The sequence below is a fragment of the Variovorax sp. J2L1-78 genome (assembly GCF_030317205.1).
Classification (GTDB): domain Bacteria; phylum Pseudomonadota; class Gammaproteobacteria; order Burkholderiales; family Burkholderiaceae_C; genus Variovorax; species Variovorax arabinosiphilus.
Window position 1 is genome coordinate 165,135 of record NZ_JASZYB010000004.1, and the last position, 113,159, is coordinate 278,293.

Sequence of the window (113,159 nt, forward strand, 5' to 3'; positions counted from 1 at the left end):
GTCGTGGAGTGGCATGCTGGGGCTGTGGGTGCGCCGGCTGGCTGGGGCTTCATGGTAAACCCTGGACCCGCCGCGCCGTGCAGGCGAAGGGCGCGCGGCGCCCCTTCGCACTGCGGGATGGAAATTACTTGCCGCGGGTCTGCGCCACGGCCGCGTTGACCGCGTCCCAGGTCTCCTGACCCACGGACTTCGCGATCCCGACGTTCACGCTGACGAGCTTCTCGCGCATGCGGTTGGCCTCGGACGCCGGCAGTTCATTCACCTGCATGCCCTTGCCCTTGAGCTCGGCCAGCGCCTTGGCGGCTTCCTCGCGCGTGTCCTTGCGCTCGAAGTCGCGGCTCTTCACGGCGGCGTCCTGCAGGACCTTCTTCTCGGCCGGGCTCAGCGTGTCCCACCACTTCTTGCTCACCGTGACGATCCAGGGGCTGTAGACGTGGTTGGTCACCGTCAGGTACTTCTGCACCTCGTAGAACTTGCTCGATACCACGGTGTTGAACGGGTTCTCCTGGCCATCCACGGCGCGCGTTTCCAGCGCGGTGAACAGTTCGGAGAAAGGCAGCGGCACCGCGTTGGCACCGAGCGCCTTGAAGCTGTCGAGGAACACGTTGTTCTGCATCACGCGCAGCTTGATGTCGTTCATGTCCTCCAGCTTGTTGACCGGGCGCTTGCTGTTGGTAAGGTTGCGAAAGCCGTTCTCCCAGTACACCAGACCGACCATGCCCTTGGGCTCCAGCTTGGCCTTGACCTTCTCGCCCACCGGGCCGTCGAGCACGGCGTCGGCTTCCTTCACATTGGCAAAGAGGAAGGGCGTGTCCCACACCGCCATCTCGGGCACGATGCCCACCAGCGTGGCGGTCGAGCCGACCATCATCTCCTGCGCGCCGCCGATGAGCGCCTGCTGCATCTGGGTGTCGGAACCGAGCGACGCATTGCCGATGCCGCGGATCTTCATCTTGCCGCCGGTGGCCTTCTCCACCGCCTCGGCGAAGACCCGCACGGCGCGGCCCTGGTTGGAGTTGTCCACCAGGCCATAGCCGAAGCGCACGATGCGCGGCTTGAAGTCCTGGGCCTGGACGGCGCCTGCGGCGGCGAGTGCGGCCACCAGGCCGGCGAGAGCGAAACGAATGCGCATGGGAAGTCTCCTGTTGTGGAAAGGATGGCAGAAAGAAAAGGAAAAGGGTTCGGCGCGCCGGCGCTCAATGCATCCAGGCCAGCGGCGCGGTGATGAGCGACGGGAACAGCACGAACAGCACGGCCAGCAGCACGTACATGAGCAGGAAGGGCGTGGTGCCCTTGATCACGGTTTCCATGCGCAGATTGCCGACACCGGCCACCACGTTCTGCACGGTGCCGACCGGCGGCGTGATCAGGCCGATGCAGCCCACGTAGATGAACATGAAACCGAAGTACACCGGATCGATGCCGGCCTTGACGGCCAGCGGCGCGCACACGGGGCCGAAGATCAGGATGGTGGGCGTCAGGTCCATCGCGGTGCCGACCACCAGCAGGAACAGCATCATCAGCGCCATGAACACGATGGGGTTGCCCATCACGCCCGAGAAACTGTCGGCCAGCATGTTGGGCAGGTCGGCCAGCGTGATCATGTAGGCCGTCACGGTGGCCGCGCCGCACAGGAACATCACCACCGCCGTGGTCTTGCCCGCGGCCAGGAACACCTCGTAGAGCCGGGCCCAGGTCATTTCGCGGTAGACGAACATCGAGACGATAAGCGCGTAGACCGCGGCCACCACCGCCGCTTCGGTCGGCGTGAAGATGCCGCCCTTGAGGCCGCCCAGGATGATGACCGGCATCATCATGGCCCAGAAGCTGTGCAGCAGCGCCTTCATCCGCGCGCCCCACGCCACGCGCGGCATGGCTGGCAAGCGATGCTTGCGGGCGATCCACCACCAGGCGCCGATCAGGAACACGCCCATCATCAGGCCGGGGAACACGCCGGCGAGGAACAGCTTGCTGATCGACGTGTTGGTCGTCACGCCGTAGATCACGAAAGGCATCGACGGCGGGATGATCGGCGCGATGATCCCCCCCGACGCGAGCAGGCCCGCGCTGTAGCCGGGCGGGTACTTCTGCTCACGCATCATCGGCAGCAGGATGGTGGCGAGCGCGGCGGTGTCGGCGATGGCCGAGCCGCTCATCGACGCCAGCAGCACCGCGGCGCCGATGGCCACGAAGCCCAGGCCGCCGGGGATGTGCCCCACGAACGCACGGGCCAGGTCGATGATGCGGCGCGACAGGCCGCCCGCGTTCATCAGCTCGCCGGCCAGGATGAAGAAGGGCACGGCCAGCAGCGGGAAGTTGTCGAAGCCGGCCTGCAGGTTCTGCGCGAGCAGCTGCGCGTCGAAGAAGTCCAGGTGCCACATGAGCGCGACACCGGTCAGCACCAGCGCATGGGCGATCGGCATGCCGATCACCATGCCGCCGATGAGCACGATCAGGAAGATGGCGGTGACGATCATGGCGCCGCCCTCACTCGATCTCGCCGGCGTCGCCGGACGTGGCCGGCGGCGCGCCGCGCACCAGGTCGAACACCAGCGCGACCAAGAGGCCGACCGCCAGCACCAGCGTGGCGGCCGCACCGATCGCCAGCGGATAGCCCAGCACGGTGCTGTAGCTCTCCATGCCGGCGATCACCTGGCCCCAGGCGCCCTTGAGCAGCAGCACCATGCACAGCGCGACCAGTGCCTGGCTCACCCAGAACAGGCCCTTGCGCGACCCGCCCTTCAGGCGCGAGGTCAGCATGTCGAAGCCCAGGTGCTTGCCCTCGAAGGCGGCCACGATGGTGCCGACAGCCACCAGCCAGACGAAGAGCAGGCGCGAGATTTCCTCGTACGAGACGATGCTGGTGGCGAACACGTAGCGCAGCACGACGTTGACGAAGACGGCGATGACCATGCCGGCCAGCGCCACGACCATGAAGAGTTCGGCCAGGCGGTGCAGCGCCGGCTTTCGGGGCGCCGGCGTGGTGGAAGGGGGATGACTCATGCGATGTCTCCGGGCGACGTGTCGCGCCCTGTGGTGGGATGGGGAGGTGCGGTCGCGGCCTGCGTCGGTGCGGCCCAGGCGACCACCGCGGCGACCAGGTCCGCCATGGGCTGCGTGGCGTCCAGCACCAGCACGCCCGGCTCGCCCACGGGCGATTCGAGCGTGGCGAACTGGTTCGACACCAGCGCCGGCGAGAAGAAATGACCGGCCCGCGACTGCACCCGGGCCAGCGCCGCGTCGTAGTCGAGGGCCAGGAAGACGAAGCCCAGGTGCGGCGTGGCCTCACGCAGCCGGTCGCGGTAACGGCGGCGCAGCGCGGAACAGGTCAGCACCCGGCCGGCGCCCTCGGACGGCGACGCCAGCAGGCCGGCCAGTCGGTCCAGCCAGCCGGCGCGGTCGGCATCGGTCAGCGGTGTGCCCGCGCGCATCTTGGCGACGCTCTCGGGCGCGTGGTACGTGTCGCCCTCGTGCAGCGTCCAGCCCAGGGCGTCCGCACAGGCCGCACCGACGCTGGACTTGCCGCAGCCGGAGACGCCCATGACCACGATGGCTTGGGGTTCGAAGGATGAGATAGCGCTGTCCATTGAGAATCAAAAAAAGCCCGGTCGAAAGGCCGGGCCATGGCCGCCATTGTCTTCAAAAAAAGGAGTCTCACAGGGAAGCGCTCGCTGACTCGACGTGTACACGGCGCGTTCTACTTGTTAACCCTGTGATGGATAGCGCTATCCTAGAGAACAATGGGCGCTCCTTTCATCCGGATTTACCCTTGACCGACGCGACCCGCCGCCCTCGCCGCTCCAGTGGCCGCATCACGCTCGACGACGTGGCACGCGCAGCGTCTGTCAGCCCGATCACCGTGTCGCGGGCGCTGCGCGGCGAACGCAGCGTCGACCCGGCGCTGACCGCACGGGTGCGGGAGGCGGCCGGGCGCCTGGGCTACGTGCCCGACCCCGCCGCGCGCGCCCTGGCGTCGCAGCGCAGCAGCCAGGTCCTGGTGCTGGTGCCGATGCTGTCCAACACCCTGTTCGTGGATCTGCTGGAGGCGGTGCACCGCACCCTGTTCCCCGAGGGCTACCAGCCCTTCATCGGCGTGACGCACTACGACAGCGCCGAAGAAGAACTGCTGCTGCACACCTACCTGCCCCACCGTCCGGCCGGCCTGCTGGTGACCGGCTTCGACCGCAGCGAAACGGCGCGCCAGCTCATCGTGCGCAGCGGCGTGCCCTGCGTGCATCTGATGGAAACCAGCACCGCGCCCGGCGTCGCGTGCGTGGGGTTTTCGCAGGTGGACGCGGGCGCCGCCATCACGCGCCACCTGCTGGCGCGCGGGCGCCGCCGCATCGCCTTCTGCGGCGCCCAGCTCGACCCGCGCGTGATGCAACGCGCCGAAGGCTACCGCCGCGCCCTGCGCGAGGCGGGCCTCTACGACCCGCGGCTGGAAATGCTCAGCCCCGAGCGGTCGTCGATCGCCCTGGGGGCGCGCCTGTTCGAGGAGATGCTGCAGCGCATGCCGGACATCGACGCGATCTTCTTCTGCAACGACGACATCGCCCAGGGCGGGCTGCTGGCCGCCAACCGCCTGCAGGTGGCGGTGCCGGGCCGCATCGCCATCGCCGGCTTCAACGACCTGGCGGGCAGCGACCAGATGGTGCCGCCGCTCACCACCGTGCGGACACCGCGCAGCGAAGTGGGCCGGGCCGGCGCCGAGATGCTGCTGGGCATGATGCGCGGCACGCTGCCGCTGCCCGGCTGCGTCGAACTGGACTACGAGCTGGTCGTGCGCGGCAGCAGCTGAGGCCGGGCACAAAAAAGCCTGGTCGAGACCAGGCGGGTGGCTGACGTGCGCGCGGCCGGTCAGTCCAGCAGTTTGACCTCGACGCGGCGCGCCTGGGCGTTGTTGCCCGAGCCGGTGCTGACAGCCGGCTTCAGCAGATCGACCTTCTCGGCAGCGACGCCCAGGCCCACCAGCACGTCGCGCACCGTCTGTGCACGCAGCTTGGCCAGTTCCTCGTTGATCTTCGGATCGCCCGTGGTGTCGTGGAAGCCCGAGATGACCGCCTTGCGGCCGCCCTGGATGCCCTGGATCACCGTGGCCAGCGCTTCGGCCGCGCCTGGCGCGAGGTCGGCGCTGCCAGTAGCGAAGTAGAAATTCACCACGCCGCCCACCACCTGGATGCTTGCGCCTTCGGGCACCACCACCGTCACGATTTCGGTCGTCACCGTGCTGCCCGGTCCAGGCAGCGGGGCTTCGGCCGGCTCGACCTGCGTGACGGGCAGGCCGCTGTCCTGCACGGTGGCGCCGCCCATGCCGTAGTTGAACGTCGCGAAGCCCACCACGGTGAAGACCACCAGCGCGATCAGGGCGAAGAGGAATCCGAGGGCAAAGCGCTGCTGGCTGTCTTCGTCGTTGCTGGATGACATGCGGTGTTCTCCGAAGGAAAGGGGACGGTAAATAATGGGCGGGTGATCCATGACCGCGAAATTGTAGGTGCCCCGGCCGATGCGGCCTGCGGCGACCCTGGCCCTGTCGGCCCCATCGGCCTTGATCCGCTGCCGCGCCCGCTGCGCGATCCGCAGCCGATGCTCGAACGCACCATCACCGACTGGGGCGGCCACGACGACCTCTGGCTGTTCGGCTATGGCTCGCTCATCTGGCGGCCCGACTTCGACTTCGTCGAACGCCGCGCAGCCAAGGTGCACGGCTGGCACCGGGCGCTCAAGATGTGGAGCCGCGTGAACCGCGGCACGGTGCAGAACCCGGGGTTGGTCTTCGGGCTGCTGTCGGGCGGCAGCTGCCAGGGGATGGTGTTCCGCATCCCTGCGGCCGACGGCCTCGAGACGCTGGGCCGGCTGTGGCTGCGCGAGATGCCCACCGGCGTCTACGACCCGCGCTGGCTCGACTGCGTCACGCCCGGCGGCCGGGTGCGGGCGCTGGCCTTCACGCTGTCGCGGCGCAGCCCGAACTTCACCGGCGAACTGAGCGACGCGCGCTACCGACAGATCTTCCAGACGGCCACCGGCCGCTACGGCACCTCGCTGGACTACGCACGCCAGACATGGCTCGAACTGCAGCGCCACGCCATCCACGACCGGGCGTTGGCCCGACTTGTGCAGCTCGCAGAATCCGAGCTGTCGGCATCGGCCGATTGCGGCGCACCGTCGGCACCGCTATACCCGGACACCGCCGCATCCGCAGCGCCCGACCACTTCCAGGAGAAACTATGACCTCTCGCTTCCGTTCGATCGCCCTGGCCGCCGCGGCCGCGGGCCTGCTCGCAGGCTGCGCCTCGATGTCCGGCGGGCCCGGCGCCGTCGCCGACCTCGTGCCGACCGCGGCGATCACGCCGAACCCGACCGTGGGCAAGGTGACCTTCACGCCGCTCGAGCACGGCCTGCGCGTGGCCGGCGAGGTGCGCGGCCTGCCGCCGAACACCGAGCACGGCTTCCACATCCACGAGAAGGGCGACTGCGGCGACAACGGCAATGCGTCCGGGGGGCACTTCAACCCGGCCGGTGGCGTGCACGGCAAGTTCGCCGCCCCCGGCAGCCACGCGGGCGAGCTGCCCAGCCTGATGGCCGATGCGAGCGGCGTGGCGCGTTTCCGCGTCGATGTGCATTCGATCTCGCTGACCGACGGCGCCGCCAACAACGTGATCGGCCGCGCGCTGGTGGTGCACCGCGACCGCGACGACTTCACGACGCAGCCGGCCGGCAATTCCGGCCCGCGCATCGCCTGCGCGGTCATCGCGAAGGGCTAAGCCCGCCCGCCTCGAGCAGCGCCTCGGCGGCGGCAAGGTCGGCCAGGGTGTCGATGTCGGTCACGATGCCGATGTCGTCGACCACCAGATCGCGCACCTCGCCGCGCGCGCGCAGCGCCTGCAGCACGGGGGCTGCGCCACGCTCGCCCGTCAGGGTCAGCAGTGCGTCGCGCGCGCCCGCATCGAACGCCACCGGGTGACCCCGTCGGCCTTCGTGTTGCGGCTGCACCGCCGTGGCGCCTGCCAACGCTTCGGCCACGCGGCGCAGCGTGTCCGGCCGCACCAGCGGCAGGTCGGCGGGCAGCACCAGCCAGCCGGCCGCATCAGCGGTCGCGCGCACCGCCGCGGCGATCGAATCGCCCATGCCCGGATGGCCCGCGTCCTCCAGATGCCAGGGCAGCCCGCTGGCACGCACCGCATCGAGCGTGCGGTCGAGCACCGGCTTCCCGCCGAGCGGCGCCGCCAGCTTGTGCTGCGCGCCGCCCGAGGCGCGAAAGCGCTCGCCGCGGCCGGAGGCCAGCACGATCACGGTGGGCAAGGTGGAAGGCAGCGGTGCGGTCATGACTGAAGTATCACGCGCATGCCGCGAAGGTCGCGGTGGACCGACAATCGCCCGATGACCTCTCCCAACGACAACCTCGCCGCGCTGCGCAAGAGCTACGAGCGGGCCGAGCTGGACGAAACCCACAGCGCGCACGAGCCGCTGCAGCAGTTCGAACGCTGGCTCGGCGACGCCATCGAGGCGCAACTCCCCGAACCCAATGCCATGACGCTGGCCACGGTCGGCAGCGACCTGCGGCCGTCGACCCGCATCGTGCTCATCAAGGGCTACGACGCGCGCGGCATCGTCTGGTACACCAACTACCAGAGCCGCAAGGGCCAGGAGCTGGCCGGCAACCCATATGCGGCGCTGCAGTTCCACTGGGTCGAGCTGGAACGGGTGGTGCGCATCGAAGGCCGGGTCGAGAAGGTCGATGCCGCCGAGAGCGACGCCTACTTCGCCAGCCGCCCGCTCGACTCCCGCATCGGCGCCTGGGCCAGCCCGCAGAGCGAGGTGATCTCGGGGCGCGAGGTGCTGGTGAAGAACGCCGCCGTGGCCGCGGCCCGGCATCTGCTGTCACCGCCGCGCCCGCCGCACTGGGGCGGCTACCGGCTGGTGCCCGACCGTTGGGAGTTCTGGCAGGGCCGCAAGAGCCGGCTGCACGACCGCCTGCGCTACCGGCAAGATGGCGGCTGGGTGCGCGAACGGCTGGCACCCTGAGTTCGACAGCGCCCCGCGCGGCGCACGCCTACACCGGATCGCGCCCCCCGGGGCAGCCGCGAGGGCGGCCGCAAGTTCCTAGAATGCGCGGTCCTGCCGCTTCTCCCTCCCCCACGTGTCCGATCGCCTCCCTGTTCTCCCCCAGTACGTCCTGCCCAAGCAGGCGCTGACCTCGTTCGCCGGGTGGGTCGCCGGCAAGGAGCGCGGGGCGGTCACGACCTGGATCGTGCGGCGTTTCGTCGCCAAGTACGGCGTGAACATGGCGGAGGCGCTCGACAGCGACATCGCCAGCTACGCCAGCTTCAACGACTTCTTCACCCGCGCACTCAAGCCCGGCGCCCGGCCGATCGCCCGGGCCGACCTGGTGTCGCCGGTGGACGGCGCGATCAGCCAGTTCGGCGTGATCGACGACGACCAGATCTTTCAGGCCAAGGGCCACCACTGCACGGCCACCGCGCTGGTCGGCGGCGACGCCGCCTTGGCCGCGCAGTTCGCGCACGGCAGCTTCGCCACGCTGTACCTGAGCCCGCGTGACTACCACCGCATCCACATGCCCTGCGATGGCCGGCTGCGCCGCATGATCTACGTGCCGGGCGAATTGTTCTCGGTGAATCCGACCACCGCCCGCGGCGTGCCGGGCCTCTTCGCGCGCAACGAGCGCACCGTGTGCCTGTTCGACGGGCCGCGTGGCCCCTTCGTGCTGGTGCTGGTCGGCGCCACCATCGTGGGCAGCATGGCCACGGTCTGGCACGGCGTGATCAACCCGCCGCGCGGCGGCGAGGTGCGCGAATGGCGCTACGACGACCAGGACATCTCGCTCAAGCAAGGTGAAGAGATGGGGCGCTTCCTGCTCGGATCGACGGTCGTGATGCTGTTCCCGCGGCCCGCGCTGGCCTTCAACCCGGCCTGGGCGCCAGGCCGGCCGGTGCGTCTGGGCGAAGTGATGGCCAACCACACCAACGGCTGAGGCGCTGTCCGCCACAGCCCACGGCTGGCGCGAGGCGACAGCTACAACATTCGTAGCAAACGGACGCCTGCGCTATAGTCGCCAGCCCGCTTTGCACCGCCATCCATGCCGAGGAGACGACCCCGATGAGTTCCAAGGAAAACGCAGCCGTGAACCAGCTGCTGGCGCTGCTCGAAGCACGCTACGCCTTGCGGGTGCTCTGGGCGCTGCGGGACGGCCATGCGCAGACCTTCAGGCTGTTGCAGGACAGCGTGGGCGGCATCACGCCCAACACGCTGAACACCCGCATCAAGGAGCTGCGCGAAGCCGGGGTCGTCAGCCACAGCGGCGAGGGCTACTGCCTGACGCTCAGCGGGCAGGACCTGCTCAAGCGCCTGTCCGACCTGCAGGCCTTCGCCGCCAAATGGCAGGCGGGCCAGGTCCGGAAAGCGGCGGCCTCGGCTGCGGCGGCAACGCCACCCGCGACGGTATCGACGCCACCCGCACCGGCCGCCTCCTCGCACTGAGCAGCCGGCCGACGCCGCGCTGCGACGGCGTGGCGTCCTGCAGAGCGGCCGGGGCTGCTCGTTAAACTCCCCCGCTTTCTTTCTCTTCCAACCCCATCAGGAGCGCCCATGCCCACCACCCCTTCCGGCCTGCAATACGAAGACACCGTCGTCGGAGACGGCGCCGAAGCCAAGCCCGGCCAGCACGTGCACGTGCACTACACCGGCTGGCTCTACAACGACGGCGTGCAGGGCGCCAAGTTCGACTCCAGCCGTGATCGCAACGACCCCTTCGCGTTCTCGCTGGGCGCCGGCCAGGTCATCAAGGGCTGGGACGAAGGCGTCGCGGGCATGAAGATCGGCGGCCAGCGCACGCTGGTGATCCCGGCTGCGCTGGGCTACGGTGCCCGCGGCGCCGGCGGCGTGATTCCGCCGAACGCCACGCTGAAGTTCGACGTCGAGCTGCTCGACGCGCACTGATCCCCTGGGACGGCGGTGCCGTCCCCAGACCTCACCGCGGGAAACGCAGCATTTCCCGCCAGCGGCTTGATCAGCCGCATTTTTTTGCCTTGAAAAGCCCTACTGCCGGCCCCAGATGGCCTGCAATCGTTTCTTTCACGGCCAATCCAACGGTTTTTGAGCATGTCAGACCCAAAAAATCCCGAACTGAACCCGCAGACCCTGCAAGGTGACCCGAGCCCCGAAGAGCTGGAAGCCGCGCAGTTCGCCAACGAGGCCGATGCCCAGGGCGAACTGGCCACGGTCCAGGCCGAACTGGCCGCGCTCCAGGCGAAAAACGCCGAACTGGCCGACCAGTACCTGCGCGCCCAGGCCGACGTGCAGAACGCCCGCCGCCGCGCCGACGACGACATCAGCAAGGCCCGCAAGTTCGCGGTCGAATCCTTCGCCGAGAGCCTGCTGCCCGTGACCGACAGCCTGGAAGCCGGTCTCGCGATCCAGGACGTCACGCCCGAACAGATCCGCGAAGGCGCCGAAGCCACGCTGCGCCAGCTCAAGAGTGCGCTCGAGCGCCACAAGGTGATCGAGATCGCTCCGGCCGCCGGCACCAAGTTCGACCCGCACCAGCACCAGGCCATCTCGGTCGTGCCGACGCCGGGCCAGGAGCCCAACACCATCGTGGGCGTGCTGCAGAAGGGCTACACCATCGCCGAACGCGTGCTGCGCCCGGCGCTGGTCACCGTCAGCTCGGCGAGCTGATCCTGCACAAGAAACCCACAGGAAATCCCCGCGCCATCCCTTGAATCACGGCGGGTTATCCACACGTTCACAACAACTTCATTTCAGCATTCAGGAGAACCTTCATCATGGGCAGAATCATCGGTATCGACCTTGGCACCACCAACTCGTGCGTCTCGATCATGGAGGGCAACACGACCCGCGTGATCGAGAACTCGGAAGGCGCGCGCACCACGCCGTCCATCGTGGCGTATCAGGAAGACGGTGAAGTGCTGGTCGGCGCCTCGGCCAAGCGCCAGGCCGTGACGAACCCGAAGAACACGATCTACGCCGTCAAGCGCCTGATCGGCCGCAAGTTCGAGGAAAAGGAAGTGCAGAAGGACATCGACCTGATGCCCTACACCATCTCCAAGGCCGACAACGGCGACGCCTGGGTCGAAGTGCGCGGCAAGAAGCTGGCACCGCAGCAGGTCAGCGCCGAGATCCTGCGCAAGATGAAGAAGACCGCCGAAGACTACCTCGGCGAACCGGTCACGGAAGCCGTGATCACGGTGCCGGCCTACTTCAACGACAGCCAGCGCCAGGCCACCAAGGACGCCGGCCGCATCGCCGGCCTGGACGTCAAGCGCATCATCAACGAGCCGACCGCGGCCGCCCTGGCCTTCGGCCTGGACAAGCAGGACAAGGCCGACCGCAAGATCGCCGTGTACGACCTGGGTGGCGGCACCTTCGACGTGTCGATCATCGAGATCGCCGACGTCGACGGCGAGAAGCAGTTCGAAGTGCTGTCGACCAACGGCGACACCTTCCTGGGCGGCGAAGACTTCGACCAGCGCATCATCGACTACATCATTTCCGAGTTCAAGAAAGAGCAAGGCGTCGACCTCGGCAAGGACGTGCTCGCACTGCAGCGCCTGAAGGAAGCCGCGGAAAAGGCCAAGATCGAACTGTCGAACAGCGCCGCCACCGACATCAACCTGCCGTACGTGACGGCCGATGCCTCGGGCCCGAAGCACCTGAACATCAAGCTGACCCGCGCCAAGCTGGAAAGCCTGGTCGACGAGCTGATCGAACGCACCATCGCGCCCTGCCGCACCGCCATCAAGGATGCCGGCGTGAGCGTGTCGGACATCAACGACGTGATCCTGGTCGGCGGCATGACCCGCATGCCCAAGGTGCAGGAGAAGGTCAAGGAGTTCTTCGGCAAGGAACCGCGCAAGGACGTGAACCCGGACGAAGCCGTGGCCGTGGGCGCCGCCATCCAGGGCCAGGTGCTCTCGGGTGACCGCAAGGACGTGCTGCTGCTGGACGTGACCCCGCTGTCGCTCGGCATCGAGACGATGGGCGGCGTGATGACCAAGATGATCACGAAGAACACGACCATCCCGACGAAGTTCGCACAGACCTTCTCGACCGCCGAGGACAACCAGCCGGCCGTGACGATCAAGGTGTTCCAGGGTGAACGCGAGATCGCCTCGGGCAACAAGGCGCTGGGCGAGTTCAACCTCGAAGGCATCCCGCCGGCCGCGCGCGGCACGCCGCAGATCGAGGTGAGCTTCGACATCGACGCGAACGGCATCCTGCACGTCGGCGCCAAGGACAAGGGCACCGGCAAGGAAAACAAGATCACCATCAAGGCGAACTCGGGCCTGTCGGAAGACGAGATCCAGAAGATGGTGAAGGACGCCGAGCTGAATGCCGCCGACGACAAGAAGAAGGTCGAGCTGGCGCAGGCCCGCAACCAGGGTGAAGCCATGGTCCACAGCGTGAAGAAGTCGCTGGGCGAACACGGTGCAACCCTGGAAGCCGGCGAGAAGGAAAAGATCGAAGCCGCGATCAAGGACGTCGAAGAGGCGCTCAAGACCGACGACAAGGCCGCGATCGAGGAAAAGACCAACACGCTGATGGGCGCGAGCCAGAAGCTGGGCGAGAAGATGTACGCCGATGCGCAGGCTGCGGCCGGCGCCACGGGTGGCCCCGGTGCCGCCGCTGGCGCGGAAGCTGCCAGCGCCCCGGCCGACGACAACGTCGTCGACGCCGAGGTGAAGGAAGTGAAGAAGGGCTGATCGGCAGCCGCTCTCCAAGGCTGGATCACCCTGTCGGGTGATCCAGCCTTTTCCGTTTCCTGACCCGCTCCCGACGACCACGTACCATGGCCACCAAACGCGACTACTACGAAACCCTCGGCGTTCCCAAGAACGCGAGCGAGGAAGAGATCAAGAAGGCTTATCGCAAGCTCGCGATGAAGCACCACCCCGACCGCAACCAGGGTGACGCCTCGAAGGACGCCGAGGCGAAGTTCAAGGACGCCAAGGAAGCGTACGAGATGCTGTCCGACCCGCAGAAGCGGGCCGCCTATGACCAGTACGGCCATGCCGGCGTCGACCCCAACATGCGCGGCGGCCCGGGCGCGGAGGGCTTCGGCGGCTTCGCGGAAGCCTTCGGCGACATCTTCGGCGACGTGTTCGGCGGCGCCCGCGGCGGCCGCCAGGGCAGCGGGCGCCAGGTGTTTCGCGGCAGCGACCTGAGCTACGCGATGGAGATCACGCTGGAGGAAGCCGCCGAGGGCAAGGACGCGCAGATCCGCATTCCGAGCTGGGACGACTGCGACACCTGCCACGGCAGCGGCGCCAAGCCCGGCACCAAGCCCATCACCTGCACCACCTGCCACGGCCAAGGCTCGGTGCAGATGCGCCAGGGCTTTTTCAGCGTGCAGCAGACCTGCCCGCAATGCCACGGCAGCGGCAAGATCATCCCCGAGCCGTGCCCCACCTGCCACGGCCAGGGCAAGATCAAGAACAACAAGACGCTGGAAGTGAAGATCCCGGCCGGCATCGACGACGGCATGCGCATCCGCAGCACCGGCAACGGCGAGCCCGGCACCAACGGCGGGCCGCCGGGCGATCTTTACATCGAGATCCGCCTGAAGAAGCACGAGATTTTCGAGCGCGACGGCGACGACCTGCACTGCGTGGTGCCCGTCAGCATGACCACGGCCGCGCTGGGCGGCGAGATCAACGTGCCGACCCTCAGCGGCGCGGCCGCCATCGACATTCCCGACGGCACGCAAAGCGGCAAGCAGTTCCGCCTGCGCGGCAAGGGCATCAAGGGCGTGCGCGGGAGCTATCCGGGCGACCTGTACTGCCACGTGCGCGTCGAGACGCCCGTCAAGCTCACCGAGCACCAGCGCAAGCTGCTCAAGGAGCTCGACGACTCCTTCAAGAAGGGCGGCCACAAGCACAGCCCGACCGACAAGGGCTGGTTCGACAAGGCCAAGGAATTCTTCAGCTGAGCGCCTTTGGCTGACTCGCTCCGACAAGGGCGGCCTGCGGGCCGCCCTTTTGTTTGGTGCTATCGATATACGGGGAAAACACGGTCGGCGATCACGGTTGCCGAATCGTTCATGGTTCAGGGTGGAACTTGATCCGGCGCTGTTGTTCAGAGAGAACACACCATACGCAGGTGCGATCTTTGCTTTATGCTGAATCAGCAGTTTGGTTAGGGAGTTTTTGCAGGGCACCACGCCGTACGCAAGCGCCTACACAGCGGTTGCGGTCGGCGCGTGTTCTGCGGCAGATCCGGGGCTACGGCCCCATTGACTCGATGGAGGTTTTGTCCATGGATGTGATCAGCAACTTTGCCGCCCGCTACGACCGCACGCGAGAAGAAGTCATCTCGCTGCAGGAGTACCTCGACATCTGCAAGCGCGAGCCGGTCGCCTACGCCACCGCCGCCGAACGCATGCTCAAGGCCATCGGCGAGCCCGAGCTCGTCGACACCCGCAACGATCCGCGCCTCTCGCGCATCTTCGCGAACAAGGTGATCAAGCTCTACCCGGCGTTCAAGGAGTTCTATGGCATGGAAGACGCCATCGAACAGGTGGTGTCGTACTTCCGCCATGCCGCCCAGGGCCTGGAGGAAAAGAAACAAATCCTCTACCTGCTGGGGCCGGTGGGCGGCGGCAAGAGCTCCATTGCCGAGCGGCTCAAGCAATTGATGGAACACGTGCCCTTCTATTCCATCAAGGGCTCGCCGGTGAACGAATCGCCGCTCGGCCTGTTCGACCCGACCGAAGACGGCGAGATCCTCGAAAAGGAATACGGCATTCCGCGCCGCTACCTGCAGCGCATCCTGTCGCCGTGGGCCGTCAAGCGGCTGGAGGAATACGGCGGCGACATCCGCAAGTTCCAGGTGGTCAAGCGCTACCCGTCGGTGCTGCGGCAGATCGGCGTGGCCAAGACCGAACCGGGCGACGAGAACAACCAGGACATCTCCTCGCTGGTCGGCAAGATCGACATCCGCAAGCTCGAGACCTATGCGCAGGACGACCCCGACGCCTACTCCTATTCCGGCGGCCTGTGCCTCGCGAACCAGGGCCTGCTGGAGTTCGTCGAGATGTTCAAGGCGCCGATCAAGGTGCTGCACCCGCTGCTGACGGCCACGCAGGAAGGCAACTTCAAGGGCACCGAAGGCTTCGGCGCGATTCCCTTCGACGGCATCGTGCTGGCGCACAGCAACGAGAGCGAGTGGAAGGCCTTCCGCAACAACAAGAACAACGAGGCTTTCCTCGACCGCATCTACATCGTCAAGGTGCCGTACTGCCTGCGCGTCTCGGAGGAGATCAAGATCTACGAGAAGCTGGTGCGAACCTCGTCGCTGTGGGAGGCGCCCTGCGCCCCGGGCACGCTGCGCATGATGGCGCAGTTCTCGGTGCTCACGCGCCTGAAGGAGCCGGAGAACTCGAGCATCTTCAGCAAGATGCAGGTCTACGACGGCGACAGCCTGAAGGACACCGACCCCAAGGCCAAGTCGCTGCAGGAGTACCGCGACTACGCCGGCGTCGACGAGGGCATGAGCGGCGTGTCGACGCGCTTCGCCTTCAAGATCATCTCCAAGGTTTTCAACTTCGACAGCAGCGAGATCGCGGCCAACCCGGTCCACCTGATGTACGTGCTCGAGCAGCAGATCGAGCGCGAGCAGTTCCCCGCCGAGACCGAACAGAAGTACCTGGCGTACATCAAGGAACACCTGGCGGTGCGCTACGCCGAGTTCATCGGCAAGGAAATCCAGACCGCCTACCTCGAGAGCTACAGCGAGTACGGCCAGAACATCTTCGACCGCTACGTCACCTACGCCGACTACTGGATCCAGGACCAGGAGTACCGCGACGTGGACACCGGCGAGGTGTTCGACCGCGTGGCGCTCAATGGCGAGCTCGAGAAGATCGAGAAGCCCGCCGGCATCTCGAACCCCAAGGACTTCCGCAACGAGATCGTCAACTTCGTGCTGCGGGCGCGGGCCGGCAACGCGGGACGCAATCCGGCGTGGACCAGCTACGAGAAGCTGCGCACGGTGATCGAGAAGAAAATGTTCTCGAACACCGAGGAGCTGCTGCCCGTCATCAGCTTCAACACCAAGAGCAGCGCTGACGAACAGAAGAAGCACCAGGATTTCGTCGCGCGCATGGTCGAGAAGGGCTACACCGCCAAGCAGGTGCGGCTGCTGTGCGAGTGGTACCTGCGCGTTCGCAAGAGTTCCTGAGTTCATGACGCGCTCCGGCGCGGAGGTCTGACACCTTGGCCATGCTGCAACAGATCATCGATCGGCGTTTGTCGGGCAAGAACAAATCGATCGGCAATCGCGAGCGCTTCCTGCGGCGCTACCGGGGCCAGATCCGCGACGCGGTGCGGCGTGCGATCAGTGGGCGTAACATCCGCGACCTCGAACGCGGCGAGGACATCACATTGCCCAAGCGCGACGTGTCGGAGCCGGTGTTCGGGCACGGGCCAGGGGGCAACCGCGAGTACGTGCACCCGGGCAACCAAGAATATCTCAAGGGCGACCGCATCAAGCGCCCGCCCGGCGGCGGGGGCGGCGGCCAGGGCAGCGGGGAAGCCGGCGACAGCGGCGAAGGTGAGGACGATTTCGTCTTCAAGCTGACCCGCGAAGAGTTCATGCAGGTCTTCTTCGACGACCTCGCCCTGCCCCACCTCATCCGCACGCAGCTGGCCGAAGTGCCCGAGTGGAAGAGCCACCGCGCCGGCTTCAAGAGCGACGGCAACCCGAGCAGCCTCCATGTGGTGCGTTCGATGCGCGGTGCACTGGCGCGGCGCATCGCGCTGGGCGGCGAAGACCGCGTCGCGCTGCTGCGCATGCAGACCGAACTGCTGCAGTTGCGCGCCGAACCCGGGGCGCACGAACCGCCGCTGGCCGACCGCATCGCCGATCTGGAAGCGCAGATCATCGAGCTGCGCCGTACGGCCAAGCACATCCCCTACATCGACCCGATCGACCTGCGCTACCGCAACCGCGTACGGGTGCCGGTGCCGAGTGCCAAGGCGGTGATGTTCTGCCTGATGGACGTGTCGGGCTCGATGGACGAGGCCCGCAAGGACATGTCCAAGCGCTTCTTCATGCTGCTGTACCTGTTTCTCACGCGGCACTACGAGAAGATCGACCTGGTCTTCCTGCGGCATCACACGCAGGCCCAGGAAGTGAGCGAGGAAGAGTTCTTCCACGCCACCGAGACTGGCGGCACCGTGGTATCGAGCGCGCTCGTGCTCATGGACGAGATCATCCGCGCGCGCTACCCCAGCGGGGAATGGAACATCTACGGCGCGCAGGCCAGCGATGGCGACAACTGGCACCAGGACAGCGGCCGCTGCCGCCAGATGCTGGAAGAGTCGATCCTGCCGATGGTGCGCTACTACGCCTATGTGCAAGTGGCCGACGCCGAGCAGAACCTCTGGCAGGAATACGCGCAACTCGAAGGCGTGCGGCCCAACTTCGCGATGCGCAAGGTCGCGAGCGCGCAGGACATCTACCCGGTGTTTCGTGAACTGTTCAAGAAGGAAGGAGCGCCCGCATGAGCGAAACGAGCGAACTGCCGGTGACATCCTCCCCGGGCCGCGCCGCCGAGCCGCTGCCGAGCCCCTCGGACTGGACTTTCGACCTGATCGAAACCTACCACCAGGAGATCCGCAAGACGGCCGAGTCCTTCAGGCTCGACACGTACCCGATCCAGCTGGAAATCATCACCGCCGAGCAGATGATGGACGCCTACGCCAGCGTGGGCATGCCGGTGATCTACCGCCACTGGTCGTACGGCAAGCAGTTCATCTCGACCGAGAAGAACTACCGGCGCGGCGCCATGGGCCTGGCCTACGAGATCGTCATCAACTCCGACCCGTGCATCGCCTACCTCATGGAAGAGAACACCATGGCGATGCAGGCCCTGGTGATCGCCCATGCGGCCTATGGGCACAACAGCTTCTTCAAGGGCAACTACCTGTTCCGCATGTGGACCGACGCGTCGTCGATCATCGACTACCTGGTCTACGCCCGGAACTACATCAACGAGTGCGAGGAACGCCACGGCGTCGACGCCGTCGAGGAACTGCTCGACTCCTGCCACGCGCTGATGAACTATGGCGTCGACCGCTACCGTCGGCCACAGAAGCGCTCGCTCGCGCAGGAAATCAGCCAGCGCGCCGAACGGGAGCACCATCTGCAGCAGCAGGTCAACGACCTCTGGCGCACCCTGCCCCGGCGCATCGAGACGGCGGCCGGTGCCGATGCCACGCGCCGCTTCCCGGCCGAGCCGCAGGAGAACCTGCTGTACTTCATCGAGAAGAACGCGGCGTTGCTGGAGCCCTGGCAGCGCGAGGTGGTGCGCATCGTGCGCAAGGTGGCGCAGTACTTCTACCCGCAGCGCCAGACGCAGGTGATGAACGAGGGCTGGGCCACCTTCTGGCACTACACCCTGCTCAACACCATGTACGACAAGGGCCAGCTGGCCGATGGCTTCATGATCGAGTGGCTGCGCTCCCACACCAGCGTGGTCTACCAGCCGCCGGTGGGCCACCGCGCGTACAGCGGCATCAACCCCTATGCGCTGGGCTTCGCGATGTTCACCGAGCTGCGCCGCATCTGCGAGAAGCCGACCGAGGAAGACCGCCGCTGGTTCCCGGACTACGCCGGCACCGACTGGCTCACGACGCTCGACCATGCGATGCGCAACTACAAGGACGAGAGCTTCGTCGGCCAGTTCCTGAGCCCGAAGACGATGCGCGACTTTCGCCTGTTCGCGGTGCGCGACCATGCGGAAGACCCGGAACTGGAGATCGCGGCCATCCACGACGACAACGGCTATCAGGCATTGCGCGAATCGCTCTCGCGCCAGTACGACATCGGCAGCCGCGAGCCGGACATCCAGGTATGGAACGTCGACATGCGCGGCGACCGGTCGCTCACGTTGCGCCATGTGCAGCGCAACGGCCAGCCGCTGCGCGACGACACGCACGAGGTGCTCAAGCACGTGACCCGGCTGTGGGGTTTCGACGTGCGGCTCGAGAGCGTCGATCCGCAGGGCCGCGTGACCTTGCGCGAGACCGCCTCGGCCCCGCGCAACCACTGAACGGGCGCTTCAGCGTGGCGGCGTGAGCGCCTTGCGCGCGGCCAGTGCCGCCTCGCGCGCGCCGCAGCCTTCGATGTGGTCGTTGACGAGGCCCATCGCCTGCATGAAGGCATAAACCGTGGTCGGCCCGACAAAGCTCCAGCCACGCTTCTTCAGGTCCTTCGACATCGCGATCGATTCGGCCGTGGTGGTGAAGGCGCGCAGCGCGGCGAGCGTCGCCTTCTTCGGCCGCGATGACGGCGACGGTTCGAAGCGCCACGCGTAGGCCGCCAGCGAACCGAATTCCTCGCGAAGTTCCAGCACGCGCTTCGCGTTGTTGATGGTCGACTCGATCTTGCCGCGATGGCGCACGATGCCGGCGTCGGCGAGCAGGCGTGCCACATCGGCCTCGCCGAAGCGCGCGACGGCCTCCGCCTCGAAGTTCGCGAAGCCGCGCCGGAAGTTCTCGCGCTTGTTCAGGATGGTGAGCCAGCTCAGCCCGGCCTGGAAGCCTTCGAGGCACAGCTTCTCGAACAGCCGGCGCTCGTCGGTCACCGGGAAGCCCCACTCGTGGTCGTGGTAGTGCTGGTAGGCCGGCGTGGCCTCGCACCAGCGACAGCGCGGCGCACCGTCGGCACCGCTGAACAGGCCGTCGGCCAGCGTTTGTGTCTTGCTTGAACTCATGCCGTCGGTTTCCTGAAACGTTCCCACGCCTGCGGTGTCGGCGTGGTGCCGGCACCCGGCGCCTGCGGCAGGCGGAAGTAACCGTCCACCACCTCGGCCGGCTCGGTGAAGCAGTCCTTGATCCATGGGATGTACTCGAGCACCTGGCAGGCCGGATGCGCGTAGCTCAGGTGCACATGGACCTGGCTCATGTCGCCGGCGTGCGGTGCCACCGGCAGACGGAAGGCGTGCGCGGTGTCGCAGACCTGCAGCACCTCGGACACGCCGCCCAGCCGGGTCACGTCGGGCTGCACCCAGTGGATGGCCTGCTGTGCGAAGAATTCGCCGAAGGCTTCGGCGGTGTAGAGCTGTTCGCCCAGCGCGACGGGCACGTGCGTGGCGCGCGCCAGCTGCGCGTGGCCCTTCACGTCGTCGTACCAGAGCGGCTCCTCGAACCAGAAGACGTCGGACGCCGCGGCCCCGCGGCAGAAGCGCAGGCAGGTGGCCAGGTCCCACTTGCCGTTGCCGTCGACGGCCAGCGTCACGTCCGGTCCGATGGCCTCGCGCACCGCCGCGAGCCGGCGCAGGTCGCGCTCCACCGTCGAGCCGACCTTGATCTTGATGCCGGTGAAGCCGTCGGCCACCGCGCGCCGCGCGCCTGCGACCAAGGCGTCGTCGGGAATGCTGAGCCAGCCGATGTCGGTGTTGTAGGCCCGCACGGTGTTGCGCACCTGGCCGCCGAGCAGCTTCCACAGCGGCACGCCGGCGGCCTTGGCCTTCAGGTCCCACAGCGCGATGTCGATGGCCGCCAGCGCCAGCGTGGTGATGCCGGCGCGGCCGACCCACTGCAGCGCGGGGTTGCGCGCCAGCTTCAGCCATAGCCGACGGATGTCGCCCGCATCTTCGCCGACCAGCAGCGGTGCGTGGCAGGTCTCGATGCAGCGGGTGATGAGCTGGTCGCTCGGCAGGTGCGCATGCGTCCCCGTGAACCCGTAGCCCGTGAGCCCGTCGTCGGTGTCGACCTGCGCGCCGACCACGCCCCAGTGGCTGATGACGTGCGTGCTGTCGGCGATCTGCGAGCCGGTCACCGGCACATGCAGGATGAAGGGCCGGACCGATGTGATCTTCATGGACGTTGTCTCCTTCTTCTTGGTTGGTAGGCCGGGGCCTGGCCCGGCGTCCGCCGCCGTCAGCCCGGTTCGTTCAGCCGCACCAGGGCATCCATGGCCAGCGGGTAACCCTTCACCCCGAGCCCGACGATGATGCCGCGCGCCGCGGGCGAAATGAAGGAATGGTGGCGAAAGCTCTCGCGTGCATGTACGTTCGAGATATGCAGTTCGATGACCGGCACGCTCGCTCCCTTGATGGCGTCGTGCAGCGCCACGGAGGTGTGGGTGTAGGCGCCCGCGTTGAGCACCACGCCGAGCATGCGGCCGGCCGCCACCTCGCGGCCGGCTTCCTGCAGCCAGTCGACCAGGGCGCCTTCGTGGTTGGTCTGGCGGCATTCGACCGCCACGCCCAGCCGCGTGCCGGCCTCGGCGCACAGGCGCTCGACGTCGGCCAGCGTGTCGCTGCCGTACTGCGCGGGCTCGCGCGTGCCGAGGAGATTGAGATTGGGGCCGTTGAGGACGAGGATCTTTTTCATGGGCGGGCACCGATGGCTGCGAGGATTTCGGCGGCCATTATGTGCGCCCGCTGGCGCGTCCCGACGCCTCAGAGCACCGCGGTCTGGGCCGGGATCAGGGCGACGATGGTCTGCGGCGCACGGCGCAGCGTGTCGGTGGCGCAGGAGCCCAGCAGGCCGCCTTCGAAGCGGATGTCCACCCGCGGGAAGTAATGCCCCAGCGATGCCGCCGCGTCGAACAGGCAGCGCTCGATGGTGTCGAAGGCCGCGCCGCCATCCACGCCGTCGGTACCCCGGGCGCTGATGCGGTAGGTGAAGCCGTTCGGCGCCTGGCGGCGGATGTCGATCGAGGGTTTCATGCGGGGGGGGACAGGTGCAGAGGGTACAAAGCCGCGGCATCCGCGAGCCCGATGGTCGCAAGGAAGGATCCTGGCGTAAATAGTCCTTTTGGACCGCCCGAGTTCGCGCAAAATCCCCGACACGGCCTCCGACGCGGGCGCTCTGGCAGCCTCGCAGCCCGATCACCCGCCCGCTGATTCTTTAGTTCTCCATGGGACCGTCGCCAGCGCCATGCTGCCCGCCAGAATTCTGTTGATCGATGACCACGCGCTGTTCCGCTGTGGACTGCACATGGTGCTGGCCGCAGGCATTCCCGGACTCGAAGTGGCAGAGGCGGCATCGCTGGAAGAAGCCATGCACTGCGCGATGGCGTCACCGGCCCTGGCGCTGCTCGACGTTCATCTGCAGGGCCTCAATGGCATCGAAGGCATCGCCCTGGTCAAGCGGAAATGGCCCGACGTGGCGGTGATCATGCTGTCGTCGCAGGCCGAATCGCAGACGGTCGCACTGGCCCTCGAACGCGGCGCGGCCGCTTTCGTCTCGAAGGCCGCGACCGCCGACACCATCCTCGCTGTCATCGACCAGGTCCGCCGCGGATTGCCGATGCCCTCGGCGGCCAGCCCGACCCTGCGCGCACCCGGCACCGGCGACCCGGACACCCAGCGCCTCACGCCACGCCAGTGCGAAGTGCTCGACCTGATGTGCCAGGGCCTGTCGAACAAGGTCATCGGGCGGCGGCTCAACCTGTCGGAGAACACGGTGCGCGGACATGTGCAGGCCATCCTCGCGACCCTGCAGGTGTCGAGCCGGTCGGAGGCCGGCTTCGCCGCCCGCCAGCGCGGCCTGGTCGCCTGATGCGCCTGGTGAACTGGCGGCGCTGGCTGGCCGACGACCGCACGCTGACCGAGCAGCTGCGGCTGCAGCTGGGCCACGTGGGCAGTTCGGTGGTGCCGACACTGCTGCTCGCGCCGCTGCTGCTCTGGACGCTGGTCAATGCGCGCAACGCCGCATGGCTCACGGCCTGGTGCGCTGCGATCGTGCTCATCAAGCTGTTCTACGCGTGGGACGCGGAGCGCACGCTGCGCATCGACCTCGCCACCGCGCACCCGCATCGCGTGGTGGTGCGGCAAATGGTGCTGAACGCCATCGACGCGGTGGCCTGGGGCGCGCTCGCCTGGGTCACGCTCGACGACAGCAGTGTCGCGGGCAGCATCCTGGTCGTGGCCGTGCTCGCCGGCGTGGCCGGCAGCTCGATGGCGTCGCTGGCGCCGGTGCTGCCGGTGTTCATCGCATTCGCGCTGTTCGAATTCGCCGTGGTCGGCACCAAGCTCTGGCTGCTGGGCAACCCGGCCTACCAGGCGCTGGGCATCGCGGGCGTGCTCTACATCGCGACGCTGATGGGCCAGGCGCGCAGCAGCGCACGGGCCGCGCGTGCGGCCATCGACCTGCGCTTCGAGAACCTCGGGCTGATCGAGCAGCTGCATGCCAGTGCCGCAGAGGCGCAGGCCGCCCGTCTGGAGGCCGAGCAGGCCAGCCTGGCCAAGTCGCGCTTCTTGGCCGCCGCCAGCCACGACCTGCGCCAGCCCATCCATGCCCAGGGCCTGTTTCTGGAGGTGCTGGCGCGCACCCGGCTCACCACCACCCAGTACGACGCCTTGGCCAATGCACGCGCCACCTGGCAGGCATCGGCCGAGATGCTCGACACCCTGCTCGATTTCTCGCGCATCGAGGCGGGTGTGGTGGAGCCACGACTCCAGCCCTTCCAGCTGCAGCCGCTGCTCAACAAGATCGAGAACGAGCTGGCGCCGCAGGCCGATGCCAAGGGCATCGTCTACCGCTCGATCGACACCGAGGTCGTCGTCCAGTCCGACCCGGCCCTGGTCGCGCTGGTGCTGCGCAACCTCGTGTCCAACGCGATCCGCTACACGCGGCGCGGCGGCGTGCTGGTGGCCTGCCGGCGACGCGGCGGGCAGGCGGTGCTGGAGGTCTGGGACACCGGCATCGGCATCGACCCCTCGCAGCATCAGGCCGTGTTCCGCGAATTCCATCAGCTGGGCAATGCCGAGCGCGACCGGCGCAAAGGGCTGGGCCTGGGGCTCGCCATCGCGCAGGGGTTGGCACGCACGCTCCAGCAGGAATTGACCCTGTCGTCCCGACCCGGTCGCGGCAGCGTGTTCCGCCTGAGCTTGCCGGTCGCGCCCCTGGGGACGCTGGCGCGCCGCCCGGCTCCGACGCCGGTCGACGCCCAGGGCTTCGACGTGCGTGTGCTGGTGATCGACGACGATGAATCGGTTCGAACCGGCATGCAGCAACTGTTGACCGCCTGGGGCTGCCAATGCGACGTGGCGGACTCCATCGAGGAAGCGCTGACCCTGGCCCGCATCCATGTGCCGGGCGCCGTCATCAGCGACTACCGCCTGCGTGGCCAGCGCACCGGGGCCGAGGCCATCGCGGCGCTGCGCGCCGAGTGCGGCGAGGCCTTGCCGGCCCTGCTGATCACCGGCGACACCGCCCCGCAACGCCTGCGCGAGGCGCGCGCGACCGGCGTGCCGCTGCTGCACAAGCCGGTGCTGCCGGCCCAGCTCCACCATGGCCTGCAATGCGTGCTCCATCGCGTCGAGCTCGACTCGAACTTCGCGCTGCTCGAGAACCTGCCGCGCACCACCAGCGCGTCGCTCTAGTTCTGGCGCGCGCGGGCGCCGGCACGCGGGCCCGGCGCGGGCACGACGCCGCGGGCCATCAACCGATCGATGTCCGCCGGACCGTAGCCGATGTTCTCCAGAACGTGGACCGCGTCTGCGTTGAAGGGCCGCGGATCGGAAGCAGGGGTGCCCGGGGTGGCGTGCAGGTGCACCGGCAGCCCGATGCCGCCGTAGCCTTCACGCTCGACCTGCATCCGGCGGTGCGCCGCATGCGGCTGCGCGAAGGCTTCCGACACCGAATGCACAGGCGCCGCGGGAACGCCGGCGCGCATCAGCGCGTCGCACAGCGCCCGGCGCTGCCAATGGCCGATGGCGCGCTCGATCTCCTCGCGCAGCACCTCCCGGTGGGCGATGCGCAGCGCGTTGTCGCCAAAGCGCTCGTCCGTCGCGAGGCCGGGCCGGTCGACCACGGCGCAGAAGCGCTCGAACTGACCCCGGTTCATGATGCCCAGGAAGATGTCGCCATCGCCGCAGCGGAAGCGGTCGTACGGCGCGATGTTGGGGTGCGCACTGCCAAGCAGTCCCGGCTCCTGCTTCGATTGAAAGTAGTTGGCCGCATGCGGCACGAGCAGGCTCAGGGCCGCATCGAACAGCGTCGCCTCGACGTATTGCCCCTGGCCTGAGACGTGCCGGCTGTGCAGCGCCAGCAGGATCGCGGACAGCGCGGTGTAGGCGGTCAGGTGGTCCACGATCGGCACGCCGATCCGCGTCGGCCCGCTGACCGGATCGCCATTGATGCTCATGAGGCCGCACATCGCCTGCAACACGGCGTCGTAGCCCGGCAGGCCGCCCAACGGACCGTCGGCACCGAAGCCGCTGATGCTGCAATGGATCAGCCGGGGAAAGCGGTGGCGCAGCCACCCCTCGTACGACACGCCCCATTTCTCGAGGGTGCCCGGCAGGAAGTTCTCGATCAGCACGTCGGCATCGTCGAGCAGCCGCTCGAGCACATCGCGCCCTTCGGGCATCGACAGGTCAATGCTGATGCACTGCTTGCCACGGTTGACCGCACTGAAGTAGGCCGCGTCGCCCACACGGTCGAAGGGCGGCCCCAGGGTGCGTGTGTCGTCGCCGGCGGGCGGCTCCACCTTGACCACCGTCGCACCGTGGTCCGCCAGCATCTGCGCGCACAGCGGCCCGGCCAGGACGCGCGACAGATCCACCACCCGAACGCCGGCGAGGGCACCACTCATGGCTTGTCTTCCTGTTTGTCTCTGGAGTTCTTCTTGAATTCTTCGTGCAGCACGGTCGGCGCCGCCGACCGGCATGCTAGCCGCGGCTCGGCAATTCGACCACGCCGGAACCGAGCACGGAGAGCTCGTCGTCCTGGTTGCGGGCCTCCTGCGCGATCTCGACCAGGTGCTTGCCGTCTTCGACGTACTTGCGCTTCACATGGCCCTTGATGAAGAGCATGTCGCCTTCGGGGTTGTGGCGCCGGATCTTGCAGCTGGCCTTGCGCAGGAAGCCGTCGTCACCCATCCAGTTGGTCAGGTGGTGCGTCAGCCACGAGGTGCGCTCCGGGCCGTAGTCATAGGCGCCGGGGGCACCGACTTCCAGCGCGAAGTCTTCTTCCCAGTGCACGCGCTCGGGCACGTCCGGAATACCGAAGCGGTTGGTGATGCCGACGCCGGGGTGCGCGTCGATGAGCTTCCACGCCAGCTTGTTCGCGCGGATGTACAGGCCGCCCCAGCCCTGCGCATAGGCGATGAAGCCGGTGACGGTCATCGGGCCCTTGAACATCACGGGCAGGGCCTGGCCCTCTTCCACGTCTTCCCAGTAGCGGGGCGTCGCGCCGCGCACTTCCTCGTCGCGGTAGAGCTTGTAGGCCTCGCCGATCTCTTCGGGCGAATAGCGCCGCGGCGCGCGCGAGCGTGCTTCCTTGTACTTGGTGCCCTGCTCGCGGGCATGGTCGCGCTCCGTGCGGAAGCACCAGCTGTCGGCTTCCGACACCTTGTCGCCCTTCTGGTTGTAGAAGTCGACGTGGTAGATCTGCTGGACGGCACGCCCGGCGAAGCGCGTCTGGTGCTCGACCAGTTCCTTCAGGTAGGCCTCGGTGCGGATCTCGTCGTTGCGAAGAATGGGTTGGTGCCAGGTCCAGTCGGCGCCCGACCACATCGCGTGCACGCCGGGCAGGCCACCCACGTAGCCGGACACGATACGGCTCGTCGAGAACAGGAAGCTCGGCAGCGCGACGATGCCGCCGTACCGGGTCTTGGCCGCGTAGGCCGGATCGCACCACAGCGGGTTGTCGTCGCCGATGCCGTGCGCGTAATGGCGGATGTTGTCGCGCGTGGCCTCGTGGCACCACGGCTCCAGCGTGTTCTCGATCTTCTGGCCGATGCGCTCGCGCAGTTCGTCCAGGCCCCGCTCGGTGATCTTGGGAAATGTTCTTTCGTTGTGTTCGGACATCGATGTCTCCTGGTGGTGGTAATAGGGGTTGAAGAGGTTCAGACGCTCGCGGTCTTGGGTTCCCGGTCGCGCAGCACCTTGCGATGGACCTTGCCTGCGGGCGTCTTGGGCAGGTCGGTCACGAAGACGACGTGCCGCGGGTACTCGTGCTGGCTCAATCGGCTGCGCACGAGGTCCTGGATCTCCTTGGTGAAGGCGTCGCTGCCTTCGCGCTCCGTGACGACGAAGGCCTTCACCACCTGACCGCGGAGCTCGTCCGCCACGCCGATGGCGGCCGCCTCCTGCACGTCGGGGTGCTTGAGCACGGCGTCTTCGATCTCCACCGCACTCATGGTCCAGCCGGCGGAAATGATCACGTCGTCGGCGCGCCCTGCGTGATAGAAGTAGCCGTCGGCATCGACCTTGCCGAGGTCCTTGGTGGGCACCCAGACGCCGCCGCGCCAGACCTTCAGTTCGCCGACCACGCCCGGCGGGCAGGTCTTGCCGTCGGCATCCTGGACATCCACGCGCCCCCCCGGGATCGGCTTGCCGAGGGAACCGTGCTTCACCTGGAAGTCCTCGGCACCGGGGTAGTTCACCAGGATCACGCCGATCTCGGTCGTGCCGTACATGCTGCAGACGGGGCGCCCGAAAGTGGCCTTGACGAAGTCCTCCGTCTCGCTGTCCATCGGCTCGCCGGTGAAGGACACCTTCTCGAGGTAGTACTTGTACTTCGACGACGCCCCCGAGTTGCGCATCATGCGGAAGTGCGTCGCCGCCGCCGAGATGGTGTTGAAGCGCCCGTGCTGCAGCGCCTTGAGCAACCGGGCCGCATCGAACTTGCCCGAGTACGCGCCGATGGTCACGCCCAGCGCCATCGGCGCCAGCGTGCCGTGCCAGAGCCCGTGCCCCCAGGCCGGCGACGACGGGCAGAAGAAGCGGTCGCCCGGCCGGATGCCGGTCCCGTAGAGCGCCGCGAGCATCAGCGTCACCAGCGCGCGCTGCTTGTGCTTGACGGCGGCCGGCAGCTCGCGGGTGGTGCCGGAGGTGTACTGGAAGATCGCGTCGTCTTCCGCGCTGGTCTTGACCTCGAAGGTGTCGGAATAAGGGCTGAGCGTCGGCACGAAGCCTTCGTCGGCCACCAGCACCTCGACACCGTCGATGCCCGCCGAGACCGACGCCTTCTCGGCATTGGTCACCAGGATCTTCGGCTTGCAGTCCTCGACACGCAGCCGGATGCCGTCCGGCCCGAAGAGTGTGAAGAGCGGCACCGCGATCGCGCCCGTCTTGATCGCGCCGAAGATGGCCACGTAGAAGGCCAGCGAGGGCTCGAGCATGACCGCGACGCGGTCACCGGGCCGGATGCCCCGCGCCACCAGCAGGTGGGCGAAGCGGCTCGAGAGGCGCGACAGGGTCTTGAAGGTGATCACCTCTTCGCTGCCGTTCGCGCAGGCCACCACGATCGCGACCTTGTCGCCGTGCGCATGCCGATCGACGCATTCATGCGCGATGTTGAAGGCCCGGCGGTCGCCATCGAAAAGTTCCCAGAGCTTCTCCGGCGAGCAGTGTTTCTGCGCATCTGCGAACGAGGTGTAGTCGGTGAGTTTTTTCATCGGATCCATGGCGTCTTGGCGATGAACGAACTATGCGACTCATGCTTTATTTTTGTCAAATACAGCTTTGTTTTGTATATAGACAATTGCAAAATTGATCGCAGCGTGGACCCGTTCCTAGAATCCGAGCCTCCTCCCTCGCCGGATCCTGGCCATGAACAACACGATCGACATCGCCACCCGTCTGCGCGAAGGCGGATGGAAGCCGCTCCAGGGAGCGGGCCGGTTCATGGCACTCGCCGGCCCGCTCTGGGCCGCGCGAGAGGGGGACGGATGGGCCTACGGCGTGGTATCGACCGACGAGCACCTGAACCCGGCCGGGGTGGTTCACGGTGGACTGCTTGCCACCCTGATGGATCACGCGCTGAGCACGCTCGCCTGGGAGGCCGCCGGCCGCGCACCCTGCGTGACGGTGCAGCTCGACACGCACTTTCTCGCGTCCGTGCCACCGGGCGTCCTGATCGAGGCGCGCGGACGGGTGGTGCGTCGCACGTCCAGCCTCCTCTTCATGCACGGCGCGCTGAGCGTGGCCGGCAGCGACGTCCTGGCGGCCCAGGCCGTCATGAAGCTGCAGGCGGCCGGACCCGCCGCACCGCAGAAAGTCACGGCCTAGCGCGGCAAGCGACATATTCATAATTTGTCCTAATACAAATTGACAACGCATTTGACAATGCAAATCACGACTTCCATACTCGAAACGAAGCCGTTCGGGATGACGTGAAGTTCCACCTTTGTGGAGGCAATGCACCACGGACAGCGGCGAAGCCGATGAACGCGGGGACCCCTCGCCAGGGCCCGGGCTTGGCCATCGATGCCTTCAACAGGAGACAAGATGAGACTCTGGAAACTGCTCTTCACGGGCTGCGCCATGGCGTGTGCGTCGCACGGTGCGCTGGCACAGGCCTATCCCACCAAGCCGATACGCATCGTCGTGGCCTACCCGGCCGGCCAGGGCACCGACATCGCCGCGCGCTACCTCGGCAACCAGTTGGCGAAGGACCTGGGCCAACCCATCGTCATCGACAACCGTCCCGGAGCCGGCGGCAACCTCGGCACCGAACTCGCGGCGGAAGCACCGGCCGACGGCTACACGCTCACCATGGGCACCAACGCCACCCATGTGGTGAACCAGTACCTCTATGCGGGCCTGCGCCTGAAGCCCGAGAAGGACTTCGACTCCATCGTGCTGGTCGGCAGCTTTCCGATGGTGCTGGCGGTCAACGCCAAGTCGCCGCTGCGCTCGGTCGAGGACTTGGCCGGGGCCGTGAAGACCGACCCGCGCTCCGGCGACATCGCCACCCCCAGCACGTCGGCGCGCCTGGTGGTCGAGCTGCTCAAGGAGCGCTCCAACCTGAAGCTGTTCCACGTGCCCTACAAGGGCTCGGGCGTCGCCATGACGGACGTGCTCGGCGGCCAGCTGCCGCTGCTGATCGACACGCCCACCGCCTTGCGCTCGCAACTGGCCGCGGGGCACGTGCGCGCCATCGCGGTGACGTCGGCCGCGCCCAGCGCCCTCCTGCCGGGCATCAAGCCGGTGGCCGAGCAAGGCTATCCGGGCTTCGAGGTCATCGCCTGGAACGCGCTGTTCGCGCCGCGCGGCACGCCGGCGGCCATTCTCGACACGCTCAACGCCGCCATGAACAAGATCCTCAGCCGGCCCGAGACGAAGCAGCAGTTGCTCGAGTACGGCTTCGATCCGGGCGGCGGCACGCGGCAGCAGCTCACCGATTTCACGCAGGCCGAGCGCAGGAAATGGGAGCCGCTCATCAAGGCATCGGGACTGAAGGCGGACTAGGCCGATGCCCGCGCGCGCAGACCCTTTCGCAGGCATCGGGAGCACCTGGGCGAGCCTCGTTCACCGCCCACCATCTGGGATAAGCTTGCGGCCGCCGACCGCACGCTCCATGAAGTCCAGCCCCTCCCCCACCGCGAAGCCCGTCAAGTCAGAGCCCGCGACGAAGAAGCCGGTGCGGGTCCGACCCGTTCCCGGCGTGACGCGTGCCGTTGCCATCCTGCGCCTGCTCGGTCGCTCGTCGCAGGCGATGGGCGTGAAGGCCATTGCCGACGAACTCGCGCTGGTCCCCAGCACCTGCCTGCACATCCTGCGCGCGCTGGTCGCCGAAGAGCTCGTCAAGATCGACAGCGACACCAAGCGCTACTCGCTGGGCACCGGCATGCTGAGCCTGGCGCGCAGCGCCATCGAGAGCAGCGGCTTCGCCAGCCTTGCGCAGCCCGTGCTCGACGTGCTGGCGAACGACTGGAACGTGACGATGATCGGCGTCGAGACACCCGACATCGACCACATGGTGGTGCTGGCGCTGTCGCGCTCGCGTGCGCCCTTCCGCCTGCATGTGGATGTCGGCAGCCGCTTCCCGGCGCTGGTCAGCGCCACCGGGCGCCTGGTCGCGGCCTTCAGCGACGAACCGTGGCCACAGATCGAGAAGCGCTTCAAGTCGCTGCGCTGGGACAAGCCGATCGACCTCGCCACCTGGAAGCGCGAGGTCGAACTGGTCCGCAAGCGCGGCTTCAGCATCGACCGCGGCAACTACATGAACGGCGTGACGGTGATCGCGGTGCCGCTGCTCGACGCGGCGCACCGGGTGAGCCACACGCTGGTCGCCACCGGGCTCTCCGACAACCTGGTCGGCAGCGCCACCATGGACCTGGCCAAGGCCATGAAGAAAGAGGCCGACGGCCTCTCGGCCCTGCTGCCCTCGCGCCGATGACGACCGAACCCGAGCTCGTGCTGCGCCTCATCCCGATGCCGTCGGACACCTACCTGGGCGACCAGATCGCCGGTGGGTGGATGCTGGCGAAGATGGATTCCGCCGGAAGCGTCCTGCCCATGCGTGCCGCGCGCGGGCGCGTGGTGCTGGTCGCCATCGAGAAACTGGCCTTCAGCCACCCGGTCAAGGCCGGCGACCTGGTGTCCTTCTTCGCGCAGGTGGTGCACGTCGGCCGGACGTCCATCAGCGTCCATGTGCGGGCATTGACCGAGCGCCGCGGCAGCGAAGGCGTGACCACGCCGGTGACCGAAGCCACGCTGGTCTACGTCGCCATCGACGACCAGGGCGCGCCGCGCCCAATTTCAGCCTAGCCACAGCCCAGCTTCCGTCGGGTGCGCAGGGCCAGAGGGCGACGCCGCGGCCGCGCGATGCGAACCGTTTTAAGCTTGGGGGTCCGCGGTCGAACCGCCGCCCCCATTCCTCAAGGACCTTCGCATGAAAACCAAAGCCGCCGTCGCCTGGCAATCGGGCCAGCCCCTGACCATCGAAACCGTTGACCTCGACGGGCCGAAGTTCGGCGAAGTGCTGGTCGAGATCAAGGCCACCGGCATCTGCCACACCGACTACTACACGCTCTCGGGCGCCGACCCGGAAGGCATCTTCCCGGCCATCCTCGGCCATGAAGGCGCGGGCATCGTGGTCGACGTCGGCCCCGGCGTGACCACGCTCAAGAAGGGCGACCATGTCATCCCGCTCTACACGCCCGAATGCCGCCAGTGCAAGTTCTGCCTGAGCCGCAAGACCAACCTGTGTCAGCTGATCCGCGGCACGCAGGGCAAGGGCCTGATGCCCGACGCCACCAGCCGCTTCAGCATGGACGGCAAGCCCATCTTCCATTACATGGGCACCTCGACCTTCAGCAACTACACGGTCGCCCCCGAAATCTCGCTTGCCAAGATCCGCGAGGACGCGCCCTTCGACAAGGTCTGCTACATCGGCTGCGGCGTGACGACCGGCATCGGCGCCGTGATCTTCACCGCCAAGGTGGAAGCCGGCGCGAACGTGGTGGTGTTCGGCCTCGGCGGCATCGGCCTGAACGTGATCCAGGGCGCCAAGATGGTGGGCGCCGACAAGATCATCGGCGTCGACCTGAACCCGGCGCGCGAGGCGATGGCCCGCAAGTTCGGCATGACGCATTTCCTGAACCCGAAGGACATCGAGGCGGCCGGCGGCAACATCGTCGACGCGATCGTGCAGCTGACCGACGGCGGCGCCGACTACAGCTTCGAGTGCATCGGCAACACCAAGGTGATGCGCCAGGCGCTCGAATGCACGCACAAGGGCTGGGGCCGCAGCATCATCATCGGCGTGGCCGAAGCGGGGGCCGAGATCAGCACCCGCCCGTTCCAGCTGGTCACCGGCCGCCACTGGGAAGGCTCGGCCTTCGGCGGCGCCCGCGGCCGCACCGACGTGCCGAAGATCGTCGACTGGTACATGGAAAACAAGATCAACATCGACGACCTGATCACGCACACCATGCCGCTCGAAGACATCAACAAGGGCTTCGACCTGATGAAGCGCGGCGAGTCGATCCGCGGCGTGGTCCTGTATGACTGAAGCGATGCTCGGCCCGCTGCGCCGTGTGCACGCCGGCGTGCTGGACATCGCCTTCCATGAGAGCGGTCCCGAGGACGGGCCGCCCGCCGTGCTGCTGCACGGCTTTCCCTACGACGTGCACGCCTACGCCGAGGTGGTGCCGATCCTCGCGGACGCAGGCTGCCGCGTGGTCGTGCCCTACCTGCGCGGCTTCGGCCCGACCCAGTTCGTCGATGCGGCCACGCCGCGGTCGGGCGAGCAGGCTGCACTGGCCGCCGACCTGCGCGCCCTGCTCGATGCGCTGGCGATTCCGCAGGCCGTGCTGGCCGGCTACGACTGGGGCGGCACGGCCGCCTGCGTGGCCGCGGCGCTGTGGCCCGAGCGCTGCACCGGGCTCGTGTCCTTCAACAGCTACAAGGTGCAGGCCATCGCGCATGCCGACGAGCCGGCCCCGCCCGAGAACGAGTTCCGCTACTGGTACCAGTGGTACTTCCACACCGAGCGCGGCCGCGCCGGGCTGGCGCAGAACCGGCGCGATCTGTGCCGGCTGCTGTGGCGGCTCTGGTCGCCCACCTGGGCCTTCGACGACGCGACCTGGGAGCGCACGGCGCCCGCCTTCGACAACCCGGATTTCGTCGACATCGTCATTCATTCCTACCGGCACCGCTACGGCAAGGCCGCGGGCGACCCGGCCTATGCCGACCTCCAGGCCGCCCTCGACCAGATGCCCGAGATCCGCGTGCCGTCGATCACCTTCGACGGCGCCGACGACGGCGTGATGTCGCCCGCCGGCACCGCCGACCAGGGCCACCACTTCACCGGCCCGCGCACGCACCGCACCTTGCCCGGCGTGGGCCACAACATGCCGCAGGAAGCACCCCGTGTGTTCGCCGATGCGGTGCTCGAACTCATTTCCCCGCATCGCCGATGACCGCCTCCCCCAAGACCCTGTCCGAACACCGCTGCTTCGGCGGCACGCAGACCTTCCACGAACACGCCTCGGGCGAGATCGGCCTGCCGATGCGCTTTTCGGTGTTCCTGCCGCCGCAGGCCGCAGACGGCCCGGTGCCGGCGCTGATCTACCTGGCGGGCCTCACCTGCAACGAAGAGACCTTCATGGTCAAGGCCGGCGCGCAGCGTCTGGCGGCCGAACTCGGCATCGCGCTGGTCGCACCGGACACCAGCCCGCGCGGCGCCAACGTGCCCGGCGAATCGGAGAGCTGGGACTTCGGCGTCGGCGCCGGCTTCTACCTCGACGCGACCGAGGCGCCATGGGCCCCGCACTGGCGCATGGAAAGCTACCTGATCGGCGAACTGCTGCCGCTGCTCGGCACCGCCTTCCCGATCGATCCGCAACGCATCGGCCTCACCGGCCATTCGATGGGCGGGCATGGCGCGCTCACGCTGGCGCTGCGGCACCCGAGCCTCTTCAAGTCGTTGTCGGCCTTCGCGCCGATCTGCGCGCCCACGCGCTGCCCCTGGGGCGAGAAGGCCTTCACCGGCTACCTGGGCGCCGACCGCACGCGCTGGATCGAACACGACGCCACGGTGCTCATGGAGAACCAGCCGGTCGCGCCCTACCCCGCGGGCATCCTGGTCGACCAGGGCCTGGGCGACAAATTCCTCGCCGAGCAGTTGCACCCGCACCTGTTCGAGGCCGCCTGCCACGCCATCGGCCAGCCGCTGACGCTGCGCCGGCACGAGGGCTACGACCATGGCTACTACTTCATCCAGAGCTTCATGGCCGACCACCTCGTCCATCACGCCCAGCTGCTGAAGGCCTGAGCGTGGCCGGACTCGCCGACAGCCTGCCGGAAGTGTTCGAACGGCTCGGCCGCGTGCAGGCACGGCGCATGTTCGGCGGCCATGGGCTGTTCCACGAAGGCCGCATGATCGGACTGGTCGTGCGCGAGACGCTCTACCTCAAGGTCGACGCCGAGAGCGCTCCCCACTTCGACGCACTGAACGCGCCGGCCTTCTCGTACGAGCGCCAGGGCAAGACGATGCAGATGTCGTACCGCGAGGCGCCCGCCGACCTCTTCGACGACCGCGACCTCGCGGCCCTGTGGGGTCGTCGCGCCTGGGAGGCGGCGATGCGCTCCGGACAGGCGCCCAAGCCCCGACGCACGACCGCGTCGGCAGCGGCCAGGAAGACCAGGAAAGCCCCATGAACACCGCCCCGCCACCGTTGCCGACCCGCGAAGAGATCGCCGCCTTCGACGTCTTCCCCGGCCTCACGCTGCAGGACATCGACGTGGTGGCCACCGCGATCCAGGCCGAGAAGGCGCTGGCCGAGCTGGGTGCGCTGAACGTGGTCGGCTTCGACACCGAATCGAAGCCGACCTTCCTCAAGAACGAAATCTCGACCGGGCCGCACACGGTGCAGTTCGCCTCGCTCGAGCGGGCCTGGGTCTTCCAGGTGCACGACCCGGTCTGCCGCGCGGCGGCTGCCCACCTGATCGCCTCGAGTGCACTCGTCAAGGTCGGCTTCGGCCTGGCCGGCGACCGCACGCAGATCCGCCGCACGCTGGGCGTCGAGCCGCAGGGCGTGGTCGACCTCGACACCGTCTTCAAGCGCCGCGGCTACCGCGATGCGGTCGGCGTGAAGTCGGCCATCGCGCTGCTGTTCGGCCAGCAGTTCGTCAAGTCGCGCAAGCAGTCGACCTCCAACTGGGCCACCCATCGGCTCTCCGAGGGGCAGGTGCGCTATGCCGCGAACGACGCCTACGCAGCCATGCGCGTGATGGACAGGCTCGGCCTGGACGCCGCCCGGCTCGTGCCGATGCCGCTGTCGAGCTGAAGGCGGGCAACGTCACACGGGCCGGCTAAGCTCACCGCTGCATGAAGTCCTCCGCCCCCCGAAAATCCGCCCGCCCCCAGGCGCTCGAATCGAATGCCGCGCCGGTTTCCGCCGTGCTCGCCCGCATCGACACCCTGTGGCCCTCGCTCGGCCCGGCCGGCCAGCGCATCGCGGATTTCATCGCCAAGCACCCGCAGGAAGTGGTTCACATGTCGGTGAGCGAGGTGGCCGAGCGCACCAAGTCCAGCGAAGGCAGCGTGGTCGGCCTCTGCAAGAACCTCGGTGCCACCGGCTTTCAGCAGATCAAGATCGCGCTGGCACAGGAGCTGGTGCAGCCGGTGCAGTTCATCCACGAAGATCTGGTGAAGAAGGACACGGTGGAGGCCACCGTGCGCAAGATCTTCCAAAGCAATGTGCAGACGCTGCGCGACACCCAGGCCGCGCTCGACGTGTCGGCCATGGCGAAGGCGGTGCAGCTGATCAAGAAAGCCCGGCGCATCGAGATCTACGGCATCGGCAGCGCAGCCACCATCGCCGAGGATGCGCACTACCGCATGCTGCGCATCGGGATCGACGCCAAGGTGGTGGTCGACTCGCACATCCAGGCGATCAGCGCATCGCTCACCGGGCCCGACGTGGCGACCCTCACGATCTCGCACTCGGGCAGCTCCCACGAGACCGTGCTGGCCACGCGGTTGGCCAAGGAGGCCGGCGCCTCCACCATCTGCATCACCAACTTCGGCAAGTCGCCGATCCAGGCCTTCGCCGACGTGCTGCTGTTCACCATGGCGCGCGAGACCAGCTTCCGCACCGAGGCCATGACCAGCCGGCTGGCGCAGCTGGCGATCATCGATGCGCTGATCGCCTGCCTGGCGCTGGCCGACTACGAGAAGTCGGTGCGCACGCTGCGCAAGACCTTCGACGTGCTGTCGACCAAGCGCTACTGAGGGGCGGGCGCCCGGCGCCGCCGACCCTGGCCGGGCCGCTCACTACAATCGCGCCCCTTTGCTGTTTCCCGGAACCCCGCACCCATGGACATCGTCGTCAACGAAGAACTCAAGGCCTATATCGACCCGCTGACGCCGCAAGAGTACGAATCGCTGGAGCGCAGCCTGCTGGCCGAGGGGTGCCGCGACGCGCTGGTGCTGTGGGGCGACGTGCTGGTCGACGGCCACAACCGCTACGGCATCTGCCAGAAGCACGGCCTGCCGTTCCAGACGGTGCAGAACCCGCGCTTTCGCACCATCGAGGATGTGCACCTCTGGATGATCGACCAGCACCTGGGCCGGCGCAGCGTGTCGGATTTCCAGCGCGGCGTGCTGGCATTGCGCAAGCGCGAGATCGTGGCCGGGCGGCGGGCACGTGCCGCCGCGCCGGCCGACTCGAACACCGTTGCCGATGAGGGCCCGCCCTTCGACGTCGACGAAGCCCCGCCGGCACCGATGAACAGCCGCGAGGCGATCGCCAAGGCCGCGCGCCTGAGCAGCAGCCAGGTCGTGATGATCGAGAAGATCCAGAAGCAGGCCGCGCCGGAGCTGGTCGAGGCCGTGAAGGCCGGCACCATCTCGCTCAACGCAGCCGCCGCCGTCGCCAGCCTGCCGGCCGAGGAGCAGGCGGCCGCAGCGATCGCCGGCAAGGACGAACTCAAGCAGGCCGCCAAGCGGGTACGTGATGCCAAGCGCCGACCGCGCGAGGAAGCCTCCACGCCCGAATCCGCCGCGGATGAGACAGAGACCGGTGACGAGCTGCAACTGCTGCGTGCCCGCGTGGCCGCACTGACGGCCGAGAACGCGGATTTGCGCGCGCAACTCGCCGCACTGCACGCCGGCGGCTGAACGGCGCCCCGCGGCGGCTACAGCGCCGGCGCCGCAGCGGCGGCCCCAGGCGCGCTGACGGCACCACGCAGCAAGGCGGCCAGGCTGGGAGATCCGGCGGCGCCGCCCACGAGCAGGCAGTCCATCCCCAGCTGCAAGGCGCCACGCGCATCGGTGTCGGGGTTGTCGCCGATCACCAGCGTGCTCGCGGGCGATGCGCCGAGCCGGCGCAGCCCTTCCTCCAGCAACAGCGGGCCGGGCTTGCCGACCACGCGCAGCGGCTGAACGCCGCTCACCGTGATCACGGCGGCCAGCAGCGCACCGGTTTCGGGCACCAGGCTGCCGCCCGGCCCCGGGTGGCTGGCGTCGGCGTTGGTTGCCACCAGCAGGGCACCGCGACGCAACTGGTTGGCGATGAGGCCGAGCCGAGCGCGGTTGAAGTGCGGGTCCAGCGCCAGCAGCACGACGTCGGCATCGGCCTTCACCAACTGGCAGCCGCGGGCCATCGCATGGCGTTGCAGGGCGGCGCTGCCGGCCAGCAGGACGCGCGCCTGCGGGTGCTCGCGCCGCAGGTAGGCCACGCTCTGCTCACCCGCCAGCACGATGCACGACGGCGCCACCTGGAGCCCAAGCCGTGCGAGCCGGCGTGCCATGCCTTCGGCGGTGTGGGTGGAGTTGTTGGAGACGATCATGCAGCGGCCACGGAAGCGTTCGAGCAGTTCCGACGCGCCATCGAGCACCTCGTCCTCGCGGATCAGGGTGCCGTCGAGATCGACGATCAGGTGGCGTGCCTGCCACAGCCTTTCGGCCGCGCTGCGTGCGATGAAGTGGTCGGCCGCGGTGCGGTCGACGACCGCGCTGTCTTTGTTCATGAGCAAGTGGATTCGATGCGCGCCGACCCTCCGGCGCTGGCTCGCATTCTATTGAGTTTCGCTCAATTTTTATCGATAAATACTTGAGCTGAATTCATTCCTCTGTCATATCCGCTGCCTAACCTTGCCCAGGTCGAGCCGCTGCACACGCCAGCGACACCCCCTCACCCCCGCAAGGACCCCGGACATGAAACACCTCCTCACCTCGGCCGCCGCGGCGCTCGCGCTGACCGTCGCCCCCCTCTCTCCCGCATTCGCGCAAAGCGTGGCCGACGGCTCGAAGGAGCGCCCGCTGCGCGTGTTGCTGATTCCGGCCGACGGCGGCACCGAGTCGGGCACCAAGGCCGACTACCTGCCGGTGTTCAACGCGATCTCGCGCACGACCGGTCTGCAGTTCGACCTGAAGGTCGGCCAGTCGTACGGTGCGGTGGTCGAAGGCATGTGCAACCAGCTCGCCGACATCGCCTTCTTCGGCCCGGTGTCCTATGTGCAGGCGCATCAGCGCGGCTGCGCGCAGCTGCTGGCCGTGGGCGTCGAGAAGGGGGCGTCGATCTACTACGCGGGCATGTTCGCCAAGGCCGACGCGCCGATCGCCGGCGTGCAGGACGTCAAGGGCAAGCGCGTCGCCTTCGGTGACGTCAACTCGGCCTCGAGCTTCACCTTCCAGATCTCCATGCTGCTCGATGCGGGCATCGATCCGGTACGCGATCTTGCAGCGATCCGAATGACCGGCAGCCATGCCAACAGCCTGGCCGCCCTGGTGCAGGGGCAGGTCGACGTCGCGTCGCTGTCCTTCGACTCCTACGAGAAGGCCGTCAAGCAAGGCGCGGTCGATCCCAAAACGATCAAGGTGATCGCCCGCAGCCCGGCCATCCCTTATCCGCCTCTGGCGCTCAATTCCAAGTTGCCCGAAGCCCTGAAGACGCAATTGAAGTCGGCCTTCAGCACGGTGAACAAGGCGCCCGGCATCACACCCGACATGATCCGCGGCTACGGCGGCGCCAAGATCGACGGCTACGACACGCAGTTCTCCGAGGCCGAGTTCAACGTCGCCGCGCAGAAGCTCGCGCTGCTCACCGACGAGCTCAAGGGCCGGATCCTCAAGAAGGCGGCCGAGCGTTGAACGCCGGTATCGCATCCGCCTCGGCACCGCTTCCGATGTTGCGCTTCGATTCGGTCGACATGCGGTACGCCGATGGCACGTCGGCGTTGAAGACCGTGTCGCTGCACATCCCGCGCGGCCAGTTCTGCGTCGTGCTAGGCAGCTCCGGCGCCGGCAAGTCGACCTTGCTGCGCATGGCCAACGGGCTGGTCAGGCCGACAGCGGGCACGGTGCATGTCGATGGCGTCCAGGTGACGGCAGCGTCGCTTGCCGACATCCGGCCGCGCATCGGCATGATCCATCAGCAATTCAACCTGGTGCTGCGCGCCAGCGTGGCGACCAACGTGCTGAGCGGTGCGCTGCCGGCCCTGCCGCTGTGGCGTGCCATGGCCGGGTTGTTCCCGGAGGCGATGCGCGAACGCGCCTGCGAGCTGCTCGCGTCGGTCGGGCTCCAGCCCGCCCACCTGAACCGCCGCGCCAGCGAACTCTCCGGCGGCCAGCAACAGCGCGTGGGCATCGCCCGTGCCTTCATGCTGGCGCCTCCCCTCGTACTGGCCGACGAGCCGGTTGCCAGTCTGGACCCCCAGGCCAGCGGCGAAGTGCTCGAACTGCTCAAGCGCCAAGCCGCCGAACGCGGCACAACGGTGCTGTGCAGCCTGCACCAGGTCGACCTCGCGCGCAGCTTCGCCGACCGCATCGTCGCGCTGCGCGATGGCGTGCTGGTCTTTGATGGCGCCCCGCAGGATTTCGATGCGGCCGCCGCACAGGCACTGTATGGCGCGGAGCGGCTCTCTGCCGCGTCGACCACGGCACCGGTCGAGCCCAGGCCGACGCACTCGCTGGTGTGGGAGGCCGCGTGATGAACCGTGCTTGCGCTTCGTCCAGCCCGTCGACACCCTCGCAGGCGTGGGCAATCCGTCCCCCCTTTGGCGCTCGCACCGTCATGGGCGTGCTGCTCGCGCTTGCCCTGTGCTTCGTGACCGGTCAACGCGTCGAGATGGGTCGCATGGCCGTGCTCACGGGCGAAGGCCTGCTGGCCGCCGTCGGACTGCGCGACACCTCGCAGGTGTCGGCTGGCCTGGCAGGGGTGGCCAGGTCGCTGTTCCCGATCCAGATCTCCGAGCGCACCGAGGTCGCGCGCATCGAGAACTTCGACCGCGCCAGATTGCCGCTGTTTGCGCACATCGAGACCGAGACGGTGCACGACCCGCGCCTCAATCCGCAGACGCTGCAGATGGAAGACAGCGTCGAGCAGCGCGAGGTTTTGGTCGAGCCGATCGGGTACCTGACGCACGTGCTCGCCAAGATGGTCGAGACGCTGGAGATCGCTTTCTGGGCCACGCTGCTTGCGGTCGCGATGAGCCTGCCGCTCGCCTGGTTCAGTGCGCGCAACTACAGCCCCAACGTCGTCGCCTACGGCGTGGCGCGCGGAATGGTGAGCCTGTGCCGCGCGGTGCCCGAACTGGTGAGTGCACTGCTGCTGGTGCTGGCCTACGGCTTCGGCCCGATCGCTGGCGTGCTGGCCCTGGCGCTGCATGCCGCGGGCTTTCTCGGCAAGTTCTACGCGGAAGACATCGAGACCGCTGATGACAAGCCGCAGGAGGCACTGCGCGCCATCGGCGCCGGCAAGCTGAAGGTGATGCGCTTCGCGGTGCTGCCGCAGGTGATGCCCCAGTTCATCGCCTACACGCTCTACGTGCTCGACCGCAACGTGCGCATGGCCACGGTGGTCGGCCTGGTCGGTGCCGGGGGCATCGGCCAGGAGCTCAAGGGGCGCTACGACATGTACAACTATTCGCACGTCGGAACGATCCTGGTCGCGATCTTCCTGACCGTCTTCGTGCTCGACCAGATCGCCGCGCGCCTGCGCCGCCGCTTTGCCTGAGGTCCTCCGCGGACCTGTCTTCCTCTCCCACCGACTCCTTCTTCTTCTTTCCTCCCGAGGACTCCACCATGAAAGCTGCTTCATTTCTCCTGCGCGGCCTGTGCGCCGCGGCCCTGTTGTCCAGCCTTGCCGCCTGCGGCGGCGGAGGCAACGGCGGCACGCCCACACCGCCGCCCACCGGTGGGAGCCCCGAAGCACCGCCGACGGCCCCGGACCCGCAACTCAAGTGCGCGCCCTGAGGCGCGGCACCGCATCCAACGGCCTTTTCTCCCGACCCTCTCCATCCCACACGCTGAACCATGAACCACCTTCCAAGACGCAACTTCCTGCGCAAGTCCGCTGGCGCGATCGGCGCCGCCTCCGCCCTCACGATGCTGCCGCCGTCCATCCGCAAGGCGCTGGCGGTCGAGGCCGCCGTCGACACCGGCACCCTCCAGGATGTCAAGCACGTCGTCATCCTGATGCAGGAGAACCGCAGCTTCGACCACTACTTCGGCACGCTCAAGGGCGTGCGCGGCTTCGGCGACCGCTTCCCGATCCCGCTCGCGAGCGGGAAATCGGTCTGGTACGAAAGCGACGGCACGCGCGAGATCACGCCGTTCCACCTCGACATGACGCAGATGAACGCGATCAAGTCCGACACGACCTCGCACACCTTCCCCGACATGCAGGCCGCGTGGAGCCAGGGTCAGTACGGCTACTGGCCGAAGTTCAAGATCGACCTCGTCACCGGCAAGAACACCGGCCACTCGATGGGCTACTTCAAGCGCCAGGAGATTCCGTTCCAGTTCGCCCTGGCCGAGGCGTTCACGCTGTGCGATCAATACCACTGCTCGGTCCTCTCCGGCACCGACCCGAACCGGGTCGCGTTCTGGTCCGGTTCCGCGTTCGATCCGACCGTGCGCGCCCAAGGCCTCAACAACACCGATGCCACCTCCGAGCCCAACAACGTGCGCTGCTGGGTCGTCAAGAACTGGAAGCCGGGCAACTGGCCGGTGCCGGGGTACACGTACCTGAGCAACGCCCTGACTTGGCCGACGATCCCGGACGTGCTGCAGAAGGCCGGCGTGAGCTGGCGCATCTACCAGGACCCGAACAACAACTGGACCGGCGCGATGAACGGCTGCCTCGCGTTCGAGAGCTTCCGGACCGCACCGCCCGGCTCGCCGATCTATGCCAACGGCATGAGCGCATGGTCGCTCACCGACCTGGCGAACGACGTGAAGAACAACACGCTGCCGGCGGTCAGCTGGGTGCTGCCGTCGCAGGCGCAATCCGAGCACGCATCGGGGTCGAGCCCGGCCAGCGGTGCCGACTTCACGCAGCAGGTGCTCGAAGCCCTGGTCGCGAATCCGGAGGTCTGGAGCAAGACGGTGCTGTTCGTCACCTTCGACGAGAACGACGGCTTCTTCGACCACGTGCCACCGCCAGCCGTGCCCTCGTACAACCTCGACGGCAGCCTCGCCGGCAAGTCGACGCTGGACGTGAACGGCATGTACTTCGACACCCAGAACAACGTTTACGTCGACGAGTTCCTCAGCGCCTACATAGGCAAGCCGACGACCTCGAAATACCTGGACGACCGCGACACCATCACCGGCAAGCTGCGCCCGTTCGGCATGGGCCCGCGCGTACCGATGTACGTGATCTCGCCATGGAGCAAGGGCGGCTGGGTCAATTCGCAGGTGTCCGACCACGCATCGGTCGGGATGTTCCTCGAGAAGCGCTTCGGCATCACGGTGCCGGCGATCAGCCCGTGGCACCGGGCCGTCAGCGGCGACCTGACCAGTGCGTTCGACTTCGTCTCGCCGAACGACCCGGCCGTGCCGACGCTGCCCGCCACGCGCCAGTACCAGACGATCGAGACCCAGCAGCTCGCGCTGCCGGCCGCAGTGGCCCCGGCGGTTCTGCCGACGTTCGCACAGGAAGTCGGCACGCGACCATCGCGGGCCCTTCCGTACGAATTGCACACCAGCGCGCGCGTCGAGCCGCGCGGCCTCCTGCAGCTGGTGTTCGCCAACACCGGCATGCAGGGCGCCGTGTTCCATGTCTACGACAAGCTGCACCTGGAGCGCATCCCGCGCCGCTACACGGTGGAAGCGGGCAAGACGCTCAACGACTTCTGGGACACCGCCGCGACCGACAGCGGCAAGTACGACCTGTGGGTCTACAGCACCAACGGCTACGTGCGCAGCTTCTCGGGTGACGCACTGGCCCACGGCACCGCTGCGTTCAAGCCCGAGGTGCAGGTCTGCTACGAGCCGGTGGGCGGCCAGATTTACGTCAAGCTGCACAACACCGGCAGCGCCGGCGGTCGCGTGACGGTGACACCCAATGCCTACCGCACCGACGGCCCGTGGCCGCTCGAGGTCGCGGCCGGCGCCACCGGCACGCTGCACTGGAAACTGGACGACAGCGGCCAGTGGTACGACTTCACCGTCACCGGCGAGAAGTTCGAACGCCGCTTCGCCGGCCGCGTGGAAACCGGTCGCCACAGCGTGAGCGATCCGGCCATGGCGCTGGGCCTCGCCAGCTGATCGGCCCGCGGCACTCAGGGGCACAGCAACGGGGCAGTGGGCCAGACTGCAGGCTCGCCGCCCTTTCCTTTGGCGAAGTGGCGATCGGCGGACGGCAGATCACCGGCTCGGTGGCCGCAGGGCGGACAGCCCCTCAGAACAGGCTGCCCTGCCCCGCCACGCCCGGTGGCCGGAAGGCGCCGAGGTCCAGCGCGATGCGCTGCCGGTTGAAGCCGATGCGGTTCGTCGCCTTCTCGAAGCGCTGACGGATCAGGTCGGCCCACAGGCCGCTGCCCTTCATGCGGGTGGCGAAGTCGGCGTCGTAGTCCTTGCCGCCGCGCATCTCACGGATGCGCGCCATGATGCGGCCGGCCCGCTGCGGGTAGTGCAGTTCGAGCCATTCCTTGAAGAGCGGCGCGACCTCCCACGGCAGCCGCACCACCGTGTAGAAGGCGCAGCGCGCGCCGGCGTCCCAGGCGGCTTCGAGGACCTGCTCCATGTCTTCGGTCACGAAAGGGATTTGCGGTGCGACGCTGACGCCCACCGGCACACCGGCTTCGGCCAACATACGGATCGTGCGCAGGCGCCGGTGCGGCGCGGCGGCGCGCGGCTCCAGCTTGCGCGCCAGCTCACCGTCGAGCGTGGTGACCGTGACATAGACCGCGGCCAGCCGGTCCGCCGCCATCGGGGCGAGCAGATCCAGGTCCTGCTCGACCGCGCTCGACTTGGTCACGATGCCGAAGGGGTGGCACGCCTCGCGCAGCACCTCGAGCACCGAGCGGGTCAGCCGCAGCTCGCGCTCGATCGGCTGGTAGCAGTCGGTGGCGGTGCCGATGGCGAGGTGGCTGGGCCGGTAGCTCTTGCGGGCCAGTTCAGCGCGCAGCACCTCGGCGATGTTGCGCTTGGCGATCAGCTTGGTTTCGAAGTCGAGGCCGGGCGACAGGTTGAGGTAGCTGTGCGTCGGCCGCGCGAAGCAGTAAATGCAGCCGTGTTCACAGCCACGGTAGGGGTTGAGCGAACGGTCGAAGGGAATGTCGGGCGAATCGTTCTCGCTCAGGACCGACTTGACGTCTTCGAAGCGGACTTCCGTCTGCAGCGGGGGCAGGCCCTCGGCCGCCTCGTCCTGCAGCGTGTTCCAACCGTCGTCGAAGTCGTCGCGCACGTCGCGCTCGAAGCGATGCGCCAGCCGGCTGGCGGCACCGCGGCCCTTGAGAGCCTGGAGGGGGATGAGGTGATCGGCCATGAGATACTGTACTTAAATACAGTATCTCGCATCGTCTCCTTCATGAGAAGAGGGTTTCGACGGCGACAGGTCAGCGCGCGGCAGCGTCTCGTCCGCCGTGGGCAGCCTGCCGGTGGGCGCCAAGGAAGGCGCCGAAGGCGCTGGTCCAAAAGCCCGGTGCCGGGTCCTTGTCGGGCCGCTGGCGCTGGATCGGCTGGGGCGGCTGCGCTTCGGCGCGGGGCGGGGGGGCGTACACCGGCCCTCCGCAGCGCGCCTCGCATTCCTGCATCTCCCGCGCCAGACGCATCATCTTGGCGGACGCGCCCGGCTCCCGGCGCCGCAGGGCCACCAGGCCTTCCAGGTAGTCCTTCGTCAGGCTTTCCCACTGGGAAAAGGCAGACCCCATGGGAATGGTGTCGTGTTGCATGTGATCCTCTCGTCCAGAGTCGTGTCCATCGGTTGGGCACCGCGCTCGATGCCTACAAAAGACTTATCGGCAGGGCGCGCGAAGTCTTGAGGCTCTGCGACAAAATTTCAGGAGGGATCGGGTGTCGTCGGGCTGCGCGAGTCGGGCGGCACACCGCGGGCAACGCTCACAAAGCGCTTGAACCGTCGGACTCGATCAGTTCTTCGGGCGCCAGGCGCTGAGGAACTCGGCGGTCTTGTCCCGCGGCTGCCAGGTCACGACGACGGTTTCGATGTTGGTGCCCTTGGAGGCCGATGCGCTCTTGCCCGTATCGAGCCCGGCGCGCGCGGCGTCGTCGCACGCCGTCAAACACAGCACCAGCACCGTCAGGCCCGCGGCCACAGTCCAGGAGTTCTTCACACCACATCTCCGGTTCAGCGGGCAGCCACCCAGGCTGCCGACACTACCGGCGATGATAGGATGAAATGTTAACCTTTAGTACTCTTTTGTGTAAAAAATGTTACACGCAAGTATTCATTTTTGGGGTGCAACCGGGGAACCCCTCGACTAGAACTCGGCGTCCAGTTCGTCGATCTCGTCGGGTTCCTGCCTCGCCGCAGCCACCCATTCCTGCATCGCCGGCAACTCCATGACGCGCTTGCAGTAGGCGGCGCACTCGCGGTCCAGCGCCACGTCGTAGCTCAGGAAACGGGTGACGACCGGTGCGTACATGGCGTCGGCGATGCAGGGCTGCTTGCCGAACAGGAATGGCCCGCCGTAGCTCTTGAGGCACTCGTGCCAGATCGCGGTCACGCGGTCGATGTCGGTCTGCGCCCGCGACCAGATCTTGAAGCCCGGGAAGTGGCCCTTGATGTTCATCGGCAGCGAGCCGCGCATGGCGCTGAAGCCCGAATGCATCTCGCCACTGATGGCCCGGCAATGGGCGCGCGCCTTGATGTCGGCCGGCAGCAGGCCCGCCTTGGGCTTGATCTCGTTGAGGTATTCGCCAATGGCCAGCGTGTCCCAGACATGGACGGTGCCGTGCTGCAGCGACGGCACCAGCATCGACGACGAGAGCAGCAGCATCTCGGCCTTCATGGCCGGGTCGTCCGGGGAAATCACCTTCTCGCTGAAGTCGAGCCCTGCCAGCTTGCACATGAGCCAGCCGCGCAGCGCCCAGGCGCCGTAGTTCTTGCTGCTGATGGTGAGAACGGGTTTGGCCATGGCGTTGCTCCTGATTGCCCTGTTGTCGGCTGACCGGTGCAAGGCCTGTGCCACAGCCCATCCGGCCTCGGCATGCTGGCCCGCAAATTGCCTTCACGCAGCCTCATGCTGTACCGGGCCTACCAAAACCAGAGCGATCTGATGTCGCCGCTGCGGCTCGCAGCGCAGTTCATGGGCCAGGCCATGTGGGTCGGCGCCGGCCCCGACAGCGCGAGCCGCAAGATGGCGGCGGCCTTCGAGGTCTTCTCGCGCCTGCGGCTCACCCACACCCGGCCGGCCTACGGCATCGACGAGGTGCTGGTCGACGGCGAACCGGTGGCGGTGCACGAGGAGGTGACGCTGGTCGCGCCCTTCGGCACCCTGCTCCATTTCCGCAAGGACACCAAGGCGGTGCATCCGCCCGTGCTCCTGGCGGCACCGTTGTCGGGCCATTTCGCCACGCTGCTGCGCGAAACGGTGCGCACGCTGCTGCGCGACCACGATGTCTACCTGACCGACTGGCACAACGCCCGCGACGTGCCGCTGCGCCATGGCGGCTTCAGCCTGGACGACTACACGGCCCAGCTGATCGCCTTCCTCGAAGCCATCGGTCCCGGCGCCCACCTGGTCGCGGTCTGCCAGCCTTGCGTGGCCGCCCTGGCCGCCACCGCGCTCATGGCGGAGGACGACAACCCCGCCGCCCCGAAGAGCCTGACGCTGATGGCCGGGCCGGTCGACTGCCGGGTCAACCCCAGCGGCGTGAACACCCTCGCCACCAGCAAGCCGATCGAGTGGTTCCGCAAGAACCTCATCAGCCATGTGCCCTTCCCGCATGCCGGGATGATGCGGCGGGTGTACCCCGGCTTCCTGCAGCTCACGGCCTTCATGAGCATGAATCCGGAGCGGCACAAGGAACAGTTCAAGAAGCTGTACGAGCACATCGTCAACGGCGAAACCGACAAGGCCGACACGATCCGGAATTTCTACGACGAGTACCTGGCCGTGAACGACCTGCCGGCCGAGTTCTACCTGGAGACCGTCGAGCGGGTCTTCCAGACCTACGACCTGCCGCGCGGCGAACTCACGGTGCACGGCCGCAAGGTGAACCCGGCCGCCATCCGCAAGACCGCGCTGATGACGGTCGAGGGCGAGCGCGACGACATCTGCTCGGTGGGCCAGACGGTCGCGGCGCAGGACCTCTGCACCAGCATCCGCCCCTACCTCAAGACCCACCACCTGCAGGCCGGCGTGGGCCACTACGGCGTGTTCAGCGGCAGCAAGTGGAACGCACAGATCTACCCGCGGGTGCGCGAGGCGATCCACGCCGCGGCCGAGTTGGCCTGACCGCGCGCCGGCACGCCCGATTCAAGCCCGACATAGCTCCTGTCCGACAGCACGAAGGGCGCTCGGCGGCCCGCAATGTCAGAGGCGTGGCGTAGGCTAAAGGCTTCAAGCCCGCAGTCGAAGCGGCCGGACCATCCGGCGCAAAAGGAACGCACCCGTGCATATCGAACACCCTCGCCTCAGCGAGCATGACGTCTGGCTTTTCCGCGAAGGCACGCACGCGAAACTGCACGACACGATGGGCTGCCACCTCCAGCCCGGCGGCGGCGCCAGCTTCGCGGTGTGGGCGCCCAATGCCCAGGCGGTCTCGGTGATCGCCGACTGGAACGGCTGGGACGACAGCGCGATGCGGCTCGAGCCGCGCCCGGACGGCAGCGGCGTGTGGGAAGGCTTCGACCCGGACGCCGTGCGCGGCGCCGTCTACAAGTACCGCATCTTCTCCGCCGCGAACGGCAACGTGCTGGAAAAGGCTGACCCCTTCGCCTTCTACGCCGAACCGCCGCCGGCCACCGGCTCGCGCGTCTGGTCGCTCGAGCACACCTGGAACGACGACGCCTGGATGGCCGCGCGCGGCCCGAAGAACGCCCTCGACGCGCCGATGTCGACCTACGAACTGCACGCCGGCTCCTGGCAACGGCAGGACGGCCAGATGCTGGGCTGGCGCGAGCTGGGCGAACGGCTGGCCGGCTACCTGGTCGACATGGGCTTCACCCACGTCGAGCTGATGCCGGTGACCGAGCACCCGTTCTACGGCTCCTGGGGCTACCAGACCACCGGCTACTTCGCGCCGACCTCGCGCTACGGCACGCCGCAGGACTTCATGGCCTTCGTCGACCACATGCACCAGCGCGGCATCGGCGTGCTGCTCGACTGGGTGCCTTCGCACTTCCCGACCGATGCCCACGGCCTGGCCTTCTTCGACGGTACGCATCTCTACGAGCACGCTGACCCGCGCCAGGGCTTTCATCCGGAGTGGAACTCGAGCATCTTCAACTACGGCCGCAACGAGGTCCGCAGCTTCTTGATCTCCTCGGCGCTGTTCTGGCTGGAGCACTACCACCTCGACGGCCTGCGCGTGGACGCCGTGGCGTCGATGCTCTACCTCGACTACGCGCGCCAACCCGGCGAATGGATCCCCAACGTGCACGGCGGCCGCGAGAACCTCGAGGCGATCGGCTTCCTGCGCGACCTCAACCGTGCGGTCTACCGCGAGCACCCGGACACCGTGTCGGTCGCCGAGGAATCGACCGCCTGGCCGATGGTCTCGCGGCCCACCGACATGGGTGGGCTGGGCTTCGGCATGAAGTGGAACATGGGGTGGATGCACGACACGCTGTCGTACTTCGCGAAGGACCCGGTGCACCGCCGGCACCACCACCACCAGCTGACCTTTTCGCTGGTCTACGCTTTCAACGAGAACTTCGTGCTGCCGCTCTCGCATGACGAGGTGGTGCACGGCAAGGGCTCGCTCATCAACAAGATGCCCGGCGACGCCTGGCAGCAGTTCGCCAACCTGCGCGCGCTGTTCGGCCTGATGTGGACGCACCCGGGTAAGAAGCTGCTCTTCATGGGCGGCGAGTTCGGCCAGCGCCGGGAATGGACGCACGACGGCGAACTGGAATGGTGGGTCACCGGCCAGGAAGGCCACGGCGGGCTGCAGCACTTCGTGCGCGAACTCAACCGCGTCTACAAGGCCGAGCCGGCGTTGTACGAAGTGGACTTCTCGCCCGACGGCTTCGAGTGGGTCGAGGCCGACGACGCGCAGAACAGCGTTTTCGCCTTCCTGCGCAAGGCGCGCAACGGCGACCCGGTGCTGGTGGTGTGCAACCTCACACCGCTGCCCCGCACGAACTACCGCCTCGGCGTGCCGCTGCCCGGCCTGTGGCGCGAACTGCTCAACAGCGACGCGCGCGACTACGGCGGCGCCGGCTGGGGCAACATGGGCACGGTCGAGTCCGCGCCGCTGCCCGCCCAGGGACGGCCGCATTCGCTGACGCTGACGCTGCCCCCTCTTTCCACCCTGATCCTGAAGCTTGAGACCCATGCCTAAGAGCCCATCGAAGAGCACAGCGCCCCCCCCGTCGACGCCGGCAGCGAAGACCTCCAAGGCCGCACGCACGCCCCGCGAGAACATCACGCCCACCATCCCCGCCATCCCCGCCACGCCAGCCATCCCCGAGACGCAGACCGCCGCGCTGATCGCGCATCCGCACAGCCTGCCCAAGGAAGGCCGCATCCGCGCGGTGATCGATGCCGTGCTGCCCAACGTCGACGGTGGCCGCTTCGCGGTCAAGCGCATCGCCGGGGAGCCCTTCGAGGTCACCGCGCACTGCATCACCGATGGCCACGATGTGCTGCGCGCGATGATCCAGTGGTGGCGCGAGGGTGACACCACGGTGCACGAGACGCCGCTCGCGCTGGTCAACAACGATGTATGGACCGGCAGCTTCACCCCGCCGGTGCCGGGCCGTTACATCTATTCGGTGCTGGCCTGGGTCGACGGCTTCGCGTCGTGGCGCCATGAGCTGACACGCCGCGTGGACGACGCCGACATCCGCATCGCCGCGAAGGTCGGTGCGACCGAGGTTGCCGCCGCCGCCCAGCGCGCGCAGGGCAACGACGCCGCCACGCTCGCGCGCCTGGCGGCCGAGCTCGGCCGCGCGGCCGACGACGACACCATCACCGGCACGGCCCTCAAGGCGCTGGCACTGGACGAGAAGCTGGAAGCCCTGGCCTCGCTCTACCCGGACCGCCGCTTCGAGGCCCGCTACGGCGCCGAACTGTCGCTGGTGGCCGACCGCGAACGCGCACGCTTTAGCAGCTGGTACGAACTCTTTCCGCGCTCTGCCGGCACCGTGCCCGGCCAGCACGGCACGTTCAAGGACGTGGAAGCACGCCTGCCCGCGATCCAGAAGATGGGCTTCGACGTGCTGTACTTCCCGCCGATCCATCCGATCGGACGCGTCGACCGCAAGGGCAAGAACAACGTGCTCGTCACCGAGCCGGACGACGTCGGCAGCCCGTGGGCCATCGGCGCAGAGGAAGGCGGCCACAAGTCCATCCTGCCCGCGCTGGGCACGCCCGAGGACTTCCGCCATCTGATCGCCGAAGCCGGCAAGCACGGCCTGGAGATCGCGATGGACATCGCGTTCCAGTGCGCGCCCGACCACCCTTACGTCAAGGCGCACCCGGGCTGGTTCCGCTGGCGGCCGGACGGCACGGTGCAGTACGCCGAGAACCCGCCCAAGAAGTACCAGGACATCTACCCCTTCAACTTCGAGTGCGACGACTGGCAAGGGCTGTGGACCGAACTCAAGAGCGTGTTCGATCACTGGATCGCCGAGGGCGTGACGATCTTCCGCGTCGACAACCCGCACACCAAGGCCTTCCCGTTCTGGGAGTGGTGCATCACGGAGATCAAGCGCGAGCACCCCGAGGTGCTCTTCCTGGCCGAAGCCTTCACGCGCCCGAAGGTGATGCACCGGCTGGCCAAGCTGGGCTTTTCGCAGTCGTACACCTACTTCACCTGGCGCAACACGAAGCAGGAGCTGACCGAGTACTTCACCGAGCTGTCGCAGGGCCCCGGGTACGACTACTTCCGCCCCAACGTGTGGCCCAACACGCCGGACATCCTGCACGAGCAACTGCAGAGCGGCGAGGCGCCGATGTTCCGGCTGCGGCTGACGCTGGCCGCCACGCTGGCCGCCAGCTACGGCATCTACGGCCCGGCCTACGAGTTGCTCGAGCACAAGCCGCGCCACGCGGGCAGCGAGGAGTACCTCGACTCCGAGAAGTACCAGCTGCGCACCTGGCCGAACGACATGCCGCACAGCCTGGCACCCTTCATCGCGCGCATCAACCGCATCCGTCGCGACAACCCCGCGCTGCAGAGCAACGCGGCGCTGCGCTTCCTGCCGGTCGAGAACGACCAGCTGCTCGCGTACGTGAAGGCGTCGGACGACGGCAGCAACGTGGTCGTCACGGTTGTCAACCTGGACCCGCACAACGCGCAGTCCGGCTGGATCGGCCTCACGCCCGAATCCATCGGCGTGCCTGCCGGCCAGTCCTTCCAGGTGCACGACCTGCTGAGCGATCAGCGCTTCCTGTGGCAAGGCGAGTGGCATTACGTGATGCTGGAACCACAGAGCACGCCGGCCCATGTGTTGCGGGTGCGCCGACGCACCCGCGACGAGAACGACTTCGAATACTTCCTGTGAAAAGAAGAGAGGCCCCGTGGTCATGAACGCACCCCTTCAAGCCCAGCACGTGCAGCCGGCCGCGGCCGGCAACGTGCCCGCCCTCACGCTCGAAACGCCGGAGATCGACACCAGCGACGATCCGCAGTGGTACCGCGACGCGGTGATCTACCAGCTCAACGTCAAGGCCTTCTTCGACTCGAACAACGACGGCATGGGCGACTTCAAGGGCGTGACCGCGAAGCTCGACTACGTCAAGGAACTGGGCGTCAACACGATCTGGCTGATGCCCTTCTACCCGTCGCCGCTGCGCGACGACGGCTACGACATCTCCGAGTACGAGAACGTGCACCCGCAGTACGGCACCATCGAGGACTTCCGCGAGATGCTCGACGCCGCGCACGCCCGCGGCCTGCGCGTGATCACCGAGCTGGTCATCAACCACACCTCGAGCGAGCACCCGTGGTTCAAGGCGGCCCGTGCAGCGCCGCCCGGTTCGCCGGAGCGCAACTTCTACGTGTGGAGCGACACCGACCAGATCTACCAGGGCACGCGGATCATCTTCACGGATACTGAGACCTCGAACTGGACCTGGGACCCGGTCGCCAAGCAGTACTTCTGGCACCGCTTCTTCAGCCACCAGCCCGACCTCAACTTCGACAACCCGGCGGTGCTCGAAGCGATCATGAAGACGATGCGCTTCTGGCTGGACATGGGTGTCGACGGCTTCCGGCTGGATGCGATTCCCTACCTGGTCGAGCGCGACGGCACCAGCAACGAGAACCTGCCCGAGACGCACGACGTCATCAAGAAGCTGCGCGCCACCATCGACGCCGAGTACAAGAACCGCTTCCTGCTGGCCGAGGCCAACATGTGGCCCGAGGACGTGCGCGAGTATTTCGGCAATGGCGACGAGTGCCACATGGCGTACCACTTCCCGCTGATGCCGCGCATGTACATGGCCATCGCGCAGGAAGACCGTGACCCGATCATCGAGATCATGCAGCAGACGCCCGACATCCCGGACGGCTGCCAGTGGGCCATCTTCCTGCGCAACCACGACGAGCTGACGCTCGAGATGGTGACCAGCCGCGAGCGCGACTACATGTACCGCATGTACGCCGCCGACCCGCGCGCCCGCATCAACCTGGGCATCCGCCGCCGCCTGGCGCCGCTGATGGAAAACGACACCGACCGCATCAAGCTGATGAACAGCATGCTGCTGTCGATGCCGGGCTCGCCCATCATCTATTACGGCGACGAGATCGGGATGGGCGACAACGTCTTCGTGGGCGACCGCAACGGCGTGCGCACACCCATGCAATGGAGCCCCGACCGCAACGCCGGCTTCTCGCGCGCCGACCCGCAGAGCCTGTACCTGCAGCCGATCATGGACCCGATGTACGGCTACGAGGCGCTCAACGTCGAGACGCAATCGCGCGAAGCCAGCTCGCTGCTGAACTGGACCAAGCGCATGCTGGCGGTGCGCAAGACCAGCCGCGCGTTCGGACGTGGCAAGCGCCGCTTCCTCAAGCCGGGCAACCGAAAGATCCTGGCCTACCTGAGCGAGCACAACGACGACGCGATCCTCACCGTCTTCAACCTGTCGCGCACGGCGCAGCCGGTCGAGCTCGACCTGTCGGCCTTCAAGGGCCGGGTGCCGGTCGAGATGCTGGGCAAGACCGCGTTCCCGCCGGTGGGCGACCTGCCCTACCTGCTGACGCTGCCGTCGCACGGCTTCTATTGGTTCCGCCTGTCGGCCGAAGTGCAAATGCCGGCGTGGCACCAGGAGGGCACGCCGCTGCAGGACCGCGCGGTGCTCGTGCTGTTCGACGGCTGGACCAGCTTCTTCCGCGATCGCGTGATGCCCTGGCGCATCGGCATGGCCGAGCGCATGCGCCTGCAGCTGGAGACCGAGACCCTGCCGCACCATGTCGAGACGCAGCGCTGGTACGCGTCCAAGGGAACGCCCATCACCCGTGCCCGCCTGCGCGACCACGCGGTGTGGGATGCCGGACAGCGCAGCTGGATGCTGCCCCTGCTCGACCTCGACGGGCCGGCCGAAGCCTCCACCTACTTTATGCCCCTGGCCATCGCCTGGGAGGACCACGACGAAGATCGCCTGAAGGCGCTCATGGCCTGCCCGGTCGCCAAGGTGCGCCAGCAGGCCAACGTCGGCGTGATGGCCGATGCCTTCTTCGACGAGGGCTTCTGCCGTGCGCTGATCGAGGCGATGGGCAGCGGCCTCACGCTGCCGACCGCGGGCGGCAAGCTGCTCTTCACCCACACCGACGCCTTCGCCAAACTGGCAGGCAAGGACATCGCCACCCTGCCCGTGACCGCGCCGACCGCGCAGAGCAGCAACACGGTGGTCACGCTCGGCGAGCGCCTGTTCCTCAAGGGCTACCGCCGGCTGCGCCCGGGCATCAACCCCGAACTGGAGATGGGCCGCTTCCTCACCGAGGTGGCGAAGTACCCGAACTGCGTGCCGGTGGCCGGCGCGCTGGAGTACGTGGCCGCCGACGGCAGCACCATGACGCTCGCGATGGTCCAGTCCTACGTGCCCAACCAGGGCGATGGCTGGGACTACACGCTCAGCTACCTGGAACGCCATCTGGAGGCCATGCGCACCGTCGATGCGCCGCAACCGGCCGATGTGCACGGCGGCTTCCTGTCGCTCATGCACACGCTGGGCGAACGCACCGCCGAGCTGCACCTGGCGCTGTCGCAGCGCACCGGCAACGCGGCCTTCGACCCGGAGCCGCTGACGGCGCAGGACGTGATCGCCTGGCGCGAGCGCGCTGCGAACGAAGCCGGCCGCACGCTCGACCGGCTGGCCGAACGCCTGGCCGATCTGCCGCACGAGTTGCAGGACGAAGCCAAGCGGCTGCTGGTGCGCGCAGCGGAGGTGCGCGCCCGCGTCGCCGACTTCCCGCTCGACGGCCAGTCGGGCGTGAAGACGCGCTTCCACGGCGACTACCACCTGGGCCAGGTGCTGGTGTCGCGCAACGACTTCCTCATCATCGACTTCGAAGGCGAGCCCGCGCGCAGCTTCGAGGAACGACGCCAGCGCAGCTCTGCGCTGCGCGATGTGGCCGGCATGGTGCGTTCCTTCAACTACGCACGCTGGTCCGCCCTGCGCCGCGTGGCCCAGAGCGCCGACGAGATCGTCAAGCTGGAGCCTGCCGCGCGCGAATGGGAAGCCGAAACGCGCGATGCCTTCCTGGGCGCCTACATGGCACGCATGAGCCATGGCGGCGCGGCGCAGAGCGCCGAATCGGCCACGCGGCTGCTCGCCCTCTTCGAGTTCGAGAAGGCGATGTACGAGTTGCGCTACGAGCTGGACAACCGGCTCGACTGGGTGCAGGTGCCGCTGCAAGGCATCCTGGCACTGATCGACCGCCACGGCCATTGAACGACTGAATCACCGCGACACCCGGCACCCGGAGAGACACCATGGACAATTTCGGCATCCACCTCGAGCCCGCACGGGCCATCCTGTTCCAGATCGGCGCCTTCCTGCCACGGCTGCTGATCGCGGTCGTGGTGGTCATCGCGGGCTGGCTGCTCGCCAAGGTGGCGCGCTTCGCCGTCGTGAAGGCGATGCGCGCCATCAACTTCCCCGTGCTCACCGAGCGCTCGGGCCTGGACGGCTTCCTGCGCCAGGGGGGCATGACCGGCGACACCACCACGATCTTCGGCGTGCTGGTGTACTGGCTCGTCATCCTGGCGGCGCTGCTCATCGCCTTCAACGGCCTGGGCCTGACCTACATCACCGACCTGCTCGGCCGCGTGGTGTGGTTCGTGCCCAATGTGTTCGTGGCGCTCTTGGTGCTGGCCTTCGGTGCCTACTTCGCGCGCTTCATCGGCGACACGGTCACGACCTACTGCCGCAACGTCAAGATGCAGGACGCGCTGCTGCTGGGCAAGCTGGCCCAGTACGCGGTGATGGCCTTCGTGGTGCTGATCGCGCTCGACCAGATCAAGGTCGGCGGCGACATCATCCGCGAGAGCTTCCTGATCCTGCTGGGCGGCGTGGTCTTCGCCATCGCGCTGGCCTTCGGCCTCGGTGGCAAGGACTGGGCGGCCGAGCGCATCGAGGAGTGGTGGCCGCGCCGCGGCCGCTCGCTCAAGGAACGCGAGGAGAGCGACCGGCTGCCCTGATCGGGCAACCGGGCCTCCACCGGTTCCGTGGCACGCGGCTTGCCTCGCCTTCGGGCACGTTCCCCCACCTTCGCCGACGCGCACTGCTGCCATGAAATCACCCAACCCGATCCACGTCGTCTGGCCCGGTGCCGCGTACCCGCGTGGTGCCACCTGGGACGGCGAAGGCGTCAACTTCGCCCTGTTCTCGCAGCATGCCGAGAAGGTGGAGTTGTGCATCTTCGACGACAACGGCCGGCATGAGCTGCAGCGCATCGTGCTGCGCGAGCGAACGGACGACGTATGGCACTGCTACCTGCCGGAGGCCCGCCCCGGCATGGCCTACGGCTACCGCGTGCACGGCCCCTACAAGCCGGAAGACGGCCACCGCTTCAACCCGCACAAGCTGCTGATCGACCCCTATGCCAAAGACCTGGTCGGCCAGCTGCGCTGGAGCGACGCGCTGTACGGCTACACGATCGGCAGCAAGCGCGAGGACCTGTCCTTCGACCGGCGCGACAGCGCGTCCTTCATGCCCAAGGGCCGCGTGCTCGAGACCGCCTTCACCTGGGGCGACGACCGCCGACCGCAGATCGCACGGCAGGACATGGTCATCTACGAGATGCACGTGCGCGGCTTCACCATGCAGCACCCCGAGGTACCGCCCGAACTGCGCGGCACCTACGCCGGCCTGGCGACCGCGCCGGTCATCGATTACCTGCAGCGCCTGGGCATCACCACGGTCGAGCTGCTGCCGGTGCACAGCTACCTGAACGACCGGCACCTGGCCGAGAAGGGCCTGCAGAACTACTGGGGCTACAACACCCTCGGCTTCTTCGCCCCCGAGATGCGCTACAGCGCCGCGCGCAAGGTCAAGGAGTTCAAGACGATGGTGAAGACGCTGCACTCCGCGGGCATCGAGGTGATCCTCGACGTGGTCTACAACCACACCTGCGAAGGCAACCAGCTCGGGCCGACGCTGTCGCTGCGCGGCGTGGACAACGCGTCGTACTACATCGTCAACGCCGACAACCGGCGCTACTACGACGACTTCACCGGTTGCGGCAACACCGTCAACCTCGAGCATCCGCGCGCGCTGCAGCTGGTGATGGACTCGCTGCGCTACTGGGTCGAGGAGATGCACGTCGACGGCTTCCGCTTCGACCTCGCCTCGGCACTGGCGCGCGAGAGCGGCAAGGTCGAGAACCTCGGCGGCTTTTTCGACGCGATCCGGCAAGACCCGGTGCTCAACCGCGTCAAGCTCATCGCCGAGCCGTGGGACCTCGGCCACGGCGGCTACCAGGTCGGCAACTTCCCGCTCGGCTGGGCCGAGTGGAACGACCGCTACCGCGATGGCATGCGCAGCTACTGGAAGGGCGACGGCGGCCTGCTCGGCGAAGTGGCCAGCCGGCTCACCGGCTCGCAGGACCTGTACGGCTGGTCGGGCAAGCAGCCGCCGGCCAGCATCAACTTCGTGACCGCGCACGACGGCTTCACGCTGCACGACCTGGTGTCGTACAACGAGAAGCACAACGAGGCCAACGGCGAGGACAACCGCGACGGCAGCAGCAACAACCATGCATGGAACTGCGGCGTCGAGGGGCCGACCGACGACCCCGACGTGCTGTCGCTGCGAGCGCGGCAGAAGCGCAACCTGCTTGCGACGCTGCTGCTGTCGCAGGGCGTGCCCATGCTGCTGGCGGGCGACGAGTCCGGCCACACGCAGAAAGGGAACAACAACGTCTACTGCCAGGACAACGAGCTCGGCTGGCTCGACTGGGCGCTCGACGAGGAGCGTGCGGCCCTGCGCGACTTCACCCGCCACCTCGTGCACCTGCGCCGGCGCCATCCGTCCTTCGGGCGACGCAGCTTCTTCCGTGGTGCACCACTCGAAGCCGGTGCCCCCAAGGACCTGGTCTGGTACCGCCCCGACGGCCAGGAGATGGGCCCCGGCGACTGGTCCGACGGCAACGCGCGCTGCATCGCCATGTTCATGTCCGGCTGCGGCATCGCGGACATGGGCCGGCGCGGCGAAGCGCTCTACGACGACGACTTCCTGCTGCTCTTCAACGCGCACCACGAGGACATGGATTTCACCCTGCCCGCCGACGGTGCCCCCTGGCGCCTGCGCGTCGACACGGCCAGCGACACGCTGCCCGACGACGAGGCGCCCCCCCTGGTGCAAGCCACCCTTCGCGTGCATTGCCGCTCGCTGGTGCTGCTGGCCCGACCCACGAGAACCCCCCCATGAAACGTGCCCACACCATGCCTTTCGGCGCCAGCCTGCTCGACGGCGGCGGCGTGCTCTTTCGCTACTGGGCGCCCGGCCTCGCGCGCATCGAACTCGAGCGTGAAGGTGCCGAGGGTGCTCTCCCGATGCTGCCCTACGCCGACGGCTGGCACCACCTCGAGGTGCCCGAAGCCGCGGCCGGCGACCGCTACCGCTTCAAGCTGCCCGACGGCCTGCACGTGCCCGACCCGGCCTCGCGCCGCAACCCGGACGACGTGCATGGCGCCAGCGAGGTGGTCGACCCGCGCAGCTACCACTGGCACGACGTGGAATGGCACGGCCGGCCCTGGCACGAGGCCGTGATCTACGAGCTGCACATCGGCACCTTCACGCCCGAAGGCACCTTCGCCGCGGCGAAGGCCCGGCTGGCCGAGCTCGCCGAGCTCGGTTTCACCGTGATCGAAGTGATGCCGGTGGCCGACTTCCCCGGCCGGCGCGGCTGGGGCTACGACGGCGTGCTGCTGTTCGCGCCCGACGCGGTCTACGGCACGCCTGACGAGCTCAAGGCTTTCGTCGATGCCGCGCATGCACTCGGGCTGATGGTGCTGCTCGACGTCGTCTACAACCACTTCGGCCCGGAAGGCAACTACCTGCACGCCGGCAGCCCGGCCTTCTTCAACCCGGCGCACCAGACGCCCTGGGGCGCGGCCATCAACTACGACGGTGAACTGGCGCGCACGGTGCGCGACTTCTTCGTGCACAACGCGCTGTACTGGGTGGAGGAGTTCCGCTTCGACGGCCTGCGCATGGACGCGGTGCACGCGATCCGCGACGACTCCGACACCGACATCGTGCAGGAGATCTGTGCCGCCCTGCGCGACGGCCCGGGCCGCGAGCGCCAGATCCACGTCGTGCTGGAGAACGACGCCAACGGCTCGCACTACCTCGAGCGCGATGCCGACAACCGCCCGACCTGCGCCACCGCGCAGTGGAACGACGACCTGCACCATGCGGCGCACGTGCTCGTCACCGGCGAACGCGACGGCTACTACGCCGACTATGCGGACGATGCCGTCGACAGCTTCGGCGTGGCGCTGGCGCAGGGCTTCGTCTACCAGGGCCAGCCCTCGCCCTTCCGCAACGGTGAGCACCGTGGGGAGCCGAGTGCGCACCTGCCGCTGGCGGCCTTCGTGTCTTTCCTGCAAACCCACGACCAGGTCGGCAACCGGGCCTTCGGCGACCGCATCTCGGCGCTGGCCGACCCGGTGCTGCTGCGCGCGGCCTACGCCTGCCTGCTGCTGTCGCCACATGCGCCGATGCTGTTCATGGGCGAGGAATACGGGGCGTCGACGCCCTTCCTCTACTTCTGCGACTTCGGCCCTGAGTTGGCCGCTGCCGTGTCGGAAGGCCGGCGCGCCGAGTTCGGCGGCTTCGCCGCCTTCAAGGACGAGGCCGCTCGTGAGCGCATCCCCGACCCGAACGCCGAATCGACCTTCCTCGCCTCGAAGCTGCGTTGGGAAGAGCGCGCCGACGGTGCCCATGCCGAACTGCTGTCGCATGTGCGCGACCTGCTCGCGCTGCGCCGCGAACGGCTGATGCCGCGCCTGGCCGCACACCGAACCGGCGGGCAGCACTGGCGCGAAGGTGAAGCGCTGCGCGTGCGCTGGGAAGTCGGCGGCGCCGCGCCCGGCCGCTTCGCGCAACTGAACCTGCTGGCCCACTTCGGCACGACGACCATCGACGCACCGCCGCTGGCGGGCGACCTGCTCTACACATCGGCCACCGACCGCGACGCCGGCCCGACCTGGCGGCTTGCGCCCGGCGCCGTCTGCCTGACCCTCGAGGAGAACCCGCTTGCTTGACGCACCCCACGGCGAACACGAGGCGCTGCAGCGCCTGTGCGCCCACTTCGGCATCGCGACCGACTACCACGACATCTTCGGCCACCGCCATGTGATCGCACCGGCCAACCTGGTCACGCTGCTCGAGAGCTTCGGCGTCGACCCGCATGCGCTGCCGCACGAGAGCCTGGAACAGGTCGACGCGGCGCACTGGCAGGGAACGCTGCCGCCCGCGGTTGCGGTCGACGCCGGGCGTGAGCAGTGGCAGCTCACGCTGCGGCTGCCAGCCGCACAGCCGGAGATCGGCTGGACGCTGCACACCGAAGACGGCACGCCCCACCATGGCCGCATCGACCTGCACGCGCTGCCCGAGGGCGCGCGTGGTGAACGCGACGGTGTCGTCGTATGCGAACGCCGGGTGACGCTAAGCCTGCCGCTGCCGATCGGTTACCACCGCCTGAGCCTTGAAGGCACCGTCGGCGAAACGCTGGTGCTCGCCGCGCCGCCGCACTGCTACCAGCCACCCGCCCTGCGGGGCGATGGCCGCGTGTGGGGGCCGGCAGTCCAGCTCTATGCGCTGCGTTCGGCGCGCAACTGGGGCATCGGCGACTTCAGCGACCTGACGCAGCTCGCGCAACAGGTGGCGCCACGCGGCGCCGGCATCATCGGGCTGAACCCGCTGCATGCGCTGTTTCCGCACAACCCCGCGCATGCGAGCCCCTACAGCCCGTCGTCGCGGCTGATGCTCGACGTGCTCTACATCGACGTCGAGGCCGTCGACGAATTCCGCGACTGCGAGCCGGCCCAGCGCCTGGTGCAGTCGCCCGACTTCCAGACCCGGCTGGCCGCGCTGCGCGAAGCGCCGTTGGTCGACTACCCCGGCGTGGCCGCGGCGAAGTTCGAGGTGCTCGAACTGCTCTACGCCCATTTCCGCGCGCAGCAGGCCAGCGGCCAGAGCGCCACGGCCGCCGCCTTCGACGACTTCCGCACGGCACGCGGCGACGCGCTGCGCCGCCACGCCACCTTCGAGGCCCTGCAGGCGCATTTCTTCGCGGCCGACGCCTCCGTGTGGGGCTGGCCGGTGTGGCCCGAGGACTACCGCGATCCGGCCTCGCCCGCGGTCGCGCGTTTCGTCGAAACGCACGCCGAGCGCGTCGGCTACTACGAGTACCTGCAATGGCAGGCGGCCCGCCAACTGCAACGCGCGAGCGACCAGTGCGCGGCGCTGGGCATGGCCGTGGGCCTCTACCTGGACCTGGCCGTGTCGGTCGACCGGGCCGGCTCCGACACCTGGTGCCAGGGCGAGCAGTTCGCGCACGGCGCGAGCGTGGGCGCACCGCCCGACGAGTTCAACCCCAACGGCCAGGGCTGGGGCCTGCCGCCGCTGCGGCCGGACAAGCTGCGTGCCGACGGCTACCGCTTCTTCATCGAGACGCTGCGCGCCAACATGCGCGGCGCCGGTGCGCTGCGCATCGACCACGTGATGGGCCTGATGCGCCTGTTCTGGATTCCGCCGGGCAAGACGCCGCAGGACGGCGCCTATGTGCACTACCAGCTGCACGAGATGCTGGCCGTGGTCGCGATCGAGAGCGAGCGCGAACGCTGCATGGTGATCGGCGAAGACCTCGGCACGGTGGCCGACGAGATGCGTGGCGCCCTGGCGCGTTACCAGATCCTGTCGTACCGCCTGATGTACTTCGAGCGCGGCCACGACGGCGAGTTCAAGGCACCCGCCGAGTACCCACGCCATGCGCTGGTGGCCATCAGCACGCACGACCTGGCCACGCTCACCGGCTGGTGGACCGGGCACGACCTGCGGCTGCGCCTGTCGCTCGGCCTCTTCCCCAACCAGGCCATCTTCGAGAAGCAGCTGTTCGACCGCGCACAGGAACGCGTGCGCCTGCTGCTGGCCGTGCAGCGCGCCGGCCTGCTGTCGGCCGACGCGGTGGCGCAGGCCACCGGCGCGCAGACGCTGGCGCCCGAGACCGTGGCCGCCTTCCACGCCTTCCTCGCGAGCACCGCATCGCAGGTGATGATGGTGCAGCTGGAGGACGCCATCGGCCAGGTCGAGCAGGCCAACATGCCGGGCACGACCGACGCGCACCCCAACTGGCAGCGCAAGCTCACGCTCGACCTGCAACAGCTCGCCACCGACGAGAGCACGCTGGCGCTGTTCCAGACGCTCGAGGCCGTGCGCCCGCACCCGGCGCGCGCGCCGGTGGCCCACCGCGGCATCGAGACCGTCGTGCCGCGTGCCACCTACCGCCTGCAGTTCCACAAGGACTTCACCTTCGACCACGCCATTGCCGTGCTGCCCTACCTGGAGAAGCTGGGCGTGAGCCATGTGTACTGCTCGCCCATCCAGCGCGCGCGGCCGGGCAGCATGCACGGCTACGACGTGGTGGCGCACGATGAGATCAACCCTGAGCTCGGTGGCCAGGCCGGCTTCGAGCGCTTCAGCGCCGCGCTGCGCGCGCACGGCATGGGCCAGCTGCTCGACCTCGTGCCCAACCACATGGGCGTGCTGGGCGCCGACAACGCCTGGTGGATGGACGTGCTCGAGAACGGCCCCGCGTCGCTCTACGCGCAGCACTTCGACATCGACTGGCAGCCGCTCAACGTCGAGCTGCACGGCAAGGTGCTGCTGCCGGTGCTGGGCGACCACTACGGCGACGTGCTCGACCGCGGCGAGCTGGTGCTGGCCTTCGATGCCGAGAACGGCAGCCTCGCGGTGCACTACCACGAACACCGCTTCCCGCTCGCGCCCGAGACCTACGGCCGTGTGCTGCAGCGCGCCGAATCGCGCCTGGCCGACCCGGACCTGTCGGCCAGCCTGGCGAGCATCGCCACGTCCTTCGGCCACCTGCCGGCGCGCGAAGCCACCGATGCCGAGGCGGTGGCCGAGCGGGCGCGCGACAAGGAGCTGCTCAAGAGCCGCCTCGCGCGGCTGGTATCGCGCCAGCTCGACGTGGCACAGGCCATCGCGGCGGCACTGGCCGACATCAACGCGCAGGGCGAGCGCGATGCGCTGCACGCGCTGCTCGAAGGGCAGGCCTACCGGCTCGCCTTCTGGCGCGTGGCGGCCGACGAGATCAACTACCGGCGCTTCTTCGACATCAACGAGCTGGCGGCGTTGCGCATCGAGCGCGAGCCGGTGTTCGAGGCCACGCAGGGCATGGCGCTCGACCTGGCGGCCGCAGGCGTGGTCGACGGCCTGCGCATCGACCACCCCGACGGCCTGTACGACCCGGCCCAGTACTTCAACCGGTTGCAGCAGGGCTACGCCAAGCGCGCCGGCCTGGTGCTGCCCGAGCCCGATGCCGAGGGCCGCCCACCCCGCCCGCTCTACGTCGTGGCCGAGAAGATCGCCGCGTCGCAGGAAGAGGTGCCGGTGCAGTGGGCCATCCACGGCACCACCGGCTACCGCTTCGCGACGGTGGTCAACGGCGTGCTGGTGGATACCAACGTCGAAGAGCGCTTCCTGCGCATCTGGCGCAGCTTCACCGGCGTGCTGCAGCCCTTCGGCGAACTGGCCTACGAAGGCAAGCGCGCCATCATGCGCAACGCGCTGTCGTCGGAACTCAACGTGCTGTCGAGCGAACTGCTGCGCATCGCGCGCGGCGACCGGCGCACGCGCGACTACACGCTCAACACGCTGCGCCGCGCGCTGTCGGAGGTCGCGGCCTGCCTGCCGGTGTACCGCAGCTACATCCTCGATGCGCCGTCGGAACAGGACCGCAAGTACATCGACCAGGCCGTGGCCGAAGCGCGCCACCGCAGCCGCGATGCCGACGGTTCGGTGTTCGACTTCGTGCGGCTCACGCTGCTGGCCGACACCGTGCCCGGTGCCGACAAGGCGCTGTGCGCAAGGGCGTTGCGCCTGGCGATCCGCTTCCAGCAGTTCAGCGCGCCGGTCACGGCCAAGGGCGTGGAGGACACCGCCTTCTACCGCTACTTCCCGCTGAGTTCGCTCAACGAGGTGGGCGGCGAACCGGCGCATTTCGGGATGACCGTGGCCGACTTCCACATCGCGAGCGCCGACCGTGCCGCGCGCTGGCCGCACACGATGCTGGCCACGTCGACGCACGACAACAAGCGCTCGGAAGACGTCCGCACGCGCATCGACGTGCTCTCCGAGATGCCCGCCACCTGGCGGCTCGCGCTGCGCCGCTGGCGCGCGATGAACCGCACCGAGGCGGACGCTGCCGCGGGCGCCGACGAGCGCGGACCCATGCCCTCGGCCGCCGACGAGTACCTGCTCTACCAGACGCTGCTGGGCACGCTGCCGGCTGGCGGCCTGACCGACGCCGCACGCGCTGGCTACGTCGAACGCATCGAGCGCTACATGCTCAAGGCCGCGCGCGAGTCGAAGGTGCACACCAGCTGGACCTTTCCCGACGAGGACTACGAGAAGGCGCTGGCGGGCTTCGTGCAGCGCATCCTCGGCCAAGTTGCCGGCAACCCCTTCCTCGACGATGTGCAGGCCCTGGGCGACACGCTGGCCTGGTTCGGCGCGCTCAACAGCCTGTCGATGACGCTCATCAAGTACGGCTCGCCGGGCGTGCCCGACCTGTACCAGGGCAACGAGTTGACGGACCTGAGCCTGGTCGACCCGGACAACCGACGACCGGTCGACTACGGCGCCCGCGCGCAGTGGCTGGAGCGCCTGTCGCAGATCGCCCAGGGCCCGGGCGAACCGGCAGCCGTGCGTGCGCTCGCGGCGGCACCGCACGATGGCGGCGCGAAGCTGTGGATCCTCTCGCGCTTGCTCGAATTCCGCCGCGACGAGCCCGCGCTGTTCCGCGACGGCGCCTACGCCCCGCTCGAAGCGACCGGCGACGGCGCATCGCATGTGCTCGCCTTCCAGCGCACGCACGAGGGCAAGACGCTGCTGATCGTGGCCGGCCGCCTCATCGTCGGCCTGGCGACCGAGGCCGAATCGCAAGCCTCGATCGCGGCATCGGATTGCTGGCTGCCGCTGGGTGCCGAGGTCTGGAAGGACACGGCCGTGGCGCTGCCCGGCTGGCCCGACGGCGCGCGCTTTCGCAACCTGTTCACCGGCGAGGTCTTGACCGTGCGCGACGGCGCGCTGCTGATGCGCGAGGTGTTCTCGCACTTCCCGGGCGCAGCTCTGGTCGCGCTCGACGCGCGCCACTGATCAACGAAACCGCCACGCCCAAGGTCCATCATCTCGGTCACTCTCAATCCGAACGCATCGTCCGGCCGCGCGAGGAACTGGGGTTCCGTATGCGCTTCAACATTACATGCGGGACCCCGTCACCATCCTTTCGCCACCCGAGCTCAAGGCGCTGCATCCGCTGGGCGCGGCGCCTTTGATCGTGCGCGCCTACCTGCAACGCATCGGCGAGCGGCCGGCGTATCGACGCGCGATGGCCAAGGGTGATCCGGATTTGACGCCGACGCTGGGTTGAGGGAGAGCGTTCTCGGAAGCGCTGTTGTTTGGTTGGAATAGCACTGGTGAAAGTCTGCTTAACGGCAAGGGACCTTCAGCTTTGTGAATAGCAGCCAGCCAACTCAACTCTTGGGAATTCAGTCGCATCCCATAGAATTTGGGTGCCTCGCCGGCCGGTCACATGGAGCCGTTTGGGGCGTACTTCGCGGCCGTTGCGCAATGGCACGGCCGCCATGGCGCGACTACTCTCGGAGAGAACATGGGACGCTGGTTCAGTACCAACAAGGGATTCCTGGTGTTTTTGATGTGTTTCGGCCTCTTCCGAACCGCCATTGCAGACTGGAACCCCATCCCCTCTGGGTCCATGCGGCCCAATTTGCTCGAAGGAGACGTGGTATTCGTCAACCGCCTGGCTTACAACGTCAAGGTGCCCCTAACCGACGTCGTGCTGGCCCACACTGGTGAACCGCAGCGCGGTGAGGTGGTTACCTTCTCGTCGCCGCAAGATGGCATGCGCCTCATCAAGCGGCTGGTGGGTGTGCCCGGAGATACGGTGGAAATGCGCGATGAGATGCTCTTCATCAATGGTGAGGCGGCTCGATACGACGCTGCCGAAGCCGTTCGAGAGTCGATCTACCTTGGCCGCATCTTCAACGCCACGCGCCTGACGGAGAAGGTGCAAGGCAACGAGCGTCGCGTGCAGTGGCTTCACGGCGTTGCGGCTCGGAGAAGCTTTGGCCCTATTACGGTACCCGAGGGCGAGTACCTGATGCTGGGCGACAACCGGGACGACAGCGCCGATTCGCGCTATTTCGGCTTCGTTCCGCGTCATCTGCTCATTGGACGGGCGCTTGGTGTGCTTGTCTCCGCTGATATCCAGAGCAATTGGATTCCCCGGTTCGAGCGGTTTGGGCTGAAGCTCTAGAAACCTTTTTCCGGATGGATAGCCGGGCCGTTTTCATGTGCAGCATCTCCATGGGATGCCTTCGGCATTGCCAAGCCAGCCTCTGGCGTCAACTCACGATGAAGGTTCAGCGCGTATGTCCATCTTGCCGAGAGTGATCTGTTGCCCAAGTCCCTATGAAAGCGCAAATGTGACAGCTATGCCCCCCGCCACGGCGGCAGCAAAGACGAAGCCATCCAAGAAAACCACCGCGCGCCACACCCACCGAGGCACTTCGCGAGCAAAGCGGCGCAGACGGTCAGCGTGCGAATTTCCGCGCGGAAGAACGGCAGCTGCCGCCAGAGCGCCCACGATAAGCAAAACAGCCAATCCAAGCACCAGCGCGAGCACGACTGCGAATGTCAAAAGAGGGGGTAGAAAACCGCTCATGGCCGATTGTTGCCTGCGCGATGGTTAGTGCGCACGCGCTCACGACGGTTTGATTCGGAGCCGGCGTCGAACGTCTGGTATTGGCCTACTGTAGGCGCCCAGCTTGTCGCCGAAAAAGGGGATCAGCCGCCCTTCGTCATACGCGCAGCAAACTCATTGCTCCGCCGCACGGCAGGGTGCCGCAGCCAACATGCGCGCTGCGCGGAGGAACGCCACCGGCCCGACCCAACTGACATGCCAGTTGCCCGCGACCGGCACCTCACGCTTGTGCGCGATCACCAGATCTCGTTTCGGCACGACCAGGATGTACTGGCCATGCACACCCCACGCCATGGACGCACCGCTCAGTGGTGAATCTGGCGGCTCTTCGAGCAGCCACCACAGGTAGCCATACCCGAAGCCGCGCCGTGCCGTGTGCGGCGGATGCATCTGTGCAGCGGGCGTGGTCTGGCTCGTCATTTGTTGGACCCAGTCGGCCGGCACGAGCTGATGGCCGCGCCAATTGCCCTGGCGCAGCACCAAGTAGCCCAGACGTGCCATGTCGCGCGTGGACAGGAAGAAGGGGTAGGCCAAATGCTGCGAGCGCCGCGCATCGCCACTGTGTGCATGGCGGGCCAGGTCGAAATCCTCGAGCTGGAGAGGTGTGGCTAGGTCGTCGTCGAAAGCCTGGTAGATGTCTCGTCCAGTCAGGCGCTCGAAGGCCGTGCCCGCAGCATTGAAGTCCCAGTTGTTGTACAGAAAGTAGCTGCCGGGCCTCTGCGATCCACGGGGGGGCGCGGCCGCCGCGTCGTCACCACCATTGGCGGCCGCGTGGTAGACCCCGGAACGCGCGGCCAGCAGGTCGCGCAACCTTGCCTGCCGCTCGACGGGCAGCAGCCCGCCCACGTCGTCGATGCCCAGGTCGGCCAGCGTGCGGTCGAGGTCGATGGTGCCATTGGCCACGTACTTGCCGTACATCATCGAGAGCACGCTCTTGCGCACCGAGAACACGATGCTCACGGCCTGGACCGGGCCCTCGCTGAACAGCACGCGGCCGTCCTGCACCGCCATGAGCGCGGTCGTGTCCAGCGTGCGCACGTAGCTGCGGGTGGCGTCCAGTGCACGGCGGCAGGCGCTGCCCGGTTCAGCCTCAGACGCCGAGGCCCAGGATGCACCGGGGAAGACTGCTGGCGCAGCAGGTGTTGCGGTGGCGCCGCCGGCGGGGAGCAGCAGTGCGAAGGCACATGCGCACAGCAGCCATCCCCATCCGGAGCGTGCTGAACGCAACGAGCAACGCCAGGCAGACTTCCGCTGTTGAACACGTTCTCCCGTCCCAGCGAACATCACCGGCGTCATCATTCGCCCTCGCCCTCGCCCATCGGCGCATGGCAAGCGACGCACAGCTTGTTCCCGTCCGGATCGCGAAAGTAGGCGCCGTAGTAATCGGCGTGGTACTGCGGGCGCGGGCCTGGCGGCCCTTCGCAGGTGCCGCCGTTTTCCAAGGCGCTTCGATGGGCCGCGCGCACGACCTCCCTGGAGGCCGCCGCGAAAGCCACCATCTGCCCGTTGCCGGGGTGATGCGGTTGTCCGTCATGGGGCTGGCAGATGACGAAGAAAGGACGCGCCCCGCCTGCGCTGTGCCAGCCTGCCCATGGCCTTTCTCGCTCGCAGAAGCGCAACTCGAGGCCCAGGCTGTGCATGAGAGGGCTGTAGAAGCGCAAGGCACGCTCGAAATCGCCGACGCTGACAAAGACATGAGAGAACACACGAACTCCTGGACGATGGGGTCGACGGCGCCGGATCCTTGCGATCGACGTTGTCCCATGCACTGATCGTAGAAGCGTTGGCGGCCGACCTCAACGCCTACACCGACCGCCCCGCGCCCACCACCCCCGGCATCGTCGACACCGGCGCGCCCAGGTGCCCCATCTCCTTCAGGATGAGCTGCCGCGCATAGCGTGCGAACAGCTCCACCAGCCGCGTGCGGCTGTGGTACTGCGGATAGAGCAGCGCGGCCGTGACCGGCAGCGGGTGCAGGAAGGGCCGCACCTCGATGCCGCCGTGGCCGGTTTCCTCGCTCGCCGCCAGCGGGTTGACGATGCTGATGCCCAGCCCCGCGCCGACCATCGCGCAGATCGACGCACCCAGACTGGCTTCGGCGACCAGCGCGCGCTGCACCTCGGCGTCGGCGAAGAGCAGGTCGATGCGGTGGCGCAGCGCGGTACCGCCCGAGAACGAGATGAAGGGCTCGCCGCCGAAATGTTCCGCGCCCAGTGCCTTGAGCCGCGCCAGCCGATGGCCACGCGGCAGCACGGCGACGCAGTTCATCGCGAGCACGGGCTCGACCTGCACGCCGGGGCTGTCTTCGGACAGCAGCGCCAGGCCGAGATCGCACAGCCCCGCGCTGACCCAGTCGTGAATGGCACCGGCGTTGCCCGACTGGATGGACACCATCACGTCGGGATGCCGCGTCTTGAACTGCGCCACGACCCGCGCCAGCAACCCACCCGCCAGCCGCGGCATGGCCGCTACCGTGAGCCGCCCGGCACTGAAGGCGCGGATGCCTGCCGCCGCGGACTCGAGCCCGGCCAGGCCGACGAAGGTCTTTTCCACCTCCTTGTAGAAGCGCGTGCCGTCGAGCGTCGCGGTGAGGCGGCTGCCCTTGCGGCTGAACAGCGCGAACTGCGCGATCTTCTCGAGCTGGCCGATCAGCCGGCTCACCTGCGGCTGCGAGGTGTGCATGCGCCGCGCGGCCTCGGTCATCGAGCCGGACACCATCACGGCCCGGAAGGCCTCGATGTGCCGCAGCGACATGCGTGTCGTAGCCATATCAGATATGAATGGATGAATATCCAAGTGGAATTGGGCAAAAGGATAGCGCGCCGGGATACTGCCTGCGTCTTCAGCACCCTTGCCACACGAGGATCGATCCGATGCGAACGTCTGCCGTCTCTCTCGCCGCCGCGCTGGCCTTCAGCGCCCTTCTGCCCCTCGTCGCCGCCGCCGAAGGCCGGCTCGACAAGATCAAGCAGGCCGGCGCGATCGTGCTGGGCCACCCGGAATCGTCGGTGCCCTTCGCCTACCTCGACGACAAGCAGGCCCCCATCGGCTACAGCGTCGAGATCTGCCAGGGCATCGCCGCCCATGTGCAGAAGTCGCTCGGCCTGGCCAAGCTCGACGTGCGCTACAACCCGACCAGTTCGGCCACGCGCATTCCGCTGCTGGCCAACGGCACCATCGACCTCGAGTGCGGCAACACCACCAACAACCTCGAGCGCCACAAGCTGGTGGCCTTCGCGCCGACCACCTTCGTGGCCGAGGTCGTGCTGACGGCGCGCAAGGACGGCGGCGTCAACGTCGACGACCTGGCCTCGTTCCGCGGCAAGGCGATCGCGGCGCAGGCCGGCGGCCAGACCTTCCGCCTGGTGTCGCAGCTGAGCGCGAAGAACGGCTACAACATCACCGTGATCCCGACCAAGGACACGGCCGAGACCTTCCTGATGGTCGAGAGCGGCCGTGCCGCCGGCTCCGCACAGGACAGCGGCCTGGCCTACGCCTCGGTCGCATCGGCGCGCACCAGCAGCGACTTCGTCATCAGCAAGAAGGGCCTGGAGCCTGCGCCCTACGGCATCGTCCAGCCGAAGGACGACCCGGCCTTCAAGAAGGTGGTCGACGAGGCGGTCGTCGGCATGATCAAGAGCGGCAAGGTCGCGGCGCTCTACCAGAAGTACTTCCTCTCGCCGATCCCGCCGAAGCAGATCAACCTCAACTACCCGATGAGCGACATCCTCAAGCGGGTGCTCGCGAGCCCGACGGATTCGGGTGACCCGGCGGTCTACCAGTAAGTCAGGCACGTGCTGCGCGGCGCCCGCGCGCCGGCTGAGAAGAAGAAGATCCGATGAACTACGACTGGAGCTGGGGCGTCTTCCTCGACCCTTCGCTCGACGGCACGCGCTCCTACCTGCAGATGCTGTTCGTCGGCGTCGGCTGGACGCTCACGCTCGCGGCCTGCGCCTGGACCATCGCGCTGCTGATGGGCAGCCTGATCGGCACGCTGCGCTGCGTGAGCCACAAGCCGCTGAAGTTCATCGCCACCGTGTATGTCGAGGTGTTCCGCAACATCCCGCTGCTGGTACAGCTCTTCCTCTGGTACTTTGTACTGCCGGAGTTCCTGCCGAGTTCCATGAGCACGGCCCTCAAGCAGCTGCCGCACCCGTGGGGCGCCTTCTGCCTCGCGGTGCTGGCCATGGGCTGCTACGGCGCCGCCCGCCTGGCCGAGACGCTGCGCGCCGGCATCGAGTCGCTGCCGCGCGGGCAGATGCTGGCGGCGCGCGCCATGGGCCTGACCGAGTACCAGGCCTACCGCCACATCATCCTGCCCGAGGCCTTCCGCATCATCCTGCCGCCGATGACCTCGGAGCTGATGGGCACCATCAAGTACTCGTCGGTGGCGCTGACCATCGGCCTGCTCGAACTCACCGGGCAGGCGCGCTCGATGGCGGATTTCAGCTTCCACATCTTCGAGGCCTTCTGCGCCGCCACCGTCGGCTACGTGCTGATCAACGGTGCGGTGAGCCAGGGCATGCGGATGCTGGAGCGCCACGTCGCCGTGCCCGGCCTGATCAGTGCCGCACCGAAGGACGCCGTCTGATGGCCGCGCCGCATTTCGAGCTGAGCGCGATCCTCCCGTCGCTGCCCTACCTGCTGAAGACCGGGCTCGCCTTCACGCTGACGCTGACCGCGCTGGCGGCCGTCATGGGCCTGGCGCTCGGCACGCTGCTGGCGATGGCGCGGCTCTCACCGATCAAACTGATCGCCTGGCCGGCCGCGATGTACGTCAACGTGATGCGCTCGGTGCCGCTGCTGCTGGTCATCTTCTGGTTCTACTTCCTGATGCCGTACATGGGCGCCTGGGTGCTGGGTGCGTCGAGCCCGGTGCAGGTGGGGGCCTTCAAGTCGGCGGTCATCACCTTCACGCTCTTCGAGGCGGCCTATTTCTGCGAGATCGTGCGTGCCGGCATCCAGTCGGTGCCCAAGGGCCAGGTGGCCGCGGGCATGGCGCTGGGCATGGAACATGGCCAGCTGATGCGCAGCGTGGTGCTGCCGCAGGCCTTCCGCAACATGACGCCGGCCCTGCTGACGCGGATCATCATGCTGTTCCAGGACACGTCGCTGGTCTACGTGCTGTCGCTCACCGACTTCCTCGGCGCCGCCTCCAAGATCGGCCAGCGCGACGGCCGGCTGCCCGAGATGTACATCTTCGTCGCGCTGGTCTACCTCGCGATCTGTTTCGCGGCCTCGCGCGGCACCGCCTACCTGGCGCGGCGCCACCGCCATTCGCACTGAACCCGAATCCCCATGCCTGCTGCACATCTCTCCAATCGCCCGGCCATCGCCGACGCGGCGCCCAGCGTCGACATGCGCAGCGACACCGTCACCCACCCCACGGAGCGTATGTACGAGCGCATGCGGCAAGCGCCGATCGGCGACGACGGCCTGGACGGCGACCCGAGCACTGTCGCGCTCGAAGGCACCGTGGCCGCGCTGCTTGGCAAGGAAGCCGGGCTGTTCGTGCCCAGCTGCACCATGGCCAACCTGCTGGCCGTGCTGGCCGCGGGCGGGCGCAGCGAACAGGTGGTCCTCGAAGCATCGGCCCACATGTACACGACCGAGCGCGGCGCGAGCACCTTCACGGGCATGTTCTACCAACCGGTCGAAGGAACGTCCGGCGCGATGGACCTGGCCATGCTCGAAGCGGTGCTCAAGCCCGCCAGCCACCGGCTTGCGACGGCGCTGATCGCGGTCGAAACCTCGCACAACAACGCCGGCGGCGCGGTGCTGCCGCTCGAGCACCTGCAGGCCGTGCAGGACATCGCGCAGCGGCGCGGCATCCCGGTCCACCTCGACGGGGCGCGGCTGTTCAATGCCAGCGCGGCGCTGCAGGTCGAGCCGATCGCCATCGCGTGCTTCGCCGACACGGTGTCGGTCTGCCTGTCGAAGGGCCTGAGCGCGCCGGTGGGCGCCGTGCTGACCGGCTCACAGGCGACGCTCGACCGCGCCCGCACGCTGCGGCGGATGCTCGGCGGCACGCAGCGCCAGTCCGGCATCATGGCCGCGGCCGGGCTCGACGCGGTGCTCCACATGCGGGAGCGCTTGGTGGACGATCACGCGCGGGCGCGCCGGTTCAGCGACGCGCTCAATGCCACCGGGCTACCGGTGCGCGCCGCCCTGCCGCAGACCAACATCGTGCAGGTGGATGTGGCGGCCAGCGGGCTTGGCAGCCATGCGTGGGTGACCGCCTTGGACGCGGCAGGCCTGCGTGTGCGCCCCTGGGGCTCCACCTTGCTGCGCTGCGTGACGCACCGCCACATCGAGGAGGCGGAGGTCGACCGCGCCGTCACGGCCTTCCGGCAGGCGGCATTGGCGCTGGTCTGATGTGACTGGCGTGCGACCTGCATCGTCACGCGGCCCCGCTCAGGGGGTGGTGCCCTCGTCCTCGGCCGGCCAGTCGCGGATGTACGCCTTGAGCATCTTGTTCTCGAAATTCTGGCTGTCGACGACCGCCTTGGCGACGTCGTAGAAGCTGATCACGCCCATCAGCATGCGCTTGTCCATGACCGGCATATAGCGCGCGTGGCGCTCGAGCATGATGCGGCGGATCTCGTCGAGGTCGGTCTCGGCGGTGCAGGTCACGGGCGCATCGTCCATGGCCTTGCGCACCAGCGAGCCGCCGACTTGGCCGCCGTTCTTGACGATGGCGACGATCACCTCGCGGAAGGTGAGCATGCCGACCAGATCGCCGTGCTCCATGACCACCAGCGAACCGATGTCCTTCTCGGCCATGGTCGTCACGGCGTCGGCCAGGGGTTCGTCGGGGGTGATGGTGTAGAGGGTGTTGCCCTTGACGCGCAGGATGTCGCTGACTTTCATCGTGGTGCTCCTCTTCTGACTCGGCCGATCCGATTGAATATAGCCCAACTCGCTCACAATAGCCGGCCACCGCCCGCCCCTGCGCCGCGCAGACGTGAGCGGTCGTTACAAGCCCTCCGAGGAGACACATGCCAGGCTATTCCGACCCCGGGTTCGACACCCTTGCGCTGCACGCCGGCGCCGCCCCCGACCCGACGACCGGCGCACGCGCCGTGCCGATCCACCTCACCACCTCCTTCGTCTTCGAATCGAGCGACCACGCCGCCGCCCTGTTCAACCTGGAACGCGCCGGCCACGTCTACAGCCGCATCAGCAACCCGACCAACGCGGTCCTGGAGCAGCGGGTGGCGGCGTTGGAAGGCGGCATCGGCGCCATCGCCACTGCGAGTGGCCAGGCCGCGCTGCACCTGAGCGTGGCGACGCTGATGGGCGCCGGCTCGCACATCGTGGCCAGCACGGCGCTGTACGGCGGCTCGCAGAACCTGCTGCACTACACGATGCGGCGCTTCGGCATCGACACCACCTTCGTCAAGCCGGGCGACCTGGACGGCTGGAAGGCTGCGATCCGCCCGAACACCAAGCTGCTGTTCGGCGAGACCGTGGGCAACCCCGGCCTCGACGTGCTCGACATCCCGTCGGTGAGCGACATCGCCCACGCGGCCGGCGTGCCGCTCCTGGTCGACTCGACGCTCACCTCGCCCTACCTCATCAAGCCCTTCGACCACGGCGCCGACCTGGTCTACCACTCGGCGACCAAGTTCCTCTCCGGCCACGGCACGGTGATCGGCGGCGTGGTGGTCGACGGCGGCAGTTTCGACTGGGAGAAGTCGGGCAAGTTCGCCGAACTGAGCCAGGCCTACGACGGCTTCCACAACATGGTGTTCAGCGAGGAAAGCACGGTCGGCGCCTTCCTGCTGCGCGCGCGCCGCGAGGGCCTGCGCGACTTCGGCGCGTCGATGAGCCCGCACACGGCGTGGCTCATCCTGCAAGGCATCGAGACGCTGCCGCTGCGCATGGAGCGGCACATCGACAACACGCAGAAGGTGGTGGAGTTCCTGGCCGCGCACCCCTTCGTGTCGCGCGTGGGTCACCCGCTGATCGAATCACATCCGAGCCATGCACTGGCGCAGAAGCTGCTCAAGCATGGCGCGCGCGGCGCCGGCGCGGTGTTCAGCTTCGACATCAAGGGCAGCCGCACGCAAGGCAAGGCCTTCATCGAAGCGCTCAAGCTCTTCAGCCACCTGGCCAACGTGGGCGACTGCCGCAGCCTGGTGATCCACCCGGCCAGCACCACGCACTTCCGCATGACGGACGAGGCGCTGGCGGGCGCGGGCATCTCACAAGGCACGATTCGCCTGTCGATCGGCCTGGAGGATCCGGCCGATCTGATCGACGACCTGAAGCGCGCGCTGAAGGCTGCTGAAAAGGCAGGTGCCTGATGGAACTGATCGTCAACGGGCACACCACCTATGCCTACACCGGCGGCAAGCCACTCGACGCGGCCAAGCCGACCGTCGTCTTCATCCACGGGGTGCTCAACGACCACAGCGTGTGGATCCTGCAGAGCCGCTGGTTCGCCAACCACGGCTGGAACGTGCTGGCGATCGACCTGCCCGGCCATTGCAAGAGCGCCGGCAAGGCGCCGGCCACCGTCGAAGAAGCCGCGGACTTCGTCGTGGCGCTGCTCGACGCGGCCGGCGTGCAGAAGGCGGCACTGGTCGGCCACAGCTTCGGCTCGCTGATCGCGCTGGAGACGGCGGCCCGCGCGCCGGAACGCGTGTCGCACCTGGCCATGGTCGGCACGGCCTACCCGATGGCGGTGTCGCCGGCGCTGCTCGACAGCGCGCTGAACGCGCCGATGAAGGCCATCGACATGGTCAACGTTTTTTCGCACTCGATGATGGCGCCACCGCCCTCTTCGCTCGGCCCCGGCACCTGGCTGTACGGCGGCTCGCGCGCGCTCATGCGCCGCGTGCTGGCGAGCAACCGCGAGGTCAACGTGTTCCATGTCGGCTTCAACGCGTGCAACGACTACGCCAACGGCGAAGCGGCCATCGCGGCGGTGCAATGCCCGGTGCTGTTCCTGCTCGGCGCGGCCGACCAGATGACGCCGCCCAAGGCGGTGAAGTCACTGAGCGCCAAGGCGCCGTCGTCGAAGACGGTGGTGGTGCAGGCCGGCCATGCGCTGATGTCCGAGGCGCCGGACGACGTGCTGTTCGCGCTGCGCGATTTCCTGGCCGGTTGAGGCCGCGGGCTCAGACTTCGAACTGCGCCGGCGTCGCGGCCACCGCCGCCATCAACGCGCCGACCGTCTCGCTCGACGGCTGCGCGGCCGGCAGCGCACCGAGCATGCGGCTCAGCGTCTCGGGGTGCGGCAGCAACGGCCCGAGGAAGTGCGTGCCCTGCGCGCCCACGACCAGCAACGTGGGGAAGGTCTCGACATCGAAGTCGTCGGCGATGTCGGCGTGGTCTTCGATGTCGACCCAGGCGAAGCGCAGCCCCGGGTGCGCCGCGGCGATGCGCTCAAAGGCCGGACGGTAGTCGCGGCAGGTGCCGCACCAGTCCGCGCACAGGCAGACCACCCAGGTGGCGGCGGCAGGATCGGCGACGGGCAGGGTGGGCAGTGCGCTCACGGACAAGACCTGGACATGTGGAATGGCGATTATCGAGGCGACCGCCGATGCTTGCAGCGCCGGGTCAGGGCCTGGCAGGCGCAACGTAGCGCCCCCTCTGGCTGGGCCGCGTCAAGTCCTGCAACGCATCGCGCACCACCAGCGCGTCGCGCAGGCACAGGCTCTCGAGCGCGGCCTTGTGCCAGAGGTGCGCGAGCGCGTCGGTGCGCGGCAGCAGCAGCTCGGTCAGCAAGGGCGCCAGGGGCGTGACGTCGGGGTCGGCCAGCAGCACGTAGCGCGGGTCTTCGTTGGCCGGCTCTTCCGCGAGCGGCGCGATCCAGTCGATGGCGACCAGCGTCTCCAGCACCGGCGCCAGCTGCAGGGCATCGACCCGCATCCGCGCCACCAGCTCGCTTGCGCCCAACCCCTTGGCCGGCGTCGCGTGGGCGGCATCCAGCAGCTGCAGCGCCTCGACCGCCAGCTGGAACGGCCAGCCCGGCGTGTCGCCGCGGCGCGCCACGCCTGCCAGCAGGCTGGGCAGGTAGGCCGCGATCACCGCGCCGAAGAGAGCGATCACCCAGGCGACGTAGATCCAGATCAGCAGGATGGGCGCCGTGGCGAAGGCGCCGTAGAGCACCGAGTACGTCGGCACCAGGCTCAGGTAGTAGCCCAGCACCCGTTTGGCGATCTCGATGGCGGCCGCGACGAACAGGCCACCCGCCCATGCATGGGCCCAGCGCACCGAAGTGTTGGGCACGTAGTGGTAGAGCGAGGCCATGCCGCCGGCGAGCAGCACGAATTCGAAGGTGTCGAACAGCAGCTTGAGCAGGCCCCCGCTGCCGACCACGCCGCGCGAGGCCGAGAACACGTACGACGTGGTGCTCAGGCTCACCGCCAGGATCAGCGGCCCGAGCGTGATGGCCGCCCAGTAGATGAGCACGCGCTGCGCCAGCGGGCGCGGGTTGCGCACCCGCCAGATGCTGTTGAGCGTCTTGTCGATGGTCAGGATCAGCGCGACCGCCGTGACCAGCAGCACGATCAGGCCGGCGATGCCGAGCCCGCTGGCCTTGCTCGCGAACTGGTTCAGGTAGCCCAGCACCTGCCGCGCGATGTTGTCGGGGATCAGGCTCTCGATCAGCCAGCGCTGCAGGCGGCCCTGCATCTTGGCGAACATCGGAAACACCGTGAAGAGCGCCAGCGCCGTGGTGAAGAACGGCACCATCGCGATGGTGGTGGTGAAGGTCAGGCTGCCGGCCGTCAGGCCCAGGCGGTCTTCCCGGAAGCGCTCGCGCAGCACGGCCGCCGTGTTGCCCCACGGAAAATGCGAAAGGTCCCTCCACCATGACCGGTGTTTCATGGCCGGTATCATGCCATCGGCCCTGCGGCATGCCGTCGCAGACCGCCCTGCGCGCCCACCGCGCGCGACCTCTCCGTGCCCATGCCGTGATCCAGCCCCAAAGCCCTTCGTCCGCCGTCGCCGCCACCCGCTGGCTGGCCGTGGGCAGCCTCGTCGGCCTGATCGTGCTGGGCCTGGCGTGGGAGATGTGGCTGGCGCCGCTGCGGCCGGGCGGCTCGTGGCTCGCACTCAAGGTGCTGCCGCTGGTGGTGCCGCTTGCGGGGCTCTACAAGAACCGCATGTACACCTACCGCTGGGTCAGCCTGATGATCTGGCTCTATTTCACCGAAGGCGTGGTGCGTGCGTGGAGCGACGCCTTGCCGCTCGGGCGCGCACTGGCAGGCATCGAAATCGTGCTGTGCCTCATGCTGTTCGTGGCCTGCGCGATGCACGTGCGGCTACGCCTGCGCGACGCCCGCACCGCCCGGGCCGCCGTTCCGCTGGAGACTTCCATCCCATGACCGACCTGATCGACCAACTGCGCGCCATCGTCGGCGCCCCCCATGTGCTCACCGAGGGCGACCTCACCGCCTACGAGCAGGACTGGCGCAAGCGCGAACGCGGCAAGGCGCTGGCCGTGGTGCGCCCCGCGAGCGCGCAGCAGGTGGCCGACGTGGTCAAGGCCTGCGCCGCCGCCGGCAGTTCGCTGGTGCCGCAAGGCGGCAACACCGGCCTGGCGGTGGGCGGCATTCCCGACGCCAGCGGCACCCAGGTGCTGCTGAGCCTGCAGCGCATGAACGCGGTGCGCGACATCGATGCGGCCAACCTCACGATGACGGTCGAGGCCGGCTGCATCCTGCAGACGCTGCAGGAGACCGCCGAGAAGGCCGGCTTCCTGTTCCCGCTGAGCCTGGCGGCCGAAGGCAGCTGCACCATCGGCGGCAACCTGGCGACCAACGCCGGCGGCACGCAGGTCGTGCGCTACGGCAACACGCGCGACCTGTGCCTGGGCCTGGAAGTGGTCACGCCACAGGGCGAGATCTGGGAAGGCACCAGCGGCCTGCGCAAGGACAACACCGGCTACGACCTGCGCGACCTGCTGATCGGCAGCGAAGGCACGCTCGGCGTCATCACCGCCGCGACGATGAAGCTGTACCCGATGCCCGCGGCGCAGCTCACCGCCTGGGCCGCCGTGCCCTCGCTCGACCACGCGGTCACGCTGCTGGGCCTGGCGCACAAGCACCTGGGCGCCGGCCTCACCGGCTTCGAGGTGATGGGCCAGTTCGCACTGAGCCTGGTCGGCAAGCACATGCCGCAGCTGCGCGTGCCCTTCCTCGGCGAGGCGGCGGCACCCTACTGCGTGCTGCTCGAGAACTCCGACAACGAATCCGAAGACCATGCGCGGGCGCGCTTCGAGGCGCTGCTCGAAACCGCCTTCGAGGACGGCTGCGTGACCGATGCGGTGGTGGCCGAGAACTTGACGCAGGCGCACCAGCTCTGGCACATCCGCGAGAGCATTCCGCTGGCCCAGGCCGAGGAAGGCCTGAACATCAAGCACGACATCTCGATCGCAGTGTCGCGCATCCCCGCCTTCGTGGCCGACACCGACGCCCTGCTGCAGCGCGAGATCCCCGGCGTGCGGCTGGTGAACTTCGGCCACCTGGGCGACGGCAACCTGCACTACAACGTGCAGGCGCCGGCCGAAGGCGACGCGAAGGCCTTCCTGCGCGACGAGGAAGAGCGCGTCAACACGCTGGTGTATGACGCCGTCGAGAAATTCGGCGGTTCGTTCTCGGCCGAGCACGGCGTCGGCGAGCTGAAGGTGCACAAGCTGGAGAAGCACAAGTCGCCGGTGGCACTGGGCATGATGCGCGCCATCAAACGCGGGCTGGACCCGCAGAACATCATGAACCCGGGGCGGGTGCTCCGGCTGGAGGAAGCATCGTGACCCACCCCATCCGTTCCCAGTACGAAGACTTCATGCGCCACGTCGACACGCACGGCGTGTTCAAGTCGGACCGCACCGGCACCGGCACCAAGAGCGTCTTCGGCCACCAGATGCGCTTCGACCTGAACGAAGGCTTTCCGCTGGTGACGACGAAGAAGGTGCATGTGCGCTCCATCATCCAGGAGCTGCTGTGGTTCCTCACCGGCTCCAGCGACAACAACTGGCTGCGTGAACGCGGCGTGACGATCTGGGACGAATGGGCGCGCGAAGACGGCGACCTCGGCCCGGTCTACGGCGTGCAGTGGCGCAGCTGGCCGACGCCGGATGGTGGCCACATCGACCAGATCGCCGAGGTCATCAAGACGCTCAAGACCAACCCCGATTCGCGCCGCATCATCGTGAGTGCCTGGAACGTGGCCGAGCTGTCGAAGATGGCGCTGATGCCCTGCCATGCCTTCTTCCAGTTCTACGTGGCGCCGCCGCAGGCTGACGGCGAACGCGGCAGGCTCAGTTGCCAGCTCTACCAGCGCAGCGCCGACATCTTCCTGGGCGTGCCCTTCAACATCGCGAGCTACGCGCTGCTCACGCACATGGTCGCGCAGCAGTGCGATCTGGACGTCGGCGACTTCGTCTGGACCGGTGGCGACTGCCATATCTACAGCAACCATGCCGAGCAGGTCGCGCTGCAGCTGAGCCGCGATCCACGGCCGTATCCGACACTGCGCATCCTGCGCAAGCCGGATTCGATCTTCGACTACCAGTACGAAGACTTCGCCTTCGACGGGTACGACCCGCACCCGGCCATCAAGGCGCCGGTCGCGATCTGAGCGAAGCGTTGCTCCGATGCGCCTCAACCTGATCTACGCCCGCGCCGCCAACGGTGTGATCGGCAAGGACAACGCCCTGCCCTGGCACCTGCCGGAAGACATGGCGCACTTCAAGCGCATGACCGCCGGGTGCCCGGTCGTCATGGGCCGCAAGACCTGGGACTCGCTCCCGCCGAAGTTCCGGCCGCTCCCGGGTCGCCGCAACATCGTGGTGACGCGCCAGGCCGACTGGCAGGCCGATGGTGCCGAACGCGCGGCCGGCCTGCGCGAGGCCATGGCCCTGTGCGCCGACGCGCAGGAAGTCTGGGTCATCGGTGGCGCACAGATCTACGCCGAGGCGGCACCGCTCGCCCGACGCGCCGTTGTCACCGAGATCGCGCAGGATTTCGACGGCGACGCGCACGCGCCCGTGCTCGACGACGGTTGGCGCGAGACCGCACGCGAATCGAGTGTGTCGAGCAACGGCCTGGCCTTCAGCTTCGTCACGCTCGAACGCGCCTGAGCGCACGGCGCCGGCGCGCCACCCCATTCACAACAACCAAGACCCCCATGTCAGACCACGGCTTTCACGTGCACGGCCCGCACGACCACGAACTCGAACATGCCGCGCAGGGCGAGCATGGCGGGACCGCCCACCACGGCATCGGTGGCAAGAGCATGACCAACCAGATCGCGGTCTGCACGGCGGTCATCGCCACGGTCGGCGCGCTGTTCTCGTACATGGGCGGTGCCACACAGGCCACGGCGGGCCTGGACAAGAACAACGCGGCCATCAAGAAGACCGAGGCCTCGAACCAGTGGAATTACTTCCAGGCCAAGAGCACCAAGCAGGCGCTCACGGAATTCGCGCGCGACATGGCGCCCGACGACCGGAAGGCCGCGCTGCAAGCCAAGATCGACCGCTACGAGAAAGAGAAGACCGACATCCAGCTGGCGGCACAGAAGCTTGAAGCCGAAGCCACGGCGTGGGACCATGAGTCGGAAGCGCAAATGCACCAGCACCACCGCTGGGCCCAGGCCACCACGGTGCTGCAGGTGTCGATCGCGCTGGCCGCCATCGCGCTGCTGACGCGCAAGAAGTGGCTGGAGTACGGCATGCTGGCCGTCGCCGGCGCGGGCCTGCTCGTGGGCGCGGCGGCGGCCCTCCATCTCTGACCGCGGACCCAGGAGAGACTATGACCATCCAGAAGCTCCTCGGCATCGAACTGCCGATCATCCAGGCGCCGATGGCCGGCGTGCAAGGCAGCGCGATGGCCGTCGCGGTGTCGAACGCGGGCGGCCTGGGCTCCCTGCCCTGCGCGATGCTCACGCCCGACACGCTGCGCAGCGAATTGCAAGCGATCACCGCGCAGACCACACGACCGTACAACCTCAACTTCTTCTGCCATACGCCGCCGGTGCCCGATGCGGCGCGCGAGGCCGCATGGCGCGCCGCCCTGGCACCCTACTACGCCGAGTTCGGCATCGACCCCGGCAGCGTGCCGGCCGGCGGCGGCCGGGCGCCTTTCACCCCGGAGGCGGCCGACCTGCTCGAAGGGTTCAAGCCACCGGTCGTGAGCTTCCATTTCGGCCTGCCCTCCCCCGAGCTGCTGGCACGGGTCAAGGGCTGGGGTGCCAAGGTGCTGGCGTCGGCCACCACGGTCGAAGAGGCGCGCTGGCTCGAGGCGCACGGCGTCGATGCCGTCATCGCCCAGGGCCTGGAGGCCGGGGGCCACCGCGGCCTCTTTCTGAGCGATGACCTCACGACGCAGGTCGGCACGATGGCCTTGCTGCCGCAGATCGTCCGGGCGGTCCGCGTCCCGGTGATCGCAGCGGGCGGCATCGCGGACGCGGCGGGCGTGGCTGCCGCGATGGCGCTCGGCGCGGCCGGCGTACAGGTCGGCACCAGCTACCTGCTGTGCCCCGAGGCCACCACCACGCCGCTGCACCGCGCCGCACTGGCCAGCCGGCGCGCCGAGCACACCGTGCTCACCAACCTCATCACCGGCCGCCCCGCGCGCGGCCTGCGCAACCGCCTGCTCGACGAACTCGGCCCGCTGAGCGACCTAGCCCCCGCCTTCCCGCTGGCGACCGCCGCCCTGGCGCCGCTGAAGGCCGCCGCGGAGAAGCTGGGCCGCGATGATTTCTCCACGCTGTGGTCGGGCCAGAACGCCACGGGCTGCCGCGCGATCCCGGCAGCCCAGCTCACGCGCGAACTGGCCGCCTGAGGCGCGCGGCACGCAGCGGGGTCGCCACGGCAATTCGCCTACGCACAAGGCGATCCATCGCCGACACGGACACGGGCCCAGGGTGCGCACACTGAGTGCCGGGCGGCGCAGGGCCGACCGGAAACGACAAAGGTGCTGCCATGGTGAACGAATACGTAAAGACCCCTTCCGAGCTCGCCGACGAGGCGCGGCAAGCCGGACGTGATGCGATGAGCGCCGTGCAGGGCCAGGCCGCAGAGGCGCTCGATACCGCGAAGGGCGTGGCCGCCGATGCCAAGGACGTCGCACAGGACGCGACCGCCACCGGCAAGGCCTATGCGCGCGGCGCGGTGGAAGCTGCGAGCGAAAAGCTCGGCGTGTTGCAAGACAAGGTGGCCGCCGCCCAGGAATCCTGCACGCGCTACATCGCCCAGGAGCCGGTCAAGGCCACGATGATGGCCGTGGCAGGCGGCGCACTGCTCACCGGGCTGCTGATGGCCGCCGTGCGCGGGCGTCGGGGCTGATCCGATGATCCATCCCATCTACATGACGGCGCTGCGCCGCCCCGACCTGGTCGCGGCGCATCTGCGCAACCATGTCGAGCTGGTGAAGAAGGAACTGGGCGATGCGGGCCGCTCCGTCGCTTACAAGGCCGCCGGCGCCGTCGTCGCGCTCGTGGCGCTGATGCTCGCGCTCGGCCTGACAGGCATCGCGCTGATGCTGGGCGCCCTGCATGGCAGCTTCCATTGGACGCTGGTGGCGGTGCCGGGCGTGGCTTGGCTGCTCACCGGCGTGGGTGCGATGGTCGCGATGAAATCCTCGGTGCGCGACGACGTGCAGGACGTGAAGGACGAACTCGAAGCGGACTTCGCCGTCCTGCGGACCGTCAAGGAGGCACGCCGTGGACACTGAAAATTCGCTCCCGCTGACGCCCAAGCAGAAGCTCGCGCTCTCGCGCGCCGAACTGCTCGAAGCCATGGGGTACCACGACCTGGCACCCAGAGATGCCGCGGCCCCGCAACTTGTGTCGACACGCGAACCCCGTGGCAGCACGCCGGCCCCACGTCCCACGACGCGCCGGGGCGTGCTTGCGCGTTGGTGGTCGCGCCATCCCCTCAACAGTGCGGTCGACCTCGGGCGTCCGTTCCTGGAAGACATGGCGCAACGGCAGCCGGGCCGGTTGATGGCCTACGGCGCCGGCACCGGTGCGCTGCTGATGGTCATCAAGCCCTGGAAGCTCCTGTCGCTCGCGACGGTGTTGTCGCTGGCGTTTCGCACGTCGGACCTCACCGGGCTGATCGCCGGCGCCTTCGGTGGCCACGATGACGACGACGAACCGCCATTCGACGATCGCGTGCCCCTCAGTCAGCAGGTGTCCTGACCGGCTGCCGTGGTCAATGTGCGACGCTTACCGACCTTGCGTACCGGCTTCGGCGAGCTCGCTGGCATAGGCCAGGAAATCCTCGAACTGGCCGGTCTTGTCGAAGACGGCATCCGCCCCCTGCGACAGCGCACGGTCGTTGGCCGCTTCGGCGTAGTTGGTCAGCACCACGACGCGCTGATGCGGCAGCCGGTCGGCGCAGGCCTTGACCACTTCCATGCCCGACCCCTCGGTCAGGAACAGGTCTGCCACCAGAAGATCCCAGCCCTCGCCGTTGCGCGCGAGCCAGCGCCGGGCCTCGTCCTCCGACTCCGCCATGGCGATCACTTCGCAAGGGGTGGAATCTTCGAGCAGGCCCACGAGCAGGTCGCGGATGGTGGGGTTGTCTTCGATCAGAAAGACACGAAGCGTCATGACGGCTTGAAGCAAGAACGGTGCGGGGCAGCGGCCCGCCGAAACCCACGGGGACGGCACGACAAGGTGCCGCCGGTGGACGGTGTGCGAACGCATTATCCGCGCTCCATCAGGGCGATCCCTGCAGGAGAAGTTCCCGAGGACGGCACAATCGTCACATGACAGCGATCCGTGATTTGAGCGACGAGGACTTGACGCTCCATGCGCAGGAGTGGCGCCAGCGCGCCCTGCGCGGCGACAAGTCGGCGCGCGGTGTGGCGCACGCCCTGGAAACCGAGCTTCGGCGCCGGGGCGTCGGCACGAACGCGCAGACCACCCCGGCCGACCTGGACACCCGCCCGGTCACACTGCGTCACCCGCGACCCTGGTGGAAATTCTGGGCAGACTGATCAGCGCGTGGCCTGCGTCGGGGGCGACTCGAAATCGAGCACGATGCGCCCTTCGATCTCGCCCCGATGCATGCGTGCGAAGACATCGTTGATGTTGTCCAGGGTGTCGGTCGTCACGGTCGCACGCACCTTGCCGCTGGCGGCGAAATCCAGCGATTCCTGCAGGTCGAGCCGCGTCCCGACGATCGAACCGCGCACGGTGATGCCGTTGAGCACGGTGTCGAAGATCGACAGCGGGAAATCGCCCGGCGGCAGGCCGTTGAGCGAGACGGTGCCGCCACGCCGCACCATGCCCATCGCCTGCTGAAAGGCCTTCGGTGACACGGCCGTGACAAGCACGCCCTGCGCGCCGCCGATCTCCTTCTTGATGAAGGCGGCCGGATCTTCACGGCGCGCATTCACCGTGAGGGCGGCGCCGAGCTCCGTGGCCAGCGTGAGCTTCGCATCGTCGATGTCCACGGCAACGACGTTCAGGCCCATGGCCTTCGCGTACTGCACCGCCATGTGGCCGAGCCCGCCGATCCCCGAGATCGCCACCCAGTCGCCGGGCTTGGTGTCGGTGACCTTCAACCCCTTGTAGACCGTCACGCCCGCGCAGAGGACCGGCGAGATCTCGACGAAGCCAACGTTGCTCGGCAGGTGCCCGACATAGTCGGGATCGGCCAGCACATATTCCGCGAAGCTGCCGTTGACCGAATAGCCGGTGTTCTGCTGCTCCGCGCACAGCGTTTCCCAGCCGCCCAGGCAATGCACGCAATGTCCGCAGGCGGTGTACAGCCACGGCACGCCGACCCGGTCGCCTTCCTTCACGTGCTTCACGCCGCTGCCCACGGCGACCACATGGCCGACGCCTTCATGGCCCGGGATGAAAGGCGGATTCGGCTTGACCGGCCAGTCGCCTTCGGCCGCATGAAGATCGGTATGACACACGCCGGTGGCGGCGATCTTGACGAGGATCTGCCCCGCACCCGGCATCGGAACGGTCACTTCCTCGATGACGAGGGGTGCACCGAACTGCCGGACGACGGCCGCCTTCATGGTCTTTTGCATCTGTTTCTCCTGGGAATGCACGAGTCGACGCGGGCCGTCAGGCTGCTCCGACGAGGCCTCGATGTCCGCGCAAGCGCGCATGGTTCGCGGAGAATCCCTCTTGAACCAGCGGCTCGCTTGGCAAGATGATCGTTCCGAAACCCGCAACCGCATTGATCCAAAGCAACCCAGAGGCAGGAAGGCAGCGGCCGCACAAAGTCTCGCGACAGCCGGCCGGGCACCTTGAAACAACAAGTCACATCACGTATGAAAATCACCACCTGGAACGTCAACTCCCTCACCGCCCGTCTCCAGCATGTACTCGACTGGCTGACCGCCAACCCGGTCGATGTGCTGTGCCTTCAGGAGCTGAAGATGAGCGACGACAAGTTTCCGCTCGAGGTCCTGAAGTCGGCCGGCTATGAAGCAGCGGTGTTCGGTCAGAAGACCTACAACGGCGTGGCGATCCTGAGCCTCGCGCCGATGCGCGACGTGGCAAAGAACATCGGCGGCTTCAGCGACGAGCACTCGCGCGTGATCAGCGCCACCGTCGATACCGCGAATGGCCCACTGCGCATCGTCAACGGCTACTTCGTCAACGGGCAGGCCCCCGGCAGCGACAAGTTCGCCTACAAGATGCGCTGGCTCGACGCCCTTCGCGACTGGCTGCGCGCCGAGAAGGCGTCGCACCCGAACCTCGTGCTGCTCGGCGACTTCAACGTCGCCCCCGAGGACCGCGACAGTTTCGACCCCGAAGGCCTGCGCGAAACCATCCACCACACGACCGAGGAGCGCGAACACTTCAAGGCGCTGCTGGGCCTGGGCCTCACCGATGCCTTCCGACTGTTCGATCAGCCCGAGAAGAGCTTCTCGTGGTGGGACTACCGCATGCTGGGCTACCAGAAGAACCGCGGGCTGCGCATCGACCACATCCTGGTGAGCGAACCGCTGGTGCCGCGCGCGGTGGCCTGCACGATCGACCGCGTGCCGCGCAAATGGGAAAAGCCCAGCGACCACGCCCCCGTCACGCTCGAGCTGGCCTCGGCATCCTGACAGCAGGCCGCCCATGATGACATCCACAAGAACATACGCTCTGGTGCTCTCGGCGCTGGTCGCCGTGCTGGCGGGCTGCACATCGACCAAGTCCGGCGCACCGGCCGAGGCATCGGCCTCGTCATCCGAAGAGAAGACCGTGGGCGAAGCGGCGCCGGGTCGCAGCGACGTGGCCGAGGTGCGGCTGATCACCGCGCAGACGCCTGCTGTCCGGGCCTACCGAAAGATCGGCTCGGGTGCGATCTACAAGGCCTACCCGACCCGCATCCACAAGGGCAAGATCCCGCCGCTCGTGTATGCCGTGGTGGTGGTCGAAACCGACATCGACGCCACGGGGAAAGTGGTGAACGTGGGCTTCAGCCGCACGCCGAGCCATGCCCCCGAGGTACCGCCGATGATCGCCGAGCTGATCCAGAAGGCATCGCCCTTGCCCAGCCCCGGACGGCTGGGTGCGCACACCTATGTCGACACCTGGCTGTGGGACAAGAGCGGCAGCTTCCAGCTGGATTCGCGCACGCTCGGCCAGCGCAGCCGGTAGCCGACCGACCGGGCCGGCGAGCCCGTCACTCCAGGCCGAGTTCCTGGATCTTGCGCGTGATGGTGTTGCGCCCGATGCCGAGCTTCTGCGCCGCCTCGATGCGGCGGCCGCGGGTGTTGGCCAGCGCGGTGAGGATGAGGCGCGACTCGAAGCGGCGCGACAGCGCATCCCACACGTCGGTGCGACCAGCCGCCAGGAGGCTCTGCGCCTCCAGCTCGAGCCCGCTTTCCCAGGCCGATGCGGCACCGCCTTCGGCGATCGCCGCAGGGGCCGTGGCGGCCACGGGTGCGGACACGGGCATGGCGGACGATTCGATGTCGGCAACGGCGGAGAGGACCGGCATCACTGCCGGTGCATGCGCCACCGCCGACGGCGCGTCGCCGGGCGGAGGAACGGCCATCACCTCGGGCGGCAGGTCCTTGGCCTCGATCAGTTGCGCCGGCGCCATCACCGTGAGCCAGTGGCAGATGTTCTCCAGCTGACGGACGTTGCCCGGGAAGGAAAAGGTGGCGAGCTGCGTGAGCGCGGCGTCGGAAATCCGCTTGGGCTCGACGCCCAGTTGCTTGGCGCTCTGCTGCAGGAAATGGCGCGTGAGTGCGGGCACGTCTTCGCCACGCTCGCGCAACGCCGGCAGGCGCAGCCGGATCACGTTGAGACGGTGGAACAAGTCCTCGCGGAAGCCGCCGACCTTGACGCGCTGCTCCAGGTCCTGGTGGGTGGCGGCGATCACGCGCACGTTCGCCTTGACCGAGTTGTGGCCGCCCACGCGGTAGAAATGGCCGTCGCTCAGCACGCGCAGGAGACGCGTCTGCAGGTCGAAGGGCATGTCGCCGATTTCGTCGAGGAACAGCGTGCCGCCCTCGGCCTGTTCGAAGCGGCCGCGGCGCATGGTCTGGGCGCCGGTGAAGGCGCCGCGCTCGTGGCCGAAGAGTTCGCTCTCCAGCAGGTCTTTGGGGATCGCTGCGGTGTTGATCGCCACAAAGGGGCCGTTGGCGCGCGGCGAATGCTTGTGCAGCGCGCGCGCGACCAGTTCCTTGCCCGACCCCGATTCGCCGGTGATCAGCACCGTGACGTTGCTCTGCGAGAGCCGGCCGATGGCACGGAACACGTCCTGCATCGCCGGGGCCTGGCCGAGCATTTCGGGGGCGGCCTGCATGCGTTCTTCGGCCACTTCCTCGCGCTGGCTTTCGTCCACGGCACGGCGGATGAGCTCGACGGCACGCGGCAGGTCAAAGGGCTTGGGCAGGTATTCGAAGGCGCCGCCCTGGAAGGCCGACACAGCGCTGTCCAGGTCGGAGAAGGCCGTCATGATGATGACCGGCAGGCCAGGGTGCTTGGCCTTGATCTTGTCGAGCAGGTCGAGGCCCGAACCGCCCGGCATGCGGATGTCGCTGACCAGCACCTGTGGGCCTTGCTGGTCGTCGTCGGCAGCGACTTCCAGCGCCGCCAGGACTTCGCGCGTGTTGGTGAAGCTGCGCGTCGGCAGGTCTTCACGCAGCAGCGCCTTTTCCAGCACGAAGCGGATGGATTGGTCGTCGTCTACTATCCAGATCGGCTTCATGCAGCTCCTTGTCGCCTTGCTGCTAAGGCAGCGGTATCAGTATCTTGAAATCGGTCCGGCCGGGCACGCTGTCGCACTCGATCACGCCGTGGTGCTGCTGTACGAAGGTTTGCGCCAGCGTCAACCCCAGGCCGGTTCCGCCATCCCGGCCCGACACGAGCGGGTAGAAGATGCGGTCCTTGATGGTGTCGGGCACGCCCGGTCCGTTGTCGATGACATGCAATTCCAGTGCCAGTCGGTACCACTGCTTGTTGAAGATCACCTGACGGGCGATGCGTGTCTTAAAAGTGATGCGCGCATCGCCCGCGGCGCGGCGCTCAGCCAGGGCCTGCGCGGCGTTGTGCGCGATGTTGAGCGTGGCCTGGATCAGCTGCTCGCGGTCGCCGCGGAACTCGGGGATCGACGGGTCGAAGTCGCGGTCGATGTGCAGGTCGCGCGGGAACTCCGCAAGGATCACCGAGCGCACCCGCTCGCAGACCTCGTGGATGTTCACGTCGCCCACCACGTGCGGGCGGCGGTGCGGCGCCAGCAGACGGTCGACCAGCGTCTGCAGCCGGTCGGCCTCGTGGATGATGACCTGGGTGTATTCGATCAGGTCGCGCGACTCGACCTCCATCTGCAGCAACTGCGCCGCGCCACGGATGCCGCCCAGCGGGTTCTTGATCTCGTGCGCGAGGTTGCGGATGAGTTCTTTGTTGGCCTGCGCCTGGTCGAGGAGGCGTTCTTCACGGTCTTGCCGCACCTGCTGCTCCAGCGGCGACAACTCGACGATCAGTTCACCCACCTTGTCGCTCTGCGCCAGCGTCACCTGCACCGGCATCAGGTCGTGGTTGACGCGCCGGAGCATCGCCTCGTAGCGCAGCGTGGCGAAGTCGTTGCTGCGCGCGCCGTCGATGGCCGTGCGCAGGACGTGCGGCTCGTGGAAACAGGCGCCGAACTGCGAGCCCTCGAGCGTGCGGCGCGAGGTGCCGAGCGCGTCCTCGAGCGCGGCGTTGGCGAACAGCACCGCCCCGTCGGACTTGACCACCGCGATGAGCGTGGCGAGCAGGTCGAAGGGCTGGAAGCGCTTGGGGGATGAGGTTGTCTTGCCGAAGGCCATGTCAGGGTGTCGTCGAAGGCGGCAGGCGACCGAGCTCGCGGCGGATGCCGGCGATGTCGCTTTCGTTGCGGGCGATTTCCGCCTTCATTTCACTCACGCGGTCCAGGTACTTCTGGTAGTTGCGCGCTTCGCCGCCCTGCTTCTCGGGCTCGCCGTTGTTGTAGTCCTTCAGCAGCTCGGCCTGGCGGGCTTCGGCCTTCCGGAGTTCGGCCTGCAGCACCGAGCGCGCCTCGCCGTCGCGCGCGCGCTGGTCGGCGCCCTCGACGCGCGGGCTGCCGGCCGGGGCACGTGCGGCGCTGCCGCCCGCGCCGCTGCCACCACCCCCTGGACGCGGCGTCTGGACGACCGTGACGTTGCCCCGTTCCATCACCTTGCAGCCGCGCTTCTGCGCGTCGGCCGCATTGTTGGTGTATTCGTTGCCGCAGCGCCAGACGCGCTCCTGCGCCTGTACCGACAGCACGGTCAACGGGGCGATGAGCAACAAGACGAGTGAGGAGGTCTTCATGGTCCTGGGAGGAGATGTACGCAGACAGCGGATTCTCATGCAATTCGAGCGGCGTTCCGGCGCGCCGTTCCCCACCAAAGAAAAAGGACGGCCGGAGCCGTCCTTTTCGCGCATTGTGTCGAAGGCCCGAAGGCCTCCGATCACAGCGAGTAGTACATGTCGAATTCGACCGGGTGCGTCGCCATGCGGAAGCGCGTGACTTCCTGCATCTTGAGGTCGATGTACGCGTCGATGTACGCGTCGGTGAACACGCCGCCCTTGGTCAGGAACGCACGGTCCTTGTCGAGGTATTCCAGGGCCTGGTCGAGGCTGTGGCACACGGTCGGGATCAGCGCGTCTTCTTCCGGCGGCAGGTGGTAGAGGTCCTTCGTCGCGGCTTCGCCCGGATCGATCTTGTTCTCGACGCCGTCGAGGCCGGCCATCAGCAGCGCAGCGAAACCGAGGTACGGGTTCATCAGCGGATCGGGGAAGCGCGCTTCGACGCGGCGGCCCTTGGGGTTGGCCACGAACGGAATGCGGATCGAGGCCGAGCGGTTCTTGGCCGAGTAGGCCAGCTTCACCGGGGCTTCGAAGCCAGGCACCAGGCGCTTGTAGCTGTTGGTGCCGGGGTTCGTGATGGCGTTCAGGGCACGGGCGTGCTTGATGATGCCGCCGATGTAATGCAGCGCGAATTCCGACAGGCCGGCGTAGCCGTCACCGGCGAACAGGTTCTTGCCGTCCTTCCAGACCGACTGGTGCACGTGCATGCCGGAGCCGTTGTCGCCGACGATGGGCTTGGGCATGAAGGTGGCGGTCTTGCCGTAGGCGTGGGCCACGTTGTGGATCACGTACTTCTGCAGCTGGACCCAGTCGGCGCGCTGGATCAGCGTGCTGAACTTGGTGCCCAGTTCCATCTGGCCGGCGTTGGCCACTTCGTGGTGATGCACTTCGACCGGGATGCCCAGGGCTTCGAGCACCAGGCACATTTCCGAACGCATGTCCTGGAAGCTGTCGACCGGGGGCACCGGGAAGTAGCCGCCCTTGACGGCCGGACGGTGGCCCGTGTTGCCGTGCTCGTATTCCTTGTCGGTGTTCCACGAGGCTTCTTCGGAGTCGATCTTGACGAAGCAGCCCGACATGTCGTTCTTCCAGCGCACGCCGTCGAACACGAAGAATTCGGGTTCCGGTCCGAAGTAGGCGGTGTCGCCCAGGCCGGAAGCCTTCATGTACGCCTCGGCGCGCTTGGCCAGCGAACGCGGATCGCGCTCGTAGGCCTTGCCGTCGGCCGGGTCGATCACGTCGCAGGTCAGGATCAGCGTCGTCTCTTCGAAGAAGGGGTCGATGTTGGCGGTGTTCGGGTCGGGCATGAGTTGCATGTCCGAGGCTTCGATGCCCTTCCAGCCGGCGATGGAAGAACCGTCGAAGGCGTGACCGTCGGTGAACTTGCCTTCGTCGAAAGCAGACACCGGCACGGTCACGTGCTGTTCTTTACCGCGGGTGTCGGTGAAGCGGAAGTCGACGAACTTGACCTCGTTTTCCTTGACGAGCTTCAGTACATCGGCGACGGTCTTTGCCATCAGTTTCTCCTGGTTGGATGAGTGGTTGGAAATACAACGGTGAGGGAATGCAGTTTCTGTGCCATTGGCAGGCCCGGGACCGAGGGCCCCATCATCCTGCCAAATCCCCAAAAAAAGGCGGAAACAATCTATTTTGGTGCGCGACAGATCAACGCACCAATTCGGGTCCCAGGCGCGCATTGAAGGTGTGCAACCCGGCGATCAGCTGCGCATAGGCGGCGTCCAGGAGGGCCGGCGCCCCCTTGACGCCGAGTTCGATATGGCGCCCATATTCGGGGTGATCCACGCTGGGAAGGCTGAACACCTTGACGCCGGCGTGCGTCGCCTCGATGGCTTCCATCAACGGGGTGAGGGTCGCCTCCATGGCACCGAAAACGATCACCGACTTCTCGCTTGACTGCCCCTGGCTGAACAGCTCGGCATAGCGGCTGTCGAGCACGGATTCGATCATCGGCCAAGCCATCACCGGGAAGCCCGGCACGAAGTGCACATGGTCGACGCTGAAGCCGGGGATCTTGTTGTAGGGGTTGCGGATGATCTCGGCGCCCTCGGGGAACACGCCCATGTTGAGCCGGTGCACGTTGTCGGGGCGATCGGGCTCGTAGGCCACGCCCTGCTCGCGCGCCGTGTCCTGCATGCGCTCCCGGATGAGCACTTCGGCCTCCGGATGCAGCACCAGCGATCGTCGCAGCGCCTTGGCTGCGCATTGCCGCGTGTGGTCGTCGGGCGTGGCGCCGATGCCGCCGGTCGAGAACACGATGTCGCCCGAGGCGAAGGCCCGCGTCAATGCCGCCGTGATGCGCGTCGGCACGTCGCCCACGTACTCGGCCCAGCCCAGCTGCAGGCCGCGCGCCGCGAGCAGTTCGATGACTTTGGGCATGTGCTTGTCGAGGCGCTTGCCGGACAGGATTTCGTCGCCAACGACGATCAGGCCGAATGCACGGGTCATGGGGACTCCGGGGAAGAAATGACGAGGGGCGCCGGCGCCTCCGCGCGCTGCAGGCGCAGTTGCCCGAGCGCGTCGAGGCAATAGTGCGCGAACCAGAGCGCCGAGAAGGCGAAGACCAGCGTGTAGATCCAGATGGCCAGCGGCACCAGCACGAAGAAGGCCGCCGCGAACAGCAGGCCCGAGGCCCAGACGATGCTCGGGGCCGCGCCCAGGTAGCCGCACAGCACGCCGATGGCCAGCAGGGGCAGGCGGTGCTGGCGCAGCACGGCGGCGCGCTCTTCGGCATCGGCATGCTCGGCCAGCGCATCGAAACTCATCACGCGGTAGGTGAGCCAGCCCCAGATCAGCGGCGGCAACACCAGCACCAACGGGGGAATCAGCCAGAGCGGCATCGATGCCACGATGGCGACCAGCGCCAGCAAGGTGAGTCCGAGCGATCGCAGTACGCTGCCGGCGAAAGAGGCGCCCTTCTTCTTCGCGAGCGCGGGAAAGCGTCGCTCGGCGACGAGTTGCGTCAGCGCGGGCGACATCAGCCCGGCGACGACGATCAAGGACACCAGCACGATCACCGGCGTCGCGGCGAACACCACCACCAGCGGCGCGAGCAACGCCGGCACGTCGCTGGAGAACAGGCCGCCGATCCAGGACCAGAAGCTCGCCAGCAGCGGCCACGCATCGAGCGCCTGGCGCATCCAGGCCACGCTCGGCGCCCAGTAGAAGTAGCCGAAGCCCGCCGCCAGCACGACGATCACGAGCAGCGGCAGCAGCGACAGCACGATCACCCGGGGACGCATGCAGTAGGCGGCGGCTCGCCAGAAGGAATCGAGAAGAAGGCGCATGGGGTGCCGAGGATAACGCCGCGCCGTGAACGTCCCGCGAAGCGGGCGGACGAAGACCTCAGCCCCGCCCGACCATCCGGCACAGCCCGCGCCATTGCTGCGACCAGAAGCCGCGCCCGTAGTCGCGCACGCGGCCCTGCGCGTCGGGTTCCACCTGGTCGCGGATGCCGGTGGGGTCGTAGCGCGGCTCGAAATTCACCGTCCGGAAAAGCATGTCCCACCACGGCAGCAGCACGCCGAAGTTGTGTCCCCCCAGAGTCGACGGTCCGGCGGACTCGTGCCCGATGCCGATCGCATGGTGGACCCGATGGAAGCGCGGGCTGACCCACAGCCGCTCGCCGAGGGCGCCGAAGCCGGCGCGCAGGTTCGCATGCTGCAGGCTTTCGCTGAGCTGTGTGAACGCGACGATGGCGATGAACTGCCCCGGCGCAACGCCGATGAGCTGCGCAACGACGACGATGATCGTGTCGTGGATGACGTCGTCGAGCAGGTGGTTGCGGTTGTCGCTCCACATCGTCATCTGGCGCTGCGAATGGTGCAGCGAATGCAGCCCCCACCACCACGTGAAGCGGTGCTGCCCGCGGTGGATCAGGTACTCGACGAAATCGAGCACCACCAGGTAAATGGCGAACGCGATCCAGGGCACGTCGGTCACGCCCGGCCACAGCTCGTCCAGATGCAGCGTGCCCCAGCCGGCGCCGCGCAGCAGGCCCAGCCCGTCGTCGAACAGCGGCTGCAGCAGGAAGAACATGCCCAGGCGGAAGAGGCCGAGCCGGTGGATCAGCGTGTAGAGCACGTCGGTGCGGATCGCGCGCCGGTCGACCACCGGTTCGGCCGGCCGCCAGCGCTGCAGCGGGCCGATCACCGCCAGCAGCACCGCGATCTGGATCAGCCCGACCAGCAGCCAACCGGTGGCGTCGAAGGCGTCTTCGACGTAACCGCCCAGGCCGATGCCGTAGACCAGCGGCTGCACGACGGCCTCGAACAGCCACTGCTGGCAGTTCGCGAAAAGATCGGTGAACCATTCCATCGCCGCGCCGCCTCGGTGTTCAGGGGTGCGCCGCGATCCAGGCGCGGTAGGCGGGATGCGCCCGCAGCGTCTCGAAGCAGAAGCCCTTGGCCTTCAGGCCGACGATCAGCGGCTCGAGCACGGCGGGTGCCCACGGATCCTTGCGCGACCAGATGCCCAGGTGGGCCAGCAGGATGTCGCCCGGCTGGATCCGGTCGAGCGCCTGCTGCAGCAGCTTGTCGTTGGGAAAGGTCTCGCTCGGCAGTTCGTCGCCCAGGAAACCTGCGGGTGCCCAGCCGACATGCTCGAAGCCGCAGGTCTTGGCGGCCGCAAGCAGCTTGGGCGAGGTCTTGCCGCCCGGCGCGCGGAACAGCGGCAGCGGCTTCTTTCCGGTGATGTGACCGATGCGGTCGCTGGCCTTCTGGATGTTCTCGCAGTACTTGGCGGCGCTCCAGGTGAACTCGCGGCCGGCCAGGCCGCCGGCCGACGGACGCACACGGAATTGCGGCTCGATGCCCTTCACGTCACCGCGCCAGTAGACATGGTCGTAGGTGTGCGAGGCGAACTCATGGCCCTCGGCCGCCCTCGCCTTCCACCACGGGGCCCATTGGTTGTCCAGGCTGTCGCCATCGGTCAAGGTGCGTTCGGCCGCACCGAAGAAGGTCACCCGCACGTCCTGGCGCTTGAGCACCTCGGCGATCAGCGGCGCGACGCCCATGTGACCGGTGTCGAAGGTCAGGTACAGGGGCTTGTCGCACCTCGCCTGCGCCACCGCGCTGCCCGCGACGCAGAAGGCAAGCAACCCCGCGACGAGGCGGCGGCGCACCGGCCGGTCAGCGCTTGGCATGGTCCAAGGTCCACACGCCATGCGGCGAGCGCCCGACGTTCACCTGGCGCACCACCTTGCGGCTGGCCAGATCGATCACGCTGAGCTTCTTGGCCCAGCGCGAGGTGACGTAGAGCGTCTTGCCGTCGGCCGACAAGTCCATGCAATCCGGACCGCCCGGCACCGGATAGCTCTCGATCACCTGCAGGGTCTTGAGGTCGATCCGGCTGATGGTGTTGGCCACGCGGTTGCTGACGAACACGCTCTGCCCGTCGCCCGCCGAGCGGAACGCATGCGCGCCCTTGCCGGTCGGGATTTTGCCGACCGCCTTGGGCTGCGGGCCGGCCACATCGAACACCTGCACGCCATCGCTGCCGGTCAGGCCGACCAGCAGGGTGCGGTCGCCGTGGATGCCGAAGATGTCGGCCGGCATCGGACCGGTGGCGGTGCGCCAGCGGATGGTCTGGGTGGCCAGGTCGACGGCGATGAGCTCGTCGCTGTCCTGCATGGTCACGTAGGCCACCGTGCTGGTCGCGTCGATCCAGATGTGGCTCGGCGTCTTGCCGGTGGCGATGCGCTTGGCCAGCGTCAGGTCCTTGCCGTCCCAGCGGTAGATGTCGACATGGTTCAGGCGGTTGGCCGCGGTCACGAACCACTTCATGTCGCGCGAGAACTGCAGCTGGTACGGGTCGATGATGCCGTAGACCACGCGCTGGACGTCGCCTGTGCGCGGGTTCAGGAAGGTGAGCGAATCGCCGGCGGAGTTGGCGACGATCACCGAGCGCTCGTCCGGCGTCATGTAGATGTGGTGCGGCTCCTTGCCGGTCGCGATGCGGCTCTTTTCCGTCCAGGTGGCCGGGTCGACCACGCTGACGGTGGCGTCGAGCGAATTGAGGACGAAGAGCGGCGGCGGTTCGGCAGCCAGGGCGGGTACGGCGTGCAGGGCGCAGGCGAAGAAAAAGGCCGCGAGGCGACCGTGGGCGGTGGCAAGAAATCGCAAGGGGAAACTTCCGGGACAGCAGGTCGAACCATAACGTGCAAGCCTTAGCGGCGGCTGACCGTTCGCGTGCGACGCATGCGAATTTGCCTGCAAAACCACAGGTCAGCGTGCGCTGCGCAACGCCTCGACCTCGGTGGCGCTGAGCCAGCGCCACTGGCCGGGCGCCAGGTCCGCCGGCAGCACCAGCGCGCCGATCTGCGACCGGTGCAGCGCCTCGACCCGGTTGCCGACCGCCGCCACCATGCGCTTGACCTGGTGGTACTTGCCCTCGGTCAACGTGAGCCGCAGGTGCAGCGGCCCCACCGCTTCGCAGGCGGCGGCGCGCACCGGCTTCGGATCGTCGTCCAGCACCACGCCGGCCAGCAGCTTCTGCACCTGGGCGTCGTCCAGCGGATGCTTGACCGTCACCTCGTAGACCTTGGGCACATGGTGCTTGGGCGAGCCCATGCGGTGGATGAACTGGCCGTCGTCGGTCAGCAGCAGCAGGCCGGTCGTGTCCTGGTCGAGCCGGCCGATGGCCTGCACGCCCTGCACCGCGCCCTTGTTGGGCCGCAGGCGCAGGGGCGACGGCAGCAGCGTGTAGATGCTGGGCCAGGTCGACGGCTTCTGGGAGCACTCGGTGCCGGCCGGCTTGTGCAGCAGCACATAGGCCTTCTCGTGGTATTCCCAGGCCGTGCCCTGCACGGTGAAGCGCAGGCCGTCGACGACCGCCACGTCCGTACCGGGGTCCGTGACGGCCACCCCGTCGATCGTCACGAAGCCCTGCTGCGAGAGGCCGGCGCAGACGCGGCGCGTGCCGAAGCCCTGGGTATAGAGAATGTCCTGGAGTTGCATCGATGGGTCCGGCGGCCGGCTCGGCAGCCGCCGGTAAAGCGTGGGTTCAGTAGCCGAGCGCGAGCCCGGTGTTGCGCCGCGGATCGTTCGCGCCGTAGAAGCGATTGTTGCCCACCGGCTTGCCGCCCAGCGACGGCGCGCCGACGATGATGGCCGCCAGGTGGTTCGCCGGCTGCGGCACGCCGAGGTTGTGGCCCATGTCGGTCAGGATCTTTCGGGCGTCGGGGCCGATCGCGAACGTCTCGACGTTGGTCACGTCGGGCAACCACTGCTGGTGGAAACGCGGTGCGTCGACGGCTTCCTGCACGTTCATCCCGTAGTCGACCACGTTCAGGATCGTGTGCAGCACCGCCGTGATGATGCGGCTGCCGCCTGGCGTGCCGACGACGAAGACTGGCTTGCCGTCCTTGCTCACGATGGTCGGGCTCATCGAGCTCAACGGCCGCTTGCCGGGCGCGATGGCATTGGCCTCGCCCTGCACCAGGCCGTAGAGGTTCGGCACGCCGACCTTCGCGGTGAAGTCGTCCATCTCGTTGTTGAGCAGCACGCCCGTCTTGGCGGCCGTGACCTTGGCGCCGAACCAGTCGTTGAGGGTGTAGGTGACGGACACCGCGTTGCCCCACCGGTCGGTGATCGAATAGTGCGTGGTGTTGCTGCCCTCGTGCGGCGCGACGCCCGGCTTGATGTCCTTCGACACGCCCGCTTTGGCCGGGTCGATCACGCCGCGGATCTTCTCGGCATAGCCCTTGTCCAGCAGGCGGTCGAGCGGGTTCTTCACGAAGTCCGGGTCGCCCAGGTAGCTGTTTCGGTCGACGTAGGCATGGCGCATGGCTTCGATCTGGTAGTGCACCGCCTGCGCGGACCGGAAGCCCAGGTCCTTCAGCGGGTAGCCCTCCAGGATGTTGAGCATCTCGCAGATGATCACGCCGCCCGAGCTCGGCGGCGGCGCGGACACGACCCGATAGCCCCGGTAATCGCATTCGACCGGCGCCAGTTCGCGCGTGCTGTACTGGTCCAGGTCGGCCTGCGTGATGAGGCCCTTGCCGGCCTGGCTGGACGCGACGATCGCCTGGCCCACCCAGCCCTTGTAGAAGCCGTCGGTGCCTTTCTGGCTGATGGCGCGCAGCGTCTTGGCCAGGTCCTTCTGCACCAGCTTCTGGCCGACGGCGAAAGGCTCGCCCTTGTTCAAGAAGATGGCGCCCGACACGCCGTCCTTCCTGAAGTCGCTGGTCGCCGTTTGGAGCATGTCGATGTCGCCTTGCTCCAGCGCGAAGCCTTTCTCGGCCAGCGCGATGGACGGGGCGATGAGCGCCGCGCGCTGCATCGTGCCGTACTTCGTGCGCGCGTATTCCATGCCCGACACGGTGCCCGGCACGCCGACGGCGAGATGGCCGTGGGTGCTCAGCCCCTTGATGACGTTGCCGTCCTTGTCGAGGTACATGTTCGCCGTGGCGCCGAGCGGGGCCTTCTCACGGAAGTCGAGGAAGGTCTTGCGGCCATCGGCCAGCTGCACCGTCATGAAACCACCGCCGCCGAGGTTGCCCGCGGCCGGGTACACGACGGCCAGTGCATAGCCCACGGCGACGGCCGCATCGATGGCGTTGCCGCCGCGCTGGAGCACGTCGACGCCGACCCGGGTCGCGAGGTGCTGTGCACTCACCACCATGCCGTTCTGCGCCGCCACCGGCGCCTGTGACGCCGCCTGCGCGGTGGGCCATGCGGCCGTCGCCAGCACGGCGGCCGCCACCGACCAACGCGTGGTCCAGTGAATCATCTTCATGGTGTTGTCTCCTGGTGAAATGGTCGATGCTGCACCGGCCCTCGGCCGACCCGCAAGCCCTTGCGCGGCTGATCATGCAACGCAGGCGCAGCGGAGCCACCCTCGGGATCGACGCGCCCCCCGTGCTCCGCGCTTGAGAAACGGGTAAACCCGAATGCCAGCAGCTCCGACTGCTTTGACAATCAGTGTACTGATCGACTCTGATCAAATCCATTTCACCCGCACAAGGAGCCTCACGATGTTCCCCAAGAATGCCTGGTACGTCGCCTGCACGAGCGATGAGATCAGCGACAAGCCGCTGGGCCGCAAGGTCTGCAACGAGTCGATCGTCTTCTACCGCGGTGCGGACGGCCGCGTCGCCGCGCTGGAAGACTTTTGCCCCCACCGCGGCGCGCCGCTGTCGCTCGGGCGCGTGGTCGACGGCAAGCTCGTCTGCGGCTACCACGGCCTCGAAATGGGTTGCGACGGCAAGACGGTGGCGATGCCCGGCCAGCGCGTGCGCGGCTTCCCGCCGATTCGCAGCTTCCCGCTGATCGAGCGCTACGGCTTCGTCTGGATCTGGCCCGGCGACGCCGAGCAGGCCGACGCCGCGAAGCTGCCTCACCTCGCCTGGGCCGAGAGCAGCGAGTGGGCCTATGGCGGCGGCCTGTATCACATCCAGTGCGACTACCGCCTGATGATCGACAACCTGATGGACCTCACGCACGAGACCTACGTGCACGCGAGCAGCATCGGCCAGAAGGAGATCGACGAGACCCCGGTCGCAACACGCGTCGAGGGCGACGAGGTCATCACCAGCCGCATGATGGAGAACATCTCCGCCCCGCCGTTCTGGCGCATGGCCCTGCGCGGCAACGGCCTGGCCGACGACGTGCCGGTGGACCGGTGGCAGATCTGCCGCTTCACGCCACCGAGCCATGTGCTGATCGAGGTCGGCGTGGCGCATGCCGGCAAGGGGGGCTATTCGGCCGACGCGGCCCACAAGGCATCGAGCATCGTCGTCGACTTCATCACGCCGGAGACCGACACCTCGATCTGGTACTTCTGGGGCATGGCGCGCAACTTCCGGCCCGAAGACAAGGCGTTGACCGAGAGCATTCGCGAAGGCCAGGGCCAGATCTTCAGCGAAGACCTGCAGATGCTGGAGCAGCAGCAGCGCAACCTGCTGGCGCATCCCGCGCGGGCGTTGCTCAAGCTCAACATCGATGCGGGTGGCGTGCAGTCGCGCCGCGTGATCGAACGGCTCATCGCGCAGGAGCAGGCGACGACGCCGGTCGCTTCGGCCGCTGCATGAATCGGACACCGTGACACCCATGACCGACACCTCGGAATTCACCGTGCGCGTCGCGCGCAAGACGCCGGAAGCGATCGACATCTGCACCTTCGAACTCGTTCGCACCGATGGCCAGGGCCTGCCGGCGTTCTCGGCCGGATCGCACATCGACGTGCACCTGCCCTCGGGCCTGACGCGGCAGTATTCGCTGTGCAACGACGCCACCGAAAATCACCGCTACCTGATCGGTGTGCTGCGCGACCCGGCCTCGCGCGGGGGCTCGCGCGCCATGCACGACGAGATCGAGGAAGGCATGACGCTGCGCATCAGCGCGCCGAAGAACCACTTCCCGATCGCCAGCGACGCCTCGCACAGCCTCCTTCTCGCGGGCGGGATCGGCGTGACGCCCATCCTCTGCATGGCCGAACGCATGGCCGCCATCGGTCACCCGTTCGAGATGCACTACTGCACCCGATCGCCCGAGCGCACCGCCTTTCGCCAGCGCATCGCCGATGCAGCCTTCGCCCCGCAGGTCACGCTCCATTTCGACGACGGCGCGGCCGAACAGAAGCTGGCCATCGAGCCGATCCTGCGCGCCATGCCCGACCAGACGCACCTGTATGTATGCGGCCCCAAGGGGTTCATGGACTGGGTGTTGGCCAGCGCCCGCGCCGCGGGCTGGCCCGAGACGCGGTTGCACTTCGAATTCTTCGGCGCGAGCATCGCACCGTTGGCCACGGATGGCGCTTTCGATGTCCAGATCGCCAGTTCGGGCCGCGTGATCCACATCCCTGCCGATCGTACGGTCGTGCAGGCCCTCGGCGATGCGGGCGTGGAGGTGCAGGTGTCGTGCGAGCAGGGCGTGTGCGGAACCTGCCTCACGCGCGTGCTCCAGGGCGAGCCCGATCACAAGGACCTGTATCTCACGCCCGAAGAGCAGGCGGCCAACGACCAGTTCACCCCGTGCTGCTCGCGTGCGCGCTCGACGCTGCTGGTGCTGGACCTGTAGCGCACAGGCCAGGACCACCACCATCGCCGTGCCGGCGTGGCCGTGGGAGAGAATCGCTCGGCTTCTTCTTCGCCATCGCCGGTCCATTGCGCATGCCACATCCGCCGCACGATCCCTCCCTCATCGACCTCCACGACCAGCCGGGCCATCTGATCCGGCGTGCGCACCAGATCTCAGTTTCGGTGTTCCTGGACGTCGTGGGCCGCGAGGTCACGCCGATCCAGTACGCCGTGCTGAAGGTGCTTGGCGAGAAGCCGGGCATCGATCAGCTCACCCTCGCCCAGGAGGTGGCCATCGACACCTCGTCGTGCGCCGACATCGCGGCGCGGCTGGAAGCCAAGGGATGGATTTCACGCAGCGTGGGCGTGCGGGGACGGCGGCGTCTCGAGTTGACGACGGCAGGCGAGGCGCTGCTCGACAGCCTGAAGTCGCCCATCCAGACCTTGCAGGCCACGCTGCTCCATGGCCTCAGCGCCCAGGAGAGCGCGGACCTGCTGAACCTGTTGCGCAAGTTCGTCGGTCACAACAACGAGCGAAGCCGGGCACCCCTGCGCCGTGGCGCATCGAAGGCGATCGTCGGCACGGCGCCGAAATGAAAAAAGGCCAAGTCGTTCATCGAACAACCTGGCCTTTCGAAAATGGTGGAGCTGGGGGGATTTGAACCCCCGTCCGCAAGCCTTCTTCGCACAGATCTACATGTTTAGCGGTCTGATTTGGATCTCGCTTCCGGAGTCGCGCAGTCGCACGCTAAACCGGACGCCAGTGCCCTATTTTCTCGTCCCGACCCAAGGCACCCGGATCGAAACCAGCCCATGTAATTATCCTTGCAGCCGGGAGGTGTCAGATTGCTCCTTCACCCCCTTGCCCAGCCCATCGGCCAACTGTTGCAAGGCTCACTGGCAATTAAGCAGCGAGTGCGAAACGTTCGTCGTTTGCAGTTAGTTTGTTTGAATCTGTTTTACGAGCGCATTCAGCTCGACATGCACCGCTGCGATTCCGAACCCACGTCGAAACCAGTGCAGCCCCAAGCGACTTATTTTAGGCCGTATTCAGCCATTGCAAGAGCGCCGCAGGAGAATCAATCGCGCCATCGGCCCGCCACAGCGCCGCGTCCGCCGTGGCCCCCATGTAACCGTAGGTCGCCGCGACGGTCCGCATGCCGGCGGCGCGTCCCGCGATGATGTCGCGCTCGTCATCACCGACGTAGACGCAGCGTGCCGGGTCGAGTTCGAGGCGGCGGGCCGCCTCGAACAGCGGTTCGGGATGCGGCTTGGAAAACGGCGTGGTGTCGCCGCTGACCACGGCACCGGCGCTCGAGAACACGTCGATCGATCGCACCAGCGGCTCCGTGAAGCGCTTCGATTTGTTGGTCACGATGCCCCACGCGAGCTGCTGGGTCTGCAGCGACCCGATCAACTCGGCCACACCCTCGAAGACATGCGTGTTCAGCAGCATGCGCGCTTCGTAGTTGCGAAAGAACTCTTCGCGCAGCGCGGCGAAGTCCGGCATGTCGGGCGTGATGCCGAAGGCGACGCCGAGCATGCCGCGTGCGCCAGCACCGGCCATGGGCCGGTACTGCGCCAGCGGCAAGGAGGGCAAGCCCCGATCGACACGCATCTTGTCGGCCGCCGCGCCCAGCTCGGGTGCACTGTCGACCAAGGTGCCGTCGAGATCGAACAGCACCGCGTGGATGGAAGAGACTGCCATCAGCCGGGCTTCCGGGTCGCGAACATGTAGTTGACACTGGTGTCTGCGCTCAGCCAGTAGCGGCGGGTCAGCGGGTTGTGTTCGAGGCCGCGCGTGTGGAGCAAGTCGAGGTCGGCGGCGCGGCAGTAGGCGGCAAGTTCGCTGGGCCGGATCAGCTTCTGGTACTCGTGGGTCCCGCGGGGCAGCATGCCGAGCACGTACTCCGCCCCGACGATGGCCAGCAGGAAGGCCTTGGCGTTCCGGTTGATGGTCGAGAAGAACACCCAGCCGCCCGGCTTGACCAGGTCGGCGCAGGCCTTGACGACCGACGCAGGCTGGGGCACGTGTTCGAGCATTTCCATGCAGGTGACCACGTCGAAGCTGGCCGGCTGTTCGGCCGCCAGCGCCTCGACGCTGACCTTGCGGTACTTCACGTTCGGTGTCGAGGCCTCGAGCGCATGCAGTTGCGCCACCTTCAACGCCTTGTCCGCCAGGTCGATGCCCAGGACGTCTGCCCCCTTGCGCGCCATGGAGTCCGCCAGGATGCCGCCTCCGCACCCGACATCGAGGGCGCGCAGTCCCGCCAAGGGCACCAGGCCGTCGATCCACTCCAGGCGGAGCGGATTGATTTCATGCAGGGGCCTGAATTCGCTGTCGAGGTCCCACCAGCGGTGGGCCAGCTCGGAAAACTTGGCGAGTTCCGCCGGGTCGGCATTCACGTGTTCTGTCATGGAAGTCATTATCGAAGAGCCCATAAAAAAACCCCGCCGAAGCGGGGTTCTTGTCGAAGATTCTTACGAATCAACGGTTGGCGCGGGTACCAACAACTTCGATTTCCACGCGGCGGTTCTTGGCGCGGCCTTCGGCGGTCTTGTTGTCCGCCACAGGTTGCTTCTCGCCCTTGCCTTCGGTGTAGACGCGATTGCGTTCGATACCCTTGGTCACCAGGTAAGCCTTGACGGCTTCTGCACGGCGAACCGACAGGCGCTGGTTGTAGGCGTCCGAACCGACCGAGTCGGTGTGACCGACGGCGATGATGACTTCGAGGTTCACGTCACGGATCTTCGACACGAGGTCGTCGAGCTTGGCGCGGCCTTCAGGCTTCAGAACCGACTTGTCGAAGTCGAAGAAAGCGTCAGCGGCGAAGGTGACCTTCGAAGCAGCGGGCGGTGCCGGCGGCGCGACCGGAGCAACCGGCGTGCTCGGCGTGGCGACCGTCGCGGGTGCGGCGGGAACCAGGGCGCCATCGCAACCCTTGGCAGCCGTTGCAGGCGTCCAGTTGGCATCGCGCCAGCACAGTTCGTTCGTGCCGTTCTTCCAGACGAGTTCGCCGGTGCCGTTTTGCCAGTTGTCAATGACGGGACCGCCATTTGCTGCGGTGACACGGGTCTGCGCGCCGGCGGCAGTGGCGAGCGCAGCGACTGCAAACATCATCGCCACTTTATTCAGTTTCTTCATGGTTCTCCTCTTGGGGAAAAAGCCGCAGCCGCGCTGCGAATCAAGGACGCTTTAAGTGACCACCACCCAAAACGTTGAGGCGATTGTGCCATAGGGTCTTTGGCAAACAGCCCGCTACAGGTGCACGAAGCGTAGGACGGCGGCGGAATACGGCGCTTGTGTTGCTGCGGTACGACACCGCCGGGGGCGTAAAATTTCGCTCCTTGCTGTCTGCCTGCTACCCATGACCTCGTTCGCCAAAGAAACACTTCCCATCAGCCTCGAAGAGGAAATGCGTCGCAGCTATCTCGACTACGCCATGAGCGTGATCGTCGGTCGCGCACTGCCCGACGCTCGAGACGGCCTGAAGCCGGTGCATCGCCGCGTGCTCTTCGCGATGCACGAACTGAACAACGACTGGAACCGACCGTACAAGAAGTCGGCACGTATCGTCGGCGACGTCATCGGCAAGTACCACCCGCACGGCGACCAGTCGGTGTACGACACGATCGTGCGGCTGGCGCAGAACTTCTCGATGCGCCACATGCTGGTCGATGGCCAGGGCAATTTCGGCTCGGTCGACGGCGATATGGCGGCGGCGATGCGCTATACCGAAATTCGGCTATCGAAAATCGCGCACGAAATGCTGGGCGATATCGACAAGGAAACCGTCGACTTTCAGGACAATTACGACGGCTCGGAAAAAGAACCGGCCGTGCTGCCCAGCAAATTGCCGAATTTGCTGGTCAATGGCTCCGGCGGTATCGCCGTGGGCATGGCCACCAATATCCCGCCGCACAACCTGAACGAGGTGGTCGACGCCTGCCTGCACCTGTTGCGGTCCCCGGACGCCAGCATCGACGAGCTGATGGAGATCATCCCGGCGCCCGACTTCCCCACCGCCGGCATCATCTACGGCATCAACGGCATCAAGGACGGCTACCGCACCGGCCGCGGCAAGGTGGTGATGCGCGCCAAGTGCCACTTCGAGGACATCGACCGCGGCCAGCGCCAGGCGATCATCGTCGACGAGCTCCCCTACCAGGTCAACAAGAAGACGCTGCAGGAGCGCATGGCCGAGCTGGTGCACGAGAAGAAGATCGAGGGCATCAGCCACATCCAGGACGAGTCCGACAAGTCGGGCATGCGCCTGGTGATCGAACTCAAGCGCGGCGAAGTGCCGGAGGTGGTGCTCAACAACCTGTACAAGCAGACCCAGCTGCAGGACACCTTCGGCATCAACATGGTGGCGCTGATCGACGGCCAACCGAAGCTGTGCAACCTGAAGGACCTGATCCAGGTCTTCCTGCAACACCGGCGCGAAGTCGTCACCCGCCGCACCGTGTTCACGCTGCGCAAGGCGCGCGAACGCGGCCACGTGCTCGAAGGCCTGGCCGTGGCGCTGGCCAACATCGACGACTTCATCGCGATCATCCGCAATGCGCCGACACCGCCGGTGGCCAAGGCCGAGCTGATGAGCAAGCCCTGGGACAGCAAGCTGGTGCGCGAGATGCTGACCCGCACCCGTGCCGATGGCGGCGTCGTCAATGCCGACGACTACCGACCCGATGGCCTGGAAAAGGAATTCGGCATGGGCGGCGACGGGCTCTATCGCCTGTCGGAGACGCAGGCCCAGGAAATCCTGCAGATGCGCCTGCAACGCCTGACCGGCCTCGAGCAGGACAAGATCGTCGCCGAGTACAAAGAGGTGATGGCCGAGATCGACGACCTGCTCGACATCCTGGCCCGGCCGGAGCGCGTGTCGACCATCATCGGCGACGAACTCACCGTCATCAAGCAGGAGTTCGGCCAGACCAAGCTGGGCGCGCGCCGCAGCCAGGTCGAGCACAGTGCGTTCGACCTGTCGACCGAAGACCTGATCACACCGACCGACATGGTCGTCACGCTGTCGCACAGCGGTTACATCAAGAGCCAGCCGCTGGGCGAATACCGGGCACAGAAACGCGGCGGGCGCGGCAAGCAGGCCACGGCGACCAAGGAAGACGACTGGATCGACCAGCTCTTCATCGCCAACACGCACGACTACATCCTGTGCTTCTCCAACCGGGGCCGGCTCTACTGGCTCAAGGTATGGGAAGTCCCCGCGGGCTCGCGCGGCTCGCGTGGGCGGCCGATCGTCAACATGTTCCCGCTGCAGGAAGGCGAGAAGATCAACGTCGTGCTGGCGCTCACGGGCGACAAGCGCACCTTCCCGTCCGACCAGTACATCTTCATGGCGACCTCGATGGGCACGGTCAAGAAGACCGCGCTCGACGAGTTCAACAACCCGCGCAAGGGCGGCATCATCGCGGTCAACCTCGACGACGGCGACTACCTCATCGGCGCGGCGCTGACCGACGGCAAGCACGACGTGATGCTGTTCAGCGACGGTGGCAAGGCGGTGCGCTTCGACGAGGAAGACGTCCGGCCGCTGGGCCGCAATGCCCGCGGCGTGCGCGGCATGTCACTGGACCCGGGCCAGGGCGTCATCGCCATGCTGGTGGCCGAAGACGAGCAGCAGAGCGTCCTGACTGCGACCGAAAACGGTTACGGAAAGCGCACAAGCATTACCGAGTACACCCGGCACGGCCGGGGAACCAAAGGCATGATTGCCATTCAACAGAGTGAGCGCAACGGCAAGGTCGTCGCAGCGACCCTCGTGCATGCCGACGACGAGATCATGCTGATCACCGACAAGGGGGTGCTGGTGCGCACCCGGGTCGCCGAAATTCGTGAACTCGGTCGGGCCACCCAGGGCGTCACGCTCATCGGCCTCGATGAAGGCGCCAAACTCAGCGGACTGCAGCGCATCGTCGAAAACGATGCCAACGTCGAACCCGACGCCGGCAGCGACGACACTTCCACATCTTCAACGGAGAATCCTCAGTGAAAAATTTCAAGCTTGCGGTCCTGACGGTCGCACTGGCAACCAGTTCGCTCGCCATGGCTCAAGACAAGGCCGCGCTCGTCAAGCAGCTGCTCGACGTCCAGCGTCCGGCCGTCGAGGGCATGGCGCGCCTGCTGGTCAACGACTCGGTAGCCCCCATCCTCCAGGCCGGCAGCGAATACCTGCAGACCCAGGTGCCGGCCGAGAAGCGTGAAGCGCTCGGCAAAGCCGCCGAAGCCGAGGTCCAGAAGTACGTCCAGGAAGCCTTCCCGATCGTGCGCGACAAGGCCATCCAGCTGGCGCCGACCACCGTCGGCCCGCTGCTGGAGCAGAACTTCAATGAAGACGAGCTGAAGCAGCTCGTCGCCTGGCTCAGCTCGCCGCTGAACAAGAAGTTCTCGGACCTGAACCCGCAGCTGGGCAATGCGCTGACCCAGAAGCTGGTGGCCGATGTGCGTCCCACGATCGACCCCAAGCTCCAGGCCCTCAACGTGAGCGTGGCCAAGGCCCTGGGCGCTCCGACCAATGGCCAGCCGCCTGCGGCACAGCAACCGGCCAAGCCAGCGGCCAAAGCGCCCGCCAAGAAGTGACGGACGCGGCGGTGGGCGCCCGCCCGTACAACTTCTCCGCCGGCCCCGCGGCCATGCCCGAAGCCGTGCTCCGGCGCGCGGCCGCCGAAATGCTCGACTGGCATGGCAGCGGCATGGGCGTGATGGAGATGAGCCACCGCGGCAAGGAGTTCGGCGCCATCGCCACCAAGGCCGAAGCCGACCTGCGCACGCTGCTCGCCATTCCCGCCAACTTCCACATCCTGTTCATGCAGGGTGGCGGCCTGGGCGAGAACGCCATCGTGCCGATGAACCTGTCGCGCGGCACCATCGCCGACTTCGTCATCACCGGCAGCTGGAGCATCAAGTCGCAGAAGGAAGCGCAACGTTACTGCGATGCGCGCATCGTCGCGAGCAACGCCGACGGCAAGCACACGCGGCTGCCGGATCCGTCGACCTGGCAGCTGACGCCCGGCGCCTCGTACGTGCACCTGTGCACCAACGAAACCATCAACGGCCTCGAATTCCAGGAACTGCCCGATCTGGCGGCCCTCGGCAGCGACGCGCCGCTGGTGATCGACTTCTCCTCCCACGTGGCGTCGCGCGCCGTGGACTGGCGCCGTGTCGGCCTGGCCTTCGGCGGCGCGCAGAAGAACCTCGGCCCCGCTGGCCTGACCATCGTGGTGGTGCGCGACGACCTCCTGGGCCGCGCCCTCGAGATCTGCCCGAGCGCCTTCAACTACAAGACGGTCGCCGACAACCAGTCGATGTACAACACGCCGCCGACCTGGGGCATCTATGTGGCCGGCCTGACCTTCGACTGGCTGCTGCAGCAGCGCGAAGGCGAGCTGACCGGCGTGGCGGCCATGGAGCAGCGCAACATCGCCAAGGCGGCGCTGCTCTACGGCTTCATCGACGGCTCGGCCTTCTACGAGAACCGGATCGACCCGGCCTGCCGTTCGCGGATGAACGTCCCGTTCTTCCTGCGCGACGAGCGCCGCAACGACGCCTTCCTGGCGGGCGCGCGGGACGCTGGACTGCTGCAGCTCAAGGGCCACAAGTCCGTGGGCGGCATGCGCGCCAGCATCTACAACGCCATGCCGATCGAGGGGGTTCAGGCGCTGGTGGCCTACATGCGAGAATTCGAGCGGTCGCAGGCCTGAGGCCCGCCCGTTTTTTTCTCGCACGATGTCCCAGACCCCCTCCTCGCCCGCGGCGCCCGAAAGTTCCGCCAGCCTCGCCGATCTGCGCGTGCAGATCGACGCACTCGACCAGCGCCTGCTCGACCTGCTGAACCAGCGCGCGCACGTCGCCGAACAGGTCGGCGAAGTCAAGAAACGCGAAGGCACGCCCTTCTTCCGCCCCGACCGCGTGGCGCAGGTGATCGAGAAGATGCAGGGCAGCAACCCCGGCCCGCTCAAGAGCCTGCACGTCGCCGCCATCTGGCGCGAGATCATGTCGGCCTGCCTGGCGCTCGAATCGCCCCAACGGGTCGCGGTGCTGGGCCCCGAAGGCACCTTCTGCGAAGCCGCGGCCGTCGAGTATTTCGGCGGTGCGGCCGACCTGGTCTATTGCGCCAGCTTCGATGAAGTCTTCCACGCCACCGCGGCCGGCAGCGCCCAGTACGGCGTGGTGGGCGTCGAGAACTCGACCGAAGGCGTCGTCACCCGGTCGCTCGACCTCTTCCTGCATTCCCCGACCCACGTGGTGGGCGAGGTGAGCCTGCTGGTTCGCCACCACCTGCTGCGCAAGGAGAACGCACTGGGCGGCATCGAGGCCGTGCTGGCCCACCCGCAGGCGCTGGCCCAGTGCCAGACCTGGCTGTCCAAGCACCTGCCCCACGCCGAACGCCGCGCCGTCTCGAGCAATGCCGAAGGCGCCCGCCTTGCCGCCGAGAACCCGGCGTGGGCCGCGCTGGCGGGTGAACGCGCCGCCACCCGTTTCGGGTTGCACATCGTCGCGCACGCCGTCCAGGACGACTCGTACAACCGCACCCGCTTCGCGATCATCTGCCTGCCGCAGACGCTGGCGATGCCGCCGGCCTCGGGCCGTGATTGCACCAGCCTCGTGGTGTCGGTGCCGAACCGGCCTGGCGCCGTGCACGACCTGCTGATGCCGCTGAAGGCCAACAAGGTGTCGATGACGCGCTTCGAATCGCGCCCGGCCCGCACCGGCCAGTGGGAGTACTACTTCTACATCGACCTGGACGGCCACCCGTCGCAGCCCAACGTGGCCGCGGCGCTGGAGGAACTGCGCGGCCTGTGCGCCTTCTACAAGGTGCTGGGCGCCTACCCGGTCACCTCCTGAGGCTCGCGCATGTTCGAGCAACTCGGTCTGATCGGCTGCGGCCTCATGGGCGGTTCGTTTGCGCTGGCGCTCAAACGCGCCAAGCTGGTCAAGCGCGTCGTCGGCTACAGCAAGTCGCCCTCCACCACGGAACGTGCGCGCCAGCTCGGCGTGATCGACGTGGCAGCGCCCTCGGCGCTGCTGGCCGTCTCCGGCGCCGACCTGGTGCTGGTCGCCGTGCCGGTGGCGGCTTCGGAGGCGACCTTCAAGGCGATCCGCCATGGTGTGTCGTCCGACACGCTGGTGATGGACGTCGGCTCCACCAAGGGCGACGTGATCGAAGCGGCCCGCCGCGGCCTGCAGACGCAGTTCGCCAGCTTCGTGCCGGCCCATCCGATCGCCGGCAAGGAGGTCGCGGGCGTGGAGCACGCCGAAGCCTCGCTGTTCGACGGCCGGCAGGTGATCCTGACCCCGACCAAGACCACGCTGCGCTCCAATGTGCAGCGTGCCACGCAACTCTGGACCGCCGTCGGCGCCCAGGTGCTGACCATGACGCCGCAGGAGCACGACAGCGCCTTCGCCGCCGTGAGCCACCTGCCGCACCTGCTGGCCTTCGCCTTCATCAACGGCATCGCCGAACAGCCCGACGGCGCACGCATGCTCGAGCGCGGTGGCACCGGCTTTCGCGACTTCAGCCGCATCGCCGCCAGCGACCCCGCTGTGTGGCGCGACATCCTGCTGGCCAACCGCGAACAGGTGCTGCTCCAATCGCAGGCCTTTCGCAAGACGCTGATGCAGTTCGAGGCGCTGCTCGCCGCCGGCGATGCGCAGGCCCTCGAGGAAGCGATCGAGGCGGCGCGCCGCACCCGCTCGCAGTGGCGCGGCTGACCCCATGTTCTCGACCGCCTTTCTCGACCTCCCCCCTTTCGTGGCCGCCGCGGGCACCGTGCGCCTGCCGGGTTCCAAGAGCATTTCCAACCGCGTGCTGTTGCTGGCCGCGCTGGCCGAGGGCACGACCACCGTCCACGACCTGCTGGACTCCGACGACACCCGCGTCATGCTCGACGCGTTGCGCGCCCTGGGCTGCGGCGTCGAGTTGACGACGGGCAGCACGGTTCGCATCCACGGACTGAACGGCCAGCTGCACACGCCGCAGGCCACGCTGTTCCTCGGCAATGCCGGCACCGCGATGCGCCCGCTGACCGCGGCGCTGTCACTGCTGGGTGGCGACTTCGAACTCAGCGGCGTGCCCCGCATGCACGAGCGCCCGATCGGCGACCTGGTCGACGCGCTCACGCAGCTCGGCTGCCAGATCGACTACCTCGGCAACCCGGGCTACCCGCCGCTGCGCATCCACCCCGTCGCGCCCGCTCACCTGACGCTCGACGCGCCGATCCGCGTGCGCGGCGACGTGTCGAGCCAGTTCCTGACGGCCTTGCTGCTGGCGCTGCCGCTGGTGGCCGTGCGCGACATCACCATCGACGTCGTCGGCGAGCTGATCTCCAAGCCCTACATCGAGATCACGCTGAACCTGCTGGCGCGCTTCGGCATCGTCGTGCAGCGGGACGGCTGGCAGCGCTTCACGATCCCGGCGGGCAGCCGCTACCGCTCGCCGGGCGAGATCCATGTCGAAGCCGATGCCTCGTCGGCCAGCTATTTCATCGCGCTCGGCGCCCTGGCGGCCTCCGGCGGCGCACTGCGCATCGAGGGCGTGGGGGCGGAGTCGATCCAGGGCGACATCCGCTTCATCGAGGCCGCGCGCCAGATGGGCGCCCACGTGGAGAGCGGCCCCAATTGGCTGCAGGTCGCGCGCGGCGCCTGGCCGCTGAAGGCCATCGACCTCGACGCTAACCACATCCCCGATGCGGCCATGACGCTGGCCGTGATGGCGCTCCATGCCGACGGCCCCAGCACGCTGCGCAACATCGCCAGCTGGCGCGTGAAGGAAACCGACCGCATCGATGCGATGGCCGCCGAGCTGCGCAAGCTCGGCGCCATGGTCGAGGACGGGCCTGATTTCATCCGGGTGCATCCGCTCGCCGCCGCCGACTGGCGCGCCGCCCGCATCAAGACCTACGACGACCACCGCGTGGCGATGTGTTTTTCGCTCGCTGCCTTCAACCCGGCCGGCCTGCCGGTGCGCATCCTCGACCCGCACTGTGTCGCCAAGACCTTTCCGGACTACTTCGAGACGCTGTTCACCGTCATCGACGTGCCCGAGGTCCCGGTCATCTGCATCGACGGGCCGACCGCGTCCGGCAAGGGCACGCTGGCGGTCGAGGTGGCCCACGAGCTGGGTTACCACTACCTCGATTCCGGATCGCTCTACCGCGTGACCGGCCTCGCCACCCGCCGCAAGGGGCTGGAGCCCGAGCCAGCGTACGAGGCCGAGATCGCCGCGCTGGCCGAGACGCTG

The 113,159-nt window shown here is 67.6% G+C and carries 110 protein-coding genes and 1 other RNA gene (2 of these 111 cut by a window edge); 68 read left to right on the forward strand and 43 right to left on the reverse strand.

Annotated features, from left to right (window positions below; all coding sequences use genetic code 11):
- The 5 genes from edd to QTH86_RS23475 form a co-directional block, all read right to left on the reverse strand.
- On the reverse strand, positions 1-15 hold the beginning of the coding sequence (gene edd, locus QTH86_RS23455; RefSeq protein WP_286648577.1) for a phosphogluconate dehydratase. The gene continues 1,824 nt to the left of window position 1, outside the view; the window shows 15 of its 1,839 coding nt (coding positions 1-15); its start codon is at positions 13-15; its stop codon lies beyond the left edge, outside the window.
- 109 nt (positions 16-124) lie between these two features.
- Positions 125-1,132: a TRAP transporter substrate-binding protein gene (locus QTH86_RS23460; protein ID WP_286648578.1), complete on the reverse strand. Its 1,008-nt coding sequence runs from the start codon at positions 1,130-1,132 to the stop codon at positions 125-127.
- A 64-nt stretch (positions 1,133-1,196) separates the two neighbouring features.
- Positions 1,197-2,477, reverse strand: coding sequence for a TRAP transporter large permease (locus QTH86_RS23465; protein WP_286648579.1), 1,281 nt, complete (start codon positions 2,475-2,477; stop codon positions 1,197-1,199).
- A 10-nt stretch (positions 2,478-2,487) separates the two neighbouring features.
- Complete coding sequence (locus QTH86_RS23470; protein WP_286648580.1) at positions 2,488-3,003, reverse strand: TRAP transporter small permease; 516 nt, start codon at positions 3,001-3,003, stop codon at positions 2,488-2,490.
- Positions 3,000-3,587, reverse strand: coding sequence for a gluconokinase (locus QTH86_RS23475; RefSeq protein WP_286648581.1), 588 nt, complete (start codon positions 3,585-3,587; stop codon positions 3,000-3,002). Before QTH86_RS23475 ends, QTH86_RS23470 begins: the two co-directional genes overlap by 4 nt.
- Positions 3,588-3,769: 182 nt before the next feature.
- On the opposite strand from QTH86_RS23475, the gene gntR reads away from it, so the two are divergent.
- Entirely contained in the window at positions 3,770-4,798 is a 1,029-nt protein-coding gene (gntR, locus tag QTH86_RS23480) for an HTH-type transcriptional regulator GntR (RefSeq protein ID WP_286648582.1), read from the forward strand.
- A 59-nt stretch (positions 4,799-4,857) separates the two neighbouring features.
- Here gntR and QTH86_RS23485 read toward each other — a convergent pair whose 3' ends face one another.
- Positions 4,858-5,424, reverse strand: coding sequence for an OmpA family protein (locus QTH86_RS23485; protein ID WP_286648583.1), 567 nt, complete (start codon positions 5,422-5,424; stop codon positions 4,858-4,860).
- 159 nt (positions 5,425-5,583) lie between these two features.
- On the opposite strand from QTH86_RS23485, the gene QTH86_RS23490 reads away from it, so the two are divergent.
- Positions 5,584-6,228 (forward strand): gamma-glutamylcyclotransferase, encoded by a 645-nt coding sequence (locus tag QTH86_RS23490; protein WP_286649113.1) that lies wholly within the window; start codon positions 5,584-5,586, stop codon positions 6,226-6,228.
- Positions 6,225-6,761, forward strand: a complete 537-nt coding sequence (locus QTH86_RS23495; protein ID WP_286648584.1) for a superoxide dismutase family protein — start codon at positions 6,225-6,227, stop codon at positions 6,759-6,761. The genes QTH86_RS23490 and QTH86_RS23495 overlap by 4 nt, the downstream gene beginning before the upstream one ends.
- On the opposite strand, the gene QTH86_RS23500 is transcribed toward QTH86_RS23495, so the two are convergent.
- Positions 6,745-7,323 carry a nucleotidyltransferase family protein gene (locus tag QTH86_RS23500; RefSeq protein ID WP_286648585.1) on the reverse strand — a complete coding sequence of 193 codons (579 nt, stop codon included), beginning with the start codon at positions 7,321-7,323 and terminating at the stop codon, positions 6,745-6,747. The two genes, QTH86_RS23495 and QTH86_RS23500, sit on opposite strands and share 17 nt — an antisense overlap.
- A gap of 54 nt (positions 7,324-7,377) precedes the next feature.
- Between QTH86_RS23500 and pdxH the strand changes: the two genes are divergently transcribed.
- From pdxH to QTH86_RS23550, 10 genes are all read left to right on the forward strand, one after another.
- A complete protein-coding gene (gene pdxH / locus QTH86_RS23505; protein ID WP_286648586.1) occupies positions 7,378-8,022 on the forward strand; it encodes a pyridoxamine 5'-phosphate oxidase in 645 nt (214 codons plus the stop codon).
- A gap of 115 nt (positions 8,023-8,137) precedes the next feature.
- Entirely contained in the window at positions 8,138-8,989 is an 852-nt protein-coding gene (asd, locus tag QTH86_RS23510; RefSeq protein ID WP_286648587.1) for an archaetidylserine decarboxylase, read from the forward strand.
- A gap of 125 nt (positions 8,990-9,114) precedes the next feature.
- Positions 9,115-9,495: a winged helix-turn-helix transcriptional regulator gene (locus QTH86_RS23515; RefSeq protein ID WP_286648588.1), complete on the forward strand. Its 381-nt coding sequence runs from the start codon at positions 9,115-9,117 to the stop codon at positions 9,493-9,495.
- A gap of 108 nt (positions 9,496-9,603) precedes the next feature.
- Entirely contained in the window at positions 9,604-9,954 is a 351-nt protein-coding gene (locus tag QTH86_RS23520; protein WP_286648589.1) for an FKBP-type peptidyl-prolyl cis-trans isomerase, read from the forward strand.
- A gap of 162 nt (positions 9,955-10,116) precedes the next feature.
- A complete protein-coding gene (grpE, locus tag QTH86_RS23525; RefSeq protein WP_286648590.1) occupies positions 10,117-10,692 on the forward strand; it encodes a nucleotide exchange factor GrpE in 576 nt (191 codons plus the stop codon).
- Between the two features lie 107 nt (positions 10,693-10,799).
- Entirely contained in the window at positions 10,800-12,737 is a 1,938-nt protein-coding gene (gene dnaK / locus QTH86_RS23530; protein ID WP_286648591.1) for a molecular chaperone DnaK, read from the forward strand.
- Positions 12,738-12,823: 86 nt separating this feature from the next.
- Entirely contained in the window at positions 12,824-13,963 is a 1,140-nt protein-coding gene (dnaJ, locus tag QTH86_RS23535) for a molecular chaperone DnaJ (RefSeq protein ID WP_286648592.1), read from the forward strand.
- A gap of 326 nt (positions 13,964-14,289) precedes the next feature.
- The gene (locus tag QTH86_RS23540; protein WP_286648593.1) at positions 14,290-16,212 is read left to right on the forward strand and encodes a PrkA family serine protein kinase; all 1,923 of its coding nucleotides are present in this window, start codon (positions 14,290-14,292) and stop codon (positions 16,210-16,212) included.
- A 41-nt stretch (positions 16,213-16,253) separates the two neighbouring features.
- Positions 16,254-17,540, forward strand: coding sequence for a YeaH/YhbH family protein (locus tag QTH86_RS23545; protein WP_444814111.1), 1,287 nt, complete (start codon positions 16,254-16,256; stop codon positions 17,538-17,540).
- Positions 17,537-19,087 (forward strand): SpoVR family protein, encoded by a 1,551-nt coding sequence (locus QTH86_RS23550; protein WP_286648595.1) that lies wholly within the window; start codon positions 17,537-17,539, stop codon positions 19,085-19,087. Before QTH86_RS23545 ends, QTH86_RS23550 begins: the two co-directional genes overlap by 4 nt.
- 9 nt (positions 19,088-19,096) lie before the next feature.
- On the opposite strand, the gene QTH86_RS23555 is transcribed toward QTH86_RS23550, so the two are convergent.
- The 4 genes from QTH86_RS23555 to QTH86_RS23570 all read right to left on the reverse strand — a co-directional run bounded on the left by QTH86_RS23555 (position 19,097) and on the right by QTH86_RS23570 (position 21,712).
- Positions 19,097-19,750: a DNA-3-methyladenine glycosylase I gene (locus QTH86_RS23555; RefSeq protein WP_286648596.1), complete on the reverse strand. Its 654-nt coding sequence runs from the start codon at positions 19,748-19,750 to the stop codon at positions 19,097-19,099.
- Positions 19,747-20,859: a mandelate racemase/muconate lactonizing enzyme family protein gene (locus QTH86_RS23560; protein WP_286648597.1), complete on the reverse strand. Its 1,113-nt coding sequence runs from the start codon at positions 20,857-20,859 to the stop codon at positions 19,747-19,749. The genes QTH86_RS23555 and QTH86_RS23560 overlap by 4 nt, the downstream gene beginning before the upstream one ends.
- Before the next feature lie 59 nt (positions 20,860-20,918).
- Positions 20,919-21,374, reverse strand: coding sequence for a type II 3-dehydroquinate dehydratase (aroQ, locus tag QTH86_RS23565; protein ID WP_286648598.1), 456 nt, complete (start codon positions 21,372-21,374; stop codon positions 20,919-20,921).
- 68 nt (positions 21,375-21,442) lie between these two features.
- Positions 21,443-21,712 carry a hypothetical protein gene (locus tag QTH86_RS23570; protein ID WP_286648599.1) on the reverse strand — a complete coding sequence of 90 codons (270 nt, stop codon included), beginning with the start codon at positions 21,710-21,712 and terminating at the stop codon, positions 21,443-21,445.
- A 232-nt stretch (positions 21,713-21,944) separates the two neighbouring features.
- On the opposite strand from QTH86_RS23570, the gene QTH86_RS23575 reads away from it, so the two are divergent.
- Positions 21,945-22,547, forward strand: a complete 603-nt coding sequence (locus tag QTH86_RS23575) for a response regulator (protein WP_286648600.1) — start codon at positions 21,945-21,947, stop codon at positions 22,545-22,547.
- Positions 22,547-24,373, forward strand: a complete 1,827-nt coding sequence (locus QTH86_RS23580; protein ID WP_286648601.1) for an ATP-binding response regulator — start codon at positions 22,547-22,549, stop codon at positions 24,371-24,373. Before QTH86_RS23575 ends, QTH86_RS23580 begins: the two co-directional genes overlap by 1 nt.
- Here QTH86_RS23580 and QTH86_RS23585 read toward each other — a convergent pair.
- The 3 genes from QTH86_RS23585 to QTH86_RS23595 all read right to left on the reverse strand — a co-directional run bounded on the left by QTH86_RS23585 (position 24,370) and on the right by QTH86_RS23595 (position 28,395).
- The gene (locus QTH86_RS23585) at positions 24,370-25,587 is read right to left on the reverse strand and encodes a CaiB/BaiF CoA transferase family protein (RefSeq protein ID WP_286648602.1); all 1,218 of its coding nucleotides are present in this window, start codon (positions 25,585-25,587) and stop codon (positions 24,370-24,372) included. The two genes, QTH86_RS23580 and QTH86_RS23585, sit on opposite strands and share 4 nt — an antisense overlap.
- Before the next feature lie 76 nt (positions 25,588-25,663).
- Positions 25,664-26,803 (reverse strand): FAS1-like dehydratase domain-containing protein, encoded by a 1,140-nt coding sequence (locus QTH86_RS23590; protein ID WP_286648603.1) that lies wholly within the window; start codon positions 26,801-26,803, stop codon positions 25,664-25,666.
- Between the two features lie 38 nt (positions 26,804-26,841).
- Positions 26,842-28,395 carry an acetate--CoA ligase gene (locus tag QTH86_RS23595; protein WP_286648604.1) on the reverse strand — a complete coding sequence of 518 codons (1,554 nt, stop codon included), beginning with the start codon at positions 28,393-28,395 and terminating at the stop codon, positions 26,842-26,844.
- 154 nt (positions 28,396-28,549) lie between these two features.
- On the opposite strand from QTH86_RS23595, the gene QTH86_RS23600 reads away from it, so the two are divergent.
- From QTH86_RS23600 to QTH86_RS23650, 11 genes are all read left to right on the forward strand, one after another.
- On the forward strand, positions 28,550-29,008 hold the full coding sequence (locus tag QTH86_RS23600; RefSeq protein WP_286648605.1) for a PaaI family thioesterase: 459 nt from the start codon (positions 28,550-28,552) through the stop codon (positions 29,006-29,008).
- 219 nt (positions 29,009-29,227) lie between these two features.
- Positions 29,228-30,190: a Bug family tripartite tricarboxylate transporter substrate binding protein gene (locus tag QTH86_RS23605; protein ID WP_286648606.1), complete on the forward strand. Its 963-nt coding sequence runs from the start codon at positions 29,228-29,230 to the stop codon at positions 30,188-30,190.
- Between the two features lie 109 nt (positions 30,191-30,299).
- Positions 30,300-31,121, forward strand: coding sequence for an IclR family transcriptional regulator (locus QTH86_RS23610; protein WP_286648607.1), 822 nt, complete (start codon positions 30,300-30,302; stop codon positions 31,119-31,121).
- Positions 31,118-31,492, forward strand: coding sequence for an acyl-CoA thioesterase (locus QTH86_RS23615; RefSeq protein ID WP_286648608.1), 375 nt, complete (start codon positions 31,118-31,120; stop codon positions 31,490-31,492). The genes QTH86_RS23610 and QTH86_RS23615 overlap by 4 nt, the downstream gene beginning before the upstream one ends.
- Positions 31,493-31,616: 124 nt before the next feature.
- Positions 31,617-32,738 (forward strand): S-(hydroxymethyl)glutathione dehydrogenase/class III alcohol dehydrogenase, encoded by a 1,122-nt coding sequence (locus QTH86_RS23620; RefSeq protein WP_286648609.1) that lies wholly within the window; start codon positions 31,617-31,619, stop codon positions 32,736-32,738.
- On the forward strand, positions 32,731-33,648 hold the full coding sequence (locus QTH86_RS23625; protein ID WP_286648610.1) for an alpha/beta fold hydrolase: 918 nt from the start codon (positions 32,731-32,733) through the stop codon (positions 33,646-33,648). Before QTH86_RS23620 ends, QTH86_RS23625 begins: the two co-directional genes overlap by 8 nt.
- Positions 33,645-34,502, forward strand: coding sequence for an S-formylglutathione hydrolase (fghA, locus tag QTH86_RS23630; RefSeq protein WP_286648611.1), 858 nt, complete (start codon positions 33,645-33,647; stop codon positions 34,500-34,502). Before QTH86_RS23625 ends, fghA begins: the two co-directional genes overlap by 4 nt.
- Before the next feature lie 2 nt (positions 34,503-34,504).
- The gene (locus QTH86_RS23635) at positions 34,505-34,888 is read left to right on the forward strand and encodes a TfoX/Sxy family protein (protein WP_286648612.1); all 384 of its coding nucleotides are present in this window, start codon (positions 34,505-34,507) and stop codon (positions 34,886-34,888) included.
- The gene (locus tag QTH86_RS23640) at positions 34,885-35,517 is read left to right on the forward strand and encodes a 3'-5' exonuclease (RefSeq protein WP_286648613.1); all 633 of its coding nucleotides are present in this window, start codon (positions 34,885-34,887) and stop codon (positions 35,515-35,517) included. The genes QTH86_RS23635 and QTH86_RS23640 overlap by 4 nt, the downstream gene beginning before the upstream one ends.
- 113 nt (positions 35,518-35,630) lie before the next feature.
- Positions 35,631-36,464, forward strand: coding sequence for a MurR/RpiR family transcriptional regulator (locus QTH86_RS23645; protein WP_353506007.1), 834 nt, complete (start codon positions 35,631-35,633; stop codon positions 36,462-36,464).
- 84 nt (positions 36,465-36,548) lie between these two features.
- On the forward strand, positions 36,549-37,352 hold the full coding sequence (locus QTH86_RS23650; protein WP_286648615.1) for a ParB N-terminal domain-containing protein: 804 nt from the start codon (positions 36,549-36,551) through the stop codon (positions 37,350-37,352).
- A 17-nt stretch (positions 37,353-37,369) separates the two neighbouring features.
- On the opposite strand, the gene QTH86_RS23655 is transcribed toward QTH86_RS23650, so the two are convergent.
- Positions 37,370-38,203 (reverse strand): HAD-IIA family hydrolase, encoded by an 834-nt coding sequence (locus QTH86_RS23655; RefSeq protein ID WP_286648616.1) that lies wholly within the window; start codon positions 38,201-38,203, stop codon positions 37,370-37,372.
- Positions 38,204-38,390: 187 nt separating this feature from the next.
- Between QTH86_RS23655 and QTH86_RS23660 the strand changes: the two genes are divergently transcribed.
- The 5 genes from QTH86_RS23660 to QTH86_RS23680 all read left to right on the forward strand — a co-directional run bounded on the left by QTH86_RS23660 (position 38,391) and on the right by QTH86_RS23680 (position 43,727).
- Positions 38,391-39,326 carry a phosphate/phosphite/phosphonate ABC transporter substrate-binding protein gene (locus QTH86_RS23660; protein ID WP_286648617.1) on the forward strand — a complete coding sequence of 312 codons (936 nt, stop codon included), beginning with the start codon at positions 38,391-38,393 and terminating at the stop codon, positions 39,324-39,326.
- Positions 39,327-39,361: 35 nt separating this feature from the next.
- Positions 39,362-40,165, forward strand: a complete 804-nt coding sequence (phnC, locus tag QTH86_RS23665) for a phosphonate ABC transporter ATP-binding protein (protein ID WP_286648618.1) — start codon at positions 39,362-39,364, stop codon at positions 40,163-40,165.
- An 83-nt stretch (positions 40,166-40,248) separates the two neighbouring features.
- Positions 40,249-41,190 carry a phosphonate ABC transporter, permease protein PhnE gene (gene phnE / locus QTH86_RS23670; RefSeq protein ID WP_286648619.1) on the forward strand — a complete coding sequence of 314 codons (942 nt, stop codon included), beginning with the start codon at positions 40,249-40,251 and terminating at the stop codon, positions 41,188-41,190.
- A 68-nt stretch (positions 41,191-41,258) separates the two neighbouring features.
- On the forward strand, positions 41,259-41,429 hold the full coding sequence (locus tag QTH86_RS23675; protein ID WP_286648620.1) for a hypothetical protein: 171 nt from the start codon (positions 41,259-41,261) through the stop codon (positions 41,427-41,429).
- 60 nt (positions 41,430-41,489) lie between these two features.
- Complete coding sequence (locus QTH86_RS23680; RefSeq protein WP_286648621.1) at positions 41,490-43,727, forward strand: phosphocholine-specific phospholipase C; 2,238 nt, start codon at positions 41,490-41,492, stop codon at positions 43,725-43,727.
- A 133-nt stretch (positions 43,728-43,860) separates the two neighbouring features.
- Here QTH86_RS23680 and QTH86_RS23685 read toward each other — a convergent pair whose 3' ends face one another.
- The 4 genes from QTH86_RS23685 to QTH86_RS23700 all read right to left on the reverse strand — a co-directional run bounded on the left by QTH86_RS23685 (position 43,861) and on the right by QTH86_RS23700 (position 46,558).
- Positions 43,861-44,949, reverse strand: coding sequence for a PA0069 family radical SAM protein (locus tag QTH86_RS23685; protein ID WP_286648622.1), 1,089 nt, complete (start codon positions 44,947-44,949; stop codon positions 43,861-43,863).
- A 70-nt stretch (positions 44,950-45,019) separates the two neighbouring features.
- A complete protein-coding gene (locus tag QTH86_RS23690) occupies positions 45,020-45,355 on the reverse strand; it encodes a hypothetical protein (RefSeq protein WP_286648623.1) in 336 nt (111 codons plus the stop codon).
- A gap of 195 nt (positions 45,356-45,550) precedes the next feature.
- Positions 45,551-45,754: a hypothetical protein gene (locus tag QTH86_RS23695; RefSeq protein ID WP_286648624.1), complete on the reverse strand. Its 204-nt coding sequence runs from the start codon at positions 45,752-45,754 to the stop codon at positions 45,551-45,553.
- Between the two features lie 147 nt (positions 45,755-45,901).
- Positions 45,902-46,558, reverse strand: coding sequence for a glutathione S-transferase (locus QTH86_RS23700; protein ID WP_286648625.1), 657 nt, complete (start codon positions 46,556-46,558; stop codon positions 45,902-45,904).
- Between the two features lie 105 nt (positions 46,559-46,663).
- Here QTH86_RS23700 and QTH86_RS23705 point away from each other — a divergent pair, with 105 nt between their 5' ends.
- The 10 genes from QTH86_RS23705 to lepB all read left to right on the forward strand — a co-directional run bounded on the left by QTH86_RS23705 (position 46,664) and on the right by lepB (position 66,629).
- Entirely contained in the window at positions 46,664-47,881 is a 1,218-nt protein-coding gene (locus tag QTH86_RS23705; RefSeq protein ID WP_286649114.1) for a polyhydroxyalkanoate depolymerase, read from the forward strand.
- Between the two features lie 157 nt (positions 47,882-48,038).
- The gene (glgB, locus tag QTH86_RS23710; RefSeq protein ID WP_286648626.1) at positions 48,039-49,931 is read left to right on the forward strand and encodes a 1,4-alpha-glucan branching protein GlgB; all 1,893 of its coding nucleotides are present in this window, start codon (positions 48,039-48,041) and stop codon (positions 49,929-49,931) included.
- Positions 49,924-52,098 carry an alpha-1,4-glucan--maltose-1-phosphate maltosyltransferase gene (locus tag QTH86_RS23715; protein WP_286648627.1) on the forward strand — a complete coding sequence of 725 codons (2,175 nt, stop codon included), beginning with the start codon at positions 49,924-49,926 and terminating at the stop codon, positions 52,096-52,098. The genes glgB and QTH86_RS23715 overlap by 8 nt, the downstream gene beginning before the upstream one ends.
- A 22-nt stretch (positions 52,099-52,120) precedes the next feature.
- Positions 52,121-55,492 carry a maltose alpha-D-glucosyltransferase gene (treS, locus tag QTH86_RS23720; RefSeq protein WP_286648628.1) on the forward strand — a complete coding sequence of 1,124 codons (3,372 nt, stop codon included), beginning with the start codon at positions 52,121-52,123 and terminating at the stop codon, positions 55,490-55,492.
- 41 nt (positions 55,493-55,533) lie between these two features.
- Complete coding sequence (locus QTH86_RS23725) at positions 55,534-56,241, forward strand: mechanosensitive ion channel family protein (protein ID WP_286648629.1); 708 nt, start codon at positions 55,534-55,536, stop codon at positions 56,239-56,241.
- Between the two features lie 91 nt (positions 56,242-56,332).
- Positions 56,333-58,471: a glycogen debranching protein GlgX gene (glgX, locus tag QTH86_RS23730; protein WP_286648630.1), complete on the forward strand. Its 2,139-nt coding sequence runs from the start codon at positions 56,333-56,335 to the stop codon at positions 58,469-58,471.
- Positions 58,468-60,312, forward strand: a complete 1,845-nt coding sequence (treZ, locus tag QTH86_RS23735; protein WP_286648631.1) for a malto-oligosyltrehalose trehalohydrolase — start codon at positions 58,468-58,470, stop codon at positions 60,310-60,312. The genes glgX and treZ overlap by 4 nt, the downstream gene beginning before the upstream one ends.
- Positions 60,305-65,449 (forward strand): malto-oligosyltrehalose synthase, encoded by a 5,145-nt coding sequence (locus tag QTH86_RS23740; protein WP_286648632.1) that lies wholly within the window; start codon positions 60,305-60,307, stop codon positions 65,447-65,449. The genes treZ and QTH86_RS23740 overlap by 8 nt, the downstream gene beginning before the upstream one ends.
- Positions 65,450-65,555: 106 nt before the next feature.
- Positions 65,556-65,723, forward strand: coding sequence for a hypothetical protein (locus QTH86_RS23745; RefSeq protein ID WP_286648633.1), 168 nt, complete (start codon positions 65,556-65,558; stop codon positions 65,721-65,723).
- Between the two features lie 240 nt (positions 65,724-65,963).
- A complete protein-coding gene (gene lepB, locus QTH86_RS23750; protein WP_286648634.1) occupies positions 65,964-66,629 on the forward strand; it encodes a signal peptidase I in 666 nt (221 codons plus the stop codon).
- A 153-nt stretch (positions 66,630-66,782) separates the two neighbouring features.
- Here the strand turns inward: lepB and QTH86_RS23755 are convergent, their stop codons facing one another.
- From QTH86_RS23755 to QTH86_RS23770, 4 genes are all read right to left on the reverse strand, one after another.
- Positions 66,783-67,037 carry a hypothetical protein gene (locus tag QTH86_RS23755; RefSeq protein WP_286648635.1) on the reverse strand — a complete coding sequence of 85 codons (255 nt, stop codon included), beginning with the start codon at positions 67,035-67,037 and terminating at the stop codon, positions 66,783-66,785.
- Between the two features lie 153 nt (positions 67,038-67,190).
- The gene (locus QTH86_RS23760; protein ID WP_286648636.1) at positions 67,191-68,303 is read right to left on the reverse strand and encodes a serine hydrolase domain-containing protein; all 1,113 of its coding nucleotides are present in this window, start codon (positions 68,301-68,303) and stop codon (positions 67,191-67,193) included.
- 68 nt (positions 68,304-68,371) lie between these two features.
- A complete protein-coding gene (locus QTH86_RS23765) occupies positions 68,372-68,782 on the reverse strand; it encodes a VOC family protein (protein ID WP_286648637.1) in 411 nt (136 codons plus the stop codon).
- A 97-nt stretch (positions 68,783-68,879) separates the two neighbouring features.
- Positions 68,880-69,845 (reverse strand): LysR substrate-binding domain-containing protein, encoded by a 966-nt coding sequence (locus QTH86_RS23770; RefSeq protein ID WP_286648638.1) that lies wholly within the window; start codon positions 69,843-69,845, stop codon positions 68,880-68,882.
- A gap of 104 nt (positions 69,846-69,949) precedes the next feature.
- Between QTH86_RS23770 and QTH86_RS23775 the strand changes: the two genes are divergently transcribed.
- From QTH86_RS23775 to QTH86_RS23790, 4 genes are read left to right on the forward strand one after another with little or no spacing between them, the layout of a single operon-like run.
- Complete coding sequence (locus QTH86_RS23775) at positions 69,950-70,861, forward strand: amino acid ABC transporter substrate-binding protein (protein WP_286648639.1); 912 nt, start codon at positions 69,950-69,952, stop codon at positions 70,859-70,861.
- Positions 70,862-70,914: 53 nt separating this feature from the next.
- Positions 70,915-71,667, forward strand: coding sequence for an amino acid ABC transporter permease (locus QTH86_RS23780; protein ID WP_286648640.1), 753 nt, complete (start codon positions 70,915-70,917; stop codon positions 71,665-71,667).
- A complete protein-coding gene (locus QTH86_RS23785; RefSeq protein ID WP_286648641.1) occupies positions 71,667-72,362 on the forward strand; it encodes an amino acid ABC transporter permease in 696 nt (231 codons plus the stop codon). Before QTH86_RS23780 ends, QTH86_RS23785 begins: the two co-directional genes overlap by 1 nt.
- A 12-nt stretch (positions 72,363-72,374) precedes the next feature.
- Complete coding sequence (locus tag QTH86_RS23790; protein WP_286648642.1) at positions 72,375-73,451, forward strand: threonine aldolase family protein; 1,077 nt, start codon at positions 72,375-72,377, stop codon at positions 73,449-73,451.
- Positions 73,452-73,490: 39 nt separating this feature from the next.
- Here the strand turns inward: QTH86_RS23790 and QTH86_RS23795 are convergent, their stop codons facing one another.
- Positions 73,491-73,946, reverse strand: coding sequence for a CBS domain-containing protein (locus QTH86_RS23795; protein WP_286648643.1), 456 nt, complete (start codon positions 73,944-73,946; stop codon positions 73,491-73,493).
- Between the two features lie 128 nt (positions 73,947-74,074).
- On the opposite strand from QTH86_RS23795, the gene QTH86_RS23800 reads away from it, so the two are divergent.
- Together QTH86_RS23800 and QTH86_RS23805 are read left to right on the forward strand one after the other, a co-directional pair.
- Entirely contained in the window at positions 74,075-75,385 is a 1,311-nt protein-coding gene (locus tag QTH86_RS23800) for an O-acetylhomoserine aminocarboxypropyltransferase (protein ID WP_286648644.1), read from the forward strand.
- Positions 75,385-76,191 (forward strand): alpha/beta fold hydrolase, encoded by an 807-nt coding sequence (locus QTH86_RS23805; RefSeq protein ID WP_286648645.1) that lies wholly within the window; start codon positions 75,385-75,387, stop codon positions 76,189-76,191. The genes QTH86_RS23800 and QTH86_RS23805 overlap by 1 nt, the downstream gene beginning before the upstream one ends.
- Positions 76,192-76,201: 10 nt before the next feature.
- Here QTH86_RS23805 and QTH86_RS23810 read toward each other — a convergent pair whose 3' ends face one another.
- On the reverse strand, positions 76,202-76,579 hold the full coding sequence (locus QTH86_RS23810; protein WP_286648646.1) for a thioredoxin family protein: 378 nt from the start codon (positions 76,577-76,579) through the stop codon (positions 76,202-76,204).
- A 64-nt stretch (positions 76,580-76,643) separates the two neighbouring features.
- Entirely contained in the window at positions 76,644-77,927 is a 1,284-nt protein-coding gene (locus QTH86_RS23815) for a YihY family inner membrane protein (RefSeq protein ID WP_286648647.1), read from the reverse strand.
- Between the two features lie 17 nt (positions 77,928-77,944).
- Here QTH86_RS23815 and QTH86_RS23820 point away from each other — a divergent pair, with 17 nt between their 5' ends.
- The 9 genes from QTH86_RS23820 (at position 77,945) to QTH86_RS23860 (ending at position 84,236) form a co-directional block, all read left to right on the forward strand.
- Entirely contained in the window at positions 77,945-78,415 is a 471-nt protein-coding gene (locus tag QTH86_RS23820; RefSeq protein ID WP_286648648.1) for a DUF2069 domain-containing protein, read from the forward strand.
- Positions 78,412-79,842: an FAD-binding oxidoreductase gene (locus tag QTH86_RS23825; RefSeq protein WP_286648649.1), complete on the forward strand. Its 1,431-nt coding sequence runs from the start codon at positions 78,412-78,414 to the stop codon at positions 79,840-79,842. The genes QTH86_RS23820 and QTH86_RS23825 overlap by 4 nt, the downstream gene beginning before the upstream one ends.
- Positions 79,836-80,669, forward strand: coding sequence for a thymidylate synthase (locus QTH86_RS23830; protein WP_286649115.1), 834 nt, complete (start codon positions 79,836-79,838; stop codon positions 80,667-80,669). The genes QTH86_RS23825 and QTH86_RS23830 overlap by 7 nt, the downstream gene beginning before the upstream one ends.
- Before the next feature lie 16 nt (positions 80,670-80,685).
- Positions 80,686-81,171: a dihydrofolate reductase gene (locus tag QTH86_RS23835; RefSeq protein ID WP_286648650.1), complete on the forward strand. Its 486-nt coding sequence runs from the start codon at positions 80,686-80,688 to the stop codon at positions 81,169-81,171.
- Between the two features lie 47 nt (positions 81,172-81,218).
- Positions 81,219-81,824: a DUF4337 domain-containing protein gene (locus QTH86_RS23840; RefSeq protein WP_286648651.1), complete on the forward strand. Its 606-nt coding sequence runs from the start codon at positions 81,219-81,221 to the stop codon at positions 81,822-81,824.
- Between the two features lie 20 nt (positions 81,825-81,844).
- Positions 81,845-82,876 (forward strand): NAD(P)H-dependent flavin oxidoreductase, encoded by a 1,032-nt coding sequence (locus tag QTH86_RS23845; RefSeq protein WP_286648652.1) that lies wholly within the window; start codon positions 81,845-81,847, stop codon positions 82,874-82,876.
- 140 nt (positions 82,877-83,016) lie between these two features.
- Positions 83,017-83,379 (forward strand): hypothetical protein, encoded by a 363-nt coding sequence (locus tag QTH86_RS23850; RefSeq protein WP_286649405.1) that lies wholly within the window; start codon positions 83,017-83,019, stop codon positions 83,377-83,379.
- A 4-nt stretch (positions 83,380-83,383) separates the two neighbouring features.
- Positions 83,384-83,767 (forward strand): phage holin family protein, encoded by a 384-nt coding sequence (locus QTH86_RS23855; RefSeq protein WP_286648654.1) that lies wholly within the window; start codon positions 83,384-83,386, stop codon positions 83,765-83,767.
- Positions 83,757-84,236, forward strand: a complete 480-nt coding sequence (locus tag QTH86_RS23860; RefSeq protein WP_286648655.1) for a hypothetical protein — start codon at positions 83,757-83,759, stop codon at positions 84,234-84,236. Before QTH86_RS23855 ends, QTH86_RS23860 begins: the two co-directional genes overlap by 11 nt.
- 27 nt (positions 84,237-84,263) lie before the next feature.
- On the opposite strand, the gene QTH86_RS23865 is transcribed toward QTH86_RS23860, so the two are convergent.
- Positions 84,264-84,746 (reverse strand): response regulator, encoded by a 483-nt coding sequence (locus tag QTH86_RS23865; RefSeq protein WP_286648656.1) that lies wholly within the window; start codon positions 84,744-84,746, stop codon positions 84,264-84,266.
- 62 nt (positions 84,747-84,808) lie between these two features.
- On the opposite strand from QTH86_RS23865, the gene QTH86_RS23870 reads away from it, so the two are divergent.
- A complete protein-coding gene (locus tag QTH86_RS23870; RefSeq protein ID WP_286648657.1) occupies positions 84,809-85,039 on the forward strand; it encodes a hypothetical protein in 231 nt (76 codons plus the stop codon).
- Here QTH86_RS23870 and adhP read toward each other — a convergent pair whose 3' ends face one another.
- Entirely contained in the window at positions 85,040-86,089 is a 1,050-nt protein-coding gene (gene adhP, locus QTH86_RS23875; protein ID WP_286648658.1) for an alcohol dehydrogenase AdhP, read from the reverse strand.
- 246 nt (positions 86,090-86,335) lie between these two features.
- Between adhP and xth the strand changes: the two genes are divergently transcribed.
- Positions 86,336-87,121, forward strand: coding sequence for an exodeoxyribonuclease III (gene xth, locus QTH86_RS23880; RefSeq protein WP_286648659.1), 786 nt, complete (start codon positions 86,336-86,338; stop codon positions 87,119-87,121).
- Between the two features lie 13 nt (positions 87,122-87,134).
- The gene (locus QTH86_RS23885) at positions 87,135-87,659 is read left to right on the forward strand and encodes a hypothetical protein (RefSeq protein WP_286648660.1); all 525 of its coding nucleotides are present in this window, start codon (positions 87,135-87,137) and stop codon (positions 87,657-87,659) included.
- A 25-nt stretch (positions 87,660-87,684) separates the two neighbouring features.
- Here the strand turns inward: QTH86_RS23885 and ntrC are convergent, their stop codons facing one another.
- From ntrC to ggt, 11 genes are all read right to left on the reverse strand, one after another.
- A complete protein-coding gene (ntrC, locus tag QTH86_RS23890) occupies positions 87,685-89,220 on the reverse strand; it encodes a nitrogen regulation protein NR(I) (protein ID WP_286648661.1) in 1,536 nt (511 codons plus the stop codon).
- A gap of 22 nt (positions 89,221-89,242) precedes the next feature.
- Positions 89,243-90,319: a nitrogen regulation protein NR(II) gene (gene glnL, locus QTH86_RS23895; RefSeq protein WP_286648662.1), complete on the reverse strand. Its 1,077-nt coding sequence runs from the start codon at positions 90,317-90,319 to the stop codon at positions 89,243-89,245.
- 1 nt (position 90,320) lies between these two features.
- On the reverse strand, positions 90,321-90,824 hold the full coding sequence (locus QTH86_RS23900) for a hypothetical protein (RefSeq protein ID WP_286648663.1): 504 nt from the start codon (positions 90,822-90,824) through the stop codon (positions 90,321-90,323).
- A 140-nt stretch (positions 90,825-90,964) separates the two neighbouring features.
- Entirely contained in the window at positions 90,965-92,380 is a 1,416-nt protein-coding gene (gene glnA / locus QTH86_RS23905) for a type I glutamate--ammonia ligase (protein WP_286648664.1), read from the reverse strand.
- A gap of 148 nt (positions 92,381-92,528) precedes the next feature.
- Complete coding sequence (locus QTH86_RS23910; protein ID WP_286648665.1) at positions 92,529-93,329, reverse strand: competence/damage-inducible protein A; 801 nt, start codon at positions 93,327-93,329, stop codon at positions 92,529-92,531.
- Positions 93,326-94,168, reverse strand: a complete 843-nt coding sequence (locus QTH86_RS23915; RefSeq protein ID WP_286648666.1) for an EI24 domain-containing protein — start codon at positions 94,166-94,168, stop codon at positions 93,326-93,328. The genes QTH86_RS23910 and QTH86_RS23915 overlap by 4 nt, the downstream gene beginning before the upstream one ends.
- Before the next feature lie 58 nt (positions 94,169-94,226).
- On the reverse strand, positions 94,227-95,198 hold the full coding sequence (locus QTH86_RS23920; protein ID WP_286648667.1) for a sterol desaturase family protein: 972 nt from the start codon (positions 95,196-95,198) through the stop codon (positions 94,227-94,229).
- Between the two features lie 19 nt (positions 95,199-95,217).
- Positions 95,218-96,024 (reverse strand): polysaccharide deacetylase family protein, encoded by an 807-nt coding sequence (locus QTH86_RS23925; protein ID WP_286648668.1) that lies wholly within the window; start codon positions 96,022-96,024, stop codon positions 95,218-95,220.
- Positions 96,011-97,003 carry a YncE family protein gene (locus QTH86_RS23930; RefSeq protein WP_286648669.1) on the reverse strand — a complete coding sequence of 331 codons (993 nt, stop codon included), beginning with the start codon at positions 97,001-97,003 and terminating at the stop codon, positions 96,011-96,013. The genes QTH86_RS23925 and QTH86_RS23930 overlap by 14 nt, the downstream gene beginning before the upstream one ends.
- A 102-nt stretch (positions 97,004-97,105) precedes the next feature.
- Positions 97,106-97,837 carry a pseudouridine synthase gene (locus QTH86_RS23935; protein ID WP_286648670.1) on the reverse strand — a complete coding sequence of 244 codons (732 nt, stop codon included), beginning with the start codon at positions 97,835-97,837 and terminating at the stop codon, positions 97,106-97,108.
- A 46-nt stretch (positions 97,838-97,883) separates the two neighbouring features.
- Positions 97,884-99,617, reverse strand: coding sequence for a gamma-glutamyltransferase (gene ggt / locus QTH86_RS23940; RefSeq protein ID WP_286648671.1), 1,734 nt, complete (start codon positions 99,615-99,617; stop codon positions 97,884-97,886).
- A gap of 238 nt (positions 99,618-99,855) precedes the next feature.
- Between ggt and QTH86_RS23945 the strand changes: the two genes are divergently transcribed.
- The 3 genes from QTH86_RS23945 to QTH86_RS23955 all read left to right on the forward strand — a co-directional run bounded on the left by QTH86_RS23945 (position 99,856) and on the right by QTH86_RS23955 (position 102,495).
- Positions 99,856-100,911 carry an aromatic ring-hydroxylating dioxygenase subunit alpha gene (locus tag QTH86_RS23945; RefSeq protein ID WP_286648672.1) on the forward strand — a complete coding sequence of 352 codons (1,056 nt, stop codon included), beginning with the start codon at positions 99,856-99,858 and terminating at the stop codon, positions 100,909-100,911.
- 19 nt (positions 100,912-100,930) lie between these two features.
- Complete coding sequence (locus tag QTH86_RS23950) at positions 100,931-101,899, forward strand: PDR/VanB family oxidoreductase (RefSeq protein ID WP_286648673.1); 969 nt, start codon at positions 100,931-100,933, stop codon at positions 101,897-101,899.
- A gap of 92 nt (positions 101,900-101,991) precedes the next feature.
- Positions 101,992-102,495, forward strand: a complete 504-nt coding sequence (locus QTH86_RS23955; RefSeq protein ID WP_286648674.1) for a MarR family winged helix-turn-helix transcriptional regulator — start codon at positions 101,992-101,994, stop codon at positions 102,493-102,495.
- Between the two features lie 43 nt (positions 102,496-102,538).
- Here the strand turns inward: QTH86_RS23955 and ssrA are convergent.
- The 4 genes from ssrA to ompA form a co-directional block, all read right to left on the reverse strand.
- Positions 102,539-102,925: a transfer-messenger RNA gene (gene ssrA / locus QTH86_RS23960) on the reverse strand.
- 12 nt (positions 102,926-102,937) lie between these two features.
- Positions 102,938-103,606, reverse strand: coding sequence for a phosphoglycolate phosphatase (gene gph, locus QTH86_RS23965; RefSeq protein ID WP_286648675.1), 669 nt, complete (start codon positions 103,604-103,606; stop codon positions 102,938-102,940).
- Positions 103,606-104,316, reverse strand: a complete 711-nt coding sequence (ubiG, locus tag QTH86_RS23970; protein WP_286648676.1) for a bifunctional 2-polyprenyl-6-hydroxyphenol methylase/3-demethylubiquinol 3-O-methyltransferase UbiG — start codon at positions 104,314-104,316, stop codon at positions 103,606-103,608. Before ubiG ends, gph begins: the two co-directional genes overlap by 1 nt.
- A 70-nt stretch (positions 104,317-104,386) precedes the next feature.
- Complete coding sequence (ompA, locus tag QTH86_RS23975) at positions 104,387-105,043, reverse strand: outer membrane protein OmpA (protein WP_286648677.1); 657 nt, start codon at positions 105,041-105,043, stop codon at positions 104,387-104,389.
- A gap of 223 nt (positions 105,044-105,266) precedes the next feature.
- On the opposite strand from ompA, the gene gyrA reads away from it, so the two are divergent.
- The 6 genes in view from gyrA to QTH86_RS24005 are tightly spaced (at most 53 nt apart) and all read left to right on the forward strand, a layout consistent with a single transcriptional unit that may run on beyond the window.
- The gene (gene gyrA, locus QTH86_RS23980; protein ID WP_286648678.1) at positions 105,267-107,912 is read left to right on the forward strand and encodes a DNA gyrase subunit A; all 2,646 of its coding nucleotides are present in this window, start codon (positions 105,267-105,269) and stop codon (positions 107,910-107,912) included.
- On the forward strand, positions 107,909-108,499 hold the full coding sequence (locus tag QTH86_RS23985) for a DUF2059 domain-containing protein (RefSeq protein ID WP_286648679.1): 591 nt from the start codon (positions 107,909-107,911) through the stop codon (positions 108,497-108,499). Before gyrA ends, QTH86_RS23985 begins: the two co-directional genes overlap by 4 nt.
- Positions 108,500-108,552: 53 nt before the next feature.
- A complete protein-coding gene (serC, locus tag QTH86_RS23990; RefSeq protein WP_286649116.1) occupies positions 108,553-109,620 on the forward strand; it encodes a 3-phosphoserine/phosphohydroxythreonine transaminase in 1,068 nt (355 codons plus the stop codon).
- Between the two features lie 25 nt (positions 109,621-109,645).
- A complete protein-coding gene (gene pheA / locus QTH86_RS23995) occupies positions 109,646-110,764 on the forward strand; it encodes a prephenate dehydratase (RefSeq protein WP_286648680.1) in 1,119 nt (372 codons plus the stop codon).
- 9 nt (positions 110,765-110,773) lie between these two features.
- On the forward strand, positions 110,774-111,631 hold the full coding sequence (locus tag QTH86_RS24000) for a prephenate dehydrogenase (RefSeq protein WP_286648681.1): 858 nt from the start codon (positions 110,774-110,776) through the stop codon (positions 111,629-111,631).
- Between the two features lie 4 nt (positions 111,632-111,635).
- Positions 111,636-113,159: the 5' portion of a bifunctional 3-phosphoshikimate 1-carboxyvinyltransferase/cytidylate kinase gene (locus tag QTH86_RS24005; protein WP_286648682.1), read on the forward strand. The gene runs 477 nt beyond the window's last position; 1,524 of the gene's 2,001 nt are visible here — the first part of the coding sequence; the start codon lies at positions 111,636-111,638; its stop codon lies beyond the right edge, outside the window.

Bases quoted from the DNA above. Each gene is read 5' to 3' on its own strand.
- QTH86_RS23460 (WP_286648578.1), bottom strand. From the start codon at position 1,132: ATGCGCATTCGTTTCGCTCTCGCCGGCCTGGTGGCCGCACTCGCCGCC.
- QTH86_RS23465 (WP_286648579.1), bottom strand. From the start codon at position 2,477: ATGATCGTCACCGCCATCTTCCTGATCGTGCTCATCGGCGGCATGGTG.
- QTH86_RS23470 (WP_286648580.1), bottom strand. From the start codon at position 3,003: ATGAGTCATCCCCCTTCCACCACGCCGGCGCCCCGAAAGCCGGCGCTG.
- QTH86_RS23475 (WP_286648581.1), bottom strand. From the start codon at position 3,587: ATGGACAGCGCTATCTCATCCTTCGAACCCCAAGCCATCGTGGTCATG.
- QTH86_RS23485 (WP_286648583.1), bottom strand. From the start codon at position 5,424: ATGTCATCCAGCAACGACGAAGACAGCCAGCAGCGCTTTGCCCTCGGA.
- QTH86_RS23490 (WP_286649113.1), top strand. From the start codon at position 5,584: ATGCTCGAACGCACCATCACCGACTGGGGCGGCCACGACGACCTCTGG.
- QTH86_RS23495 (WP_286648584.1), top strand. From the start codon at position 6,225: ATGACCTCTCGCTTCCGTTCGATCGCCCTGGCCGCCGCGGCCGCGGGC.
- QTH86_RS23500 (WP_286648585.1), bottom strand. From the start codon at position 7,323: ATGACCGCACCGCTGCCTTCCACCTTGCCCACCGTGATCGTGCTGGCC.
- pdxH (WP_286648586.1), top strand. From the start codon at position 7,378: ATGACCTCTCCCAACGACAACCTCGCCGCGCTGCGCAAGAGCTACGAG.
- QTH86_RS23515 (WP_286648588.1), top strand. From the start codon at position 9,115: ATGAGTTCCAAGGAAAACGCAGCCGTGAACCAGCTGCTGGCGCTGCTC.
- QTH86_RS23520 (WP_286648589.1), top strand. From the start codon at position 9,604: ATGCCCACCACCCCTTCCGGCCTGCAATACGAAGACACCGTCGTCGGA.
- grpE (WP_286648590.1), top strand. From the start codon at position 10,117: ATGTCAGACCCAAAAAATCCCGAACTGAACCCGCAGACCCTGCAAGGT.
- dnaK (WP_286648591.1), top strand. From the start codon at position 10,800: ATGGGCAGAATCATCGGTATCGACCTTGGCACCACCAACTCGTGCGTC.
- dnaJ (WP_286648592.1), top strand. From the start codon at position 12,824: ATGGCCACCAAACGCGACTACTACGAAACCCTCGGCGTTCCCAAGAAC.
- QTH86_RS23540 (WP_286648593.1), top strand. From the start codon at position 14,290: ATGGATGTGATCAGCAACTTTGCCGCCCGCTACGACCGCACGCGAGAA.
- QTH86_RS23545 (WP_444814111.1), top strand. From the start codon at position 16,254: ATGCTGCAACAGATCATCGATCGGCGTTTGTCGGGCAAGAACAAATCG.
- QTH86_RS23550 (WP_286648595.1), top strand. From the start codon at position 17,537: ATGAGCGAAACGAGCGAACTGCCGGTGACATCCTCCCCGGGCCGCGCC.
- QTH86_RS23555 (WP_286648596.1), bottom strand. From the start codon at position 19,750: ATGAGTTCAAGCAAGACACAAACGCTGGCCGACGGCCTGTTCAGCGGT.
- QTH86_RS23560 (WP_286648597.1), bottom strand. From the start codon at position 20,859: ATGAAGATCACATCGGTCCGGCCCTTCATCCTGCATGTGCCGGTGACC.
- aroQ (WP_286648598.1), bottom strand. From the start codon at position 21,374: ATGAAAAAGATCCTCGTCCTCAACGGCCCCAATCTCAATCTCCTCGGC.
- QTH86_RS23570 (WP_286648599.1), bottom strand. From the start codon at position 21,712: ATGAAACCCTCGATCGACATCCGCCGCCAGGCGCCGAACGGCTTCACC.
- QTH86_RS23580 (WP_286648601.1), top strand. From the start codon at position 22,547: ATGCGCCTGGTGAACTGGCGGCGCTGGCTGGCCGACGACCGCACGCTG.
- QTH86_RS23585 (WP_286648602.1), bottom strand. From the start codon at position 25,587: ATGAGTGGTGCCCTCGCCGGCGTTCGGGTGGTGGATCTGTCGCGCGTC.
- QTH86_RS23590 (WP_286648603.1), bottom strand. From the start codon at position 26,803: ATGTCCGAACACAACGAAAGAACATTTCCCAAGATCACCGAGCGGGGC.
- QTH86_RS23595 (WP_286648604.1), bottom strand. From the start codon at position 28,395: ATGAAAAAACTCACCGACTACACCTCGTTCGCAGATGCGCAGAAACAC.
- QTH86_RS23600 (WP_286648605.1), top strand. From the start codon at position 28,550: ATGAACAACACGATCGACATCGCCACCCGTCTGCGCGAAGGCGGATGG.
- QTH86_RS23605 (WP_286648606.1), top strand. From the start codon at position 29,228: ATGAGACTCTGGAAACTGCTCTTCACGGGCTGCGCCATGGCGTGTGCG.
- QTH86_RS23610 (WP_286648607.1), top strand. From the start codon at position 30,300: ATGAAGTCCAGCCCCTCCCCCACCGCGAAGCCCGTCAAGTCAGAGCCC.
- QTH86_RS23615 (WP_286648608.1), top strand. From the start codon at position 31,118: ATGACGACCGAACCCGAGCTCGTGCTGCGCCTCATCCCGATGCCGTCG.
- QTH86_RS23620 (WP_286648609.1), top strand. From the start codon at position 31,617: ATGAAAACCAAAGCCGCCGTCGCCTGGCAATCGGGCCAGCCCCTGACC.
- QTH86_RS23625 (WP_286648610.1), top strand. From the start codon at position 32,731: ATGACTGAAGCGATGCTCGGCCCGCTGCGCCGTGTGCACGCCGGCGTG.
- fghA (WP_286648611.1), top strand. From the start codon at position 33,645: ATGACCGCCTCCCCCAAGACCCTGTCCGAACACCGCTGCTTCGGCGGC.
- QTH86_RS23640 (WP_286648613.1), top strand. From the start codon at position 34,885: ATGAACACCGCCCCGCCACCGTTGCCGACCCGCGAAGAGATCGCCGCC.
- QTH86_RS23650 (WP_286648615.1), top strand. From the start codon at position 36,549: ATGGACATCGTCGTCAACGAAGAACTCAAGGCCTATATCGACCCGCTG.
- QTH86_RS23655 (WP_286648616.1), bottom strand. From the start codon at position 38,203: ATGAACAAAGACAGCGCGGTCGTCGACCGCACCGCGGCCGACCACTTC.
- QTH86_RS23660 (WP_286648617.1), top strand. From the start codon at position 38,391: ATGAAACACCTCCTCACCTCGGCCGCCGCGGCGCTCGCGCTGACCGTC.
- phnC (WP_286648618.1), top strand. From the start codon at position 39,362: ATGTTGCGCTTCGATTCGGTCGACATGCGGTACGCCGATGGCACGTCG.
- phnE (WP_286648619.1), top strand. From the start codon at position 40,249: ATGGGCGTGCTGCTCGCGCTTGCCCTGTGCTTCGTGACCGGTCAACGC.
- QTH86_RS23675 (WP_286648620.1), top strand. From the start codon at position 41,259: ATGAAAGCTGCTTCATTTCTCCTGCGCGGCCTGTGCGCCGCGGCCCTG.
- QTH86_RS23680 (WP_286648621.1), top strand. From the start codon at position 41,490: ATGAACCACCTTCCAAGACGCAACTTCCTGCGCAAGTCCGCTGGCGCG.
- QTH86_RS23685 (WP_286648622.1), bottom strand. From the start codon at position 44,949: ATGGCCGATCACCTCATCCCCCTCCAGGCTCTCAAGGGCCGCGGTGCC.
- QTH86_RS23690 (WP_286648623.1), bottom strand. From the start codon at position 45,355: ATGCAACACGACACCATTCCCATGGGGTCTGCCTTTTCCCAGTGGGAA.
- QTH86_RS23700 (WP_286648625.1), bottom strand. From the start codon at position 46,558: ATGGCCAAACCCGTTCTCACCATCAGCAGCAAGAACTACGGCGCCTGG.
- QTH86_RS23705 (WP_286649114.1), top strand. From the start codon at position 46,664: ATGCTGTACCGGGCCTACCAAAACCAGAGCGATCTGATGTCGCCGCTG.
- QTH86_RS23715 (WP_286648627.1), top strand. From the start codon at position 49,924: ATGCCTAAGAGCCCATCGAAGAGCACAGCGCCCCCCCCGTCGACGCCG.
- treS (WP_286648628.1), top strand. From the start codon at position 52,121: ATGAACGCACCCCTTCAAGCCCAGCACGTGCAGCCGGCCGCGGCCGGC.
- QTH86_RS23725 (WP_286648629.1), top strand. From the start codon at position 55,534: ATGGACAATTTCGGCATCCACCTCGAGCCCGCACGGGCCATCCTGTTC.
- glgX (WP_286648630.1), top strand. From the start codon at position 56,333: ATGAAATCACCCAACCCGATCCACGTCGTCTGGCCCGGTGCCGCGTAC.
- treZ (WP_286648631.1), top strand. From the start codon at position 58,468: ATGAAACGTGCCCACACCATGCCTTTCGGCGCCAGCCTGCTCGACGGC.
- QTH86_RS23745 (WP_286648633.1), top strand. From the start codon at position 65,556: ATGCGGGACCCCGTCACCATCCTTTCGCCACCCGAGCTCAAGGCGCTG.
- lepB (WP_286648634.1), top strand. From the start codon at position 65,964: ATGGGACGCTGGTTCAGTACCAACAAGGGATTCCTGGTGTTTTTGATG.
- QTH86_RS23755 (WP_286648635.1), bottom strand. From the start codon at position 67,037: ATGAGCGGTTTTCTACCCCCTCTTTTGACATTCGCAGTCGTGCTCGCG.
- QTH86_RS23770 (WP_286648638.1), bottom strand. From the start codon at position 69,845: ATGGCTACGACACGCATGTCGCTGCGGCACATCGAGGCCTTCCGGGCC.
- QTH86_RS23775 (WP_286648639.1), top strand. From the start codon at position 69,950: ATGCGAACGTCTGCCGTCTCTCTCGCCGCCGCGCTGGCCTTCAGCGCC.
- QTH86_RS23780 (WP_286648640.1), top strand. From the start codon at position 70,915: ATGAACTACGACTGGAGCTGGGGCGTCTTCCTCGACCCTTCGCTCGAC.
- QTH86_RS23785 (WP_286648641.1), top strand. From the start codon at position 71,667: ATGGCCGCGCCGCATTTCGAGCTGAGCGCGATCCTCCCGTCGCTGCCC.
- QTH86_RS23790 (WP_286648642.1), top strand. From the start codon at position 72,375: ATGCCTGCTGCACATCTCTCCAATCGCCCGGCCATCGCCGACGCGGCG.
- QTH86_RS23795 (WP_286648643.1), bottom strand. From the start codon at position 73,946: ATGAAAGTCAGCGACATCCTGCGCGTCAAGGGCAACACCCTCTACACC.
- QTH86_RS23800 (WP_286648644.1), top strand. From the start codon at position 74,075: ATGCCAGGCTATTCCGACCCCGGGTTCGACACCCTTGCGCTGCACGCC.
- QTH86_RS23805 (WP_286648645.1), top strand. From the start codon at position 75,385: ATGGAACTGATCGTCAACGGGCACACCACCTATGCCTACACCGGCGGC.
- QTH86_RS23815 (WP_286648647.1), bottom strand. From the start codon at position 77,927: ATGATACCGGCCATGAAACACCGGTCATGGTGGAGGGACCTTTCGCAT.
- QTH86_RS23820 (WP_286648648.1), top strand. From the start codon at position 77,945: ATGCCGTCGCAGACCGCCCTGCGCGCCCACCGCGCGCGACCTCTCCGT.
- QTH86_RS23825 (WP_286648649.1), top strand. From the start codon at position 78,412: ATGACCGACCTGATCGACCAACTGCGCGCCATCGTCGGCGCCCCCCAT.
- QTH86_RS23835 (WP_286648650.1), top strand. From the start codon at position 80,686: ATGCGCCTCAACCTGATCTACGCCCGCGCCGCCAACGGTGTGATCGGC.
- QTH86_RS23840 (WP_286648651.1), top strand. From the start codon at position 81,219: ATGTCAGACCACGGCTTTCACGTGCACGGCCCGCACGACCACGAACTC.
- QTH86_RS23845 (WP_286648652.1), top strand. From the start codon at position 81,845: ATGACCATCCAGAAGCTCCTCGGCATCGAACTGCCGATCATCCAGGCG.
- QTH86_RS23850 (WP_286649405.1), top strand. From the start codon at position 83,017: ATGGTGAACGAATACGTAAAGACCCCTTCCGAGCTCGCCGACGAGGCG.
- QTH86_RS23855 (WP_286648654.1), top strand. From the start codon at position 83,384: ATGATCCATCCCATCTACATGACGGCGCTGCGCCGCCCCGACCTGGTC.
- QTH86_RS23865 (WP_286648656.1), bottom strand. From the start codon at position 84,746: ATGCGTTCGCACACCGTCCACCGGCGGCACCTTGTCGTGCCGTCCCCG.
- QTH86_RS23870 (WP_286648657.1), top strand. From the start codon at position 84,809: ATGACAGCGATCCGTGATTTGAGCGACGAGGACTTGACGCTCCATGCG.
- adhP (WP_286648658.1), bottom strand. From the start codon at position 86,089: ATGCAAAAGACCATGAAGGCGGCCGTCGTCCGGCAGTTCGGTGCACCC.
- xth (WP_286648659.1), top strand. From the start codon at position 86,336: ATGAAAATCACCACCTGGAACGTCAACTCCCTCACCGCCCGTCTCCAG.
- QTH86_RS23885 (WP_286648660.1), top strand. From the start codon at position 87,135: ATGATGACATCCACAAGAACATACGCTCTGGTGCTCTCGGCGCTGGTC.
- ntrC (WP_286648661.1), bottom strand. From the start codon at position 89,220: ATGAAGCCGATCTGGATAGTAGACGACGACCAATCCATCCGCTTCGTG.
- glnL (WP_286648662.1), bottom strand. From the start codon at position 90,319: ATGGCCTTCGGCAAGACAACCTCATCCCCCAAGCGCTTCCAGCCCTTC.
- QTH86_RS23900 (WP_286648663.1), bottom strand. From the start codon at position 90,824: ATGAAGACCTCCTCACTCGTCTTGTTGCTCATCGCCCCGTTGACCGTG.
- glnA (WP_286648664.1), bottom strand. From the start codon at position 92,380: ATGGCAAAGACCGTCGCCGATGTACTGAAGCTCGTCAAGGAAAACGAG.
- QTH86_RS23910 (WP_286648665.1), bottom strand. From the start codon at position 93,329: ATGACCCGTGCATTCGGCCTGATCGTCGTTGGCGACGAAATCCTGTCC.
- QTH86_RS23915 (WP_286648666.1), bottom strand. From the start codon at position 94,168: ATGCGCCTTCTTCTCGATTCCTTCTGGCGAGCCGCCGCCTACTGCATG.
- QTH86_RS23920 (WP_286648667.1), bottom strand. From the start codon at position 95,198: ATGGAATGGTTCACCGATCTTTTCGCGAACTGCCAGCAGTGGCTGTTC.
- QTH86_RS23925 (WP_286648668.1), bottom strand. From the start codon at position 96,024: ATGCCAAGCGCTGACCGGCCGGTGCGCCGCCGCCTCGTCGCGGGGTTG.
- QTH86_RS23935 (WP_286648670.1), bottom strand. From the start codon at position 97,837: ATGCAACTCCAGGACATTCTCTATACCCAGGGCTTCGGCACGCGCCGC.
- ggt (WP_286648671.1), bottom strand. From the start codon at position 99,617: ATGAAGATGATTCACTGGACCACGCGTTGGTCGGTGGCGGCCGCCGTG.
- QTH86_RS23945 (WP_286648672.1), top strand. From the start codon at position 99,856: ATGTTCCCCAAGAATGCCTGGTACGTCGCCTGCACGAGCGATGAGATC.
- QTH86_RS23950 (WP_286648673.1), top strand. From the start codon at position 100,931: ATGACCGACACCTCGGAATTCACCGTGCGCGTCGCGCGCAAGACGCCG.
- QTH86_RS23955 (WP_286648674.1), top strand. From the start codon at position 101,992: ATGCCACATCCGCCGCACGATCCCTCCCTCATCGACCTCCACGACCAG.
- gph (WP_286648675.1), bottom strand. From the start codon at position 103,606: ATGGCAGTCTCTTCCATCCACGCGGTGCTGTTCGATCTCGACGGCACC.
- ubiG (WP_286648676.1), bottom strand. From the start codon at position 104,316: ATGACAGAACACGTGAATGCCGACCCGGCGGAACTCGCCAAGTTTTCC.
- ompA (WP_286648677.1), bottom strand. From the start codon at position 105,043: ATGAAGAAACTGAATAAAGTGGCGATGATGTTTGCAGTCGCTGCGCTC.
- gyrA (WP_286648678.1), top strand. From the start codon at position 105,267: ATGACCTCGTTCGCCAAAGAAACACTTCCCATCAGCCTCGAAGAGGAA.
- serC (WP_286649116.1), top strand. From the start codon at position 108,553: ATGCCCGAAGCCGTGCTCCGGCGCGCGGCCGCCGAAATGCTCGACTGG.
- pheA (WP_286648680.1), top strand. From the start codon at position 109,646: ATGTCCCAGACCCCCTCCTCGCCCGCGGCGCCCGAAAGTTCCGCCAGC.
- QTH86_RS24000 (WP_286648681.1), top strand. From the start codon at position 110,774: ATGTTCGAGCAACTCGGTCTGATCGGCTGCGGCCTCATGGGCGGTTCG.